The organism is Lysobacter sp. CA196 (assembly GCF_052078695.1).
Classification (GTDB): Bacteria; Pseudomonadota; Gammaproteobacteria; order Xanthomonadales; family Xanthomonadaceae; genus Lysobacter.
Map to the genome: position 1 here is coordinate 57,672 of NZ_JBQJIN010000010.1, position 97,071 is coordinate 154,742.

Consider the following 97,071-nt stretch of genomic DNA (forward strand, 5'->3'; position numbering starts at 1 on the left):
GCAGCTCGTGATGGACGCCGCCCTGGACGATGCCGAACAAGGCCGCATCGTTGCCTTCGTGGGCTTTCTTGGAGCGCTCGGCCCAGCGCAGGCTCAGTTCCATCGACTTGCGCGCCACCTCGACGGTCGCCGGATACGGCGTGCACTCGTCGAAGATCATGACGATCTCCGAATCCAGCACGCGCTGGATGTTCATGCTTTCTTCCGGGCCGAGGAAGACCTTGCTGCCGTCGACCGGCGAGGCGAAGGTCACGCCCTGCTCGGTGATCTTGCGCCGGTGCGCGAGCGAGAACACCTGGAAGCCGCCGGAGTCGGTCAGGATCGGGCCGTTCCAGCGGGCGAAGCCGTGCAGGCCGCCGTGATCGCCGATCACGTCCAGGCCGGGCCGCAGATACAGATGAAAGGTATTGCCGAGGATGATCTGTGCGCCGAGGTCGCGCACGTGCTCGGGCATGATGCCCTTGACCGAGCCGTAGGTGCCCACCGGCATGAAGGCCGGCGTTTCCACCGTGCCGCGCGGGAAGCTCAGGCGGCCGCGGCGCGCGGCGCCGTCTTGACCGAGCAGTTGGAAGGACATGCGGCTCATGCGCGTATTCCTTTATCTAATGGACGCATGGGGCGATGCGTGGGGTGGGATTCGTGTGGGGCATCCGAGCTAGGGCTTTCGCTTTGCTTGGCGGTGCGCGGAAGCTGGAAAGACGGTGGCGGAGTCTTGGCTTCGGGGTGTGGCGGCGTTGATTGGGGTATTGGAGCGGGAAGTTTCGCTTTGCTGGCGGTGCGCGGAAGCTGAAAAGACGCTTGTGGGGTCTCGGCTTCGGGTTGCGGCGGCGGGGGCTACGTCGCTTCGGTTGGCCACAGCAGCATGGCGTCCCCGTAGGAGAAGAAGCGGTAGCGCTCGCGGATCGCGTGCTCGTAGGCGGCGAACATCCGGTCCTTGCCGACGAAGGCCGAAACCAGCATCAGCAAGGTGCTTTCCGGCAGATGGAAGTTGGTGATCAGGGCATCGACCGAGCGGATGCGGTAACCGGGCAGGATGAACAAGCGGGTCTCGCCGGCGAACGGCTGCAACTCGCTTTCTTCGCCCTTGATGCCGCTATGGTGGCGGATCGCGCTTTCCAGCGCGCGCACTACGGTCGTGCCGACCGCGATCACCCGCCCGCCGGCGGCGCGGGTGCGGCGGATCTGTTCGACCAGGCCGGCGCCGACGTTGAGCCACTCGCTGTGCATGACGTGCTGGTCGAGGCTTTCGGCGCGCACCGGCTGGAAGGTGCCGGCACCAACGTGCAGGGTGACGTGGCCGAACTCGATGCCGCGCTCGCGCAACTGCGCCAGCAGGGCGTCGTCGAAGTGCAGGCCGGCGGTCGGTGCCGCGACCGCGCCGACTTCGCGCGCGAACACGGTCTGGTAGCGCTCCTGGTCGTCGCTGCCGGGCTCGCGCTGGATGTACGGCGGCAACGGCAGGCGGCCGGCGTGCAGCAGCCATTGTTCGAGCGACTCGGGCACGTGGAAGCGCAGGCGATAGAACTCGCCCTCGCGATCCAGCACCTCGGCTTCGCCGCCGGCATCGAGGGCGATGCGTGCGCCGGCCTTCGGCGATTTGCTGACGCCGATCTGCGCGCGCGCCTCCATGCCGCCGAGCAGGCGCTCGATCAGGATCTCGACCCGGCCGCCGGTGCTCTTCTGGCCGAACAGACGCGCCGGGATCACCCGGGTGTCGTTGAACACCAGCAGGTCGCCGGGCTGCAACAACTGCGGCAGCTCGCGAAACACGCGGTCCTCGCGCGGCGCCGGCGCCGGCGGTACCACCAGCAGGCGGCTGGCCGAACGCTCGGCCAAGGGCGCCTGGGCGATCAGCTCGGGCGGGAGTTCGTAGTGGAAGTCGTTCTTCTTCAAAGGGAACCGAAGTAATTAAGCGCGAAGCGCCGTAGCCACCGAAGCCGGCGAAAACCGGTGGGGCTGACGGACGGGACGAAACCGGGCGACGACGTAGGCCGGACAAGGTTTCGGAGAGGGGCCATTATCCCGGGTATGGGGCGGGATCGGCAAAAGGCCGGTTTTGGAGGGTCTGGCAACCTGGGGCAAATCCCCCCTGCCCCCCTTTTTCAAAGGGGGGGGGAACAGCCCGGGCTTCGGGGAGGTTTCGGGTATCCGGGCAGCTCAGTGCCCGGGCGTTCCGGCGTTCGGGCGGCGCGAACCCGGGATGGAACGGGCCAAGCTTCGGGCACGTGCTATCGAGCTGCCAAGGGGCGCGCAGGCGCTCCGGAGTCGCCGCGCTGCCTGGCGCCCTACAACCAGCCGTTCTGGCGGGCGCGGCGATAGGCTTCGATGCGATTGCTGCTGTCGAGCTTGCCGATCGCCTCGGACAGGTAATTGCGCACGGTGCCCTGGCTCAGGTGCAGGCGTTCGCCGATCTCGGCGGTCGACAGGCCTTCGCCGGCCAGGCGCAGGACCTGGCGCTCGCGCTCGGTCAGCGGGTCTTCGTCGCTCCAGGCGGCGACCGCGAGCTGCGGGTCGATCGCGCGGCCGCCGCGGTGCACCTGGCGCAGGGCTTCGGCGAGTTGCCCGGCCGGGGCGTCCTTGAGCAGGTAGCCGCGCACGCCGGCGTCCATCGCCCGGCGCAGGTAGCCGGCGCGGCCGAAGGTGGTGACGATGACGACCCGGGTCGACATGCCGGAATCGCGCACGCGCATCGCCAGGTCGATGCCGGTCATGCCCGGCATTTCGATGTCGGTCATGATCAGGTCGGGCTGGACGCGCTTGACCGCTTCCCACGCCGCCGCGCCGTCGCCGGCTTCGGCGACGACCTCGATGTCGGGTTCCAGGTTCAACAGCGCCGCCAGCGCGCCGCGCACCAGGGCCTGATCTTCGGCGAGCAACAGACGGATCATGCGATACCTCGTTCAAGCAGGGCCGGCGTCGGCGCCGGCGCGGAATTTGCGGCCGGCGCGGCCAGGCGGCGGGCGACGACCAGCGCCTCGCGTGGCACCAGCAGGCTCAGGCGCGTGCCGGCGCCGTTCGGGCTTTCGATTTCGACGGTGCCGCCGACCGCACGCAAGCGTTCGCGCATGCCGGTCAGGCCATGGCCTTCGTTGGACACGCCACCGCGACCGTCGTCGGCGATCCGCAGCACGATGCCGCCACGCGGGTCCTGGGTGAGTTCGACATCGACCCGGCGCGCGCGCGCATGCCGCATCACGTTGGTCACCGACTCGCGCAAGGCCAGGGCCAGCGCGGCTTCGATGTTGAGCGGAATGTCGATGGTCGCCAGCTTGTGGTCGAGGCTGATCTCGCCGCTCAGCAGGGCCAGCCGCGCGGCCGCGAGTTCGGCCTGCAAGCCGTTGGCGCGGATGCCGGCGACGGCTTCGCGGACCTGGGTCAGGGCTTCGCGCGCGACCCGTTCGACTTCGTTGATCTGGGCGTGCGCGGCGGCGGTGTCGTGTTCGAGCAAGCGCGCGGCGAGCTGCGATTTCAGCACCACCACCGACAAGGTATGGCCGAGCAGATCGTGCAGGTCGCGGCCGATGCGTTCGCGTTCGGCCAGGCTGGCCAGGCGCTTCACTTCGTCCTGGGTCAGGCGCAGTTCGGCATGGCGGCGCTCGCGGTTGCGCGCGGCGACCACGCCGGCGAACACGATCGCGCCGACCAGCAGATTGATCAGGAAGGTCGACAGCGGCATCGCTTCCCTCGGCACCAGCAGCATGAACTCCACGCCGAGCAGCGCGAACAGCAGCGCGGCCAGGGCGACGCCGCGCCACAGCGGCAGCAGGCTGGCGATCATGCCGGAGGCGAAGATCAGGTAGGTGGCGCCCCCGCCGCCGAACGGAATCACCGCGTAGCCGATGCAGGCCACCGCGAGCAGCAACCACAGGCGCAGCTTGGAACCGCTGCGGTAGAACGCCCAGTACAGCGGCAGGAACAGCAGCACCGAGGTCACCGCCGCGGTCACCACCCACCACGGCACCCGCGGCCAGAAGAACAGCGGGATGAACACGAAACTCAGGTACAGCAACGAAGCCAGGTGCCAACCGAGCAGGTTGTCTTGGGCATCCATCGTGGGCGGCGGCAAGCGCATGGTCGAGCTCCTTCAGGTCGGCAAGACCTCGGTGGCGATGCGGTCCGGCGCCGGTCCGGACCGCATCGGCGTAGCGGACTTTAGCGGAGTTCGACCGCTTCGATCTCGAACGCGAACGGACCCGGCTCGCCGCCGGCGCCCAGCACGATGCCGCGCAGGTTGCCCAGGTCGACGCCGGCCATGCTCGCCAGCGGCACCCGCACTTGTTGCCACTGTGCGCCGACCGAGAGCTGCTGGATGCCGGGCGGGCGGAGCATGTCGGTGCCGGAGAACACCATCACCGTCAGCTTGCGGCCATCGCCGCGCACCCGCAGGCTGAACTCGCTGACCTCGCGCGCGTCGACCGAAGCCAGCGGCGCCGGACCCGGCACGAACATCAGCCCGCCCCAGGGCTGGGCGATGCCGGCGACGACGTCGCCCTTGGCCGCGAGCGTGGCCGCCTTGCCGCCTTCGGCGACCGTCTCCAGGTGCGAGCGCGACTTGCCGCCGACGTAGAGATCGTTGGAGGCGACCCAGCTGGCGCTGGGCTTGTCGCCGGCGAACAAGGCGATCTTGCCCGGCTTGAGCTTCGGCAGCGCGCTGTCGATGGTGCGCTCGACCGGGTAGCCGTTCTTCCAGATCGAACGGATCGCACGGGTGGCGGTGATGTCGGTGGTCGGGTCGCCGTCGACCAGGATCATGTCGGCGCGCAAGCCGCGGGCGATGCGGCCGCGGTCGTCGAGGCCGAAGCTGCGCGCCGGCACCGCGGTCGCCGCACTCAAGGCCTGCACCGGGCTCAACCCGGCCTGCACCAGCAATTCGAGTTCGCCGTGCTCGCTGGCACCGTGGGTGGTGCCGGGGTTGCCGGCGTCGGTACCGGCGAGCAGAGGCACCCCGGCCTCGTGCAGGCGGCGCACGTTCTCCAGGGTGTTGTTGAACTTCTGCTGGGTCAGGAATCCGCTCGGGAAGCTGGCGGCCAACTGATCGCGTTGCTGCGGGCGCAGATACGGCGTCAGGCGTTCGTCGCCGGCGACGCGCTTGCGTGCGGAGCCGTCGAAACCGTAGATCGACGACATCACCGTCAGGGTCGGCACCACGAACGCTTTGCGCTGCTTGATCGCCGCGACGAGTTTCGGATCGTCGAGCAGGTCGCCGTTGATGTGGACCAGGCCGTCGGCGCCGGCATCGATGGCCAACGCCGCATCGGAGGCCTGCGACACGTGCACCATGGCCATGCGCTTGCGCGCGTGCGCGGCCTTGATCGCCGCCCGCAGCGAGGCCTCCGACAAGGTATTCAGGCGCGCCTTGCCGCTATCGTCGAGCAAACTCTCCAGCACCAGCTTGATGTAGTCCGAGCCCTCGGCGATGCGCGCATCGACGAAGGCCTGCGCCTGCGCCGGGTCGTCGAGCGTCGCGATCGGCATGCCGTACTGGGTGCCGTGCCCGCCCTTGGCGGTCACCAGGGTGCCGGCCGACCATAGATCGGCCTTGCCGGTCTTGGCGCGGCTTTCGCGCTCGGCGCGCGCCGCCGCCAGGCCGTGGTGGTCGCTGAACATGTCCAACTCGGTGGTCACGCCGAAACGCAGCGCATCGCTGCGCGCCTCGCCCCAACTGTGGACGTGCGAATCGATCAGGCCGGGCAACAGAGTCGCGCCGTTGCCGTCGACCAACGGCACACCGGCCGGCACCGATACGTCCGCGCCGACCTCGGCGATCAGGCCGTCGCGGACCAGCACGGTCGCCGAGGGCAGCACGCGCTCACCGTCGAATACGCGCACCTGGCGGATCGCGAACGAGGCCGCCGGCAGCGCCGCCTTGGTGGCGGTCGCGGCCGACGCATGCGCGCCACCGGCACCATCGGCGGCGACCGCCGCGCCCGAGCCCAGCAAGGCGCCGAGCAACAGGCCGACGGCTTGGGTGTGCACGGACGATTTTTCCATCTTCATGTTCTGCTCCATTCGGTGGCGACGGCTGCGGCGCGGCCATCGGGGGACTCTGCGGCGCTGGCGGCAACGGCCGCTCGCGACCGCGATAAGAGGACGTCGCACGGCCAAGGCCGGACCGACAGGCCGGCCTGCGCGGCGGACAATACGAGCGCGGCCGGAGCCAGGCACGTCGAGGGCTGGCCCGCGGTCGCGGCGACGACGCCATGGAAGGGATGGATCGCGCTCATCGGCTGGCTCCACGGCTTCCGGCAGGTGCGCTCACTGTCGTACTCGGCCGTTCGCCGGGGCAGTGGGCGAGATCATTCATCCCCGGTGACAAGCGTCACGCCTGCCGAAGAGCCGAGCCGCGCAGTGGGGGTTATCGGCGCGATCCGGACATGGTAGACTCGTATAAATTATTGAATTGAAACGAAAAATCATCGAGAAGCGGATGCGCCACGCAAAATTCTTGCGCGCACTGCGGCCGAGATCTTTCGTTGTTTCTTACGTTGTACGGGTGTGAGAGATGGCGCTTGGCGGCATTGCCGCTGCAACTGCGAGAGTCCAGCCGTGAAGGCGGACCGGTCTCCCATGTGATGAAGCCTTCGGCCTCGGCCGAAAACTGGAGAGGCCGCGCACGCCGCCGGCCTGTGGAGATTGACGATGAACAACCTGCTCAGCCAACTCGCGCCGCTGCGCGCTCACGCCGGCAAACGCCGCACCATCGGCCTGGACGACGACACCGTCGCCCGCTTCGCCGTGACCCACCCCGAACTCGGCGAAGCCATCGCCGCGGCCGCGGCCGAGTACGCGCTGATCCGCGACCTGCACGCCGACCTGCTCGACCTCGACGAGGACGCGCAGATCCAGGCGGTCCAGGCCGGCTACGTCAATTTCTATCCCGACGATGGCGTCAACCCCTACATCGCCCTGACCGCGCGCGGCCCCTGGGTGATCACCCTGAAGGGCGCGGTGCTGCACGACTCCGGCGGCTACGGCATGCTCGGCTTCGGCCACACCCCTTCGGCGGTGATCGCGGCGATGGCCAAGCCGCAGGTGATGGCCAACATCATGACCCCGTCGCTGTCGCAGCTGCGCTTCGAGCGCGCCCTGCGCGGGGCCATCGGCACGACCCGCGGCGGGTGCCCGTACGAGCGGTTCTTCTGCCTCAACTCCGGCTCGGAGTCGGTGTCGCTGGCCGCGCGCATCGCCGACGTCAACAGCAAGCTGATGACCGACCCGGGCGCACGCCATGCCGGTCGCGTCATCAAGCGCGTCGTGGTCAAGGGCAGCTTCCACGGCCGCACCGAGCGCCCGGCGCTGTACTCGGACTCCTCGCGCAAGGCCTATCAGCAGCACCTGGCCAGCTTCCGCAATGAAGACTCGGTCATCACCGTCGAACCCTACGACGTCGACGCGCTGAAGAAGGTGTTCGCCGACGCCGACAGCAACGGCTGGTTCGTCGAGGCGATGTTCCTGGAACCGGTCATGGGCGAAGGCGACCCGGGCCGCGGCGTGCCGCCGGCGTTCTATGCCGCCGCCCGCGAGCTGACCCGCAACCACGGTTCGCTGCTGCTGGTCGATTCGATCCAGGCCGGCCTGCGTGCTCACGGCGTGCTGTCGATCGTCGACTACCCGGGCTTCGAAGGCCTGGAAGCGCCGGACATGGAAACCTATTCCAAGGCGCTCAACGCCGGCCAGTACCCGCTGTCGGTGCTGGCGGTCGGCGAACGCGCCGCCTCGCTGTACCGCAAGGGTTTGTACGGCAACACCATGACCAGCAACCCGCGCGCGCTCGACGTCGCCGTCGCCGTGATGGAGCACGTCACCCCGGAACTGCAGGCCAACATCCGCAACCGCGGCGCCGAGGCGATCGAAAAGCTGGAGAAGCTCAAAAGCGAACTCGGCGGCCTGATCACCAAGGTCCAGGGCACCGGCCTGCTGTTCTCGTGCGAACTCGCCCCGCAGTTCAAGTGCTACGGCGCCGGCTCGACCGAAGAATGGCTGCGCGAACGCGGCATCGGCGTGATTCACGGCGGCGTCAACTCGTTGCGCTTCACCCCGAACTTCACCATCGGCAGCGACGAGATCGAACTGCTGGTGTCGATGGTCGGCCGCGCCCTGCGCGAAGGCCCGCGCGCGCACCAGGCCGTCGCGGCCTGACGGCCGCCAGCTAGGAGCGTGTGTGGAGAAGTAAGGAGCGAGCAACAGCTGCTTCTCGCTTCTGCCCTGGCTCGCTCCTCACTCCTCTTCGCTCATTTCCAGGGAACCACAATGATTCGTTTGTCGAACAAGGACACCGGCGCCGACATCGGCGAGATCAGCGAAGAGGAATTGCAGATCCTCGTCGCGGCGCTGGAAGAAGAAGACAGCAAGGACCAGAACTACTTCATCGACCACGCCACCGTCGACATGATCGAAATCGATCATCTCAACGCAGGCTCGCTGATCACCGTGCTGCGCGCGGCCATCGGCGACAGCGACGGCGTCGAGATCCAGTACGTCCGCACGGCCTGAGCCTCGGCTCATGCGGTACGAAAGAGGCCGGGCGACCGGCCTCTTTTTGTTTGCGCCCTGCGCTCGCGTGGGATCTGCCCGACAAGCAACAGCAACAGCAAATCCCCCGCGCCTACGGCGCCGCCCCCTTTCCAAAGGGGGCACACGACGGGCGCCATCGCGAGGCCGCCGCGCCGCTGCCACATTCCAACCGGATGGGTTCCCCCCTTTGGAAAAGGGGGGCCAGCGGGGATTTGCTCTTGCCCTCACCTACCGCACAAGCAACAGCAACAGCAACAGCAAATCCCCCGCACCGCTTCGCGGCGCCGCCCCCTCACCCAAGGGGGCATACGACGGGCGCCATCGCGAGGCCGCCGCGCCGCTGCCACGTTCCAACCGGATGGGTTCCCTCTTGGAAAAGGGGGGGCAGCGGGGATTTGTTCTTACCTCCAATGCCCGCGAAAGCAACCGCAATAAGAGCAAATCCCCGCGCCCTCAACAAAGGGGCAAAGGCAGATCGACCGGCTCTGATCGGTTTTGCACAGCGTCAAACCCCGTCGCCCTTGCGCCCCGCCCCACAACCATCAATGCTTGCGGACAAGACCGCCCGGCAGACAACCGTATAAAGGCCGCCCATGAAAATCGTCGAAGTCCGCCACCCCCTCGTGCAGCACAAGCTCGGCCTGATGCGCCGCGCCGACAACAGCACCAAGTCGTTTCGCGAATTGGCCTCGGAGGTCGCGACGCTGCTGACGTATGAAGCCACCGCCGATCTGGAAACCGAGGAGGCGGTGGTCGAGGGCTGGGCCGGGCCGGTCGTCACCCGCCGCATCAAGGGCGCCAAGGTCACCCTGGTGCCGATCCTGCGCGCCGGCCTGGGCATGCTGCCGGGCGTGCTGGAGCTGATTCCGGCGGCCAAGGTCGGCGTGGTCGGTCTGCAGCGCGACGAAGAAACCCTGCAACCGGTCGGCTACTACGAAAAACTCACCGGCCGGATGGAGGAGCGCACCGCGCTGATCCTCGATCCGATGCTCGCCACCGGCGGCAGCCTGATCGCGACCGTCGACCTGCTCAAGGCCGCCGGCTGCAAACGCATCAAGGGCCTGTTCCTGGTCGCCGCGCCGGAAGGCCTGAAGGCGCTGGAAGCGCGCCACCCCGACGTCGAAGTCTTCACCGCTTCGATCGACGAACGCCTCAACGAAGCCGGCTACATCCTGCCCGGCCTCGGCGATGCCGGCGACAAGATCTTCGGGACCAAGCATTACGCTTGAGCGTTGTTGCGAGTGAGATCGCGCCCCGCCACGCATGCGGGGGGGGCCGACGGATATCGCCGTCGATGCGGTGCTCGCGCTGCACAAGCGCCCCGGTGCAACGAAGACCGCTGCGCCCGAACGAAACCCTCAAGAGGTCTTGCGCTGCCGCCGCTTGCGCAACCGATACAACAGGATCAAGGCGAACGCCACTGCGGTGGCGAACCAGGCCGGCGACCAGCGGCCGTCGTCGCGGTCGATCGAGGCCGCGGCATTCGGCTCGCGCGCAGGCGCTGCATTCAGGGCTGCGGCGGCGGCTTCGGGGCGCAGGCGCCAACTGCCTTCGCGCAGTTCCAGCTTGCCCTCCAAGGGCGGCAGCCGCAGTTCGCGCCAGCTCACGCGCAGATCGCCGATCTGCGGGTCGAGCGGGTTCTCGGCACTGCCGAGGCCGTCGCCTTCCGGCTGGAAGGTCGCGGCAAGGTTCGCCGGCAGGCGGCTGAAATTCGGGCGAAACAAACGCCACTCGCCGACCGCACGCAGCACCTCGGGGCGGATCGGCTTGCCGTCGAGAGTCGCGGCGTCCGCCCACCAACGCTTGTTCTCCAAGGGCAGGCGCGTCGGATTGACGTGCCCGGCCGAGAATTTCGAGGAATCGATCGGGGCCGCGTTCCAGACCCGCTCGTAGCCTTCGCCGACCGAGCGCCACTGATACATCTCGACCCGGCGATCGAGCCCGAACTCGCGCGTTTCCACGCCGAAGTCGCGGTCGAGCAAACGCTTGCCGCTGCGCGGTTCGCCGAGCGGTTCGCCCGGGTCTTCGCTCTGGGCGAACGCCGTGCCCGCGAGCACGCACATCGCCAGCAAGGCGATGGCATACAGCGCCAGCGCCGCCCGGCGCCGGCGGCCGCTCACGCAGCCCATGCGGCCAGGGTCCGCGCCTGCAGTTCGGCGACTTCGTGCGCGGTGCCGAACTTGCCCTTCTCGTCGCGCACCACCTGGGCCAGCGCGCACTCGGGGTCGTGGGTGAAGAACAGATGCACGTTGCGCGCGAGCTTGTCGCTGAGGAAGCTCTTCTTCTCGTCGATCAACAGCTCGGCGTTGCGGTCGTAGCCCATGGTGATCGGCACGTGCACCCACGGCCGCCCGGGAATCAGGTCGGCGCAGAACACCACGCCGCCGTGCGGTTCGCCGCCGACGCTGTCGGGGCCGACGATCTCGGCCAGCATCAGCCCAGGCGTGTGGCCATCGCTGTAGTGGAAACGTACGCTGTCGCCGAGCAGCCTGGAATGCGCGCCATCGACCAGCTCCAGCTTGCCGGTGGCTTCGAGCAAACCCGGCAGCTCGGGAATGAAACTCGCGCGGTCGCGCGCATGCGGGTGTAAAGCGCGCTCGTAATGCTCGCGCCCGACCAGATACGACGCGTTAGGGAACAACAGGCGCGGCGCCTCGCCTTCGGCCCAAGGCGCGAGCAAGCCGCCGGCGTGGTCGAAGTGCAGATGCGACAGCACCACCACGTCGATGTCCTCGGGCGCGAAACCGGCGCGAGCCAGCGATTCGAGCAGGACATGGCGATCTTCGACCACGCCGTAGCGTTCGCGCAGCTTGGGTTCGAAGAACGCGCCGATGCCGGCCTCGAACAGCACGGTCTTGCCGTTGAGCGGGCTGGCGAGCAAGGCCCGGCAGGCCAGGGCGATGCGGTTGTGTTCGTCGGGCGGCGACCACTTCGCCCACATCGCGCGCGGCGCGTTGCCGAACATCGCGCCGCCATCGAGTTTCTGCGAGTTGCCGAGGATCGACCAGAGTTTCATGTCTGCACCGCCCGCTGAGGGCATTGGCGAAGGATGGTCCGATTTTACTGCGCAAACGCAGGCATCGGGCCGGAACGAGGCGAAGCGGCGGATCGTGGACAGGCGCCGCTCACGCTACGCAGGCGTCGACCGCAGGCAGGCGTCGCTTACGCTTGCTCAGCCATCGATCACAAGCAGGCTTCGCTTACGCTGCGCAACCGCCGATCATCGGCAGCCGCCTTCATTCGGCGCCTAAGGCCGTCATTGCGGCGTGGTGACGGTGGCGAAGTGGAAGATGAACTCGCCGTCGCGGCCGTCGCCGGCCACCACGCGCACCGGCGCCAAGGGCCGCTCGGCCAACAGGGTCGCGCTGCCGCTGGCGGCGGCCTTGCTGATCAGCCCGGACGAACGTCCGTTGATCTTGACCAGCATTTCCTGCCCGGCCACCAGCACCACCCGCCCCATCGAGGGGTCGGTCGGACGCGGGGTGACGATGCGCTCGGCTTCGCTGTCGAGGTAGTCGCGCGACGGCAGCGCGAACAGATCCTGACCGCCGGCGCTGACGTCGAACGACCAGGCCGTGCTGCCGTTGGTGCCGTCGTTGACGACTTCGATCTTTTCCAGGGTCAGCAACACCGTGTAGCGCGCCGGCGCCTGCGGCGCGGCGGGCTTGACCGGAGTGGCCGCCACCGGCTGCGAGGGCGCGGCCGGCGTCGTCGGCTTGTCCTTGAGCCCGCCGATCTCGCGCACGTTGTTGACGAGTGTGGTCAAGGCCACGAGGAAAGCGACCAGCGCGATCGAAATCGCAGGCACGCGGGTATACCAACGCTTGTCGTTATCGTCGCTCACTGCCCTGTCCCCTGTTGCTTCACGCTGCCGTCCATGCCGCGAAATCTACTGCACCGCACCGCCGTCGCGCCATCGCGCCGACGGTTTCGCAGGCGGCGGCTCAGGGTTTGCTGGGCCGTACCTCGGCCTGGCCGACCGGATTGCGCGGATCGGTGCCGCCCGACAGCGTGTTGGCGCGCTTGTCCCACATCACCGTCTGCAGGTTGCCCCAGGTCGATTCGCCGGCGTTGACCTTGTGGCCCATGGCCTGGAGCTTGGCGACGGTGTCGGCATCGAGCGCGCCGGGTTCGGCCGAGATCGCGTCCGGCATCCACTGGTGATGGATGCGCGGTTGCGCGGCGACCTGCTGCGGCTGCAGGCCTGCGTCGTAGGCGAGGATCGCCAACAGCACCTGGGTGATGATGCGGCTGCCTCCGGGCGCGCCGACCGCGACCACGCGATCGGATGATTCCAGGAAGCTCGGCGTCATCGAGCTGAGCATGCGCTTGCCCGGTGCCGGCGCGTTGGCCTCGAAGCCCATCACGCCGAACGCGTTCGGGGTGGCTGGACGCAGGGCGAAGTCGTCCATTTCGTTGTTGAGCAGCACGCCGGTGCCCGGCGCGACCAGGCCCGAGCCGTACAGCAGGTTGACGGTCTGGGTCGCCGAGACGCGGTTGCCGTCGCCGTCGATGATCGAGAAGTGAGTGGTCTCGTCGTCTTCGAGCGGCGCCGGCTGGCCCGACAGCAGATCGCTCGGCGTGGCCTTCTCGGGATGGATCGTCGCGCGCAGGCCGGCGGCGTAATCGGCGCTGGTCAGGCGCCGGATCGGCATCTTCACGAAATCCGGATCGCCCAGATAAATCGTGCGGTCGCGATACGCGCGGCGCATGGCCTCGGCGAGGATGTGGGTGCGGTGCGCGGGATCGAGCTTGGACAGGTCCCAGCCCTGCAGCACTTGCAGGATCTCGGCCAAGGCTACGCCGCCCGAGGACGGCGGCGGCGCGGTGACGATGTCCCAAGCGCGGTACTTCAGGCGCAGCGGTTCGCGTTCGCGCACCTTGTAACCGGCCAGTTCTTCGGCGCGCCACTGGCCGCCTTCTTGCTTGACCGAAGCCAGCAATTTGGCGGCGACGTCGCCGCGATAGAAACCATCGAAGCCTTTCTCGGCCAGCAGTTCCAGAGTGCGCGCCAGATCCGGCTGCTTGAGGGTCTCGCCGGCTTTCGGCGGCGAACCGTCGGCGAGGAACACCTCGCGGGTGCCGCGGTAGCGCTCCATCACTTCACGGCGGCTGCCATAGCCCTTTTCCAGGCGCGGATACACCTCGAAGCCTTCGCGGGCGATCCGGATCGCCGGCGCCAGCGAGGTCTTCAGCGGCAGCTTTCCGTAGTGCTGCGCCAGATGCACCAGCGCCGCCGGCAGACCGGGAATGCCGGCCGACCACGGCCCATTGGTGGCGCGGTCGCGGTTGAGTTCGCCCTTGTCGTCGAGATAGGCCGCCGGCGTGGCCGCGGCCGGCGCGGTCTCGCGCGCGTCGACGAAGATGTCGCGCTTGGTTTTGGCGTCGTGCAGCAGGAAGAAACCGCCGCCGCCGATGCCCGAGCTGATCGGCTCGACCACCGACAGGGTCGAGGACACCGCGATCGCGGCGTCAAAGGCGTTGCCGCCGGCGCGGACGATTTCCAACCCGGCCTGGGTCGACAACGAGTGCGCACTGGCGATCGCGGTGCCGGGCGGATGCGCGGCCGCGCTTGCGGCCGCGGCGCTGCGTGCCGGCGCGCGGGCGCCGCCGTCGGCGCACCACGCGGGCGAGGCGATCAGCAGCAGCGTGGCCATCAGCAAGATGGGAGACTTCAGACCGGCCCGCAGCCGCAACGCCTTGCGCATCGTGTTCACTCCTGCTGTAGACGCCGCAGCTTGTCCAGCAATTGCGGCTCGGTTTCGACGTGGTTGGGGTCCGGGTCGATGCATTCGACCGGACAAACGACCACGCATTGTGGTTCGTCGTAGTGCCCGACGCATTCGGTGCAACGCGCCGGATCGATCACATAGATCGTTTCGCCCTGGGAGATCGCCTGATTGGGGCAGGCTGGCTCGCAGACGTCGCAGTTGACGCAGAGTTCGTTGATCTTGAGCGACATGGGCACTGGTCGCCGGCGAGCCGCGGGTTCGCATTGCCGGCATGGAGCTTGCAGTGTAGGGCTTGGGCGTCCGCCGGCATAGCCGAGCGCCGGGATGCTGCGTGTCGCGGGCACGGCGGCCGCGAATGTGCCAGCCGCAGCCCCGTCCGCCCGGATGGCGGCTCGCGGTCCGGATGGCGGTCGGCCGCTGAGAACCACCGGCCGGCAAGCGATTCGGGCTCACGCGGCCTGGGGCTTTACAAAACGATTCGGGCCGCTTGCGCGGTGGGGGGCTTTACAAAACGATTCGGGCGGCTTGCGCGGCCCGAGTGGGTACAGCTTCAGCCAGCGCCAGGCGCTCCGAAACGGCCCGGCCGACTCAGCGGCCGGGCGGCTGGATCACTTGGCTTCGACGAACACGTAGTTGACCGACGACGGTGCCACCGCGGTCTTGACGCGCTCGTTGTCGACGCTGTCGCCGATGAAGATGAACTTGACGCCCTTCATCGTCGTCGGCAGGACCTTGGCGAACGAGGCGACGACCAGGTCGGCGGTCTTGGCCGAGTTCGGCGAACCGAACGCCACCAGGTTGCCTTCGAGGATGCCCTGCGACAGGTCGGTCTGGGCCTTTTCGAGCATGCGCTCGTAGTCGCCCTGGAAGGTCGGCGCTTCCGGCGCCGGCAGCACGTAGACATAGGTGCTGCCGCTGACGCCGTCGAGATTGCGCTGGACCACGTCGGTCAGATAAGCGCTCCAGGCGCTTTCGTCGCTGGTCTTCGGCGCCGGCAGCGCGGCGGTCTCGACCGCGGCTTCCTTCTTCTCCTCTTTCTGGCACGCGGCCACGAACGGCAGCGCCAGGCAGGCGATCAGCAGCAGGCGGGAGGAAGTTTTCATCGTTTGCCCCTTGGATGTTTGTTTGGTGGTCAGTGTTTGTTGCGTTGCCACTCGGCCTGCAGCGCGTCGACCACGGCCGGCGGCACGAAGCCGGAAACGTCGCCGCCGAGGCGGGCGATTTCGCGCACCAGCGAGGACGAGATGAAGCCGTACTGCTCGGCCGGGGTCAGGAACAAGGTCTCGACCTCCGGGATCAGATGCCGGTTCATGCTCGCCAGCTGGAATTCGTATTCGAAGTCGGACACCGCGCGCAGCCCGCGCAGCAGCACCCCGCCGCCGACCTGGGCGACGAAATGCGCCAGCAGCGAGTCGAAACCGCGCACTTCGACGTTGGGCTGGTGGGCGACCGCCTTGCGGGCCAGCTCGACCCGGGTCTTGAGCGGCAGCGCCGGCCCTTTGCCCGGGCTCTCGGCCACGCCGATGATCATCCGTTCGAACAATGGGGCGGCGCGATCTACCAGGTCGATGTGACCGTTGGTGATCGGGTCGAACGTGCCGGGATAGACGGCGATTCGGTTGCGGGCCGAGCTCATTCGATGGTCGTTCGCTGCTGGAATGACAGGGAGCGGGAAGGCCGCCCCGCCGGATGCGGCGCAGTGTAGCAGCCGGTTGCCGGAGCCGGTCAGGGCGCCAGACGGCGGTACACGGCGTAGCGGACCTCGCGGGTAGCGCCTTCGCGATGCAGCAGCCAGTCGCCGGGCAGATCGATCGCCGCCTGCGCCGGCGCTTCGACGTACAGCCAGGCCGAAGGCGCCAGCGTCGGCAACAAGGCCGGCCAGACCGTGCTCCACAAGCCGGCCGCGAACGGCGGGTCGACGAAGGCCAGGTCGAAGCCCGGCACGCCCTCGCCCGCCCGCGGCTGCGCCGCCAGCCAGGCCAGCGCATCGGCCTGGGCCACGCTGGCGGCCTCGCCGCCCTGCAGGCGGCCGGTCAGCGCGCGCAGTTCCGCGGCCAGGGCCGGGTCGCGTTCGACCAGCACCGCCGATGCGGCGCCGCGCGACAGCGCTTCCAGGCCGAGCGCGCCGCTGCCGGCGAACAAGTCGAGCACGCGCGCCCCCGGCAGCACCGGCATCAGCCAGTTGAACAAGGTCTCGCGCACGCGGTCGGAGGTCGGGCGCAGACCCGGCGCATCGGCCACGGCCAGGCGCGTGCCGCGCCAACGCCCGCCGATGATGCGGACCTTGCCGGTCGGGGCTGCGCTGCGCGAGGCGGCGGAAACGGGACGTGGGCCGCGCTGTGGAGTCTTCATCGGGGGCGCCTGGAGGCCGGTGCTAGCATGTGCACATTCTCGCGCATCCTCGCGCCTTCTCGCCCCCAGCCTCCCGAATGGTCAGTTTTTTTCGCCGCAAGAAACCCGAAACCGCCGGCGGAAGCTCGTCTTCCGAACGCCGTTTCACCACCGAAGAACTGGCCGCCGCGTTTCCCAGCGCGCGGCTTGAGCCTGCGCCGGCCGAAGCGCCCACGGCCACGCCGCCCGCAGTCGAAGCGCCTGCACCGCAGCCGCCTGCCGCCGAACCGGCTTCGGTCGAGCCGGCTCCCGTCAAGCCAGCGTCCGTCGAGCCGCCGGTGCCGGCCGAAGTCCTGGCCGCCGCGCTCGAAGTCGAGCCGCCCTTGCCGGTGGCGCCTGCCGTTGCGACCAGCGCGCCCGCAGCCGCCCCGGCTGCAGCGCCGGTAACCGCATCCACCACGGTGATCTCGGTGCCGGGCGAATCCGCCCCGGCCGACTACATCGACAAGCCGGCCGCCGCCGCGGGCAAGTCCGGCTGGCGCGAACGCCTGCGCGGCAGCGTGTTCGCACGCAGCTTCGGCGGCCTGTTCTCGCGCAACCCGCGCCTGGACGACGACCTGCTCGACGAAATCGAAACCGCGTTGATCACCGCCGACGTCGGCGTCACCGCCACCACCCAGCTGGTCGAAAGCCTGCGCAAGCGCATGAAGTCGCGCGAGTTCGCCGACGCCAACGCCCTGCTCGCGGCCTTGCGTGCCGACCTGATCGCGATGTTGCTGCCGGTCGCCAAGCCGCTGGTCATCGACACCCAGGCCAAGCCCTTCGTGGTGCTGACGGTCGGCGTCAACGGCGTCGGCAAGACCACCACCATCGGCAAGTTGGCCAAGCGCTTCCGCGACGAGAACCGCCCGCTGATGCTCGCCGCCGGCGACACCTTCCGCGCCGCCGCGGTCGCGCAGTTGCAGGCCTGGGGCGAACGCAACGGCGTGCCGGTGGTCGCCCAGGGCCAGAACGCCGATGCCGCCTCGGTCGCGTTCGACGCCTTGCAGGCGGCCAAGGCGCGCGGCACCCAGGTGCTGATCGCCGATACCGCCGGCCGCCTGCACACCCAGCAGGGATTGATGGCCGAACTCGGCAAGATCCGCCGTGTGCTGGCCAAGGTCGACGCGACCGCGCCGCACGAAGTGCTGATGGTCATCGACGGCACCACCGGCCAGAACGCGCTGTCGCAGTTGCGCCAGTTCCATGCCGCGGTCGGCGTCACCGGCCTGGTGGTGACCAAGCTCGACGGCACCGCCAAGGGCGGCGTGGTGTTCGCGCTGGCGCGCGAGTTCGGCATTCCGATCCGCTACGCCGGCATCGGCGAACGCCCCGAGGATCTGCGCGTGTTCGATGCCGAGGCCTTCGTCGACGCTCTGCTGCCTGAAGCGCTGGGCGGCTGAGGCGCGGCCTCGCCATGCCCGCGACGACCACGGCCGCGCCGGCGCGCCGCTCGCGCAAACCGATAGCGATCGTCGCGGTCGTGCTGCTGGTCGCCGCGCTCGCCTTGCGCTGGGTGTCGCAGCCCAGCCAGGTCAGCGGCATCCTGCTGAGCCAGGTCGGCAAGGCGCTGGGGCTTGAGCTCAGCGCCAGCGGCGCCAGCGAATACCGTTTGCGCGGCACGCCGATGCTGGTGGTGCGCGACCTGGTCGCGCGCCAACCCGGCGCGACCGTACCGCTGCTGCGCGCCGAACGCGTCTACCTCGCCCTGCCGTGGCGCACGATCCGCGCCGCCGGCGCGGTGCTCGACGTGGAACGGATCGAACTCGACGCCCCGCAACTCGATGTCGCCGCCTTGCAGCGTTGGTTGGCCACACGCCCGCCCTCGACCGAACCGCTGCGCATCCCAAGCCTGAGCGACGGCCTGCGCATCGTGCGCGGCCGCGTCGTCGGCGCGGGCTGGTCGATCGAACAGATCTCGCTGTCCTCGCCCGAATTGCATCCGCAGCGGCGGCTGCGGGCGCGCATCGGTGGACGCGTGCTCAGCGATGGCGTGCAGGTTCCGTTCGATCTCGCCGCGACGCTGCAACGTCCCGCGCTCGCGCGTGGCCTCGGCCTGTCCGGCGGCGTCAGCGTGCAGGCCAAGGACTGGGCCCTGCCGATGCGAATCCGCCTGGGCGCCCTGCTGCATTCCGGCGACGACGGCCTCGGCCTCGATCGCCTGCGTCTGGGCGCCAACGCGCGTTACCGCGCCGGCGATACCGACCTGCCCTTCGTCTTCGGCCTGGCCGGACCGCTGCGTTATCGCGATGCGGCCTTGACCCTGGCGCCGCTCGGCGCCGCTTTGCGCGGTAAAGATGCGATACCGCAACTCGATGCGAGCGGGCGCTTCGCCTTCGGCGAGGCCATGCGATTGCATCTCGACGGCGTGCTGGCGCAATGGCCCGAGGCCTGGCCTGCGCTGCCGCCACCGTTGGGGCAATCGAGGTCGCCGCTGCCGTTCGTACTCGACTACGACGGCCCGGCCGATTTTTCCGGCGACAGCGCGCTGCGCCTGCAACGCGACCGGACCCGCTTCGATGGCCGCTTCCGACTGCCGACGGTATTGGCCTGGGTCGACGCGAGCGAAGGCGCACTGCTGCCGCCGTTGAGCGGCCGTTTGAGCACGCCGCGGATCGAAGTGTCCGGCGCCACCCTGGAAGGGGTCGAGATCGAAATCGAAGACGACGACGCGACGCCAGCGACCGCCACGCCAACTCCACCCACGCCGAAGCCGGCTGCGACCCGCTCGCCCGAATGAAGTCATCCGCCTGAAGTTACCTGCATGAAGTCACCTGCATGAAGTCATCTGAATGAAGTCATCTGAATGAAGCAGCGCGCAACCAAGCCACGCCCGAGCAAGACCGCAGGCGTGCCGGCAGCCAACAACTCCGCCAACGCCGGCGACGACGCCTACGCCAGCCGCCTGTTGGCCTGGTTCGACGTCAGCGGCCGCCACGACCTGCCCTGGCAACATCCGCGCACGCCGTACCGGGTGTGGCTGTCGGAGATCATGCTGCAGCAGACCCAGGTCAAGACCGCGGCGCCGTTCTTCGAGCGTTTCGTCGAAACCCTGCCGACCCTGCCTGCGCTCGCCGCGGCCTCGCTGGATACCGTGCTCGGCCTGTGGTCGGGGCTGGGCTATTACGCTCGCGCACGCAATCTGCATGCGACCGCCAAGCTTTGCGTCGAACGCCACGATGGCGACCTGCCGCGCGATATCGATGCCTTGACCGCCCTGCCCGGCATCGGCCGCAGCACCGCCGCGGCGATTCTCTCGCAGGCCTGGGACGACCGCCACGCCATCCTCGACGGCAACGTCAAACGGGTGTTGAGCCGTTATCACGGCATCGCCGGTTATCCGGGCCTGCCGGCGATCGAACGCCGGTTGTGGGCGCTGGCCGAATCGCATCTGCCGCATGCGCGCATGACCGATTACACCCAGGCGCAGATGGACCTCGGCGCGACCCTGTGCACGCGCAGCGACCCGTCCTGCATCCTGTGCCCGCTGCAACACGATTGCGTCGCGCGCATCGAAGGCCGCGTCGCCGAACTGCCGACGCCCAAGCCCGGCAAGATCGCGCCGCAACGTCATGCGCAGGTGCTGTGGCTGCTCGACCGCAACAACCGGGTGCTGCTGCAACGCCGTCCGCCCGCGGGCATCTGGGCCTCGTTGTGGACCTTGCCGCAAAGCGACGACGAAGACGGCGCGGCGCAGTGGTTCGCCGCGCACGTCGGCGGCGAGTTCGGCGACGGCGAGGAACTGACGCCGATCGCCCACGCCTTCAGCCATTACAAACTCGAACTGCTGCCGCGACGCTGGCGCCCGGTCGCCTTGCGCGACGGCGTGCGCGACAATGACGACCTGCGCTGGTTCGAACGCGCCGAACTCGCCACCCTCGGCATCCCGGCGCCGATCCGCAAACTGATCGAATCGCTGTGACGCCGCGCCGATGCCGGCGACCGCAGCGGTACCTCGCTACTTTCCACCACATTCCAGGACCATCCCCATGAGCCGCACCGTTTTCTGCGAGTACGAACAACGCGAGGCCGAGGGCCTGGATTTCGTGCCCTGGCCCGGCGAACTGGGCAAGCGCGTGTTCGCCCATGTCGGCAAGCCGGCCTGGGCCGCATGGCTCGCGCACCAGACCATGCTGATCAACGAGAACCGGCTGTCGCCGCTCGATCCGAAGCATCGCGCCTTCCTCGAAGGCGAAATGGAGAAATTCCTGTTCGGCGGCGGCGCGGCCAAGCCGGACGGCTACGTGCCCGAAGCCTGATCGGCAGCAGGAAGCCCGTCACGTTTCCGGCTACGGACCCGTGGCCTGCGTCGCAACGATGCGCCGGTTTCGTGTAGAACCGGGGGACTCCGGCTTATCCGGAGTCCACAGGCACAAGGGAGAGTCCTGATGTTCCAGTCGAAGAAGCAACTCAAGACGAAGTCGCTGTTCCTGCTCGCCGCCGGCATGCTCGTCTCGCTGGCCGCAATGGCCCTGCCGCACGCCGGCCCGGGCGAGAGCTACACCTTCACGTTCTACTCCGACGCATCGCGCACGGTCGAAGTCGGCGGTCGTTCCTATGGTTACTGCGGCGAGCCCTTCCAGTGGGGCCGCATGACCTCGTACTCGACCTACTACAAGACCACCTGTAACCCGCTGCCCTGATCGGGCGCCTCCGCGCGAATCACAGACGGACCCGGCCTGCCGCAAGCGGGCTGGGTTCGCTGCGCGCGCACGGGCCTCAAGGAGAATCGCGATGTCCGCAACCAACAAACCGTCGAAGAACAAGCTGTCGTTGTTGCTGCTCGCCGCCGGCATGGTCGTGTCGCTGGCCGCCGCCGCACTGCCCTATCCGGGCCCCGGCGAAGGTTACGTCTTCACTTATTACTCCGACGCGACCCGCACGGTCGAAGTCGGCGGCATGGGTTACGGCCACTGCGGCGAGCCCTTCCAGTGGGGCGAACGCACTCGCTATTTCACCTATGCCAAGAGCACCTGCGGCTGGGAGCCATGAGTCGCTGCGCTCTCGGCACGTCGGCATTGCGTTGATCCCGAATGCGACGAAGCCCACCGCCTGCGGTGGGCTTCGTCTTTGCGGCGATCCGATCAATGCCCGCCGTCGATGCCGAACGCAGGCGGATACACCACGGCGCCGGCAGCGCCGGCCAGCGCGCCTTCGACCAGCTCCAGCGCCATGAACGATTCGCCCGCGAACGGCGCCGCGAGCTTGCTCGCCAGGGCTGCGGAAAAACCGAAACGCGGGTAGTAAGCGGCGTGGCCGAGCACCACCACCGCTTCGCAACCCAGCGCCTTGCAACGCGCGAGCCCGTCACGGATCAACATCGAACCGATACCGCGCCGCTGATGCTGCGGCAACACCGATACCGGCGCGAGACACAGCGCATCGGCGATGCGTCCGTCGACGACGACGTGCAAGGTGGTGAACATCGCGTGCCCCACCACTCGCCCGTCGTCGACGGCGACCAGGGACAGCCGGACCAATCCGTCCGCACGCAGGCGTTCGATCAGTTCGGCCTCGTCGCCGCCGGCGAAGGCGGCGCGGGTGACGGCGTCGACTTCGCCATGATGCGCGGCATTTTCCGCTTCGATACGCATGGGGTTCTCCTGCCCGCACGCGGGCTCGTGACGAGAGACGCGACTGAACATCAGCAGGCTCAGCATGTCGGCCTCCAATGCTGGTGGCGCAGATGCGCTATCCGTAGCCACTGAATGCTGCGCGATGGCAACGACCCGTTGAAGGACTTCGACCACGCACGCGTGTGCGAGGCCCGAGTGCTGCAGCGTGACCGGCGCGTGCTGGAAATGTCGCGGTAAACGACGGCGATAGCGATGAAGTCCGCAGCATCGGCGCTGCGATGGTGGATGGCTCCACCTGAGGCGGACGCGCACAGCGCGCGCCGCTTCCTTTGCGAAATAGTCATGTCTGATGTCGGTTGTAGCCGAAACGGACGCGGCGGCGCGCATTCGCTTTGCGCGAATGGCGAACGAACTCGACGCGTCTACCCACCTTCACTCAGTGAAGGGTTTAGCGGGTGGCTACACTCTCAGACATGGTGTCCCTCTGGACCCGCCGGATGACGGTGAATGGGGATGCGCACCGTAGTGCGCACATTGACGAGTGTCAAATCGCGCGCATCGACGCTGCAACGATCGCCCCCCCCGCCCTAGGCTCCCGCTCGGTCCAGGCCACAGACCTCGACAGCGGATGTCGTCGACCGCTCCCGCACCTTACAGGCCGGGTTTCGGCAAGCCCGGATCGAGCACGACCGGAGCGATCCGCCGCGCCTTCGGGGGCTCTCAACCTCCCTCATGGTCAGAAACTGACCTTCAGCGGCAGGTCAACGACCTCTACGAGGAAGGGCGCCTGACCGCCCGCACCCGGCGCTGACGACCGGCCTTGAAAGCGGTTTCTCTAAAACTGTGATGAATGGCACATTTTTTGCGACCTGGATCACATTAACGGCGCGCCGCCCCCGATCGCGCGCCCAAGCCTCGCAAGGATCGTCCACGAATGTTGGCAAAACTTTTGGCCCCCCTGTGCCTGCTCGCCCTCTCGGCGACCGGCATCGGCACCGCCCATGCCCAGGCGGGCATCGGCGTCCAAGCCGGAGCCAGTCCGACCGGCACCATCGGCACCAATAAAGGCGACGTCGGCTCGGGCGCCCTGCAATGCCAGGCGGGCACGGTCGTCCGCGGCGGCTATCACCGCGACAAATCGATGAGCGCGGGGATCACCTCGACCCGCGGCATGACCAACCGCGTGGGCCTGTACTGCGGCGGCATCACTACCGACGGCACCACGGTCAGCGTGGTCAATCGCAACCCCAACGGCACGCCGGACGTGTTGTCGGGCACCTACGCCGAGCCGGGCACGGAAGTCACCGGCTACTGTCCGGCCAACCAACTCGTGCACCAGTTCGGCGGTTGGGATCGCGAATGGTCGAGCGGCCAATACCCGCCGTGGGCCTCGTCCTTGAACCTGGTTTGCCGGCCTCTGACCTTGAACGCGAATTCCTGGGTCCGCATGACCACCGGCGCCTCGACCAGCGTCGAAGTCGGCGTGCGCGAGACCATGTCCGGCCAACCCGCCCACGTTGCGCGCGGGCCGTTCTGCAGCAACACCGCCACCTCGTTGGTGTCGGGGTTGTACATGCAGGCCGGCGGCGAGGGATACGACGGCATCAACGTGTATTGCGGCACCCTGTTGCAGGCGCGTCATTCGGCGATCCTGGGCTTCACCGATTTCGCATGGAGCCAGACCCGCGGCGGCAGCGGCTGGCTGGTCAACCTGACCCAAGGCGCGACCCTGCTGGATAACGGCGCCGGAACCACCGGCGCGGGACGCACCCCGCATGCCAGTGCCGCAGCCAACCTCAGCACCGTGCAAACCGCGAGCGAGATCTACGTGTTGCCCGGCAGCAATTACCGCGCGGCGATCAGCCAGCGGCCGAGCGGCATCGCCGCCAACACCTTCGTCTCCAGCGGCACCTGCCTGACCGGCGTCGCCTTGCTCAACGAAGAAGATCTGTCCTGCACGCTCAACGTCACCGGCCTGCCCGACATCGCGGTCGCGCTGACCACGCCGACGCCGGCCTACAGCAACTACGGCCAGTTGCAGAACATCGTGCTGACCGCGACCAACCTCGGCCCGGGCGCCACCGACGGCGACGACGGCTTCACCGTGGTCGCGACCTTGCCGGCCGGTTGGACCGCCGGCACCTTGCCGGCCAACTGCACCGCCAATGGCGCGAACACAGTCGTGACCTGCGCGCTCAACCCGACTCCGCTCGCTGCCGCGGCTTCGCCGGGCGCGAACGGCGGCACGGTCAGTTTCAGCATTCCGGCCACGGTCAACCCGCCGACCCTCAGCGGCACCTACACCGCCAATGCCGCGCTCGGTCGCGCCGTGCCCGACGGCGACGGCGATGCCACCAACAACGACTTCAATACCGCCAACGACACCGCCAGCGGCCCGCTGGTATTCCAGAAGCAGCCGATCCTGCGCCTGCGCAAAACGCTGCCGCTGGGCCGCTTCGTCGATGCCGACCAATTCACCTTGAGCATCGTCGGCAACGGCGGCCCGGCCACGGCGACGACCACCGGCAGCGGCACCACCGCGACCGGCGAAGCCTTGCTCAACACCGGCAGCATCGGCTCGGCCTATACCCTGTCGGAAACCGGCGCCGCTGGTGCGAACCTGGCCAACTACACGACCGGTTATGCCTGCACCAACGCCCGCGCCGGCGGACAAACACCGAGCGGCAACGGCAGCAGTTTCAGCCTCACGCCGGTGGCCGGCGACGACCTGACCTGCACGCTGTCCAATACGCGCGCGCCGCTTGCGGACCTGGTCATCACCAAGACCAATACCCCCGGTTCCGGCCCCAACGATCAGAGTGGCGACACCGTAGCCCGTGGCGCGACGACCCTGTATTCGATCGTGGTCACCAACAACGGGCCCGACGCGGTCACCGGCGCGATCCTGCGCGACCCCAACGCGAGTCGCAGCAACTTGAATTGCACGACACCGCCGACCTGCAGCGGCAGCGCTTGCCCGGTGACGCCGATCAGCCTGGCGGCGCTGGATACCGGGGTGACCTTGGGCACCTTAGCGAACGGCGCCAGCGTTACCGTGACCTTGAGCTGCACGATCAACTGATCCGCCAGGCTGCCGCCGGGGAAGAAAGCCCCGGCGCGGCGACTGTGCGTCGAGGGTTTCCGGCGCCGGGTGTTCGGCGCGGCATCTGCTGCTATTTGTTCTGCTCTTTAAGTTCTGCGCCGAGCATCGATCGCTGATCGCTGATCGCGGGTTGCTGATCGCCGGTCGCCGGTCAGGGACCAGGATCTGGGATCTGGGATCTGGGATCGTCAGCAGTCGACGATCGACAACGATGGTGCATGCGCCACGCAGGCGCCTGCCGCAGCCGAATCGACTGCGGCGAGACGACCGGCAAAACCGAGGTGCCGAAGACATGAGAAGCCGTCACCGCCCTCCCGGGCGAGCCCGTCATGTTGCTGGCGGGCCTTCGTTCCCTGAAGGCCCTTGCCGTGTGGAAACAACTACCGAGGGAGGGCCACACGTTGCCAGCCTGGCCAGCTTGGCGATTCGGACGGGTGCGCGCAGTCGGTCGGCGCCGCAGTAACGGGTCGGATTTCTCCTACCCCGTTCTACCGCCGTTTCGTGCCATCGAGGATGCATCCCGGCATCGCGGTCGATAGCCGTATTCGCGTCGTAGGCGATGGGATGAAATGCTCTGACAAACACGAAGTCGCCTGCCGCGCACGCGACAGCCAAGGCTTGATGAAATCTGGCGGCTCGCGATCGCGGGTCGGCGTTCGCCATCGGCCACTGTCGCCGGAGCGTCCGGCGAGCCACGCTGCACGCATCGATGGAATCGTCGCGATCGATTCCGGCGCAGGCATGAGCTGGCCACAAAAAACAAGGGCCTAGCGCGAACGCTAAGCCCTTGATGCAAATGGTGGCCGGGGAGGGAATCGAACCCCCGACACGGGGATTTTCAATCCCCTGCTCTACCAACTGAGCTACCCGGCCGTTCTTTCACGGTGCGCCGTGAGAGGAGCGGGATGATACGGATGCCGACGGAATCTGGCAAGCCTCATCGGCGCTGAACGAACCGCGAGGTCGACGCGGCGCTCCGCTACCGCCGGCGCATCATGTCGACCTAGCCCGCAATGGCGGCCTCGCCGCCGAGGAGTGGATCATGAAACGTCTGGTTCCGGCCGCTCTCGCCCTGCTCTTGCTGAGCGCTTGCGCGAGCAATCCCAAGATGGACGACGCGCAGCGCCTGGCGCTGTATCGCGCACACGCCTCCGCGCCCGTCGACAGCTTCCAGTACTTCGGCCGCATCGACGGCTGGACCCCGCTCGGCGACAGCGCACTGGCGGTATGGACCAAACCCAACCAGGCCTACCTGCTCGAACTGCAGGGCCGTTGCCCGGACCTCGACTTCGCCTCGGCGATCAGCGTGAGCAATCAGATGGGGCGTGTGCACTCGCGCTTCGACAAGGTCACCGTGCTCGGCCACCAGTCGATCAAGATGCCCTGCTTCATCAGCCGCATCCTTCCGCTCGACGTCAAGGCGATCAAGCAGGCGCAAAGCGACATGCGCGAAGCCGGGACGATGCCGGAAGACCCGAAGCCCTGAGGTCCTGAAGTCGGCGGAGGCGCGGCTTCGCGTCGCGCTTGCGCGGCATTCGATCGACTACCCGGATCACTGCGAATGAGCGCATGCGTCCGCAGCGTTCGCGCCTTGGTCGAGTAGCCGATCAAGATCGAACCGTTGCGAGCCGACGCTCGCGGTCGGCGCCCTTGGCCGCTGAGCCGCGCGACCTCGCGGCAAACCGCGGCCGGCCGAATAGCCCCGCCACCCCGGTCCAGACCGCCTGCCGGGGGAACGTGACCGGGGTCAGAAAAATCCTACACGGCGCCGCGCGTTCGACCTACTGCGCCGAACCGCCCCGACGTCCAATCTGTACTCGCCCCGGCAGCACGGTCGATGCGATGACACGGATGCCGCTCAGCAACGGATTAAGGCCGTCACCTTGAGCAGGTGAGCCAGCGGAGTCGGGGCTACTCTTTGCAAGTGTTGGGGAAGTGGGCATGCACGGCGAAACGGAGTTCGCACCGAGGGCCAGGAAGGCCAATCGGTTTGTTCCGCGTGGTCTACGCAGGATTCGTGCATGAAGGCGGCATCGGTGGTCCAGGACATGCTCCACGAGCTGCCTCGCTATCTCCTCGTACTGGCCGCCGTCTCGGTGCTGGCTTTGCTGGCCCAGGCGGCGGCGCCTTCTTCCCCGCCCGCGCCCCTGCCCGCGACGGCCACCGACCGCGACGCGCCCTCGGCGCCGAATCCCCGATCCCCGCTGGCCCATCAGGGCGACATGCTGCGCGCCACCGCGGCCCGGTCGCTCGAACCGAGTGCGACCGCATCGCCCGCGCACGGCGAATCCCGCGCGGCCCGCTAAGCTCCGGCGCCGGGCTTTACCGCAGCCGTCCGCCGACATTGCGTCCGCCGACGCCACCACCCTGACGACGCCACCATTCGCCGTAGTATCCTCGCCGATCTCATCACGGCGGAGCGGCGGCATGAAAGCAGGGTCCTGGATGCGTCTGTTCGGCCTGGCGCTCGCCGCCGCCTTGCTCGCCAGTTGCGGCGGCGGACAGGTCCGCCGCGTCTCCGAGCCCGCCGCCCGCATCCAGCAACTGACCGTGCGCGCCAACGGCAGCTGGGCGGTCGAGGTGCGGATCGAGAACTTCAGCAGCATCCCGATGCGTTTCGACCGTTTCGACCTGCAGCTCAAGCTCGGCGAGGACGCCGCCGGCCAACTCCAGGCCCAGCCCGCGGTGTCGATCGGCCCGGAATCGGCCGACGTGGTCACCGTCGACCTGACCCCGTCGGGCGCGGCCAAGATCGCCATCGCCGACGCGTTGTCCGGCGGCCGCAGCCTGGCCTACAGCCTCAAGGGCGACATCGCCGCCACCCCGGACGAGGCCAAGCAACGCATCTTCGCCATCGAGCGCAGCAGCGCGCTGAGCCCGGCCCCGGGTTTGCCCGGGGTGATGCGCTGAGGCTGGGAGTCGGGAATGGGGAATCGGTTGAGTCCACCCCTGCTCTTTCCCTGCCCGAATCCGTCGCTCTCGCCGCGTCCTTGCCGTTTCGATTCCTTACTCCCTATTCCCCATTCCCGAGCCTATGAGCACCTATAAAGCCCCCCTCGCCGATATGCGTTTCGTCCTGTTCGACGTCCTCGGCGCCGAAGCCCAGTTTCAGCGCCTGGGCTACACCGACGCCACCCGCGACGTGCTCGACGCCGTGCTCGAGGAAGGCGCGCGCTTCAACGAAACCGTGCTCGCCCCGCTCAACGCCATCGGCGACCAGATCGGCTGCAGCCACGACAAGGCCACCGGCGCGGTCACCACGCCGCCGGGCTTCAAGCAGGCCTATACCCAGTTCGTCGAAGGCGGCTGGTCGGGCCTCACCGCCGAAATCAAGTTCGGCGGCCAGGGCCTGCCGCACGCGGCCGGCGTGCCGCTCAAGGAAATGATCGACGCCGCCAATCTGGCCTGGGGCAACTTCCCGCTGCTCTCGCACGGCGCCACCGAAGCGCTGCTGCACCACGGCGAGGAATGGCAGCAGGAAGTCTTCCTCAAGCCGCTGGTCGAAGGCCGCTGGACCGGCACCATGTGCCTGACCGAGCCGCATTGCGGCACCGATCTGGGCCTGCTCAAGACCAAGGCCGAACCGCAGGCCGACGGCAGCTATTCGATCACCGGCACCAAGATCTTCATCACCGCCGGCGAGCACGACCTCACCGACAACATCATCCACCTGGTGCTGGCGCGCCTGCCCGACGCACCGGCCGGCAGCAAGGGCATTTCCTTGTTCATCGTGCCCAAGGTCAAGGTCGCGCGCGACGGCAGCACCGGCGAGGCCAACGCGGTGCGTTGCGGCAGCCTCGAACACAAGATGGGCATCCACGGCTCGGCCACCTGCGTGATGAATTTCGACGGCGCGCAGGGCTATCTGATCGGCCAGCCGCACAAGGGCCTGATGGCGATGTTCACCATGATGAATACCGCCCGCCTCGCCGTCGGCCTGCAAGGCCTCGGCCTGTCCGACCGCGCCCTGCAGAACGCGCTGCGCTACTCGCGCGACCGCCTGCAGATGCGCTCGCTGTCGGGCACCAAGTTCCCCGAACTGCCGGCCGACCCGATCATCGTCCACCCCGACGTGCGCCGCATGCTGTTGACCTGCAAGGCGTTGGTCGAAGGCGGCCGGGTGATGGGCTACGACGCCGCGCTGCAAGTCGACATCGCTCACGCCAGCGGCGACGAAAAGGAACGCGCCGAAGCCGATGCACTGATCGGCTTCATGACCCCGATCGTCAAGGCCTGCCTCACCGAGTGGGGCGTGGAATGCACCTACCACGCGCTGCAATGCTTCGGCGGCCACGGCTACATCGCCGAGCACGGCATGGAGCAGCTCGCCCGCGATGCCCGCATCACCACCTTGTACGAAGGCACCACCGGCATCCAGGCGCTCGACCTGCTCGGCCGCAAGGTCATGCAGCTGCAGGGCGCCGGCCTGCGCGTGATGCTGGAGAAGATCGAACGCTTCTGCGCCGATAACGAAGCCAACGCCGCGGTCGCCGAGTTCGTCGGCCCGCTGCGCGCGAAGGCCGCCGAATGGCAGCAGCTGACCATGGCGGTCGGCAAGCGCGCCGCCGCCAACCCGGACGAGGTCGGCGCGGCCGCCTACGATTACCTGATGTACTCGGGCTATGTCTCGCTCGCCTACTGGTGGGCGCGCAGCGTCGCCGCTAGCGAGGCTTCGTCGCAGTCGGCCCGCTTCAAGACCGGCAAGCGCGAGACCGCGCGCTTCTATTTCGCCCGCCTGTTGCCGCGCAGCCAGGCCCACGCGATCACCATCGGCGCCAGCGTCGAGACCCTCACCGGCCTGGACGCGGAAGCGTTCGACGTCTGAGGCTTCGCCGCGCGCGTGCGGTTCCGCCGGCCGGCTCCGGCGGAACCGTAGTTTCTACGGTGTTCGATCCAGCGCACGCCGCCCCGGTTCGGACCGGCGCGCGCGAGGCTACGCCAGCGCAACTACCAAAATCGTCATCAAACGGGTATAAGCTGGATTCCCGATGGAGACCGATAGAGCGAAGATCCGCCTGGTCCGAACCGGAACCCACGCTGAAATGCTTCAGCGTGAGCCGGACGCTACAGGCGTCTGCGATCCTTACTCGCCTTGGGCCGGTCCCCGCGCGGTTCCGCGCAACGCTCTCGAACGACTCAACTCGGTGCGGCTGCTGTCGCTCGATGCGCATGGCCGCGTGCTCGACTGGATGAATTGGCAGGAAGCCAGTTGCCTGTACGTGCGCGGCGCGGTCGCCTGGACTTTGGGCGACCCCTGCCTGGAAGTGCACGGCGGCACCAATCGCCTGACCGGCGAACGCAGCGTGCTCGAACTGCATCCGATCGTCGCCGCGCGCGGCCACGCCCGTCCGAGCGCGCTCGACCCCACCCCGGCCCTGACCAACGCCGCGCTGTTCGCGCGCGACGGCCACCTGTGCATGTACTGCGGCCACGACTTCCATCGCCCGCACCTCACCCGCGACCACGTCGTCCCGGTGTCCAAGGGCGGCCGCGACCTGTGGGAGAACGTGGTCGCCGCCTGCTTCCAGTGCAACTCGCGCAAGGGCAACCGCACCCCGCAGCAGGCCAGCATGCCGCTGCTCGCGGTGCCGTATCGCCCCAGTTGGGTCGAGCATCTGATCCTGTCCAACCGCAATATCCTGGCCGACCAGATGACCTTTCTGAAGAATCAGCTGCCGAAGAACGCCCGCCTGAATGCGTGAAGGCGTGAAGTCCGTCGCAGTATTGGCGCGACAACCCCGGTGCGGGTGCCGAATAAGGGTCATAAACGACGTATAGCGCGCGTTGACGACAATCCAGTCGTCCCGGACACTCGTCGCAATCGATTTCACGGACACCTCACAGATGCCTTTGACCCTCGGTCTGACCGGCATGGACCCGGCGACGGAGTCCGCCCTGCAGACGGCCTTCAAGGTCGCCAATGCCCAACTCGGCGGTCACTGGACTCTGGTGCCCGAGCAACAGGCCCATTTCGTGGTCGTCGACATGGACAGCATGTACGGCCCGATGAGCTGGCTACGCCTGCACGCGACCGGCAAATCGGTGATCGCCCTGACCGCGTCGCAGCGCACCCAGGCCGACTTCCTGCTGCCGCATCCGTTCACCACCGACTCGATCTCCAAGCTGCTCGGCGAGATCGCCGTGCAGTCGGGCCAGGCCTTGCCGACACCGGCTGCGGTACCTGCGCCGGCGCCGGTCGATATCCCGAAGCAGCCGCTGACCGATCCGACCGCGGCCCTGCCCGACGTCGTCGTCGAGCTGCTGCAGACCGATCGCGCCCACGCCGACGCAGCAGCCGCCAAGGCGGCGCAGCAGATCGCGGCGGCAGCGCCTGCCGCGCCGCCCCCCGCGGTCGTGCCGCCTGCTGCGGCAGAACCCGCGCCGGCAGTCGCAGCGCCGCCCGCGCCGATTCCTGCTCCCGCTGCCGCCGCAACGACCATCGCCGCGACTGCGGCGCCGGCCGCCGGCCTGATCGCGACCGGCCCGACCATCACCGCACGCGGCGACGGCCTGCTCGACTGGCTGGTGCCCGGCCGCCTGCGCGGCATGCTGCGCGTAGTCCAGGGCAACGAGCGCTTGCTGATCGACGCCGATCAGCGCAAGTACCACGGCCCGGCCGCGCTCAAGCCGCTCGCCGACTGGTTCGACCGCGGCTTCGCCGCCTCGGACTTCGAAGTCATGCCGGCCGCGCAGTGGGAAGCCGCCGCAGTCGAACTCGGCGCCTCGATGCCGCTGACGCGCCTGGTCTGGTTCGGCAATCTGCTCGCCGGCCAGGGTCGTCTCGCCCCGGGCTACGACCCGCAGCGCCGCTACCGCATGACCAAGTGGCCGCAGACCGAGCGCGAGTATCCGAAACACTTCCGCATCGCCACGGTGATGATGAAGGCCTTGTCCACGGTGGCCGAGATCGCCGAGGCCAGCGGCGTCACCGAAGCCGAGGTCGCCGACTTCATCAACGCCAGCCTCGCCACCGGCTTCGCCGAGCCCGAGGGCGATCCCACGCCGGTCGAACCGTCGAAGTCGAGCGGCGGCCTGTTCGGGCGTTTGCGCGGCCGCTGAGCCGCGCCTGCGGCGATCGGCCGCGGCATCCGGTTTTTCCCCGGCCCGGCGCCTTGCCGCGCCGGGCTGTCTGAACATGAAGCGGCCGCACTTCTTGCTCGCCTCACGCGGGGGCGGGACAATGGCCGACTAGCTGAAGACAGATGGTCGTAATGATCGATTCGCAGCGCTACCCGCGTCTTTCCCGTATTCAGGTCCCCGCCGACCTGCGCCGGTTCCCCGAAGAGGAGCTCCCGGCGATCGCCGAGGAACTGCGCGCCTACCTGATCGAACAAGTCGCGCTGGTGGGCGGCCATTTCGGCGCCGGGCTCGGCGTGATCGAGCTCACCGTGGCCTTGCACTGGCTGTACGAAACCCCGGTCGACCGACTGGTGTGGGACGTCGGCCACCAATGCTACCCGCACAAGATCCTCACCGGTCGCCGCGACGACATCCACACCGTCAAGCAGAAGGATGGCGTCGCGCCGTTTCCGAAACGTGACGAATCCGAGTACGACACCTTCGGCGTCGGCCACAGTTCGACCTCGATCTCGGCCGCGCTCGGCATGGCGCTCGCGCTGCAGCACGCCGGCGACGAGCGCAAGGTCGTGGCGGTGATCGGCGACGGCGCGATGACCGCCGGCATGGCCTTCGAAGCGCTCGCCCACGCCGGCGGCCTGGAAGACCCCGAGCCGAACATGCTGGTGATCCTCAACGACAACCAGATGTCGATCTCCGAGAACGTCGGCGGCGTCACCAAGATGCTCGGCCGCCTCACCAGCAGCCGCACCCTCAACGCGATCCGCGAAGGCGGCAAGAAGCTGCTCGGCGACAAGCGCAAGCCGGCGGCCAAGTTCGTACGCCGCTGGGAAGAGCACTGGAAGGGCATGTTCGTGCCCTCGACCTTCTTCGAGGAAGTCGGCTTCCACTACACCGGCCCGATCGACGGCCACGACCTGCCCGCGCTGCTGCACGCGATGAAGACGCTCAAGGGCCTCAAGGGCCCGCAGTTGCTGCATATCATCACCACCAAGGGCAAGGGCTACGAGCTCGCCGAGGGCGACCAGATCGGCTACCACGCGGTCGGCCCGTTCGATCCCGAGAAGGGCCTGATCAGCAAGCCCGGCGCGAAGAAGCCGAGCTATACCGACATTTTCAGCGAGTGGCTGTGCGACATGGCCGCCGCCGACGAACGCCTGCTCGGCATTACCCCGGCGATGCGCGAAGGCTCCGGCCTGGTGCGCTTCAGCAAGGAATACCCGAAGCGTTACTTCGACGTCGCCATCGCCGAACAGCACGCGGTGACGCTGGCCGCCGGCATGGCCTGCGAAGGCGCCAAGCCGGTGGTGGCGATCTACTCCACCTTCCTGCAGCGCGGCTACGACCAACTGGTGCATGACGTCGCCATCCAGAACCTCGACGTGCTGTTCGCGATCGACCGCGGCGGCGTGGTCGGGCCGGACGGTGCGACCCACGCCGGCAACCTCGATCTGTCCTATCTGCGCTGCGTGCCGAACATGCTGGTGATGGCGCCGGCCGACGAAGACGAGTGCCGCAAGATGCTCAGCACCGGCCATCGTTACGAAGGCCCGGCGGCGGTGCGTTATCCGCGCGGCACCGGCCCCGGTACGGCGATCCAGCCGACCCTCGACACCTTGCCGATCGGCAAGGCCGAGCTGCGCCGCAGCGGCTCGCGCATCGCCCTGCTCGCGTTCGGCGCGATCGTGCCCGCGGCCGAACAGGTCGGCGCCGAACTCGGCCTGACCGTGGTCAACATGCGTTTCGTCAAACCGCTCGACCGCGCGCTGATCCTGGAACTGGCGAAGACCCACGAAGGCTTCGTCACCCTCGAGGACAACGTGGTCGCCGGCGGCGCCGGCAGCGGCGTGGCCGAGTTGCTCGCGGCCGAGGGCATCGTCCTGCCGATCCTGCACCTGGGCCTGCCCGACGAGTTCCAGCACCACGCCAGCCGCGAGCAATTGCTCGCCGAAGCCGGCCTCGACGCCGCTTCGATCCGCGCCTCGGTGCTGCGCCGCTGGCCGCAGGTCACCGCGGCGCCGGTACAGACGGCGATCGGGTGATTCATGCCTGGGGCGACGGCTCGCGCCGTCGCTTTTGGGTAGGAGCGGCGCAAGCCGCGACCGCGATGCGGCCAATGCGACGCGTACTCGGTTCGGCGCGCCCTACCCCATCCACACCGGCATCAACACCAGCGCACTGAGCACGCTGGCGATCGCGATGCGGGTGCTCGCATGCGGCACGAGCGTCATCAGCAGGGTCCAGGCCAGCGCCGACAGCATCAGCGCCGCGCACCAGAACACCGGCCCTTGCGACCAGCCCCAGCCGGCGACGAACAGGGCGAAATCGAGCATCAGCAAACCCCAACCGGCCGCACGCAGCCAACGGCCGCGGCGCGGGTCGAAGGCGCGCGCGAACAACTGCCGGTGATGCTTCTCGAGTCCGAGACTGAGCAGGCACCAGGCCGCGATACCGAGACTGAAACCCAACCACAGCATGCGACGCTCCTCAGTGATCGGCCACGGCCGTGTCGTCGATCGCGGCATCGCCACGCGTCGCGCGGCTGCGCGCCGGACGCACCGGCACCGGCTGACCCGCCTTGGCGAAGGAATGCCGCGCGAGCCAGGCGAAACCGATGCAGAACGCGAGCGCGGTCAGGTCGACGCAGGCCAGGGCCCAGTCGCCGCGCGCGATGGTCGCGAACAGATGGCTTTGCGGCGCGGTCGCCAGGTTGACCAGCGGAATCAGCGCGAAAGCGACCGCGTTGAGGGCGAAGAAATGGCCCCAGCCGCGGCTGCGCACCGCCGGGATCGCCGCGTACAGCGATGCGAGAATCCAGACCGCGCAGAACACCCCGATCTCCCAGCTCGCGCGCTCCGCGGTCGCGGCCGGAATCAAACGGTTGGCGAGCAACATCGCCGCACTCGCCAGCGGCATGCCGCCGACCACGCCGAGATTCAGCGCCTGCACCAAGCCATAACCCGACCAGGCGCCAGCTTCGGCGACCTTCTTCGCGCGCTTGTTGACCCAGACCTGCATGCCGCTGGCGATCATCACGCAACCGGCCAGGCCGAGCACGAAGTACAGCCAGCGCAACGCGCTGCCGCCCCACTGCGCCATGTGCAGTCCGCCGAGGAAGGTATAGGTCTTGTAGCCGGACTTGAACGCGCCCGACTCGTGCAGCAGCTTGCCGTCGTTGGCGTCGTAGAAAACCTGGTCGAAATTCCACGCCACTGCACGGCTGTGATCGCCACCGAACGAGATCGTCGCGCTGGTGTCGTCGGGATGGTGCACGCTGACCCAGGAGATCGGTTGGCCCAGGCGTTCGCGCGCGTCGGCGATCAACTGGTCGATCGGATAGATCGACTTCAGCGGCTGGTGCGTTTCCGGGCGTTCGTAGCTGTCGCTGGCTTCGACGTAGAACTTCTCGACGTCGCCGTCGTAGGCCGCGAACAGGCCGGCCGGCATGTAGTTGGCGACGAAGATCGCCACGCCGGTGTAGGCGATCATCAGATGGAACGGCAGGCCGAGCACGCCGGTCAGGTTGTGGCCGTCGAGCCAGGCGCGCTGTCCGCCGCTGTTGGGCCGGAAGGTGAAGAAGTCCTTGAAGATACGCTTGTGGATCACGATGCCGGTCAGGATCGCGATCAGCATGAACATGCCGGCGATGCCGACGATGTACATGCCCCAGGTTTCCGAATGCAGGTTGTAATGCAGGGTGAAGAAGAACTCGCCGCCGGCGGTTTCCGGGACGACCTGACCGGTGCTGGTGTCGATGTTGATCGCGTCGTGCGGGCCGGCGTCGTAATACACCGCCGACTGCAGCGCCGGGCTGCGTTCGCTCGGCAGGGTCAGGTAATAGGCGTGCGGATGCGGCTTGGCGATCCGCTGCAGGCCTTCGATGGTGCGGCTCAGGTCGATGTTCGCGACCGGGGTCTTGCCGTGCAGCGCCGGCTGCATCCAGTGGGTCAGCTCTTTGTCGAAACAGGCGATGGTGCCGCCGACGAAGATCACGAACAGCAGCCAGCCGATCACCAGGCCGGCCCAGGTATGCAGCCAGGCCATCGCCTGCGAGAAGGTGTTCTTCATGCGTACGGGCTCACGGTCGGGCACCGAGTTCGGGGAACAGCGCGGCGATGCCATACAGCGCCATCGCCCACAGCGCCGGCGCCCAGCACGCACGCCACAGCGTGCGCGCGGCGAAGGCGTACATGGCGACGCCGCACCAGACGAAGAAACACAGCAGGCTGGCGGTGACCACGCGATCGTTGCGCCCCAGCGGCAGCACCAGGGTCAGGAACGCGGTCGAGGCGTAGGCGACGGCATAGCCGATCACGACGGCGGCGAACGCGCGCACCGCGACTGCGCCGCGATAGCGCCACGACAAGATCGGGCGCGGCTTGCGGACGGGCGCGGAGGCCGCGGGGGCGAGGGTCTGGGTCATACGCGGGTCATGGCCTGGCCGGTCCATGCGGCACTCCGGCCGAATGGGTTGTGTAGCGTGCTTGAGCATGCTGGTTATGGGGCGAGCCGCCAGTCTAATTGGCAATAGTTCTCATTTGCAAACCGGGCCGGGTCGCGCCACGGCCCCCCATGCGGCCCGACGATCGGCGGGACGACCTTGCGGACGGTGCGGTCGCCCACCGCCGCACAAGCCAATACGTGTCCCAATACAAGTCCGCTACAACTCCGACCCACAGTCCGACCCCGGGACCGGCTACGATCCCGGCTTCCGCTGAGTCCCATCCCCCGCTCAGGAGCGTCACGGATGCGTCGTGCCCTTTTTGCCGTACTGCTGTTGGCCTTGTTCCAACCTGCCGCCCTCGCCCAGCAGGCCGCACCGCCGGCCGGCGACATCCGCGATCTCGACACTTTGGTCGTCACCGGCGAACAACCCGGGCCCGGCATGTGGAAGATCGTGCGTGGCGGCCACGTGCTGTGGATCCTCGGCACCCTGAGTCCGCTGCCGAAAGACATGACCTGGCTGTCGCGCGACGTCGAAGCCGCGATCGCCGAATCGGAAGAAGTGATCGCCCCGCCCTCGGTCAACTTCGGCACCGAGCTCGGCATGCTGCGCACGATGATGCTGATCCCGACCGCGCTGAAGGCGCGCAAGAATCCGGACGGCAAGACCCTGCAGGAAATCGTTCCGGCCGATCTATATAAGCGTTGGCTGACGCTGAAGGCGCGCTACATCGGCCGCGACGGCGGCGTCGAGAAATGGCGGCCGATCTTCGCCGCGCAGGAACTCTACGAAGCGGCGATCCGCCAGTCTGGGATGACGCTCAAGGGCGTGGTCCAGCCGGTGGTCGAGAAGACTGCCAAGCAACACAACGTGCCGATCGTCGAGGCCCGAGTCACGGTCAAGATCGAAGACCCGAAGGCCGCGCTCAAGGAGTTCTCGGCCAGCGCGCTCGACGACCGCGAGTGCTTCGCCAAGACCTTGTCGCGCATCGAAGGCGACCTGGAGTCGATGCGTGCACGCGGCAATGCCTGGGCGGTCGGCGATATCGCCAGCCTGCGCACCCTGCCGCAGGGCGATCAGTACCGCACCTGCCTGGAAGCCCTGGCCACCACCGGCGTCGCCAAGCGCCTGGGCTTCGGCGACCTGCGCGAGCGCGTCACCGCGACCTGGCTGGAACGCGCGCAAGACTCGCTGGCGAAGAACCGCAGCACCTTCGCGACCTTGCCGGTGTCGGACCTGCTCGAACGCGGCGGCCTGCTCGACCGACTGCGCGAACAGGGCTATACCGTCGAAGACCCCTGAGAAGAGCTCTGAGCAGCGGCACCGGCCGCTCCGCTTGGCGCTCTGCGCTCAGTCCGACAGGCGGCGCACCCGGCCACGATGGCCGTCGACTTCGATGCGCTCGCCTTCGCTCAGCGCGCCGAGAATACCGGGCAGGTTCGCCACCGCCGGAATGCCGAACTCGCGCGCGACGATGGCGCCGTGCGACAGATAGCCGCCGGTCTCCATCACCAGCGCGCCGGCCTTGAGGAACAGCGGCGTCCAGGCGGGATCGGTACTGGGCGCGATCAGCACATCGCCGATTTCGAGCGCACCGGCCTCGCGCGGGTCGCGGACGATACGCGCCCGCCCGCTGGCGCGACCGGCGCCGATCGGCGTGCCCGGCCAGAACCCACCATCGGCATCGTGCGCCTCGGGCGCAGCGCCCGTCGCCGCGACCGCGGCGAGTTCGCCGTATTCGACCACCACCTCGGGTTCGGCCGTGGCCGCCCAGCGCAAACGCATCGCACGACGCTCGTCGGCGCGGGCCTTGGCATGACGCAGGCCGAGCCGGCCTTCGGCAACGGCGCACAGTTCCTCCGCGCTCAGGTCGAAGACTTCGTCGGCCTGGGCGAAGCCGCCGTCGCCGGACAGGCGTTCGCCCAATTTCATGGCGATGCGACGTATCGCCTCGAAGTAAGCCATCAATGCGCTGCGCGCGGCCTCGCGCTGGTTGCAATCGACGATGGCGTTGCGCAATAGATGGCGGATCAGCGGCCGCAACCAGGCCGGCGTGCACGCGCTTACGCGCTGCCAGGCCGGCGCCGAGATTTCGCGCTGGCGCTGCCGCAAGACCTCGGCATGGCGTCCGACCAAGGACGCCACCATGTCGAGCAGATAATCCGGTTGCTCGCGCCAACGCGGCTGACGCAGATAACTCTCGGCCACCGCGCGATGGCCGTAACGTTCGAGAAAGCCGGCGAATTCGCGCCGGAATGCGCTGCCCTCGGGCAACTGCGCCGACCACTGCGCGCTGTCGCGACCGGCGCTGCGCAACCACGCCAATGCGGCCTCGTCCTCGGACGCGACCTGCGCTAGTGCGATCAGGTCGTAGCCTTGTTGCGCGGTCACGCTGGCCTCGCCGCCGGCCATCAACGCCGCCGTCAGCGCCTGCCCTTCGCCGGGGCAGCGTTTGTCCACCAGATCGACCAGGGTGGTCAAGGTGCCGCCGGCCGAACCTTGCAGGAAAAACAATTCGTCCGAGGCGCGCACCTGCGCGACCTGCTGACGCAATAACGCGGCGAGGCCGCGATTACCCTGTGACAGTTCCTGTTCGCGCCAGGCTCGCGCCTGCTCGCGCGCATGGGCCAGATCCGCCGCCGCGCTGCGGCGCTTCTTGATCGAGCGTCGCATATAACGCAACAAGCGTCCGCCACGTTGCGCACGTGCGCGCCACGACGGCGTCGGCACCGCGATCGTCCCCTGGCTGCCGCCGAGCAAGGCGTTGATCGCCGCCGGCGCGATGCCGTAAGCGTCATGGCCTTCCCACTGGATCAGCGACGCCTCCAGATAGACCCGGCCGTGATGCAGGCTGGCGTGAGCGACGCCGGGCAGCACCCGATAACCGCCGAGTTCGTAACCGAGCGTCAGCATGCGGTCGGCGGCGATCGCGTACAGCGACCAGTCCATCGCCGACAGCGGCTCGGGCAGGATTTCCTTGGTGTTGCCGCGCGTCCACAGGCTCGGCTGTTGCGACAACGCCGGATAGGTATGGCGCGCGCTCGCCGTGACCGGTCGCGCCTGCACGATCCAGAAACGTTCGCCGTCCCAGACCCACTCGACGTCGAAGCGCGGCCGGGCGAAATCCAGCGCCGCCGCGGCGTCGCGCGCGAGCGCGGCGATTTCCACAGCCCCCTCCGAGGTCAGCACCGCGCGTTGCGCCAACTCGCGCGGGGTCTCGGACAATTCGGTGCCGCCGTCGGCGCGTTCGCGCGACTGTTGGCGCTTGGCGCCGACGCGTTGTTCGATCAGCTCCAGGCCGTCGTCGATGCGCCGCACCTGCAGGCGGTACTCGTCGACGTCGGCATGACCGCCGACCAACGCTTCGCCGAGGCCCCAATGCGCATTGATCAACACGCGGTCGTCGCGCCCGGACAACGGGTCGCAGGTGAAGACCACGCCGGAAGCGACCGTCGGCAACAACGGCATGATCACCACCGCCATCGCCGCGTCGTCGGCCGCGAAACCGAAGCGTTCGCGATACGCGACGGCCGCGGGTTCGCGTGCCGAATCCCACACCGAAACGATCGCGGCGGCGAGCGCCTGCGCACCGCGGACGTTGAGGCAGGAGCGATGCAGGCCGGCGAACGAAGCGCGCGCCGAATCCTCCTGCGGCGCCGACGAACGCACCGCGAGTGCGCGCTCGCTCCAACCGCGGGCATGTATTTCCTCGAGGATGCGCGCCAGCAGTTCCGGCGGCACCGAGCCATCGGCGGATCGATCTCGACTCGCTGCAGCCACAATCACCAGACCGTCCGGCACCGGCAGTCCCAACTTCGCCATCCGGCCGAGCTGCCAGCCTTTGCCGCCGGCCTGCGCAGGCCCGGCTTCGACCGCGGCCGGCCAGTCCAGCAACGAGGCGCTCATCGCGGCTTCCGCACGCCGAGCGGGCGGCTCGCACCATGGACGAAGATAGCGACGATCGCGGCGAATTCGTTTTCCAGATCGCCGTCCGCGCTCGCCAGCCAACGCATCAGCGCGGCGAGATGCAGATGCTGCAACAAGCTCGCCAGGTGCGCCGGCGACAAGTCGTCGCGCAGTTCGCCGCGGCCCTGCCCGGCCTCGATCCAGGCCTCGAACAAACGCTCCATGCCGCTGCGCTCGCCCACGTCGTCGCGCGCACGCGCCGCGGCGTCGACCTGCCTGAAACGGAAGCGCAGGTAATGCGGCAGATACGCGCGCCGCCCTTCGTACCACTGCGCCGAGGCCTCCAGCCAACTCGACAGATGCGAAACGAAGCCGACGCGCTCGTCGGAGCCGTCGCTCAGCCCCTCCATGACGCCCATGGCCGAGGCCAGCTCGCCATGGAACTGATGCGCGAGCAAGGCCTCCTTGACCGGAAAGTGGTTATAGAGCGTGCCCTTGGCGACGTCGGCGGCCTCGGCGATCTGCTCCATCGTCACCGCCTCGAAGCCACGCGCCTCAAACAACCCGAATGCGGTCGCGGCGAGATGGTCGAGGGTCTGGTTGCGCTTGCGCTCACGGCGGCCGGCCTCGGGGGCCGGCTCGGGCTGGGGCTTGGACTGCGATCTGGGAACCGGCATGGGCTCTTGCCTTGGTGGACCAAGGACAATTTTATACATCGTTCAATTTTATCGGCAAGTGCCTCGCCGCCCTTCCCGCCCGCCCTGCTGCGTCGCTCAACCGCGCGAGCGCATATCGTCCAGCACCGGCACCAGGGCCAAGGTCATCAGCAGAGCGGCGAGCGGGATCGTGACGCCGAAACCGATCCGGCCGAACCCGACCGCCCCGGTTACGCCGCCGACGAAGAACGCGGCGACCAGAATGGCCAGGGTCCTGAGCTTGCGGGGATTCGCCGTCACTCGCGGGACGATTTCGCTGTCGGGGGTGCGGTTCCAGTACAGCAACTTGCCGAGCTCGATGCCGAGGTCGGTGATCATGCCGGTGACATGGGTCGTGCGGATTTCCGCGCGCGACAGTTTGGTGATCATGGCGTTCTGCAGGCCCATGATGAAACACAGCACCATCACCGTGACCGACACGAACAACAGTTGCCGTCCCTGCAGGTTGCCGCCCAGCAGACCGAACGCGAGCAAGAGGCCGGCCTCGATCAACAAGGGCAGAGCGAACTCGCTGTGCAACCGGCGTCGGCGCCCCCAATTGATCAGGATCGCCGAACAAGCGGCGCCGGCGACGAAAGACAGCAACGCACCGAGGCCGTCGAGCATCAGGCCCAGGCTGCCGAGCGCGAGGTCGTCGGCCATCGCCGACAAAATGCCGGACATATGCGAGGTGTACTGCTTCACCGCGAGGAAACCGCCGGCGTTGACCGCACCGGCGACGAAGGCCAGGTAATAGGCGAGGTGGCGGTCGGCGCCCGGGCGGCGCTCCCTGCCGGTCAGATTACGGAGATAAGCGACAGGCATTCGGCCCTCTGCACAACCGCGCCGGCGATTCGCGACGGCCTGCATTATCGCTTGCGCGAGACCCGGTGGCCCTGGGCGCCTGCGAGGCCAGCCCACGGCCCCGATGGCTGTCAGGCCGCCTGACCCGAAGCTCATGCCGGGGTAGTTCGTACCGAATATGGCCCGCTCGCTACCGGCAACAAGACGCTCCTAGGCTCAACCGGACGCGCGCCTGCAGGTCGCAGGGCAAGCCTCTCTAATTCGCCCGAATGCCCCTCCCCTGCTCTCCGCGACTGCCAGCGACATTTCGACGACGCCAACGCCAAGACCATGCCGCCACTCCCGGCCCTGCCGTTCACTCGACGAGATCTCGATGACCCACCTCGGTTCGCTCATCCCTACGACTGCAGACTCCAATCATTGGCCGCCGTCCGGCCGACGCAGGCTGCGCACGCTCGCAGCCGCGATCGCGGCCTCGCTGCTGTTGACCCTGTCGCCGGCGGCCCTGGCGATGGACGACGACGAGGACGACGACGGAGGTTGGGAATTCGCGATCGGCGCCGGCGTGCTGCATCAACCCGACTACATGGGCTCGGACGATTACAAAACCGATCCGGTGCCGTTTGTTTACGCCAACTTCGGCGAGCGCTTCTACATCCACGGCCCCGACTTCGGATGGAACCTGGTGGAGCACAACGGATGGAGCTTGAGCGGAGTCGGCCGCTATCAAGTAAGCGCCGAGCGCAAGAGCAAGGACAATCCGGCGTTGAAGGGCCTGGAAGACATCGACGCGGGATTGGATCTCGGCCTCGGCATCGCTTACGAGTCCGGGGCCTGGTCGGCGCAGTTGCACGTGCTCAAAGACATGTCGGACGTCTACGACGGCCGCCATGCGGAACTGGAAGTCGGCCGCGAGTTCCAGGTCGGCTCGCGTACCCGCATCGAAGTGTCGGCGACCGCGGCCTGGGCCGACGACCGCTACATGCAGACCTACTTCGGCATCACGCCTGCGCAATCGGCATCGAGCGGTCTGCGCGCGCACCAGGCCGGCGCCGGATTGAAGGCGGTAGGCCTCGGCGTCCAGGTCGATCGCTATCTCGGCGAACACTGGATGCTGTCGGGGCATCTGGAATTGGAACGGCTGCTCGGCGACGCGCGCGACAGCCCGCTGGTCAAGGACCACGGCTCGGCGAGCCAGCCCAACCTGGGCGTGTTCCTCGGCTACCGTTTCTGATCCCGGGATGACGCTCATGCCCGCCTCGCAACCCATGTCGCAGCGCATGCTTCCGCCCGCGCCGGCGATGAACCGGCCACCGCTCGACGAGTACCATCGGCGCATGCCGACCGACCCTCTGCGCATCCTCATCGTCGAAGACAATGCCGATCTGGCCGGCAATCTGTTCGACTTCTTCCAGACCCAGGGCCACCTGATGGACGCGGCGCCGGACGGGCTGTCGGCGCTGCATTTGATCGCGCAACAGCGCTACGACGTGATCGTCCTGGATTGGATGATGCCGCGCCTGGACGGGCCGGGCTTCTTGCGTCGGCTGCGCAAGGACGCGCTGTGCGATACGCCGGTGCTGATGCTGACGGCCAAGGACCGGCTCGACGACAAGCTCGCCGGTTTCGAAGCCGGCGCCGACGATTACCTGGTCAAACCGTTCGCCTTGCCCGAACTGGTCGTGCGCATGCGCGCGCTGGTCGCACGCGACCGCAAAACGGTGATCGCCGAGCGCGCGCTGCAGTTCGGCGAACTGCGCTTGTACCCGCACACGCACGAAGCCGTCCGCGCCGACAAACCGCTGAAGCTGTCGCCGACCGGCCGCATCCTGCTCGAACTGCTGCTGCGCGCGGCGCCGAACGTGGTCACGCGCCGCGAACTGGAACGCGCGCTGTGGGGCGAAGACGCCCCCGACCTCGACCTGCTGCGCTCGCATATGCACGTGCTGCGCAAGGCGGTCGACGGCCCATTCGAACAGAAGCTGATACGCACCGTGCAGCGCGCGGGCTACCGACTCGACGACGGAACGGCGCATGCACGCGATGACTGAAAGCCGCGCGGGCCTGCGCCGCCTGAGCCTGCGTTGGCACCTCAACGTCGCCTTCGCGATCATCGGCGCGTTGCTGCTGGCCGGCGCCCTGGTCCAGGGCGCCTTGAGCCAGCGGCTGCTCGAAAGCCGCTATTGGGCGACCCTGCTCGGCTCGAGCCTGGACAGCCATCTCGCCCAAGGCGGCGCCGCGGATCGCGGCTTGCCGCAGTCCGGGCTGCTGCGCATATGGCGGGTGCCGGCACGCGCAGGCGAAGCGGCGTTGCCGCCCGGTATCGCCGCCTTGCAACCGGGTTTCCGGCAAGAGCAGGTCGAGATCGGCGATCGCGAGTACATGATGCTGGTGCGCGACGTCGGCCGTGAGCGTTACTACGTCGCCCAAGACATCACCGAGCTCGAACACGACCAGAACCTCAGCGTGCTCTACGGGCTGTCGTTCGTGGCGCTGGGGCTGGTCTTGATCGCACTGGCGCTGCACTGGCTGGCGCGCCACCTGTCGACGCCGGTACGCGATCTCGCCGAGCGCATGATCCGGCTGGAACCGGGCACGCCGAACGCGCGGCTGCCGTCGGACTATCGCGAGTCGGAGATCGCGACGATCGCAGCGGCGGCCAATGCCCACCTCGACCGCGTCGAAAGTTTCATCGAGCGCGAGCGCGCCCTGCTGGATCAGGCCAGCCACGAGTTCCGCACGCCGATCAGCGTCATCGCCGGAGCCGCCGAAGTCCTGCGCGCCCTGCCCGACATGCCGGCCGCCGCCGAGCGCCCCCTGCTGCGCATCGAGAGGACCATCGCCAATCTCAACGAGGTCATGGTCGCCTTGCTGTACCTGGCGCGCGAACGGCGCAGCGGCGCGGCGATCGAGGAATCCTGCGCCCTCGACCGATTCCTGCCCGAACTGGTCGGCGACCACCAGCACCTGTTGCGCGGCAAACAGGTCGAGATCGGCCTGTCGCTGCCGCCGAACCTGTGCGTCGCCGCGCCCGAAGCGATGCTGCGCATCGCGATAGGCAATTTGCTGCGCAACGCCGCCGAGAACACCGTCGCCGGGCGGATCGAGGTGTCGATCCCGGCCGACGCGACCGTGCTGCAGATCGTCGACACAGGCATCGGCGTCGATGCCGCGGTAGTGGCCGCTCACTTCAACCGCAGCTTGCGCGCCACACCGGAGACCGAGGTCAGCCGCGGCCTGGGCTTGTTCCTGGTGCACCGCATCTGCGAACGCTTCGGCTGGACCCTGCGCATCGAAGCCCTGGCCCAGGGCGGCACCCGCGCCAGTCTCGATTTCGGCGCCGGCCTGGACACCCTCGCCGCCGACTGATCCCGTCGCGGCTCGTTCCGACCCGTTCGCGCCGGCGCTGTCACGACGAGCGCTGCGTCGCGCCGTATCCGCCTGCCTCTCGTTCGCATACGCAGAAGTCCGCCGCCATGCCCACTCGCTTCTCGCAAGTCCTGCGCGCCCTGCGCCATGCCGGCGCCACCGCTCGTCCGCACGGCCGAATCGGCCGCTTGTTGCATGGCGCGACCGGCGCGCTGTTGGTCTACAACTTCTTCGTCAACGGCGAGACCCGCAACGCCTTGTTCGACCCCGCCGCGATGCGCAGCGAATTGGTCTTCGGCGTCGCTTTGGGACTGCTGTTCCTGCTGCGCTGGGCGTGGATGCGGCGGCAAGGGCATTCCCGGCTGCCGGCCGATGCGCCGGCCTGGGAGCAGCGTCTGTCGCGCTGGGCGCATCGGGCGATTTACGGTCTACTCGCCTACGTAGTGCTCAGCGGCGTCGCCATCGCCGGGCTCCGCCCGGGTGCCGTGATCGACCCGGAAGCGGTTTTCTTCGCCAGCGACCAACCGCTGCTCAACTTCGTCCTGGACACCCATGCCGCCGCGGCCAATCTGCTGTTGCTGCTGATCCTCATGCACGTGTTGGCCGCGCTCTGGCACCTGTTCGTGCGGCGCGACGGGGTGTGGCAGTCGATGATCGGCCGCTGGCCCTGGCGAGGTTGAACCCGGCGCTCGGGCCGGGATCATCGCTCCGTTCAGTGCCGATGAGGTTCGCAAGCTGAGCAGGCGTCATGAAGCGGCGCGCATGCGGAACAAGCCTAGGGCTCAGCCGGCCGAATGCTTGGATGACGGAGGATATTCGACGGACACGAGACCGCTTGCGCCGCGCTTGCGGCTGGCTTGTCTGGCGGTGTGGTGTCTGACTGCGAGACGCCCGGCAGCGGTGTGCGCAAGGACCAATCACTTGCACCCGCACCCTCGACTCGCTTCGATCTAGTGGTCGGGACGGCCGGATTTGAACCGACGACCCTCTGCCCCCCAGGCAGATGCGCTACCAGGCTGCGCTACGCCCCGACGTGTTGCTAGATCTGTTCTTGCAGGTCAGCTCTCGCAAAGAGCTCCGCTCTTGCGAACGGGCGGCAAGTATAGCCGCTGCCGCCGGCAATGGGGAATCGGGACTGGAAAATCGGCTGACGCGAGCGCCGCGTCCGATTCCCCACTCCCGATGCCCGAATCCCGGCCGGCCCTTCAGCGGCGCAGCAGTTGCAGGACTTCTTCCAGCTCCATGCGCACTTGCTTGACGATCTGCGAGCTCAACGCCGATTCGTCCTTCGCCGAGTCGCCTTCCAGGCGCAGGCGCGCGCCGCCGATCGTATAGCCCTGCTCGTACAGCAGGCCGCGGATCTGGCGCACCATCAGCACCTCGTGGCGCTGGTAGTAGCGGCGGTTGCCGCGGCGCTTGACCGGATTGAGGGTGGGAAACTCGGTCTCCCAGTAACGCAGCACGTGCGGCTTGACGTCGCACAGCTCGCTGACCTCACCGATCGTGAAATAGCGCTTCGCCGGGATCGGCGGAAGTTCTCGGTTGCTGCCCGGGTCAAGCATGCTCGCCTCCGCTGTACGCTTCGACGCGTTCCTTCAGTTTCTGGCCCGGACGGAAGGTCACCACCGTACGCGCCGAAATCGGGATCTCCTCGCCGGTCTTCGGGTTGCGACCGGGCCGCTGGTTCTTGCGGCGCAGATCGAAATTGCCGAAACCCGACAGCTTGACCTGCCGTCCCTGCTCCAGAGCCTCGCGCAACGCATCGAAAAATGCGTCGACGAACTCCTTGGCCTCGCGCTTGTTCAGCCCGACTTCGTCGAACAACCGCTCCGCCATTTCCGCTTTCGTTAGTGCCATTTTGTCCTCTGCGCGACACCCGGGCTGGGACCGGGGCCGCAATCGCCACACGCCTCGCGAGTACTCACGTGCGCAACCGGGCACCGTGTTCGCGTTCCACCGCTGCCGTCACTTCGGCCACGACCGCGTCCACATCCCGATCGGTCAGGGTGCGCGATTCATCCTGCAGAATCAAGCCCATAGCGAGACTCTTGAATCCGGTTTCCACGCCCTTGCCCTGGTAGCGGTCGAACAGGACCAGCTCGCGCAGGCTGGGGCCGGCGGCCGCCTGAACGGTGGCCTGGATGGCCGACCAGGCCACCGATTCGGCGACGATGAACGCCCGATCGCGGCGCACCGAGGGGTATTTGGACAACGCCGCGGCCCTGGGGATGGCGCGCTCGACCAGCGGCGCCAGGTCCAGCTCGAAGGCGACCACGTCCTGGTCGAGGTCCAGCGCCTTCAGCAGGCGCGGGTGCAGCTGGCCGATCCAGCCCAGCCGGCGCTCGGCGCCGCCGTCGACCCGATAGACATCGGCCGAGCGGCCCGGGTGGGCCCAGGGCTGTTGCGACGGACGGTAGTCCAGGCGCGCACCGGCGGCGGCCGCAAGGCTGTCGAGATCGCCACGCAGGTCGTGAAAACCGACCGGACGCGCGCTGGCGCCCCACTGCTCGGCCTGGACGTCGCCGCAGACCGCCGCGGCGATGCGCTGGGTCTCCAGCGGCGCGGCCGCGGGGTTGGCGCGGAACACGTTGCCGAGCTCGAACAGGCGCACGCGCGACTGCTGGCGCGAGGCGTTGCGGGCCAGGGCCGCGACCAACCCGGGCAGCAGCAGGGTGCGCATCACCCCGAGTTCGGCGCTGAGCGGGTTGGCCAAGGGCACCGCGCCCTCGCCGGCTTGCCACTGCTCTAGCCAGGCGGCGTCGACGAAGGCGTAGTTGACCGCTTCCAGATAATCGCGCGCGGCCAACTGGCGGCGCACGGTGGCGGCATCGACGCGGGTCTCGCTCGGCGCCACCAGGCGCGCCGAACCGGCCGGCAAGGTGGTCGGGATCCGGTCGTAACCGTGGATGCGGGCGATTTCCTCGATCAGGTCTTCCTCGATCGCGATATCGAAACGGCGGCTCGGCGGGGTTACGCGCCAGCCGTCGGCAGCGGCTTCGACGGTCAGGCCGAGCGCACCGAGGATGCGCTCGACTTCGTTGTCGGCCACGACCAGGCCGAGCACGCGCGCCAGGCGCGCGCGTCGCAGCGCGACCGGCTGCGGATGCGGCAAATGATCCGGCAATGCCGACTCGATCAACGGCCCCGGGGTGCCGCCGGCGATGTCGAGGATCAAACGGGTCGCGTATTCGATGGCGATGCGCGGCAGCTCGGGATCGACGCCGCGCTCGAAGCGGTGGCCGGCATCGGTGTGCAGGCCGAGCTTGCGGCCGCGGCCGATGATCGCCGCGGGGGCGAAATGCGCCGCCTCCAGGAACACGTTGCGGGTCGCATCGGTGACCCGGCTGTCGAAGCCGCCCATGATGCCGCCGAGGGCGATCACGCGCTGCGCGTCGCCGCTGCCGTCGGTGATCGCCAGGAACGACTCGTCGAGACTCACGGTCTGGCCGTTGAGCAGCTTGGTGGTCTCGCCGGCGCGCGCATGGCGCACGCCGACCGGGCCCTGCAGGGTGTCGCGGTCGAAGGCGTGCATGGGCTGGCCGATTTCGAGCATCACGTACTGGGTGACGTCGACCAGCAGCGAGACCGGACGCACGCCGCTGCGGCGCAGGCGCTCGGCCATCCACACCGGCGTCGGCGTGGCGGCGTCGAGGCCTTCGATGATGCGGCCGCAATAACGCGGCACGTCGGCGCCGGCGTCGAGTTCGACCTGCAGGCTCGCGGCGATCGCGGCCTCGATCGGCACGATCTCCAGCGGGCTCACCGCGCTGCTGGTGGCGGCGGCGACGTCGTAGGCGATGCCGCGCACGCTGAAGCAATCGGCGCGGTTCGGGGTCAGCTTGATCTCGATGCTGGCGTCGGGCAACGCGAGGTACTGCGCCAACGGCGTGCCGAGCGGCGCGTCGGACGGCAACTCGAGCAGGCCCGAAGCATCCGGGTCGACGCCGAGTTCCTTGGCCGAGCACAACATGCCGAAGGATTCGACGCCACGCAGCTTGGCGGCCTTGATCGCGATGCCGCCGGGCAGCGAGGCGCCGACGCGCGCGAGCGGCGCGACCAGGCCGGCGCGCGCGTTGGGCGCGCCGCACACGATCTGCACCATGCCGTGGCCGGTGTCGACCTGGCAGACCTGCAGACGGTCGGCTTCGGGATGCTTCTCGGCGCTGACGATGCGGGCGACGACCACGCCGTCCAGCGATTCGCCCAGGGCGACGACTTCTTCGACTTCGAGGCCGATCGCGGTCAACGTCGCAGCGAGCTGCTCACGCGTGGCGGTGGTCGGCACATGCTGGCGCAGCCAGTTTTCGGAGAATTTCATGGGGATTCCGTGACTCGGGACTCGGGACTGGGGACTCGCGAACCTGGGGTTCGTGGATCTGCGGAACGCTGGAGCCGTTCCGAGTCCCGAGCCACCAGTCCCGAGTCCCGCGCTCGCTCAAGCGAACTGTTTGAGAAACCTGACATCGTTCTCGAAGAAACTGCGCAGGTCGTCGACGCCGTAGCGCAGCATGGTCAGGCGCTCCACGCCCATGCCGAAGGCGTAGCCGGTGTAGCGCTCCGGGTCGATGCCGACATTGCGCAACACGTTCGGATGGACCATGCCGCAGCCGAGCACTTCGAGCCAGCGGGTGCTGCCGTCGGGCTGCTGCCAGGCGATGTCGACTTCAGCAGAAGGTTCGGTGAAGGGGAAATAGCTCGGGCGGAAGCGCATCTCGAAATCGCGCTCGAAGAACGCACGCACGAATTCGGCCAGGGTGCCCTTGAGGTCGGCGAAGCTGGAATGCTCGTCGATCAGCAGGCCTTCGCACTGGTGGAACATCGGCGTGTGGGTCTGGTCGCTGTCGCTGCGATACACCTTGCCGAGCGCGATCATGCGCAGCGGCGGCTGGTGTTCGAGCATGTAGCGCACCTGCATGCCCGAGGTATGCGTGCGCAGCAGACGCGCGACGCCGGCCTCGTCGGGAGCGAAATAGAAGGTGTCGTGCATCGCCCGCGCCGGATGGTGCGGCGGGAAATTCAGCGCTTCGAAGTTGTGCCAGTCGTCCTCGATCTCGGGACCGTCGGCGAGTTCGAAGCCCAGGCGGCCGAAGATGTCGGCCATGCGCTCCATGGTGCGGCTGACCGGGTGCAGGCCGCCGCGCGCGGCGTCGACGCCGGGCAGGGTCACGTCGATGGTTTCCGACGCCAACCGCGCATCGAGCGCGGCATCGTCGAGCGCGAGCTTGCGCTCGGCCAATGCGGCGGTCAGCGCGTCGCGCGCCTTGTTGATCGCCTCGCCCGCGGCCTTGCGCTCCTCGGCCGGCAGGGTGCCGAGCTGCTTGAGCTGGGCGGTGACGCTGCCGGACTTGCCGAGCAGCGAAACGCGCAACGCTTCGATCGCATCGGAAGACGCCGCCGCGGCGATCTCGTCCAGCGCCTGTCGGGTCAGTGCTTCGATTCCACTCATCGCCTTTCCAATCTCTTAGCGCCCGACTCGGGTTTCGCCGGGCATCGTCCTCGGACCGTCGCTGCGGCGAACAACCGGACCCTGCTTGCGGCGGCTTCGCTGTCGGGAACCGAAGCGCGGCGACCGCAAGAACGGATGGATTCGGCTTTGACCGAGCGACGAGCGGTACTGCAACCTGCCGTTGCCGCGAACGAACCGCGGCAGCGACCGGATCGAACGACCCCGTTATCGGAACCGGCGACCGAGACCCACGATGGATCCGGAAGCGGCACCTGGGAACGAGGCCCAGAAACGACAATGGGGAAGGACTTGCGCCCTTCCCCATGCCTTAACCTTGTGCCCATGCCGCGAACCTCGTGCATCGGCACTCGGCTCGGACGGGGAATGAAGCAGGTTACGCCGCGAGCGCGCTCTTCGCCTTTTCGGCCAGCGCCGCAAAACCCTTCGCGTCGTGCACGGCGATGTCCGCCAGCACCTTACGGTCGAGGGTGATGCCGGCCTTGAGCATGCCGTTGATGAAACGGCTGTAGCTCATGCCGTTGATGCGGGCCGCCGCATTGATGCGGGTGATCCACAGCGAACGGAAATTGCGCTTCTTCTGCTTACGACCGATGTAGGCGTACTGCAGGGCCTTCGTGACCGCCTGCTTGGCGACGCGGAAGACCTTGCGGCGGGCGTTGTAGTAGCCCTTGGCCTGCTTCAGGATTTTCTTGTGACGGGCTCGTGCCGTTACACCACGCTTAACTCGTGCCATTTTCTATTCTCCTCACAAATACGGAAGCATGCGGTCCAGACGGCCAGCGTCCTCGGCACGAACATGGTTCGTCTGCCGCAGGTTGCGCTTCCGCTTGGTCGCTTTCTTGGTGAGGATGTGGCTCTTGTTGGCGTGGCCGCACTTGTACTTGCCGGAAGCGGTCTTCCGGAAGCGCTTGGCTGCCGCCCGATTGGTCTTGATCTTGGGCATTGCGATGTCCTTTCGGAGGTTTATGTCACTGGCCTGGGCGGTGGCACCGTCGCGCGCAATGCGCTGGCCACTCTTTCCGTCCTGCCCTTGCCGGCTTGTAAGTCGTTGATCTGGAACGAATCTACGACAGGTCCGTGATGCTGCATACAACAAACCCCGGCGAACCGGGCCGCACAGTATGCGCGAGGCCGGAAGCTTACGCAAATCAGCGGCTTACGGGGGGGGCCGAAAGGCCGGCCAGCCGCCCCAGTCGCCAAGGCCGGTGCGCGACTACTGTGCGGCCGTTGCGCGGAGGAACGCGCGGGTCAGGCCCGATTCGGCCCGGCTCGCGCGCGGCCCGGTCGGGACGCGGGCACCACGTCGCGGCCCGCGGGGCCGCTCGGCATCGACGACTCGGGAACGCCCGCATCGCCGATTCGCATCGGCGCTGCGCCGGATACGAACAGGGGCCGCTTTCGCGACCCCTGCAGGTTTACTGCTTTTTCTTCGGCGCGATCATCATGACCATCTGCCGCCCTTCCAGGCGCGGACGCGACTCGACGACGATGTCCTCGCCCAGGTCGGCCTCGATCCGGGCCGCCATCTCGCGACCGAGTTCCTGATGGCTCATCTCGCGACCACGGAAACGGATGTTGACCTTGACCTTGTCGCCCTCTTCCAGAAAACGGCGCATGTTGCGCAGCTTGATCTGGTAGTCGCCTTCGTCGGTCACCGGACGGAACTTGAGTTCCTTGATTTCGACCTGCTTCTGCTTCTTTTTGGCCGCATTGGCCTTCTTCTGCAGTTCGAACTTGTACTTGCCGAAGTCCATGATGCGGCATACCGGCGGATCGGCATTCGGCTGAATCTCGACTAGATCCAGAGCCTCGTCCTCGGCCATGCGCAAGGCTTCGTCGCGCGTTAGCACGCCGATCATTTCGCCATCGCTGCCGATCACGCGCACACGCGGTACGCGGATCTCGTTGTTCTTACGATTCGGCTTCTCGGGGGTACTGATTGTTGCAATCTCCAAAGTGGATACGCTGTTTGCGCATCGGGCCGTCCCGGGCTCGGACCGGGACGGGATCTGTACAAGCTGCGCGCGGTTAGCCGACGTTCTCGCCGTTCAAACGCGAAGCGAACTCGGCGACGGTCATCGTCCCCAGGTCCTCCCCACCCCGCGTACGCACCGCAATCATGCCATTGTCCTTCTCGCGGTCGCCGGCCACAAGCAGGTACGGCACGCGCTGCAGCGTGTGCTCGCGAATCTTATAGCCGATCTTTTCGTTCCGCAAATCGGACTCGACCCGGAACCCTTGATTTGCAAGGAGTTTCCGGACTTCGGCCACATAATCGGCCTGGGCGTCGGTGATGTTCATCACGGTGGCCTGAACCGGGGCCAGCCACGGCGGGAACTGGCCGGCGTGGTGCTCGATCAGGATGCCGATGAAGCGCTCCATCGAGCCCACGATGGCCCGGTGCAGCATGACCGGGGTGCGGCGCTGGCTGTTCTCGTCGACGTATTCCGCCCCCAGACGGCCCGGCATCATGAAGTCGACCTGCATCGTGCCGAGCTGCCAGGTCCGGCCGATCGCGTCCTTGAGGTGGTACTCGATCTTCGGGCCGTAGAAGGCGCCCTCGCCCGGCAGTTCCTGCCATTCGACCCCGCAGGCGCCCAGGGCGCTGCGCAGGGCCGCCTCGGCCTTGTCCCAGGTGGCGTCGTCGCCCAGGCGCGAGTCCGGGCGCAGGGCGATCTTGATCTGAATGTCCTCGAAGCCGAAATCGCCGTAGACCGCCAGGGCCTGGCGGTGGAAAGCGGTGACCTCGGACTCGATCTGGTCTTCCAGGCAGAACACGTGGCCGTCGTCCTGGGTGAAGCCGCGCACGCGCAGGATGCCGTGCAGCGCGCCGGAGGGCTCGTTGCGGTGGCAGGAGCCGAACTCGCCGTAACGGATCGGCAGGTCGCGGTAGCTGTGCAGACCCTGGTTGAACACCTGGACGTGGCCCGGGCAGTTCATCGGCTTGACCGCGTAGGTGCGCTTCTCCGATTCGGTGAAGAACATGTTCTCTTTGTAGTTGTCCCAGTGGCCGGACTTCTGCCACAGCGACACGTCGAGGATCTGCGGGCAGCGCACTTCGCCGTAGCCGCTGTCGCGGTAGACGCGGCGCATGTACTGCTCGACCACCTGCCAGATCGACCAGCCCTTCGGGTGCCAGAACACCAGGCCCGGCGCCTCTTCCTGCAGGTGGAACAGGTCCTGTTGCTTGCCGATGCGGCGGTGGTCGCGCTTCTCGGCTTCCTCGATGCGCTGGATGTACGCCGCCAGCTGCTTCTTGTCGGCCCAGGCGGTGCCGTAGACGCGCTGCAGCTGCTCGTTCTTGGAATCGCCGCGCCAGTACGCGCCGGAGATGCGGGTGAGCTTGAAGGCCTTGAGGAAACGCGTGTTCGGCACGTGCGGGCCGCGGCACATGTCGACGTATTCCTCGTGGTAGTACAGGCCCATCGCCTGCTCGTCGGGCATGTCCTCGACCAGGCGCAGCTTGTAGTCCTCGCCGCGCGACTGGAACACCGAGACGACCTCATTGCGCGGCGTGACCTTCTTGATCACGTCGTAGTCCTTGTCGATCAGCTGGACCATGCGCTGCTCGATCGCGGCCTGGTCCTCGGGCGTGAACGGGCGCTCGTACCAGATGTCGTAGTAGAAGCCTTCGTCGATGACCGGGCCGATCACCATCTTGGCGGTCGGGTACAACTGCTTGACCGCGTGCCCGACCAGATGGGCGCAGGAATGGCGGATGATCTCAACGCCCTCCGGGTCCTTCGGAGTGATGATGCGCAGCTTGGCGTCATGGTCGATGCGGTCGCTGGCGTCGACCAGCTTGCCGTCGACCTCGCCGGCGACGGTCGCCTTGGCCAGGCCGGCGCCGATCGATGCGGCGACGTCCATGACGGACACGGGATGTTCGAATTCGCGGCGGCTGCCGTCGGGGAGGGTAATGGCGATCATGGCGGGGTCTTCGTAGTCGTTGCGGGTCGTCGCTGCGGCAGCCGGCGCCGGCCGTCAGCGGCCAGGCATGCGACGGCAGGGTCGCGACTCGGATAGGGAAAGCGGTCGAAAAGGAGGCGGATCGCGGCGGCCTTTACCGCAAGGCGGGCTGCTGCGCGGACAAGAAAAAAGCGCCACCGGGGCGCCTGCGCTCGCGGGGCCTCGGACGGTTCAGCGATGGGAGCAGCTAGTGTCCATGTCGCACGCTAGGCCGGCGATTCGCGCGGGCCACCTCGGGTTCGGGAGCGGCCCAATGCCGATCCGGACGCTAATAGTTGGGGACGCAGGCAGCCAAGTCAACGGCGGTGCCAGGCCGGCATGGCAGTCCGCCGCCCCTTTATCGGGCTCGGGCGCGCGCATCAACGTCGGCGCCCTTGCCATTGCTCGGCGAAGCCGCGTGCCGCGGTGGAGGAGACATGGTCGTCGTCCCAGTACAGCGAGAACCCATCGCGCAGGACGCCGCAGGAATCTCCGCTGCAGAAATATGCCTCCGGGTCGATCACCTGCACGTTCGGATAGGTCGCGGCGACGGCATTCAGCAATCTGCGCGACCGCTCGGTGCGCGCCAAATAGTGCGCCCTGGATTCCGCGCAGGACTGCAGCTTGTCGAGGTCGATGCATTGTTGTGCGCGAGCCGCCAGTTCCGGCGTCGGGCCCATGATCAATACCCGTTCGGCTAGGCCGCTCGCTGTCGCCATGGTCTTCATGAACGCGTCCTCGAACTCCGCTGCCCGAGCATCGCCCAAAAAAGACGGCCATCGCGCGGCGACGATCAGCGTGCGCGGCTTCAGTTGCCGGAGATAGGCCAGCGCCATCCGATTCGAGGCCTCGCACGCCGGTGCCTTCGACTCGTAGCCCTTGACGCCTGCGAATCCCAGCGCTGGACCACAAGAATCGCGAGTGATGTTGATCGCGGCGCGATCGGCTATCTCCCAGGCGAATGGCTGCCAGGCCAGTGCATGGGAGTCTCCCCAGATCACCGTATCGATGGCCTCGTCGGATGAGGCGCAAGCAGAGTCCGGAGCGGCCGGCACCGGCGACGAACTGCTGGCGTGGCAGGTCGCCATGTTCTCGGGGCGGTCGCGCGACGTACGCGCGCCGGCTCCCTTGCCGTTATCGATGTAGCTGGCTCCCCCCAACGAGCCGATGGCGAGCGCTGCCGATAGCGCAGAACCCACCCAGACCGTGCGGACCGAGCCGGCGTGAACCATGCCGCGGAACGGCCGCTCGATCCAGCGACAACTGAGCCAGGCCAACACGATCGCCGCAAGCACCAACGTCGTCTTCAGCTCGGGCGGCAAAGGCACGACACTCCCCGCCTTCGCGATCGCCAGCAACGGCCAATGCCACAGATACAGCGAATACGAGATCAGACCCACGAATACCATCGGACGCGCTCGCAACAGGGCGCCTGCGCCACCCAAATGACCGCGGACATGGACACTCCAGAGGACCAGAGCCGCTCCGGCCACAGCCGGCAGCGCCCCGAGCCCAGGGAAGTGCCCGGGCAGGAACGGGACGAACAAGGAAATCACCGCCAAGACCACACCGGCGTAACAGGCAGGTAGCGCTCCCTTGCCCGCTCGGACGGACGACATCGCGACCAGGCCGCCAGCGGTCAATTCCCAGAATCGGGTCGGCATCTGATAGAAGGCCGCATCGTTGCCGGTACCGATGAGATGCTCGGCCGCGACCAGGGACGCGGCTGCGAGGCACAGCGTCAGGCCGACCATCCAGGAGCGCCGCAGACGCAGCAGACCGAGCATAAGCAACGGCCAAAGCAGATAGAACTGCTCCTCCACGCCCAGCGACCACAGATGCAGCAACGGCATCGTGCCGGAGTCGGCGTCGAAGTAGCCGCCGGTTCGCGATTGGAAGAAGAAGTTCCCGACAAAGAGCAGGGAAGCGGCCGCCGATTGCGCGGCCGTGCGCTGATCGTCCGGAGACGGCACATACAGCGCCGTCGCGACGACGGCCGCAATGCATACGACGATCAGCGCCGGCAGGAGCCTGCGGACTCTGCGCGCATAGAATTCGAGAAAATTCGGGCGTTTCCGCTCGCTCCATTCGCGCAACAGCAAACCGGTGATGAGGTAACCCGATATCACGAAGAAGATATCGACACCGACGAAGCCGTTGTCGAGCATCGGCAGCCCAGCGTGATAGAGCACCACCCCGACCACCGCGATCGCACGCAGACCATCGATTTCCGGGCGATAGACAAGCGTGCCCGCGCCCGAGCGATGCTCCGGTGTCATACCCTTCCGCTCGTCGAAATCGCCATGGCCAGCCCCACCCCGGACCGCCGCCGGAGCTCTCGAGTTTCGCGATTGCCGTACCGCCAGACCGACTGGCCGGATTCCCCATGAGCCACCCGACAACGCGTGGCGCCGCACATCCTATCGCCGCACGCCGGGTCGCGCCAAAAAACAGAAAGGCCCGGCTTGCGCCGGGCCTTTCGTCACCGAATTGGTGGGCGGTACAGGGTTCGAACCTGTGACCCCTACCATGTCAAGGTAGTGCTCTACCGCTGAGCTAACCGCCCGTCGCCGTCTTGCCTGAAACCTGCTGCAAACTCCCCGGCGAGGGGCGCGCAGTGTAGCCCAGCCTGCGGCAGCGAGCAACCGTTTTTCTCTTCGACCGAGTCGACCGCCCTCAGGCCGCGAACCCCGCATCCTTGAGCCGGCGCAGTTGGTCGCGCACCGCCGCGGCCTCCTCGAACTCCAGGTCGCGGGCGTGCTGGTACATCTGCTGCTCCAAGGCCTTGATCCGGGCGGCGAACTGGGACGGGCTGAGCGCCGCGTAATCGGCGGCTTCGTCGGCGACCTTGCGCCCTTTGCCGCGGGCTTTGAGGCCGTCGGGATCGACGCGTGCGCCTTCCATGACGTCGACGATGGTCTTGCTCACCGACTTGGGGGTGATGCCGTGCTCGGTGTTGTACTCGACCTGCTTGTGGCGGCGCCGGTCGGTCTCCTCGATCGCCTTCTGCATCGAGTTGGTGACGCGGTCGGCGTACAGGATCGCCTTGCCGCGCAGGTTGCGCGCGGCGCGACCGATGGTCTGGATCAATGAGCCGGCCGAACGCAGGAAGCCCTCCTTGTCGGCATCGAGGATCGCCACCAGCGACACTTCGGGCATGTCCAGGCCCTCGCGCAGGAGGTTGATGCCGACCAGCACGTCGAACTTGCCCAGGCGCAGGTCGCGGATGATCTCGACCCGCTCGACGGTGTCGATATCCGAGTGCAGGTAGCGCACCTTGACCCCGTGCTCGGCCAGGTACTCGGTGAGGTTCTCCGACATGCGCTTGGTCAGGGTCGTGATCAGCACGCGGTCGCCCATGGCGACGCGTTCGCGGATTTCGCCCAGCACGTCGTCGACCTGGGTCGCGACCGGCCGGATCTCGACCTCGGGATCGATCAGACCGGTCGGGCGCACCACCAGTTCGGTCACCTGCCCTTCCGACTTGCGCAGTTCGTACGGACCCGGCGTCGCCGAGACGAAGATCGAGCGCGGCGAGCGGCCCTCCCACTCTTCGAACTTCAACGGCCGGTTGTCGAGCGCCGACGGCAGGCGGAAACCGAATTCGACCAGGGTTTCCTTGCGCGAGCGGTCGCCCTTGTACATGGCGCCGATCTGCGGAATGGTCACGTGGGATTCGTCGATGACCAGCAACGCATCCGGCGGCAGATAATCGAACAGGCACGGCGGCGGCTCGCCGGGCATGTGCCCGCTCAGGTGCCGCGAGTAGTTCTCGATGCCGTTGCAATAGCCGACCTCGGCCAGCATCTCCAGGTCGAACTGGGTGCGCTGGGCCAGGCGCTGAGCTTCGACCAGCCGGTTCTGGGCGTAGAGCAGCTCGAGACGTTCGCGCAGCTCGTCCTTGATCGTTTCGATCGCATCGAGCACCGTGCGCCGCGTCGTTACGTAATGCGAGCCGGGATAGATCGTGTAACGCGGGACCTTGCTCAAGGTTTCGCCGGTCAGCGGGTCGAACAGGGTCAAGTTCTCGATCTCGCCGTCGAACAGCTCGACGCGCAGGGCCTCCGAGTCGCTTTCGGCCGGATGCACGTCGATGACCTCGCCGCGCACGCGGTAGGTCGCGCGACGCAGCTCGGTGTCGTTGCGGGTGTACTGCATTTCGGTGAGGCGGCGGATCAGCTCGCGCTGGTCGATGCGCTCGCCGCGGACCATGTGCAGGACCATGCGGAAGTATTCGTTCGGGTCGCCGAGGCCGTAGATCGCCGACACCGTGCAAACGATGATCGCGTCGCGGCGCTCGAGCAGGGCCTTGGTCGCCGACAGGCGCATCTGCTCGATGTGCTCGTTGACCGAGCTGTCCTTCTCGATGAAGGTGTCGCTCGAGGGCACGTAGGCCTCGGGCTGGTAATAGTCGTAGTAGCTGACGAAGTATTCGACCGCGTTATGCGGGAAGAACGCCTTGAACTCGCCGTACAGCTGCGCGGCCAGGGTCTTGTTCGGGGCCATGACCAGGGTCGGCTTCTGCACCGCCTGGATCACGTTCGCGACCGTATAGGTCTTGCCCGAGCCGGTCACGCCGAGCAAGGTTTGCTGGGCCAGGCCGTTGTCGAACCCTTTGATCAGGCGCTCGATGGCCTGCGGCTGATCGCCCGCGGGCGAGTAAGGCGCGACCAGTTGGAAACCGGGAGACTGCTGACTGTCGTCCATCGTGCGACCCGAGCGTTGCGAGTCGTCCAGTTTAGCCAAGTCGGTCGCAGCGGGTGCGAACGGGCCCCTCAACGGCGAAGGCCCGCTCCAGGAGCGGGCCTTCTACGGGCGCTCGAACTAAAGGCGCTCGAAGATCAATTCATGTTCCAGCATTCCTTCCGCGGAGCATCGTTTGGCGTTTTCACGCCGGTATTGGTAATGCCGAGCGTGCCGCACTTGTCCTTGTCCTGACCGGTGCTGGCGCTCGGCACCGCCTGCAAGCTGAATGCGCTGGCGGTCGGCGCCCCGTTCAATGAAATTGTGTACTGGGGTGTGTCCGCCCCTTGCGGAGACTTGGTCGGTGCACCGATTACGGCCAAATCCGCTCCGACATAAGTATTTCGCATCGTGTAGAAACGCTCCATTGCCTGAGCCGCTTCGGCCAAGTCGGCCTTGGCTTGGCCGCGACGGCTCTTGCGCACGCTGTCCTGGTAAGCCGGCACCGCGATGCCGGCCAGGATGGCGACGATGGCCACCACGACCATCAACTCGATGAGCGTGAAACCCCGCTGGAGGCGCACTGCCGCTTTCGCAAACTGCTGCTTCATGTCGGTTCCTCGTTATCGGATCTGGCGCCAGGACTGGCGGCCGCAGGGTCGGGGCAGATAGATCGGCTGCGAACCCGAAGTCTGGACCATCACAGAGCACTTGGATGCCATGGCCTGAGCGATCTGCTCGTCGGTCGCAGTGACCGGAAGAATGTCGGTCTTCGGTGTCGCCACCACCGCGATGTCCTTGACCGGTGCCGAGCCCTTGCCGCTCGCCTGGCCCTTCAGCTTGACCGCGCCAACCTTGTCGCCGAAACGGTTACCCGTCGCCGAGCCGACACGTGCATTGGCCAAGCCTCCGGCGCCGCTGAGTGCATCGAGACCGTACAGCCAGTTATTGCCGTCGGTCGAGCAACCATCGGTGCTGTTCGGGTCGTAGGTCGGGAAGAACAGAATGCCGTTCTGCAGGCGAGGGTTGCCGATGAAACGTTCGCCTGTCGCGACCGGATTACCGTTGCCGCCGGTATCCACGCCGAGATTGATGTACCAGCCCTTCTTGGTGGCATCCAAACGGCTGCCCGTCACGTAACGCAGCATCGCGCCGGTGGTGTCCGCTTCCTGATTGATGAACTGCGCCTGCAATTCGCTGCGTCCGGCAACGACCGCGTCGCGGTCGATGATGCCGTAGGCGCTCTGCATCGCCTTGTCGCTGGGATCGTCGACGAACGAGAAGCTGCCGGTACCGAACAGCACCATCACGTCGTTGCCGACCGTGGTCACCTCAAGGCCGCCGAGGATCGGCTGACGCAGAGCGTAGTCGTCCTTGTAGCGCGCGATGAACAACGGCTTGCCGCCGAGACCGACCGAATTATTGCGCAAGTCGAACTTCCAAACCGCACCGTTCAGATCGCCGGCGTACACCGTGTCGGCGAAACCGTCGCGAACCTGGGTGGTGCCCGTACCCTGATAGCGATCGATCACGACCACGTTGCCGAGACCGTTCTTGGTCCGGGTCGGCAGGGTACCGCTGGTCTCCGTGGCCGTGATCCGGGTCACCTTGCCGTCGGCGATATCGACCAGGAACAGCACGGCCTTGCCGTTGACGCTGTCGTAGCCGTTGCCGAAGATCGCCTTCCATTTGATTGCGCCACCAGCATCCTTGACTGGCACGATCGCGATCTTGCCGAGCACGCTGCCGATGTCCTTGCCGCCGTTGGCATCGCTGACCTTGTCATTGATCTCCCAGAGCACGCTCAGCGCACTTTGGTTGGTCACGTCGAGCGCGAAAACGCCGCGTCCGCCGGCGCCGACGCTAGCGGCCACCACCGTCTTCCAAGCGCTGCCATCGTGCGCGTCGGACACGGTCACCAGGCCATCGACATAATAACGATGCTGGAACACCTGGTCGTTGCGATCGGCCGCGTTATACGGGAACAACAGATTTCCCATGTGTCCGACCGAAGTCGCCGGAATGTAAGCGAACGCCTCCTTGCCACTGGTCCCGTCGAAAGCATGAAACATGCCGTCGTTCGCACCGACGTAGACGAAGGGCTTGCGCACGCCGGTGCGCTTGCTCGTCAGGTAGTTGTTGTAATTCAGCACATCGCCGGTAGAGCCATCGGCGCTGCGGAGTCCGCGGTAGCCATAGTCGTCGCCGAGCGAGGAAATGATAGGCGTCGAATTGACGATGTCGCCCAGCAAGGTCGTGCGCTTGCGCAACTTGCCGCCGTCATTGGCCGTGTCGCCGCGCAAGTAAGCCACCGCCTCCGCGCCGGTCACGCCACCAACGATGCGATTGAATTTGCCCGCGCAATTCTGCAGCGCATCGCTGCACAAGGCAGCCAGCACCGCGGCATCGTTCGCGCCCAATGCGGTCGCGGCGAAATCGGCCACCGTAGGCTTCACGTTGCCTCCAGCGGTAGCGCCGAATCGTACCGTGCGTCCCGCGGAAGCGATCTGGCTGGCGGCTTCCCACTTGGTGGTGAAGGTGATGGTGCCGGCGATGGGGTCGTTCTGCGCCGTATAAGCCGTCAGGCGGCTGAACCAGTCGGTCCCGTTGTTCGCCGATTCGTAGGTCGGCTCGACCGAAAGCGTATTGCTGCCGAGACGCGCACCGCTCAGGCCGATCGTGCCTGACGGGGTTTCGCCGCCACCGACCGACGCCAGAATCTCGCGCATGGCCGAGGTGATGTCGGCCGGCGTCGTCGCGTTGACGTACCTGCCGCGCGCGTTCATCGTCGCGTGCCAGATCTCGTCGACCGTGCTCGGCGCATCGTCCTGGCGCGAGCGCCATGCCGGATAACCTGCCGGGGTATACGGGTCGGGCGTGTTGGTGTTGGGGTTGTAGGTGACGCCGTAGATATCGCCTCGCGCGCCCAGCGTGACCCCGTAGAAGTTCATATGCGGGTCTTTGCGGCAATCCAGCTTCGGATCGTTCGGCGTGGTTTTGCACGCGTCCGGCACCGGCACCTTGCCCAGGCCAAGATCGCTGCGCAGCGTGGCCTTGTAGTAGAAGGCCGCGGTGTCGGCGAGCGTATTGGCATGGGCATCGGCGAGCGGCGCCGGCATGTCGGCATCGTGCGAGCCGACTGCGGGACCGCCACCATTGCTGTAGCCGTCGGTGAACAGCATACCGGCATTGATCTGACAGGCGTACTTCACCGGCGCACCCGCATCGGTCCGCAAGAACTGCTTGCCGACGTGCTCGACCGCAAAACGATTGGGCGTACCGCCGCTGGCGTTGAGCTTCAGCAGCTTGTCGTTGTAGAGCGCCGCCTTATCGGCAGCCACCGACATGTCGCGCATGACGACGTCGGTATAACTGGTCGGATTGATCGTGAACATGCCGACGCGCATTTTTTCGGTGCGCTCCAGCGACAGGGTCAGCGCAGCCTTCATCGCGCGATTACGATTGCCGTAGAAACTGAACCAGTTAGCGAAGTTCTGGATCGCCTCGGCGTACTTCCCGGCGGAATAATTGCCGGATTTGATCTCGTACTTATACAGATCGCAGCCACTGCCGCAGGCATTCTTGGCCAGCGTGGGCGTAGCGGTATAGCCCCAGGCCGAGCCGGCCGTGGCCGACTTCAGATAGAACGTAGCCGGGTAGTATTCGATGGAGATTTCGCAGTCTTCGTTGACCGTGGCCGCGCTGTTGAGCGTGCGCCAGCTGCCCCCTCTCAGGCCGCCGCAATTGGCATCGGAGTAATACACCGTGTCCTTGGGCAGAGTCGCGCCGTTGGGCACCATGAAAAGATTGTCCCCGCCATTCAGCCGCCAATTGCTGGCTAGGTTGATCGTCGGCGAGGCGGAATCCGGATCGACCCGGGTAGCGGCAATGCTGGCCGCCGGGTAGTCGACGATCTCATTGGAGGCGTTGGGCCGCTTCCACGGCGCATACGTGACGGCTGGATTGAAATAGGCCGGATTCACGTCTGGCGAACGGGCGAAACCGAAATTGTCGATCGGCGGAATCGCGTAGCGCGAGTTGGCGATCCGATAGCCATCCGAAGGGATTGTGTGATGGAAGTTCTCGAGATCCGAGCTGTCGTTCTGGGTGCGCGGACGCGCGTTGACGCCGGTACCGATGAAGAAGCCGTTAGTCGAAGCCGCGTCGTTCTCCCAGAACGCCGAGCCGTCCTTACCCGGGAACAAGGTCTGGAAGGTCATCGAACCGGAGTTGTCGACCGCCATGACGAAGGCCGGCGGCACCGTGACGCTGGAATTCAGCGGCACCTGCGCCAGCGAGCCGCCGGCCTGGATGGCGTTGGCGTTGTAGAGCCAGTAACCGCCGCCGGCAAGCGCCAGCACGAGCGGAACGGCGATGTAGACGCGCGGGGAAGTCATGGCGATACCCTCAGGGCACGAAAATGGTGTCGATGACGGCGTCCGAACCCGGATTAGCGCCGCGATCCACGGCGTAGGCCGTGACTTGGAAAATCAGATTGGTGTTCTCGCTGATCGGCGCGGTGCCCATGCCGATACCGGTGCCGCCGGAGACGCATTCGTCGATACGGCGGGTATAGCTGAGCTTGGCAGGCAGCGGGTTGGCGTACTTGAGCGTCTCCGCCCAGGCGGAAGGGTCGAAGCCGGCGGTGCATACCGACTCGTCCAGATCGATCGACTCGGCGCCGCCGCTCTGGACCTGGCGCTGCAGGTCGCCTTCCTTGCCGCGCGCACGCCCCTCGGCATTCTGGAACGCCATATTGGTCGAGCGATAACTGGCCGTCATGCGTTCCTGCAGCCCGGTGACCTGCATCGCGGTGATGCCGATCAACGCGAGCAGGATCAGCATGATCAAGGCTACGTACAACACCGCGCCGCGCTGGGCGCGGGCCCCGGTGAACGGTCGAGTACGGGTCGTATTCATGGCGGGCCTCAATTTCCGTACAGCCGGTTGCGCAAGGCGATATTGGTTTCGTACACAGTCCGGTAGCGCTGGTCGTTCGGCAGGGTCAACTGGGTGCCGAGCGAACGCGGCGCGGTCGTGCGTTGCTGTGCCGAGGCTGGATCTGTACTACGGATCAGCAGGCCGACCTGCATGCCGCCGACACGCTGCCAACCGCCGCTGCTGTCGCTAGCCGGCAATAGCCCCGCCGCTGTACGGACGCCGTCGATGACGCCGGTCGGGGGCTGCGCTGTATTGGTGATTGCGTCCTGCGCAAACAGCAACTGCATGTTCTCGACGCTCTCGACGATTTCTTCCGCGATACCGCCGTCCAGCGATACCGCCGCGGCACCCGGGGCCGCATTGAAGCGGGCCCGGAACAAGGTGGGCTCCTTCGCGCCATCGGGCCGAACCTTCAAGCCGATGTAGTAGACGAGGCTCTCGGCGCGATACAGACGCGCCTGGCCGGAAGCGAATGTATCGGACCCATCGAAACCGATCTGATTGACGCCGCTGCTACGCACAGTAACGACCTTGGCGCCGGTAACGTCGGCGAGCGCACTGGCCTGGAACAGCACCACCGACCGGCAGTCGGCGATGCCGAACAAACCGGGATTTTCGACAGCCTTCGTCAGTACGCCCCATTGGGTCGAATTGACTCGAATGGTCGCTGGATTGCCGGTGGTGAAACTGGTGACCTCAGCGCTCTCGGGCGACAGGAAGCGCAGTACGAGGATATCGCTGCCGCGGATCGGCCTAGGGTTCAAGGCGGTAAAGAACTGACTCTCCACTGCAGGCACCCAATCGCCAGCGCTGCCTTCGACCGGGTCGGCCGACAAGTTCAAGGTATCCGTGGGCCCGCTATTTGCAGCTTCGTACCCACGTACCGAGTAATCGAAACGCAGCGGCAGGCGATCGACCGGGACGGTCGTGTAGTTGCTGCGATCGCTGAGGAACAGTTCCCCGAACATCCCGTTCCCGGCATAGAAATGCGCCTGATCGGATACGCAGCCGAAATGTCCGCTCATGCGCGCATCGCGCTGCAGTGCATCGATCGCGAAGCGCGAGCTTTCCTGGGCTCGTGCCAGGCCCTGCGCCATCTGATAAGAGGCGCGGGAGGCCGAGAATATCTCCACCAGGCCAAGCATCAGCAGGCCGCTCAACAGCAGAGCCACCATCAGCTCGATCAGCGACAAGCCCAGTTGCGGTCGACGGCTCACAGCGCGCTCTCCATCACGAATTCGGTTCCCGCAGCGCCGACTCTCCAACGCTTGTCGTCGTCCCAGGTTATTACGATGCTGACAGTCTTGTCGGGGTTGACCAGAACTACGGCCTTGCCGCTCTCGCCCAGGGCCTCTCGCATCCGGCAGGTGAACGCCGCCTTGCGGTCGTCCGGCGTCACCTTATTAATCTTGGCGCAGCTCGCGTTCGCGGTCGCCGACGAAGCGAGATAAGTCCCGCTGTATTTAGCCGCGAGCAAGCGGTTCGAACGGATGTCGTCGAGCAGATCGCTGGACAGATTGGTGGCGATGGTGCGCTGGTTGGCGCTCTGCGACAGACGCAGATTGGTCGTTTGCAGCATCGCCAGGCCGAGCAAGCCCAACCCCAGGACGAGTACGGCGATCAGGACCTCGATCAGACTGAGGCCGCGCTGCGTCCTCGCGGAGGTCATGCTGCGCGAAAGTCGACGGCTCATGGGCAATTCCCCCTGGTCACGCTGACGCGGCCGATACGGTTGATGTCGAAGGAACGGACGTTGGCGGCGCCGGCCTTGCACGTGGCCGCCTTCATGCTGAAATTGAAGTTGGAAACGACGGCGCCGGTGGGCTTCTTTTCGATGGCGCGCCCGCGATCGTCGAAACCGATCGCGCTGATGGTGCCCATGGTGAGAGCAATGCCTTCCTGAGGCTCGATCACGCGTTTGATTTCCGCCGTGGTCCGCGCGCCATTGCCGTCCTCGTCGGTCCATACCAACATGCCGTCGGTCCAGTTCGCGCCGCAATCGGTCCGGGTGTCGTTGCTCGGGCAAACCCAGGATTGGCTCTTGCTGCGCACCGCCTCCGCGCGGGCGAGATTGATCGTCGCCAGCATCTGGTTGGTTGCCGTCGACACCCGGTTGGAGCGGATGGATTCGGTAAACGTAGGCAGGGCCAGGGCCAGCAGGATCGCAGCGATCCCGATCGTGACCATGAGCTCGATCAGTGTGAAGCCGGCAGCTCGACGCATTGGCATGAGCGGTGCTCTTCCCCAGAGGACATGAGGGATGCTAACAGCGGCTCTTGGCCCCAAATGGCACACTACCGACGAGCGGTCGGGCTGGGTTGGCCAGTGGTTCCGAGGGCGGAAATATCCCGACTTGCGTCACGCAGCAAGCGGGTTCCCGGCAGGCGATGCGCGAAACCCGGCCAAGCCGGGCGGCTCGGTCAGCCGTTCGGGGCGGTGCGCGGCTCGGTCGGCGAGCGCGCTGAATCCGCCCCCCTCTCAACCGGCATTGGGAACGGTCGACGCGCCCTTTCTGGCGGTCTCGCTGTTTTCTGAGCGAACCGATCGATGGGCGAAGCGATTCCACAACCCAACATCCATCGCCTGATCCGCTACCGATGGAGATGCGGTGAATCCGCGATTCATTCCAGCCGCGCTCGTCGCGAGACGACTCGCGAACTTCGCTGCATTCGTCGGCAGGCTCGCTGAACGCCTGGTTTTCCTGGAGAACCACAGGAAGCGGGACAACAAAAAAGGCCTCGCATTTCTGCGAGGCCTTCCAGTATTTGGCGCCCGAAGTTGGACTCGAACCAACGACCCCCTGATTAACAGTCAAGTGCTCTAACCGGCTGAGCTATTCGGGCGGGGCTGCATATGATGCTCAATGACCCGCCCTTCGTCAACACTTCGGAGCGATTTTCCTCAGGTCACGACGCGGTAGCAGGGGCGGTATTCGCCGGCGATCTTCATCCGGCGCTGTTCGACGAAGGCCCGCAGCAAGGCGTCCAGCGATTGCATCATGTCGTGGTCGCCGTGAATCTCGAACGGGCCGAATTCCTCGATCCGGCGCATGCCGTCTTCCTTGACGTTGCCGGCGACGATGCCCGAGAACGCCCGGCGCAGGTCGGCCGCCAGTTCATGCGGCTTGCGGCCGTGGTGCAGGTCCAGCGCCGCCATCGCCTCGTGGGTCGGAATGAACGGCTTCTGGAAGGTCAGCGGGATGTCGATCGACCAGTTGAAGAAGAACGAATCCTTGTGCTCGATGCGGTTTTCGCGAACCCGGCGGATGCCCGCGGCCATGCGCTTGGCCACGTGCTCGGGGTCGCCGACGATGATCTCGTAGCGCGAGGTCGCCGCCTCGCCCAGGGTCAGGCGCAGGAAGCGGTCGATCTGCTCGAAATACAGGGCCGAGGCGGTCGGGCCGGTCAGGATCAGCGGGAACGGCAGCTCGGCATTTTCCTCGCGCAGCAGGATGCCCAGCAGGTAGAGGATTTCCTCGGCCGTGCCCACGCCGCCGGGGAACACGATGATGCCGTGGCCCATGCGGACGAAGGCCTCCAGGCGCTTCTCGATGTCCGGCATGATCACCAGGTGGTTGACGATCGGGTTCGGCGACTCGGCGGCGATGATGCCCGGCTCGGTGATGCCGATGTAACGCACGCGGCGCTTGCGCTGTTTGGCGTGGGCGATGGTCGCGCCCTTCATCGGGCCTTTCATCGCGCCCGGGCCGCAGCCGGTGCAGATGTCCAGGCCGCGCAGGCCGAGCTCGTAGCCGACCTGCTTGGTGTAGATGTATTCGTCGCGCGAGATCGAGTGCCCGCCCCAGCACACGACCAGGTTCGGGTCGGCCGGGTGCAGGATGCGCGCGTTGCGCAGCAGGCCGAACACCGAATCGGTGAGACCGTCGCTGCTGTCGAGGTCGCGGCCGCCGCCCTTGTCGAGTTCCATGGCGGTATAGGCCAGGTCGCGGACCACGGCGAACAGCAGTTCGGCGACGCCGCGGATGATCTCACCGTCGACGAAGGCCATCGCCGGCGCGTGGCGCAGGTCGATGCGCACGCCGCGGTCCTGCTGGTGCACTTCGATATCGAAATCGGGATACAGCTCACGCGCGGCGCGCGGGTCGTCGGAGGCGCTGCCGCTGGTCAGCACCGCCAGGGCGCAACGGCGCAGCAGGTCGTGCATGCCGGTGGAGGCGTCGCGCAGGCGCGCGACCTCGTCGCGGGAGAGGACATCGAGCCCGCCCTTGGGGTAGATGCGGGCGTTGACCGTCGGCAGGACGGCCGCTATGGGGGTTGCGGTCATTGCGTTTTTCTCTGCTTTTTTCATCGATTAGTGGGAAAGGACTCTAGCAGTTCGGCTTGCGCTGCGGCGGCCGCTCCCGCCCGCCGGACTGGTCCGCGGCCGTGCCGCCCCACCCTGTCCGGCCGCGGATGCTGCGGCCCCATAAAAAGGAAACGGCCGGGGTCGCCCCCGGCCGTTTCCGTTGTCGCCAGATACCGCAAGAATCAGAAGCGGTAGTGGAAGCTCAGCTGAGCCGCCCAGCGCGAGATGCCCTTCTCGTCGTAGATCTGTTCCGGATCGGGCTTGGTGAAGCGGTAGATGTACTTGCCGGTCGCCGGGTCGATACCGCCGTAATCGACGATACCGCGCATGCCCGGGAACGCGACTTCTTCGACCTGTCCCCAATCCTTGTTCAACAGGTTGCCGACATTGAGGATGTCGAGCGCGAGCTCGGCCTTGTGGCCTTCCCAGAAGCCCGGGAATTCCTGGGCGATGTGCAGGTCGAACTGGTTGACCCACTTGCCGCGCACCGCGTTGCGCTGAGCGACCTGGCCGCCGTGGCTGCGCAGGTACTCGTCGCTGTTGTAGAACTGCCAGAACGCGGCCTCTTCGGCGGCGTTGCGGAACAGCACGTCGCCCGGGCCCTTCGGGATGTACATCAGGTCGTTGAAGCGGCCGTCGCCGTTGGCGTCGTTGTCGAACGCGTAGCTGTACGGACGGCCCGAACGGCCTTCGTAGAACAGCGAGACGATGGTGTTGTTGTCGCCGAAGAAGGCGTGCTTCCAGTTCAGCGACGCGGTGAAGCGGTCGCGGACTTCGTAGCTGGAACGCGCGCTGACTTCTTCGTTGGCCTGGAACACGGCCACGTTGCCGAGCTGCGAGCTCGAGGTCGAGCTGGTCAGCGGGCTGACTTCGTCGGCATGGGTGTAGGTGTAGGCGACGCTCCAGCTCCAGTCGCTGTTGTTGAACGGCTTGTTCAACGACAGGGTGAACTGCTGGCTTTCGCCCTTGCCGGTCTGGCGGGCGATGATCGCGTCGTTATACGCGGTGGCACGCAGGGCGCGGGCATTGGTGCGGCTGTTGGTGCAGGCCGAACCGTTCAGGCCGGTTTCGCGCAGGCAGGCGGTGCCGTCGGCGTTCCAGCTGGCCGCGGCCAGGCCGTTCGGGTCCCAATAGATGTTGCGGCCATCCTGGCCGACCTTGGTGGCCGCGCCGAGATTCAGCTGCTGGTAGTACAGCGCGTCGTTGACCGAGGTCACCACCGCTTCGGCGGCGGCGACGATGCCGTACCACGGCAACTCGGTATCGAACGCCAGGTTGGCCTTCCACACCGACGGCAGGCTCATGTCCTTTTCGATGAAGTCGACCGACTGGGTCGCACCGGCGGCGCCGCCGGCGGCGTTGACCAGGCCGAGCTGGGCGTCCGGGTTCGGGCTGAAACCGTTGATGCCATTGGTGAACACGTAGTCGGTGTACGACACGCCGTTGTTCGAGTACGGGTTGGCCAGCCACACAGTCGGGGTGCCGCCGCGGAACAGGCCGATGCCGCCGCGCAGTTGGGTCGGACGCTCGCTGTCGAAGGTGTAGTTGAAGCCGAAGCGCGGCGCCAACAGGTCGGTGCCGTCGATGTTGTTGTCGTTGCGGGTACCGAACAGCGCCGATGCCGCCGGGTTGAAGACCGGACGGTCGTCGACCATGGCGCGGTCGTAGCGCAGGCCGAAGGTCAGGCTCAACTTGTCGTTGACCGCCCAGGTGTCTTGCAGGAACACGCCGACGTTCTTCTGGGTGAAGGTCGCGGCCATGTTGTCGAGGTCGCCGCCGCGCGGGTAGAACAGCTGGTAGCGGCTGGAACGGCGGGCCTTGTAATCGGCGATGCTGTTGAAGGTGTAGACGCCGTTCACGCGGCGGCCGAACAGGTTGTAGACCTCGTTCGACTCGTAGTCGGCGCCGAACTTGACGGTGTGGTCGCCGAGGAACAGGTTACCGGCGAAGAAACCGTTCCAGGTCTTGGTCTCGAGGACGTTGACGTGGGTGTTCTCTTCGGTGCCCAGGTTCAGCGTGTTGCTGCCGAAGCGGATCGCGATGGCCGGCAGGTCGAAGCGCGGGCTGCGCACGGCCGAGTAGTCGCGGTACGAGACCTTGGCTTCGGTCGAGAAGACGTCGGTCCAGTCGCTGAACAGCTGCGCCGTGTAGGTCTTGAACTCGAAGTCGTTGACGTAGTGATACGAGTTCAGCGCCAGCGAATTGGTGGTGAAGCCCTGCAGGAACGCGGTGCTCTGCTCGCTCTTGGCGTAGCGGAAGTTGGCGCGGTGCTTGTCGCTGATGTTCCAGTCGAACTTGATGCCGTACTCTTCGGTATCGGTATCCAGCGCCGGCAGCGCCAGGCTACCCGGGTCGAAGCCGTACAGGGTCTGCGAAGCCGAGATCACCTCGTCGATCTGCGCCTGGGTGATGTTGACGATGTTGTTGGCGCCCGAACCCGGCGGACCGAAGCTGGAGTTGCCGGTGAACACTTCCTTGCCGGTGTACTTCTCGTAGTTGGCGAAGAAGAACAGCTTGTCCTTGACCAGCGGGCCGCCGAAGGTGGCGCCGAAGGTGCTCTCGCTGTCGAACAGCTGCGGACGCACGTCGTTCTGGTTCTTGCCCGACCAGTCGTTGTCGCGGTAGACGCCGTAGACCGAACCGTGGAACTCATTGGTACCCGACTTGGTGACGGCGTTGATCACGCCGCCGGTGCCGCCGGAGATAGTCACGTCGTAGTTGGCGACGTCGACCGCCACTTCGTCGATCACGTCCATCGAGAACGGCTGGCGCGGGGTCGGCAGGCCGTTGCCGCCGAGGCCGAACGAGTCGTTGGTGCTGATGCCGTCGACGCGGATCACGTTGTAGCGCGGGTTTTGGCCGCCGACCGAGATTTCGTTGCGCGACTTGTCGGTGACGACCACGCGCGGGTCGAGGCGGACGAAGTCCTGCAGGTTGCGGTTGATCGTCGGCATCGACTCCAGCTGATCGCGGGTGAGGATCGAGCCGGCGCCCATCTTGTTGGAAGAGAACACTTCCGAACCGAGGGCGGCGACGGCCTGCACCGCATCCAGGGTGGTGACCTGGTTGTTCAGTGCGACGTCGACTTCGTTGACCTTGTCCAGGTTCAGGAACACGCCGTCCTGGCTGGCGGTGCCGGAGCCTTCCTTATTGATCACGACCGTGTACGGACCGCCGACGCGCAGACCGCGTGCGTTATAGCGGCCGTCGGCGCCGGTCGTGGCGCGGCTGATCGTGCCCGACTCGGAGTGGGTGATGGTGACTTCGGCACCTGCGACCGGCTGGCCGTCGGCGCCGAGGACGCGGCCGGCGAGGCCTGCGGAAGTGCTCTGCGCGAAGACCGGCGCAGTGGCGAGAACGGCAAGCAGACCAAGCGTGAGCTTGGACAACCGGACGCGGTTCGGATGAGTCATTACGGTGACCTCGGGATGTGGAATGCGTGGCGGAGTTGGGCAGGCGCGGCTCTGCGCCGCTGCCGTGCTCTAAGTTGGATTGGCTAGCCCCTACCCGGACGGCGCGTGGCCGCTGGGTTAACAGCAGTTTAACAGGCTAGGGGGGAGGTGTGACAGAGACGTGACGCCGTTCATGGCTTGTCACACGGTGACCGCCCGCACAGCAGAACCGGCACACCCGGCAAAGCGGTATAAGCGCCCCAGCCCTCCCCGGGTGGCGACGCTGCGGATCGGCAGGTCAGGCCAGCCCGGCCGGCAGCGACCGGGCGGCTCCGACCGCCCCGGTCAGGGCGGCGAGATCTGCAGGTAGGTGCCGAGGCCGTCGAGGACCATCTGCACCGAAATCGCCACCAGCAGCATGCCCATCAGGCGCTCGATCGCGATCAGGGCGCGGCGGCCGAGCAGCTTGTACAACAAGGTCGCCGAAAACAGGATCGCCGCGGTCGCGCCCCAGGCGATCAGCAGGGCCAGGCTCCAGTCGGTCAGGCGCGAGGGGTCGTTGCTGCCCATCAACATGACCGCGGCCATGCCCGAGGGGCCGGCCACCAGCGGGATCGCCATCGGCACGATGAAAGGCTCGCCATCGGGCAGCTCGCCCATCAGCCCTTCCGGCGGCGGGAAGATCATACGGATGCCGATCAGGAACAGGACGATGCCGCCGGCGATCGAGACCGACTCCTGGCGCAGGTGCATCAGCTCGAGGGCGTACTTGCCGCCCCACAGGAACAGCATCAGCACGCCGAGCGCGATCAGCAGCTCGCGCGCCAGCACGATACGCTGGCGCTTGGGCGGCAGCCCGCGCAGCAGGCTCAGGAACACCGGGATGTTCCCGAGCGGGTCGAGAATGATGAACAGCAGCAGCGCGGCCGAGGCGATCGTCATGGGCGGGCAGCGGTCATGGCGTCGGTGCCCAGACCTGGCCGCGATGCACGGCGCCTTCGGGCGCCAGCAAGGTCACGCAAGCAGAGGCATAGGCGGCCGGGTCGCGGGCGCTGCGGTCGCTGTCTTCGACATAGGCGCGCGAACGCAGGCCGGTGCGCATTGGCCCCGGACGCAGGCCGGCCACGCGAATGCTCGAATTGGCCAGTTCGGCGTGCAGCATGCCGACCAGGGCCGCCAGGCCGTGCTGGGCCGCGCCGTAGCCACCCCAATAAGCCTGGCCGACGCGCTGCGGGTCGTCGAGCGCGAACACCAGCGCCGCATCGGCCGACTTCGCCATCAGCGGCAAGCAGGCCTGCGACAGCCACCACGGCGCGGTGAGGTTGACGTGCACGGCGCGGGCGAACGCCGCCGGGTCGGTCTGCGCCAGCGGGGTCAGGCCAGGGAAATCGGCGGCGCAATGCAGCACGCCGTCGAGACGCCCGAGTTCGCTTTCGATGCGCGCGGCCATGTCGGCGTAATCGTCGGGTTGCGCGCCTTCCAGGTCGAGCGGATACAGCAACGGCTCCGGGCCGAGCTGGGCGACCGCGTCGTAGACCCGGTTCAACTTCGGCAGCTTGCGCCCGAGCAGCACCAGGGTCGCCCCGGCGCTCGCGCAGGCGGCGGCCGCGGCCGCGCCGAGTCCGCCGGCCGCCCCGGTCACCAGGACGACGCGGCCGGCCAGGGCCTGCTGCGTCGCGCTCGTGGCTGCCGTCGAACTCACTGCGCCTGGGTCTCGCTGATCATGCGCGCGAGTTCGCCGGACTCGTACAGTTCCATGGTGATGTCGCAGCCGCCGATCAGCTCGCCATGGATGAACAGTTGCGGGAAGGTCGGCCAGTTCGAGTAGCGCGGCAAATTGGCGCGCACTTCGGCGTCTTCGAGCACATTGACCGTATGCAGTGCGGTCGCACCGGCGGCCTTGAGCGCCTGCACGGCGCGGCTGGAGAAGCCGCACATCGGGAACTGCGCGGTGCCCTTCATGAACAACACGATCGGGTGGGCTTCGACTTCGGCCTGGATCCGTTCCATAACGGACATGGGTACTGCTCCTTCGATGGTTTGTTGCCGGCCTTGACGGTTCAGCAACGAAACGTGGGGATAGAATATGAATTGTAAGCCTACATGGCGCCGCCGACGCGTCCCTTCCAGCCTGGTTTCACGCCTGGAACGGACTGCCGCCCGCGGCGCCCCTGCTAGCCAGCCCCCCGAATTCTGCAAGGAGCCCGCCAATGGCCATCGAATTGCCCGCCCTGCCCTACGACCGCACCGCGCTCGAACCCACCATTTCCGCCGAAACCATCGACTTCCACTACGGCAAGCACCACAAGGCCTACGTCGACAACCTCAACAAGATGATCGAGGGCACCGAGTTCGCCGCGCTGTCGCTGGAAGAGATCATCAAGAAGTCGCAGGGCGGCATGTTCAACAACGCCGCGCAGATCTGGAACCACACCTTCTACTGGAACTGTCTGTCGCCCGCGGCTCCGGCAGGGCGCGGCGGCGGCGAGCCGACCGGCAAGCTGGCCGAGCTGATCAACAAGGCCTTCGGCGACTTCGCCAAGTTCAAGGAAGAGTTCACCAAGACCGCCGTCGGCACCTTCGGCTCCGGCTGGGGCTGGCTGGTGCAGCGCCCGGACGGCTCGCTCGCCCTGGTCAGCACGCCCAACGCGGCGACCCCGCTGACCGGCGAAGACACCGCCCTGCTGACCTGCGACGTCTGGGAGCACGCCTACTACATCGACTACCGCAACGCCCGTCCGAAGTACGTCGAGGCGTTCTGGAACCTGGTCAACTGGGACTTCGTCGCTTCCAACCTCAAGTAAGCGCAAGCCTCATCGCGATACCCAAACGGCCGGGGAAACCCGGCCGTTTTTCGTTGACTCGCTCAAGCCAAACCAGCTCAAGCCAGACCAGCTCGGGCCAGGCCAGCTCAAGCCAAGACGATCACCCCAGCCGTTCGATCACCGGCGCGACCTGCTCCTGCCGGCCCAGGCGCTCGCCGACCCGCTGCAAGGCCTGGGCGAGTTCGGCGGCGCTATCGGCGCGCAGGGTCGCGTGACCGACCTTGCGGCCCTCGCGCGAGGACTTGCCGTAATCGTGCCAATGGCCGCCGGCTTCACTCAGCACCGGCCCGGCCTCGGGCATGGCGCCGATCCAGTTGAGCATGCAGGCCACGCCGAGCATGCGCGTATCCCCCAAGGGCAGGCCGAGCACGGCGCGCAGATGGTTCTGGAACTGCGAGGTCTCGCTGCCTTCGATGGTCCAGTGCCCGGAGTTGTGCACGCGCGGCGCCAGTTCGTTGGCGAGCAGCACGCCGTCGCGGCAGAACAACTCGAGCGCGAACACGCCGACGTAGTCCAGGGCCTCGGCGAGCTTGCGCGCGTACGAGATCGCGGTCGCGGCGAGCGCCTCGTCGGTGCGCGCCGGCGCCAGGCTCGCCGACAGCACGCCGTCGACATGCCAGTTCTCGGTGATCGGCCAGGCGCGGAACTCGCCGTCGCGGCCGCGCACCGCGACCACCGACAGTTCTCGCTCGAAACGCACGAAACCTTCGAGAATCAAGCCGACCTTGTCGGCCTGCGGACCGAGCGCGGCCCAGGCGGCGTCGGCATCGGCCGGCGTCTTGATCCGGAACTGGCCCTTGCCGTCGTAACCCAGGCGCCGGGTCTTGAGGATGCACGGCATACCGATGGTCGCGATCGCCTCATCGAGCGCCGCGCGGGTATCGATCGCGGCGAAATCCGGCACCGGGATGTCGAGCTCGCGGAACAAGGTCTTTTCGGCCAGGCGGTCCTGGGCGACCGCGAGCGCGCGCGGGCTCGGGAACACCGGCCGGCGTTCGGCCAGCCAGTGCGCGGACTCGGCCGGCACGTTTTCGAAATCGAAGGTGGCGACGTCGATCTTCGAGGCGAACTCGTCGAGCGCGGGCTGGTCGGTGTAATCGCCGACCACCATCGGCGCGAACTGACCCGCGCAGGCATCGTCGGCGCTGTCGAGCACCAGGAAACGCAAGCCCAGGGGCGCGCCGGAAAGCGCGAGCATGCGGGCCAGTTGCCCGCCTCCGAGAATGCCGACGGTGGTCATTGGCGCGGATCGTCGTTGGCGAGCACCTCGTCGGTCTGACGGGTGCGGAACGCGGTCAGCGCCGCGCCGATCGCCGGGTATTCGGCCGACAGCAGCGCCGCGGCGAACAAGGCCGCGTTGGCGGCGCCGGCGTTGCCGATGGCGAAGGTCGCCACCGGAATGCCGGCCGGCATCTGCACGATCGAGAGCAGCGAATCCATGCCGTTGAGAGCCTTGGACTGCACCGGCACGCCGAGCACCGGCACCGCGGTCTTCGCCGCCAGCATGCCCGGCAGATGCGCCGCGCCGCCGGCGCCGGCGATGATCGCGCGAAGACCGCGCGCCGCCGCCGTATCGGCGTATTCGAACAGCACGTCGGGCGTGCGGTGCGCCGAGACCACCCGGACCTCGTGCGGAACGCCGAGCGCTTCCAGCTTGGCGGCAGCGTGCTGCATCGTTTCCCAGTCAGAGCGCGAGCCCATGACGATGCCGACGAGCGCAGGAGGGGTGACGGGCGTTGCGGAAGCTGGAGACATGGGGCGTGCCTTGGCGCAAAGACGTATTCTAACGCCCTGTCCCGTCGTATCGGCACCGCACCGTATGGATCGCAAACTGCTCGACCTGCTCGTCTGCCCCTCCACGCGCCAGCCCCTGCTCCCCCTCGAGAGCCGCGGCCTGCAGGCCCTGAACGCCGCCATCGGCGCCGGCGGCATCGTCCGCGGCAGCGGCGACGCCCAGTCCGAGCCCCTGCGCGAGGCCCTGGTGACCCGCGACCGCAAGATCGTCTACATCGTCGACGACGGCATTCCGCTGCTCGACGCCGAAAACGCCATCGCCGCAACCCAGGTCGAAGGCTTCCCGGCCGCATGAGCGCGCCCGCCCGCGACCTCAGCCCGCCGCCCGCCGCCGAGATCGAGGCCGACGTCGCCGATGCGCTGGCCGAAGACCTCGGCAGCGGCGACGTCACCGCCGACCTGCTGCCCGACATCGCCGACAGCGCCTACCTGTTGTGCAAGGAAGACGCGGTCGTCTGCGGCCGCCCCTGGTTCGAGGCCTGCCATCGCGCTCTCGACCCGGACGTGCGCATCGACTGGCGCGTGGCCGAAGGCGAGCGCGTGAGCAAAGGCACCGTGCTCGCCCTGCTGCACGGCCGCGCCCGCGCCCTGGTCAGCGCCGAGCGCGCCTCGCTCAATTTCATGCAGACCCTGTCCGGCACGGCCACGGTCACCGCGAGCTATGTCGAGGCGGTGCGCGGCACCGGCACCCGCATCCTCGACACCCGCAAGACCCTGCCCGGCCTGCGCCTGGCGCAGAAGTACGCGGTGCGCGTCGGCGGCGGGGTCAACCACCGCATCGGCCTGTACGACACGGTCATGCTCAAGGAAAACCACGTCCGCGCCGCCGGCTCGATCAGCGCCGCGATCGCCGATGCCCGCGCCAAGCATCCGCAGCTGCCGCTGATCGTCGAAGTCGAATCGCTGGAGCAACTGCGCGAAGCGCTCGGCGCCGGCTGCGACCGCATCCTGATCGACGACTTCGACGCGCCGACCCGACGCGAGGCCGTGCGCATCGCCCGCGGCGCTCCGTTCGATGGACGCATCCCGCTGGAGGTCTCCGGCGGCGTCGACCTGGCCGGCCTGCGCGCGATCGCCGAGGACGGGGTGGACTGCATTTCCATCGGCGCGCTGACCAAACATGTGCGCGCCATCGATCTTTCGTTGAAACTCGGGCCGCCGCCGGGCTGACCCCCTTGGCTTTGCGCCCGACCGTCGCCAGAACCCTGTCATGCCTACCCTGATCCTGTTGATGATCTTCGGCGCCGCCGCGTTCTCGTTCTGGAGCGCCGGCCGCGCCGCCGCCGAACGCGCCGAGACGGTCGGGCGCGACGCTTGCCTCAAGGCCGGCGTGCAATGGCTGGACCAGAGCGTGCATGCGATCGGCCTGAAGCTGATCCGCCACGAGAGCGGTTGGCTCGGGTTCGAGCGCACTTTCCGCTTCGATTATTCGATCGACGGCGAAGACCGGCACGTCGGTCGGCTGATCCTGCGCGGCGAGCGGCTGGTCGCCTTCAGCGGCCCGGTGACGCGGGCGCCGACGCAGTTGCATTGAACGACCGGACGCAACCGCTCAAGGGTAGGAGCGGCGCGAGCCGCGACCGCGAGGCTTCGACCCACGACGATACCGCCATGGCCTACAGGATGACGAGTTCGCCGATTGACGGATGCCGCGCCGGCTTTCGAATTGGCGCGGTCGCGGCTCGCGCCGCTCCTACTCCAAAACTTCGGCTTACTTGACGATACGCAGATGCCCGCCGCGACGCGGGCTCGGCGTCTGCGGGCCGCCGTCGTCGTCGCCTTCCGGCGCAGGATCGCTCGGCACCGAGCTCAACATCGGCGGCGCCGAATCCATCTCGTCGTGCCCCTCGTCGAGCGCCGACTCTTCCAGACCGACGTCTTCCGGCAAGGCCATGCCCTGCCCGGTTTCGCGCGCATAGATCGCCAACACCGCGCCGACCGGCACCGAGACCGGATGACTGACGCCGCCGAAGCGCGCGCTGAAGCGGATCAGGTCGTTGCCCATTTCCAGGTGCGAGACCGCGCGCGCAGCGACATTGAGGACGATCTTGCCGTCCTTGACCGCGTGCGCCGGCACCTGCACCGACGGACGCGTGGCGTCGACGAGCAGATGCGGGGTCATGCCGTTGTCGGCGATCCACTCGTACAACGCCCGCAACAGGTAAGGGCGGTGGCTGGTCATCGGGGCGCTGCTTTCGGTCATGCGCACATTTTAGCGTCATGACGACATGAACGACGAGGCCGTCGCATGCCATGACGGCCCCGCCCGTCGCATCCCCGGCGCGGCCGCGCGGACGCGGCCCGCCCCTGGCCCCGGCTCAGCTCGGCATGTCGCGCAGCTTGCGTTCCTGGTCGGTCAGGCTGCGGGTGAAGCCGGGGTTGCGGAAGATGCGGTTGCCGTAGTCCTCGATCGCCTTACCGTCCTTCGGCATGGGCACGTCGAGCGAGGGCAGGCGCCAGATGATCGGCGCCATGGCGCAGTCGGCCAGGCTCATTTCGGGGTTCAGGAAGAACTTGCTGGCCTTGAACAGCGGCACCGAGGCGGTCAGCAGTTCCTTCAGGCGCTTGCGCGCGGCTTCGGCCTGGGCCTTGTTGCCCATCTGGATGGCCTGGACCTGCGGCACCCAATCGTGTTCGAGGCGCAGCATCGCCAGGCGCAGGCGCGCCCGCGACAGCGGATCGACCGGCATCAGCGGCGGGTGCGGATAGCGCTCGTCGAGGTATTCGCTGACCACGCTGGCCGCATACAGGACCAGATCGCGCTCGACCAGGGTCGGGACCGAGTGATACGGGTTGAGGTCGACGAGGTCTTCGGGCGGGTTCTGCGGGTCGACCGGTATCAGGTCGTAGGTGACGCCTTTCGCCGCCAGCACCAGCCGGACCCGGTGGCACAACACGCAGTCGGTGGACGAAAACAGAGTCAGGGCATTACGCATACGGGGGCTCGCCGCCATCATCGACCTCTCCAGCTACCGGAATCCGCCGGTCGCAAGACGCCCTCCACCCGCTGTGGAAAGTCGTCACGGCCTCGAGCCTGCCCCCTTACCCCATGCGCGGCGGCGCCGGCTCCTGCCGTCGTCGTGCGCTTGCCCGCGCCTTTACCGGCGCGGGCCTCCCTGCGGGGATCGGATCAATGTTCCACGTCGCGCCAGTACTCGGTCTTCAACAGATACGCGATCAACGTGAACAACGCCAGGAACAGGATCACCCAAACGCCCAGACTCTGGCGCTTGAGCGCGGCCGGTTCGCCGGCGTACTCGAGGAATGTGGTGATATCGCGCGTCGCCGTCTTGAAGTCTTCGGCGCCGAGCTTGCCGGGCTGCGCGATCGTGAGGGCGTGCACCGGACGTTCGCCGGTCGCCTTGTCGGGTTCGCCGTACTCGGCATGCTGCAGACCCTGCAGCTCCCACAGCGGATTCGGCATCGAGGCGTTCGGGAACAACTTGTTGTTCCAGCCCAGCGGACGGCTCTCGTCGAGATAGAACGAGTTGAGGTAGGTGTAGATCCAGTCGCTGCCGCGCACGCGCGCGATCACGCTGAGGTCCGGCGGCATCTTGCCGAACCACTGGTTGGCGTGCTCGGCGGTCATGTTGACCTGGATCTGCTCGCCGAACTTGGCGCCGGTGAAGTTGAGGTTGTTCATGACCTCCGCTTCGGTCAGGCCCAGGTCCTCGGCGATGCGCGAATAGCGCAGGTACTTCAGCGAATGACAGCCCGAGCAGTAGTTCATGTACAGCTGGGCGCCGCGCTGCAACGACGCGCGGTCGTTGAGGTCGGTGCCCGACTGCATCAGATCGCCGCCGCCGGAGGCGAAGGCGGTCGCCGACACGAGCAGGCCGGCGGCAAAGGTGGCGAGCTTCTTCACGATACGCATCTTTTGGAAGGGCCGGCTGTGATCAATCGAGCTCTGGTTAGTCATGCATCTTCACCCGTTCCGGCACCGGCTTGGTCTTGTCGAGCTTGGTCCACAGCGGCATGGTGATGAAGAAGGCGAAGTACAGGAAGGTCAGCACGCGGCCGATGATGGTCTCGACCGGGTCGGTACCCGGGCCGGCGCCGATCTTGCCGAGCCACAGGAAGCAGATCGCCAGCACGCCCAACGCCACCTTGCTCATCCAGCCGCGGAAGCGCACCGATTTGACCTTGCTGCGGTCCAGCCACGGCACCAGGAACAGCACCGCGATCGCGCCGAACATCACCAGCACGCCCGACAGCTTGTGCGGGATCACCCGCAACATCGCGTAGTACGGCGTGTAGTACCAGACCGGCTTGATGTGCTCCGGCGTCACCAGGCGATTGGCTTCGCTGAAGTTGTCGTGCTCGAGGAACCAGCCGCCGAACGCCGGGGCGAAGAAGATGATGAACGCGGCGATGATCAGGAAGAAGCCGACGCCCACCAGGTCCTTGACCGTGTAGTACGGGTGGAACGGGATGCTGTCGAGCGGCTTGCTGGCATCCCAGCGGTTGCCCTTCGGCCCCTTCTTGATGTCGACGCCGTCGGGGTTGTTGGAACCCACTTCGTGCAGCGCGCCCAGGTGCAGCACGACCAGCAGCAACAGCACCAGCGGCAGCGCGATCACGTGCAGCGCGAAGAAGCGGTTGAGGGTGGCGTCGCCGGGCAGGTAGTCGCCCATGATCCACTCGGTCAGGCCGTTGCCGATCACCGGGATCGCGCCGAACAGCGAGATGATGACCTTGGCGCCCCAGAACGACATCTGGCCCCACGGCAGCACGTAGCCCATGAAGGCTTCGGCCATCAGCACCAGGTAGATCAGCATGCCGAGGATCCACACCAGCTCGCGCGGCTTCTGGTACGAGCCGTACAGCAGGCCGCGGAACATGTGCAGGTAGACGACGATGAAGAACAGCGAGGCGCCGGTGCTGTGCATGTAGCGGATCAGCCAGCCCCACTCCACGTCGCGCATGATGTATTCGACCGACGAGAACGCTTCGACCGCGGACGGCTTGAAGTGCATCGTCAGGAAGATGCCGGTGACGATCTGGTTGACCAGCACCAGCAGCGCGAGCGAGCCGAAGTAGTACCAGAGGTTGAAGTTCTTCGGCGCGTAATACTCGGTCATGTGCTTGCGATAGAACGGCATCATGCCGGGCGCGCGAGCGGTGACCCAATCGAAGAGGTTGTTGGCGGTGCGGGTAATGACGTTGGACATGACTTACGCCGCTCCCTTCGGATCAACACCGATGACGATGGTGTTGTCGTTTTCGTAGTAGTGCGGAGGCACCAGCAGGTTGGTCGGGGCCGGTACGCCCTCGAACACGCGACCGGCCATGTCGAAGCGCGACTTGTGGCAGGGGCAGAAGTAACCGCCCTTCCATTCCGGGTCGAACGCCTCGGGCCGGATCTCGGCCTTCATTTCCGGCGAGCAGCCCAGGTGGGTGCACAGGCCGACGAGCACCGAGATCTCGGGCTTGAGCGAGCGCAGTTCCGGGCTCTTATCGCGCACGTAGGCCGGCTGCTGATCCAGGTTCTCGGACTTGGGGTCGCGCAGGCGACCGTCGAGGGTCGGCAGCACGTCGAGAATGGCCTTGGAACGCTTGACGATCCAGATCGGCTGACCGCGCCACTCCATGACCAGGCGCTGGCCTTCGGCGAGCGCACTGATGTCGGCAGTCACCGGAGCGCCGGCGAGCTTGGCGCGCGCGCTGGGGTTCCAGGACTTGATGAAAGGAACCGCGGCAAAGCCGGCGCCGACGGCACCGACCACTGCTGTGGTCGCCGTCAGGAACCGACGTCGGCCCGTATTGATAGGATCGTTGACCCCTTGGTTGGCCATCCGGCACTCCGCAAAGCTGCAATTCGAAGTTACGCCGCACCGTCTGGCGCCAAAGGCGACCACATACCACTGGCGGAAGGCTGGCGGCTCAAAAGACGGGGAAGTGTAGCGGAAGCGTTAAGCGCCCGACAATCCGCCATTGCCGCGGAACGAGGATCAGCGCACGCCTGGAGGCGCCCGATGCGGCTCGAAAGCCGCTGCAACGGCCTCGCCGACACCGCCAGGACAGCGGAAAACCCCGGTAGAGGCCGATACGGCGTCGCCGCGGCGCCACAACGATGCGCAACGTCCGTCCCCGCGCACGGCACCAGCGCAGGCCGACGGCGAGGCCGGCCTGGTTGCGGATGAACTGGTTGCGGACGAACCGGGAAGCCGCAGAGTGCGCCGAACGCTCGGCGCACAGGCTCAGCGCGCGACGGTCGCGGCCGAGCGGTAGCGATCGGCGAGCACGGCCACGCGCTGCACGTAGCGCTGGGTCTCGCTGTAGGGCGGCACGCCCTTGTACTTGTCGACCGCGCCCTCGCCGGCGTTGTAGCCGGCCGCGGCCAGGGTCAGGTTGCCGTTGAAGCGCTTGAGCAACCAGGCCAGGTATTGCACGCCGCCCTGGATGTTCTGGCCGGCATCGAAGGCGTTGCCGACTCCGAACCGGCGCGCGGTCGCCGGCATCAGCTGCATCAGCCCCTGCGCGCCGACCCGCGACATGGCATTGGGGTTGTAGGCCGATTCGGCGTGGATGATCGCGCGCACGATCGCCTCTTCGACCCCGTGCTGGCGTGCCGCCGCGGCGATCTCGGCCGAGAACGCATCGGTGTTCAGGCGCAGGGTGCCGAAATTGACGCCGGGCCGGGCCGCACAGGCGAAGCAGCTCTCGATGAAGCTGTAACGGATGGTCCGCACCGCCGAGGCATTGGCCAAACCCTTGGGCCGCTTGCTCGTGTAGTGGCGGACGCCGTCCTTGATATAGGAATAGACCTGCCCCTGCACCAGCCGGGTCGGTGCCGCCTGCGGGGCCGCCGGCACCGCGACCACCGGGGCGATCGCATTGGACGCCGCCTGGCCGGTCACGGCCTGGCCCGGCACGAACGCCGCCGGCCTGAGCCCGGCCGCGGCCATGGTTGCGGCGGCACCGCTATAGGTGGCCGGCGGGTTGTTATGGATCGAGGCGGGCGCCGAGGTCGCGCTGCCCGAACCGACCGAGCCCATCGCCGGCGGCGCATACGACACCGGGGTCGGGTTGCGCGGGCGGTTGGGACGATTGATGTACTGGCCGGCGACCACGCAGCTCGCGCCTTTGACCTTCTTGCTGACGTAGCTGCGCTCGCCCGAGGCGCTTTCGCAGCGGTAAACGGTTCCGGCCACGGCCGGCGCAATGGCCAGCAGGCAAACGGTCCCCAGCAGCAGCGAGCTCCCCCTCATGGGCGGGAGTGTCCTCTGCCGCGACTGCGCTGCCAAGCCCTTGATACAGAAACGTGACGTCCGGCCCGGCTCGGACCCGCGGGAGCGGGCTTGGGGCTAAACTGGCGCCCTTTCCGGCGCGGATTAACCGCCGCCCTTCCCGGACCCGGACTACCCATGACCGACCTGCATCCCCTGCCCACGGCTCCGGCCGCCGGGTCAGCTTCCCCGCCCGCCACCGGCGCGCCGGGAGCGAAAAAGCTGTTCATCGAGACCCACGGTTGCCAGATGAACGAGTACGACTCGGCCAAGATGGCCGACGTGCTCGCCGCCAGCGACGGCCTCGAACTGACCCAGGACGTGAGCGAAGCCGACGTCATCCTGATCAACACCTGCTCGATCCGCGAGAAGGCCCAGGAGAAGGTGTTCAGCCGGCTCGGCCGCTGGAAGCAGCACAAGCAGGGCGGCCGCCCGGTCATCATCGGCGTCGGCGGCTGCGTCGCCTCGCAGGAAGGCGCGGCGATCGTCAAGCGCGCGCCCTACGTCGACCTGGTGTTCGGCCCGCAAACCCTGCACCGCCTGCCCGAGATGATCCGCGCCAAGCGCGAGACCGGCCTGCCGCAGGTCGACATCAGCTTCCCCGAGATCGAGAAGTTCGACCGCCTGCCCGAGCCGCGCGCCGAAGGCCCGAGCGCTTTCGTCTCGATCATGGAAGGCTGCAGCAAGTACTGCTCGTTCTGCGTGGTGCCTTATACCCGCGGCGAAGAAGTCAGCCGCCCGTTCGAGGACGTGCTGGTCGAGGTGGCGCAACTTGCTGCCCAGGGCGTGCGCGAGATCAATCTGCTCGGCCAGAACGTCAACGCCTATCGCGGGCCGATGTCCGGCGAGAATGGGGCCGGCGAAGACGGCGCCGGCCAAGACGGTGCCCAGCCCGAAATCGCCGACCTCGGCCTGCTGATCCGCACCATCGCCGAAATCGACGGCATCGACCGCATTCGCTTCACCACCTCGCATCCGCTCGAATTCAGCGACTCGCTGATCGAGGCCTACCGCGACGTGCCGCAACTGGCGAACTACCTGCACCTGCCGGTGCAGGCCGGCAGCGACCGCATCCTGACGGCGATGAAGCGCGGCTACACCGCGCTCGAGTTCAAGCAGAAGATCCGCAAGCTGCGCGCGGTGCGCCCGGATATTTCGGTGTCCTCGGACTTCATCGTCGGCTTCCCCGGCGAAACCGAGGCCGACTTCGACAAGACCATGAAGCTGATCGAGGACGTCGGTTTTGATCAGTCCTTCTCCTTCATCTACTCGCGCCGCCCGGGCACCCCCGCGGCCGATCTCGAAGACAGCGTCGGCGACGCCGAAAAGCATGCGCGTCTGTCGCGCCTGCAGGCCATGATCAATGCCAACGCTGCGCGCATTTCCGAGTCCATGCTCGGCAGCGTCCAGCGCGTATTGGTCGAAGGCCCCTCGCGCCGCGACCCGAACGAGCTGACCGGCAAGACCGAGAACATGCGTTCGGTAAACTTCGCCGCGCCGGCCCGCCTGATCGGCGGCTTCGTCGACGTGCTGATCACCGAGGCCATGGCCAACTCGCTACGCGGCCGTGTCGTCGTCGACGACGGCCGCGCCGCCGCCTGATCCCCGCAACGGAGCCCGCATGGACCGCGACTTCATCATCCGAGAACTGGCCGCCGACGAATTCGAGCGCGTCTGGCCGATCTTCCGCGAAGTGCTCGCGCGCGGCGAAAGCTACAACTACCCGGCCGAGCTCTCGATGGAGCGCGCCCAGGAGATGTGGACCTCGCCGCCTTACCGCACCTTCATCGCCGAGGCCGACGGCGAGACCCTGGGCTGCTACAAGCTCGGCCCGAACCAGTCCGGCCGCGGCGACCACGTCGCCAACGCCAGCTACATGGTCGCCGAGCGCGCCTGGGGCCAGGGCATCGGCTCGGCACTGTGCGCGCATTCGCTGGAGCAGGCGCGCGAAGCCGGCTTCGCGGCGATGCAGTTCAACTACGTGGTCAGCAGCAACGCCGCGGCCGTGCACCTGTGGCTCAAGCACGGCTTCGAGATCGTCGGCCGCGTGCCCAACGCCTTCCGCCACGTCTCGCTGGGCCTGGTCGACGTGTTCGTGATGTATCGGCCGTTGTGAGGCGGGGATGGGTTGAAGCGGGACTCGGGATTCGGGATTCGTAAGAGCCGTGGCGGGTCGCAACGCTGACGCGGCGCGTGCCTTGCTCATCCGCCTCTGATCGTGCTCTTACTCGCTTATCGCGCCTTCCCGCTCGTCGCGCCCGTCCCGCGCTTGGCTGCCCCGTCGCGCACCTGACCTTCCTCGCCGCGTCCCTACCTGCCGTCATTCCCGCGAAGGCGGGAATCCAGGGCCTTTCGTGCGAGAACGCTCGAGGTCTCCAGATGCGCGCCTTCGCCGGAACGACATGCCGGAGCGACGTGCCGGAGCGACGATGCTGAAAGCTCTCTCCCACGGACATTCGGCTCCGCCGCAGCAAAGCCGAGCACGCTCTTACGGCCATCGCATGGCGAGGTCGGCGGCGCGCGACTGCGCGCGCGCCGCGCCGGCTACCTAAGCCATAAATCCGAGATTGCGCGAGTTGAAGTTGCCCAAATTCGGGAAGATCAAATCCAACTCGCTGTCGCCCACCCCGAACCACCGCGCCAAGGTCGCCCCGTACTGATCCACCGAGGTGGTCGGAATGATCTGGCCCCAGCCGGCGTCGTCGTCGCCGCCGTTGATCAGGGTCGGCATGGCGCCGAAGAATCGCCCGCCGCGCACCGCGCCGCCGACGATGAAGTGATGACCGCCCCAGCCGTGATCGGAGCCGTCGCCGTTGGACGACAAGGTGCGGCCGAAATCCGAGGCGGTGAACGCGGTGACCTTGTCGGCCACGCCGAGTTCGCCGGTGGCCGCGTGGAAAGCGGTCATCGCCTGCGACAGCCCCGCCAGCAAGCCCGGCTGATCGCCGAGCAAGCTGTCGTGGTGGTCGAATCCGCCCATCGACACGAAAAACACCTGCCGCTTCAGCCCCAGCACCTCGCGCACCTTGATCAGCCGCGCCACCATCCGCAATTGGTTGCCCAGGTCGGATTCGGGAAATGCGGTCTGCAACGGCGCGGAGGCCTCCAGCGCCATCGCCACCGCCGAGGCGTTCTCCCTCGCGCGGCGGAACGCGCCGGCGTAACTGCGCCCGAACACGTGCGACTGCGCGCCCGGCGCCATCAACTGCAGAAAAGCCCGGCGGCTGTCTTCGTCCCACTCGAACCGGCTGAACTGGCGCGGACCGTCGTTGCCGATCACGTACTGGCTGGATTGGCTCGCGCGTTGCAGGATGCTTTCGGTGTTCAGGGATACCGACATCGGAATGAAGGCGTCGGGATTGGCGTCGCGCAGCAGGTCGGCGATATGCCCGGCCCAACCGTAGCCGCGGCCCTCGCCCGTACGCGAGACCTGCCAGTACTGTTGCTGGTCGTTGTGCGAGAACAATTGCGGCGGCAATTCGACCGCGTGATTGAGGTAATCGGCCTTGCTGGTCGGCCGGATCAGGGTGCCGACATTGCCCAGCACCGCCGCCTGCCCGCTGTTGAACAAGCCTTGCAGACCGCCCATGCCGACCAGGTCCTCGTCGGTGGTGCAAGCCTGCAAACCGTACTCGGCGCCGTCCGAAGCGCCGCCGCCGGCTTGCGCGACCAAGGGCAACAGCCGGTTTTTCTCGACCGCCAAGGTGGCGCGCGCGGTCCGGTATTGCTGGTAATGACCGTCGTCGCGCGGCACGATCATGTTCAACGAATCGTTGCCGCCGAACAAAAACAAGCAGACCAAGGCCTTGTAATCGTCGAAGCGCGCCGGCCCGTAGGCGTTGGCGGCCGCCTGCGCCAGACGCAGGTTGCCGAGCGCGGAGTACAGGCCGGCGCCGCCGAGCGCGGCGCAGATCGTGTTGGTCAAGAATTGCCGACGTTTCATGGATGCTCTCTCCGTATTCCTGCTTACTTCTGCACGATGTAATCGGGCGAGTTGACGATCACGTACAGCGCCTCCTGCACCCGCAGGCGCTTGGCGGCGGTGGTATTGGCCGGCATGCCGGTCAGCCGCTCGGTCAGCACCTGCTTCATCTGGTCGGTCATCTGCCCGGACAGGAACAACGCGTCGTAACGCGCGATCAACGCGGGAATGTTGCTCGCCAGCGCGACCTCCGCACTGAGGTCGATCGCGACCTCGTCGTTGCCGATGCCTTCCGGATTGCCGAGGTAGGAATCGAAGATCTTCCTCATCAGATAGCTTTCGTTGGCCGGCATCATGTAGTCGGTCGCCAACTGCAATTCCGGCGCCACCAGCCCCAGGCTCTGCGGCTCGCCATTGGGCGCGTAGCGCGGGCTGAAGAAGTTGAACACCGACGGCGCATACATCGGCACTTGGCCGAGGTAGTTGTCGACGCTCCAGAACTCTTCGGTGTGCCCGCTCTTGGACTTGCCCTTGAGCGCGCGCCACAGATGGGTCAGGCGCAGGATCGGCTCGCGCACCTTGCCGAAATGCGCCGGCTGCGCGGCCGGATCGCGCGCTTCGGGATCGAGCAGGATCGCGCTGACCACCGCGCGCAAATCGCCGCGCACGCCCTGGCCGTTGTTGTCGAACGCCGCAGCGACGCGGCCGACGTAACCCGGGCTGGGATTGCTGGTCACCAGCCGCTGAATCAACTGCTTGCCGATGAACGGCCCGACATTGGGATGGTTGAAAATATTGTCCAGTGCCGTGCCCAGATCGCCGCGGCCGCTGCCGCCGGCGGCGAGCTTGCCGCCCGGCAGACTCACGCCCGGATACAGCAGCAACTGCTTCTCTTGCGCCGAGGCGTGATACGCCGCATGGTTTTCCATCGGCGACACCCAGGCCGGCGCGGTGACCTCGTAGAAATAGCAATCGAACGAGCCTTCGGCCTGACAGCCCTTGAAGGTCCAGCCGGTGAACACGTGGGCGAACCCCCTGACGGTGTCCTGGCCATAGGTCGGGATCGGGTTCTGCGCAGCGTCGAGCAGCGGCGTCCCGTCCTGCTTGAGCTGGACCAGGCCGACGCTGAACAACTGCATCACTTCGCGCGCGAAGTTCTCGTCGGGACGGATGTTGTTGACCGGATCGGGCTTGCGGTTCTGCAGCATCGACAGATAGATGCCCATCACCGGATGCAGCGTCACGTCCTCGAGCAAGGTGCGGTAGTTGCCGAACGCGTCGCGGGCCAAGGTGTCGTAGTAGTGGCTCATCCCGTACGACGCGTGGTAGAGCGGATCGGAGGTCGCGTCGGACACCACCATGATCTGGCTGAGCGCGAACGCCACCCGCTGCCGCAGTTGATCGCGGTGCACGATCAGGGTCGGCTTGATCGGGTCTTTGCCGCCTACGGCGTTGACGAACCACGCGTCCAGCCGCCAATCGCGGCTGAAGTCGTCAGGCCTGCGCACGCTGGCGTTCTTGAGGAACGTCAGTTGCGAAGACACCGGGAACCCGATCTGCTCGTTGATCCAGGCGGTGTAACCGATCTGCTTGAGACGATCGATGTCTTCGCGGGTCGGTCCGAACGTGGCTTGGGCGAGGAAGCGCGCGGCTTCGCCGTCGGTGGCGGGAATGTCGGCGAACCGCGCCGCGGGCGCGGCGCCGATCGCACCGCGATCGGCGCGCAGCAGCAGCGGATCCGGGGCGCCGGGATACGGCCCGCCGTAGTCGGGCGTCGGCGTGACGCCGCGCAAGGCGATCAAGATTCCCAACGCTAGCAACAGGCGCGACGATGCGCCCATCCGCGCTGCGCGCAGAAGTGTCGATTTCATTGCAGGCCCCCGAGGCTGGCTGTTCGGGAGCGATGCTAGGGTCGGCGCAGGTAATAAAGCTTGATCGACGGCACGCTTTCAATTGTAAGAGCGGCGAAATCCGGATTGACAATCACGGAATTACGAGTCGATTACAATCGTCATCGGCGCTGCACGATTGCGGCGCTGAGCCGCACGCGGTCGTCGAACGACCACAGGCCCGGCAGGGTTACGACCGCCGTCCGGCCCGCCCCGCCCGCCCGAACGACGGGCGGAAACCATCAAGGCGCGGACCGCTCGGCGCGCCACACCGGCTTGCCGTCGACATGGGTCGCCAGCACCGTCAGCTTGCGCAACTCGCGCGGATCGATCGCCAGCGGATCCTGCTTGAGCACGACGAAGTCGGCGCGCTTGCCGACCGCGAGACTGCCGACTTCGGCCTCGGCGAAACCGGCGTAGGCGGCATCGAGGGTGAAGCCGCGCAGGGCCTCGAACGCGGTCAGCTTCTCTTGCGGATGCCAGCCGCCGAGCGGCAGGCCGGCGCCGTCGCTGCGGGTCGTCGCGGCGTACAGGCCCAGGCGCGGATCGACCGCCTCGACCGGAAAGTCGGAGCCCAGGGCTAGACGCGCACCGCTGTCGCGCAACTGCCTCCAGGCATAAGCACCGACGATGCGCTGCGGGCCGATGCGGTCTTCGGCCCAGGGCATATCGCTGGTGGCATGGGTCGGCTGCATCGCCGCAATCACCCGCAGCGCGGCCAGGCGCGGTAGGTCCTGCGGCGCGAGAATCTGCGCATGCTCGATGCGCCAGCGATGGTCGCTTCCTTGCGCGTCGCCGCCCAAGGCTTGCTCATACAAGTCCAGCACCTGGCGATTGCCGCGGTCGCCGATGCCGTGGGTCGCGACTTGCACGCCGCAACGCTTGGCCTTCGCCATCGCCTTCGCCATCGCTTGCGGCGTCATCCGCAACAAGCCGCGGTTGCCGGCGTCGTCGCTGTAATCCTCGAGCATCGCCGCACCCCGGCTGCCGAGCGCGCCGTCGGCATACAGCTTGACCGTGCGCATGCTCAGACGTCCGCCCGGATGCCGGTACAAGCCATTGCGGCACAGATACTCCAAGGCATCGCCGTCGCCGGCGGCGAAAGCGGTGATGCGCAGCGGCAGCGCGCCGCGCTCGGCCAGGCCCTGATAACCGCGCAGCAGTTCGAGGTTGACGCCGGCATCGTGGACGCCGGTAAGTCCATGGGCGACGGCTTCCCGCATCGCCAGGATCAGGGCGCGCTCGGCGGTGGCCGCGTCGAACGGCGGCCGCGAGGATTCGACCAGTGCCATCGCGTCGTCGATAAAGATGCCGTTGGCCCGGCCCTGCGCGTCGCGCAGGATCTTGCCGCCCTCGGGTTGCCAGTCGCCGGACAGATCGCGCGCAATCGCCCGCATCGCCGCGCTGTTGCCCCAACCCGCATGGCCGTCGATGCGTTGCAGCCAGACCGGACGATCCGGGAACTCGGCATCGAGATCGGCCGCGCTCGGAAAGCGCGCGTCGGGCCAATCGTTCTGGTCCCAACCCGCGCCGATCAGCCATTGCCCGGGTGCCAGCTGCTTGGCGAAATCGCGCAGGCGCTGCAGCACTTCCTGCTTGCTGTGGGTATCGACCAGGTCGGCGCCGAGCTTGTTCAAGCCGAGCTCGAGCATATGGGCGTGGGAATCGATCAAGCCCGGAATCACCGTCGCCTCGCCGGCATCGAGGCGCTTGGCCTGCGGATACCGCTGAAGCAGTTCGGCACGGGCGCCGACCGCGAGGATCTTGCCCTGCTCATCAAAGGCCATTGCCTCGGCGCGTGGCTGCCCCGGATCGAAGGTATGAATGCGCGCGGCAGTGAGCACGCTGACCTCGGCCGCCGCCGACAGCGACAAGACCGCGCACAAGCTCGGAATCAGATATCGCAGACCGCGCATCGCATTCTCCGGCTAGGACCCGAAGCGGCGAATGTGCGGGGAAACGGGCGGCTTGCGCAAGGGTCTGAGGCTCGGATCACGGTTTTTCGCTCCCCCTGGCGCCAGCTGCCGCACAGGCGTTGCCGTTGCCGTTGCCGTTGCCGTTGCCGAGATGTTGATCCGCTTTGCTTTGTAGCTTTGCCGGTCAAATGAAGACCCGTAGGGCGGCCCGCATGGATGCGGGTCGTGCGCAAGCAGGCCATGGATGGCCTGTCTGAAGCATCCCTGCGTCGGCATCGAACGCGCGGGCTCGTGCCCTTGCAAGGAAGGCCTTTTCTTTGGTTAGCTTTGACCGAAGGAACTCCCTGTGGGACTTTTGGGCCAGCAAAAGAAAGTAACCCGGCCGCGTTAGCGGACGGAAGCTCTGCACTTGCCGTGGCTTTGCCGCCTTGCGGTAGGAGGCGCAGCAGCGGGTGACGACGCGGTCGCGACTTGCGTCGCTCCTACCCTGGAAGTGGCGACCACGACGCCTCAAGCTCGCGCCGCTCCCGGCTGGAGCCAGGGTAGGAGCGGCGCAAGCCGCGACCAAGACAATGATGAGTCTGCGTCACCGCATGAAAGAGGTCGCGGCTTACGCGGTTCCTACAGGGGCAACCGTCGACACAGCGAGGGCGACACGCTTGCGGCCTAACGGCCAGCTTGGGCTGGGCTGCGCATAAGCCATCGAAGCCTGTGCGCGCCTCGCCCCATCAATCGAGCCGCTTGCTGAACCTCGACACCGCCGCCGCCATCATCACCACGATGAAAGCCGAGAGATACAGCACGTCCTGCCACAACTCCCACAGACTCGCGCCACGCAGCATCACCCCGCGGATCAGGCGCAAAAAGTGAGTCATCGGCAGCACCTCGGCCAGCCATTGCGCGACCTTCGGCATGCCTGCATACGGAAACATGAAGCCCGACAGCAGGATCGACGGCAGCAGGATGAACACCGTCATCTGCATGGCCTGGAATTGCGAACCGGCCTTGGTCGAGATCATCAGGCCCAGGGTCAGGTTGGCCAGGATCAACAGGATCGCGGCGAGGTAGACGTCGAGCACGCTGCCCTTGATCGGCACGTCGAACAGCCATAGCCCCAGCAGGATCACCACCGTGGTCTGGACCAGGCCGATCACCGCATACGGCAGGACCTTGCCGATCATCAGCTCGGTGCGGCTGACCGGCGTGGTGATCAACAGTTCCATGTTGCCGCGCTCGCGTTCGCGCACGATCGCCACCGAGGTGAACATCACCATGGTCATGGTCAGGATCACCCCGATCAGGCCGGGCACGATGTTGACCGGCGAGCGCCGCTCCGGGTTGTAGAACGCGACCACGCTGATCGGGGCGACCTTGCGCGGCGCCGCCAGGGAGCTGTCGATCGGCATCTGCGCCAGTTGCACGGCCGCGCTCTGCACCACCGTGTCGCTGCCGTCGACCAGCACTTGCACCGCTTCGCGGCCGTCGATGCGGCGGCGTTCGAAATCGGCAGGGATGCTGACGCCGACGCTGACCTGGCCGCGCCGCAGCATCTCCATCAGTTGCTGCGGCGAGTCGGCATCGGCGACCGGCTTGATCACGCCGGTCGCGACCATGTCCATGACCAGGGCGCGCGAAGCCGCGGTCTGCGATTGGTCGGCGATCGCGGCGTTGAGCCCGCGCGGATTCATGTTGATCGCATAACCGAACAGCACCAGCTGGCCGACCGGAATCACCACGATCATCGCCAGGGTGATGCGGTCGCGGCGCAGTTGGCGGATTTCCTTGAGCACGATCGCCCACAGCCGGCGCAGTTTCATGACGCCTGCTCCTCGGTCGCCGGCGAGGTTTCGCGGCCGCGCGTGGCGGCGACGAACACGTCTTCGAGGTTGGCCGCGGCCTTGTCGACCTCGGCCTCGAGTCCGGCCGCGCGCAAGGCCTCGGCAAGACCGTGTTCGGCGCGATCGGCGTGCTCCAGCAGCACCCGCAGGCTGTTGCCGATCTGGGCCACGCTGAGCACCCCGGGCACCTCCACCAGCACCCGCTGGGCCTTGCGCGGCTGCGCCGCGCGCACCTCGACCGCGCGCCCGGCGAGCGCACCGGTCAGTTCCGCCGGGGTACCGTCGGCGACCAGCACGCCGCGGTCGAGAATCGCCAGGCGGTGGCAACGCTCGGCTTCGTCCATGTAATGCGTGGACACGAGCAAGGTCGTGCCGGCATCGGCCAACTCGAACAATTTTTCCCAGAAGTCGCGGCGCGACTCGGGGTCGACCGCGCTGGTCGGCTCGTCGAGGAACAGCAGTTCCGGCTCGTGGATCACTGCGCCGGCCAGGGCCAGGCGCTGTTTCTGGCCGCCACTCATAGTGCCGGCGAGTTGCTTCTGGCGATCGCCGAAGTGGTATTGCCCGATCAGCTCGTCGACGCGCTTGCGTGCCTGCGCCTTGGGAATGTCCTGCACGGCGGCGAGGAACTCCAGGTTCTCGCGCACGCTGAGGTCCTCGAACAAGGAGAATTTCTGGGTCATGTAACCGATCCGCCGGCGCAGCGCTTCGGCCTGCTGCGGGATCTTCAGGCCCAGCACCTCGATATCGCCGGCGGTCGGCGTGAGCAAGCCGCACAGCATCCGGATGGTGGTCGACTTGCCCGAGCCGTTCGGGCCGAGGAAGCCGTACACGCAGGCTCGCGGCACGGTCAGATCGACCCGGTCGACCGCGCGCAGCTGACCGAAATGCTTGCTCATGCCGCGCGCCTTAATCACCAGCGCTTGGTTATCGCCCTGGTCGTTGCGCGGCTCCGGCGAGGCCGGCTGCGCAGGCGCTGCGGCAGCACCGGGCAGGTCGCGGCTCATGGCCCGAACTCGACCCGCACCGGCAACCCGGCCGGCAACTGCGCGGCCTTGGCGTCGGTGATTTCTACCTCGGCCAGATAACTCAAGCGGGCGGCGTCTTCCCCGGTCAGGGCGTAATACGGGGTAAAGCTCGGTTCGCTGCGGATCATCCGCACGCGGCCGCTCCACTTCTGCTCGCGGCCGTCGATGAAGACGCGCGCGCTCTGCCCTACCCGCACGTCCTGGCGGATCGGTTCGGGCACGTAGACGCGCGCATACGGCCGCTCGCCGACCAGCATCACTGCCAGCGGCGCACCGACCGGCGCCTGGTCGCCGAGCTTGTACGGCAGGCTATCGACGACACCGTCGCGCGGCGCGACCACATCGAGCTTGCCGACGTTGACCGCCTGCACTTCGGCCTGTGCCTTCGCCGCGGCCAGCGCGGCCTGGCCCTGGGCGATGCGTTCGCGGCGGGTGCCGTGTTCGAGTTCGAGCAGTGCGGCCTGCGCGGCGCGCACCTGAGCCTGCGCATTGCCGGCCGCGGCGCGTGCGCGATCGACTTCGGCCGCGGCGATCAGGCGCTGGCGGCCGAGCGGTTGCACACGGGCGTAATACGCCGCCGCATCGGCGGCCTGGGCCTGCGCGGCGGCGAGCGTAGCGCGCGCCTGGGCGATGGTTTCGCTGCGCGGCCCGGCTTCGAGTTCGGCCAGCGCATCGGCCGATTGCTGCGCCTGCGCCTGCACCGCGCTCAACTGCGAACGGCTGCGATCGAGTTCCAGTTGCAACACGCGCGTGCCGGCCTTGACCCGCTGGCCTTCGCGCACATCGATGCGCACGACTTTCTCCGCCGCCGGTGCCGGCAAACTCACCCGGTCCCATTCCAGGGTACCGAGCGCCTGTGCCGGCTCGTCCTTGCAGGCCGCCAGGGCGATGCACAGCAAAGCGACGGCGAACGGACCCGCGTGCGGCCTGAGTGCGTGCTTGATCGTATCCATCGCAGGGTTCTCGCAATCAGGGAGTAAGGCCGCGGTCGAGCAAGGCCAGCGCATGACGGCGCTGGGTGTCGAGATCCAGATCGTCGGCGTCGAACAAACGCCGCCAGATCGGTGCGCTCGCGGCCGGGAACAGGGTCAGACCGACCAGGCTCACCATCAGCAGGCGCGGGTCGAGGTCGGCGTTGATCTGTCCGCGCTGCTGCGCTTCGGCGAAACGCCGCGCCATCATCTGCGGCACCAGCGGACCGATCTTCTCCAACAGCAGGCTCTCGCGTAACGCACCGCCTTCGCACAGCACTTCGCGCACCCACAGCGACGGCAACCACGGATGCGCGGCGATGACTCGGCCGATGCCGTGGACGAAACCGGCGATCAGGTCCATGACGTCGCCGGGTTCGCGAGTCAGGTTTTCGCGCAGGCTCAGGAACACCGGCAGCAGGCGTTCGTTGCTGACCGCCTCCTGCAATTGCTCCTTGTCGCCGAAGTAGTAATGCAACAGGGCCGGATTGACCCCGGCCTCGCTGGCGATGGCGCGCAGCGAGGTCGCGGCGATGCCCTGGCGGGCATAACAGGCGATCGCCGCGTCGAGCAGGCGCGCGCGCAAATCGGGGTTGTCGGCGGCGGCCGGGCGGCCGGGGGCGCGTTTGTTCGCAGTGGGGCGGCCCGGGGCGCGCTTATTGGCGGCCGGTCCGCTAGCCGCGGGGGTCTTGGCCGCTCGCGTGGAGGCGGATTCGGCGCTGGCAGGCTTCGCGGCAGCTTTCGGCGCGCGCTTTGTGGGCGGTTTGTTGGGGGGTGCAGTGTTCATGAGCCATATTTAATTCAACAATTAATTAGTTCGCAAGTACGAGCCGACCAACGGTCGTCGGGGGACCCGCTGCGCTAGGCCCATTCAGGGATTGGGAGTGGCGCGAGCCGCGACCGCGTTGCGAAGGTCTTGCGGCATCTCTCTCGAGCAGGATCAAACGCTAAGGGCTTCCGCCACTAAAGCGGCGGGTTACTTTCTTTTGTCTAAAGCAACAAAAGAAAGGTAACTGCACTCTCAAGTTACAAGTGCATCACCCAAGGGGATCAAAGGCTTAAACCTCCTTCCTGGAAACCGGCCTTGATTCAGGGTAAGCCTTTGATCAGTCGAGAATTTCTTATTTGCCGTCCGCCTAGAAAAAAAGCGGATCATCAGGTGAAGAGTGATGCACTTGGTCCTGGTCAGTGCAAACCAAAGAAAAAGGGGCTGTCCTAGATAAGGATTCGATCTAGGATGCGAAATGGCGATAAGTCGTTGTCGGATAAGAAAAAAAGACCAACTTAGGCTGGTCGAGCTGTTCGTGGCCCAAGCGACAGCTCGTACCGCCGC

Annotated in this window: 83 protein-coding genes, 4 tRNA genes and 1 pseudogene (1 of these 88 cut by a window edge); 28 read left to right on the forward strand and 60 right to left on the reverse strand. The window is 67.0% G+C overall.

Annotation, left to right across the window (positions count from 1 at the left end; translation table 11 throughout):
- From tgt to ACTOWK_RS11330, 5 genes are all read right to left on the reverse strand, one after another.
- On the reverse strand, positions 1–586 hold the 5' portion of the coding sequence (tgt, locus tag ACTOWK_RS11310) for a tRNA guanosine(34) transglycosylase Tgt (protein ID WP_441330271.1). The gene continues 521 nt to the left of window position 1, outside the view; only the first 586 of its 1,107 coding nucleotides appear in the window; the start codon lies at positions 584–586; its stop codon lies beyond the left edge, outside the window.
- A 248-nt stretch (positions 587–834) separates the two neighbouring features.
- Positions 835–1,893, reverse strand: a complete 1,059-nt coding sequence (gene queA, locus ACTOWK_RS11315) for a tRNA preQ1(34) S-adenosylmethionine ribosyltransferase-isomerase QueA (protein ID WP_441330272.1) — start codon at positions 1,891–1,893, stop codon at positions 835–837.
- Between the two features lie 392 nt (positions 1,894–2,285).
- Complete coding sequence (locus ACTOWK_RS11320) at positions 2,286–2,888, reverse strand: response regulator transcription factor (protein WP_031372940.1); 603 nt, start codon at positions 2,886–2,888, stop codon at positions 2,286–2,288.
- A complete protein-coding gene (locus tag ACTOWK_RS11325; protein WP_441330273.1) occupies positions 2,885–4,072 on the reverse strand; it encodes a histidine kinase in 1,188 nt (395 codons plus the stop codon). Before ACTOWK_RS11325 ends, ACTOWK_RS11320 begins: the two co-directional genes overlap by 4 nt.
- A gap of 80 nt (positions 4,073–4,152) precedes the next feature.
- Positions 4,153–5,997 (reverse strand): CIA30 family protein, encoded by a 1,845-nt coding sequence (locus ACTOWK_RS11330; protein WP_441330274.1) that lies wholly within the window; start codon positions 5,995–5,997, stop codon positions 4,153–4,155.
- Between the two features lie 642 nt (positions 5,998–6,639).
- Between ACTOWK_RS11330 and ACTOWK_RS11335 the strand changes: the two genes are divergently transcribed.
- The 3 genes from ACTOWK_RS11335 (at position 6,640) to upp (ending at position 9,743) form a co-directional block, all read left to right on the forward strand.
- The gene (locus ACTOWK_RS11335; RefSeq protein ID WP_441330275.1) at positions 6,640–8,139 is read left to right on the forward strand and encodes an aminotransferase class III-fold pyridoxal phosphate-dependent enzyme; all 1,500 of its coding nucleotides are present in this window, start codon (positions 6,640–6,642) and stop codon (positions 8,137–8,139) included.
- A gap of 111 nt (positions 8,140–8,250) precedes the next feature.
- A complete protein-coding gene (locus ACTOWK_RS11340) occupies positions 8,251–8,493 on the forward strand; it encodes a hypothetical protein (protein ID WP_031372935.1) in 243 nt (80 codons plus the stop codon).
- Positions 8,494–9,107: 614 nt separating this feature from the next.
- Positions 9,108–9,743, forward strand: a complete 636-nt coding sequence (upp, locus tag ACTOWK_RS11345) for a uracil phosphoribosyltransferase (RefSeq protein WP_441330276.1) — start codon at positions 9,108–9,110, stop codon at positions 9,741–9,743.
- Between the two features lie 129 nt (positions 9,744–9,872).
- On the opposite strand, the gene ACTOWK_RS11350 is transcribed toward upp, so the two are convergent.
- The 8 genes from ACTOWK_RS11350 to rsmD form a co-directional block, all read right to left on the reverse strand.
- A complete protein-coding gene (locus ACTOWK_RS11350; protein ID WP_441330277.1) occupies positions 9,873–10,634 on the reverse strand; it encodes a TMEM43 family protein in 762 nt (253 codons plus the stop codon).
- Positions 10,631–11,530, reverse strand: coding sequence for an MBL fold metallo-hydrolase (locus tag ACTOWK_RS11355; RefSeq protein WP_441330278.1), 900 nt, complete (start codon positions 11,528–11,530; stop codon positions 10,631–10,633). The genes ACTOWK_RS11350 and ACTOWK_RS11355 overlap by 4 nt, the downstream gene beginning before the upstream one ends.
- 240 nt (positions 11,531–11,770) lie before the next feature.
- Positions 11,771–12,358, reverse strand: a complete 588-nt coding sequence (locus ACTOWK_RS11360) for a hypothetical protein (RefSeq protein ID WP_441330279.1) — start codon at positions 12,356–12,358, stop codon at positions 11,771–11,773.
- A 100-nt stretch (positions 12,359–12,458) separates the two neighbouring features.
- Positions 12,459–14,171: a gamma-glutamyltransferase gene (gene ggt, locus ACTOWK_RS11365; protein ID WP_441330338.1), complete on the reverse strand. Its 1,713-nt coding sequence runs from the start codon at positions 14,169–14,171 to the stop codon at positions 12,459–12,461.
- 56 nt (positions 14,172–14,227) lie between these two features.
- Positions 14,228–14,476 carry a YfhL family 4Fe-4S dicluster ferredoxin gene (locus ACTOWK_RS11370; RefSeq protein WP_031372928.1) on the reverse strand — a complete coding sequence of 83 codons (249 nt, stop codon included), beginning with the start codon at positions 14,474–14,476 and terminating at the stop codon, positions 14,228–14,230.
- A 378-nt stretch (positions 14,477–14,854) separates the two neighbouring features.
- Positions 14,855–15,349: a hypothetical protein gene (locus tag ACTOWK_RS11375; protein ID WP_441330280.1), complete on the reverse strand. Its 495-nt coding sequence runs from the start codon at positions 15,347–15,349 to the stop codon at positions 14,855–14,857.
- A 29-nt stretch (positions 15,350–15,378) separates the two neighbouring features.
- Complete coding sequence (gene coaD, locus ACTOWK_RS11380) at positions 15,379–15,882, reverse strand: pantetheine-phosphate adenylyltransferase (protein ID WP_031372926.1); 504 nt, start codon at positions 15,880–15,882, stop codon at positions 15,379–15,381.
- 89 nt (positions 15,883–15,971) lie between these two features.
- A complete protein-coding gene (rsmD, locus tag ACTOWK_RS11385) occupies positions 15,972–16,598 on the reverse strand; it encodes a 16S rRNA (guanine(966)-N(2))-methyltransferase RsmD (RefSeq protein ID WP_441330281.1) in 627 nt (208 codons plus the stop codon).
- A 77-nt stretch (positions 16,599–16,675) separates the two neighbouring features.
- Between rsmD and ftsY the strand changes: the two genes are divergently transcribed.
- The 6 genes from ftsY (at position 16,676) to ACTOWK_RS11415 (ending at position 21,608) form a co-directional block, all read left to right on the forward strand.
- Positions 16,676–18,019, forward strand: coding sequence for a signal recognition particle-docking protein FtsY (gene ftsY / locus ACTOWK_RS11390; protein WP_441330282.1), 1,344 nt, complete (start codon positions 16,676–16,678; stop codon positions 18,017–18,019).
- A 14-nt stretch (positions 18,020–18,033) separates the two neighbouring features.
- Positions 18,034–19,356 carry a hypothetical protein gene (locus ACTOWK_RS11395; RefSeq protein ID WP_441330283.1) on the forward strand — a complete coding sequence of 441 codons (1,323 nt, stop codon included), beginning with the start codon at positions 18,034–18,036 and terminating at the stop codon, positions 19,354–19,356.
- 111 nt (positions 19,357–19,467) lie between these two features.
- The gene (gene mutY, locus ACTOWK_RS11400; protein WP_441330339.1) at positions 19,468–20,538 is read left to right on the forward strand and encodes an A/G-specific adenine glycosylase; all 1,071 of its coding nucleotides are present in this window, start codon (positions 19,468–19,470) and stop codon (positions 20,536–20,538) included.
- 67 nt (positions 20,539–20,605) lie between these two features.
- On the forward strand, positions 20,606–20,875 hold the full coding sequence (locus ACTOWK_RS11405) for an oxidative damage protection protein (RefSeq protein WP_031372921.1): 270 nt from the start codon (positions 20,606–20,608) through the stop codon (positions 20,873–20,875).
- 129 nt (positions 20,876–21,004) lie between these two features.
- Positions 21,005–21,259: a hypothetical protein gene (locus ACTOWK_RS11410; protein ID WP_441330284.1), complete on the forward strand. Its 255-nt coding sequence runs from the start codon at positions 21,005–21,007 to the stop codon at positions 21,257–21,259.
- Between the two features lie 91 nt (positions 21,260–21,350).
- Positions 21,351–21,608 carry a DUF6289 family protein gene (locus tag ACTOWK_RS11415; protein ID WP_441330285.1) on the forward strand — a complete coding sequence of 86 codons (258 nt, stop codon included), beginning with the start codon at positions 21,351–21,353 and terminating at the stop codon, positions 21,606–21,608.
- A 92-nt stretch (positions 21,609–21,700) separates the two neighbouring features.
- Here the strand turns inward: ACTOWK_RS11415 and ACTOWK_RS11420 are convergent, their stop codons facing one another.
- Positions 21,701–22,579 (reverse strand): GNAT family N-acetyltransferase, encoded by an 879-nt coding sequence (locus tag ACTOWK_RS11420; RefSeq protein ID WP_441330286.1) that lies wholly within the window; start codon positions 22,577–22,579, stop codon positions 21,701–21,703.
- Between the two features lie 547 nt (positions 22,580–23,126).
- On the opposite strand from ACTOWK_RS11420, the gene ACTOWK_RS11425 reads away from it, so the two are divergent.
- The gene (locus ACTOWK_RS11425; RefSeq protein ID WP_441330287.1) at positions 23,127–25,274 is read left to right on the forward strand and encodes a prealbumin-like fold domain-containing protein; all 2,148 of its coding nucleotides are present in this window, start codon (positions 23,127–23,129) and stop codon (positions 25,272–25,274) included.
- Between the two features lie 818 nt (positions 25,275–26,092).
- Here ACTOWK_RS11425 and ACTOWK_RS11430 read toward each other — a convergent pair.
- Positions 26,093–26,168, reverse strand: a tRNA-Phe gene (locus tag ACTOWK_RS11430).
- Positions 26,169–26,337: 169 nt separating this feature from the next.
- Between ACTOWK_RS11430 and ACTOWK_RS11435 the strand changes: the two genes are divergently transcribed.
- From ACTOWK_RS11435 to dxs, 7 genes are all read left to right on the forward strand, one after another.
- The gene (locus tag ACTOWK_RS11435) at positions 26,338–26,781 is read left to right on the forward strand and encodes a DUF6491 family protein (RefSeq protein WP_441330288.1); all 444 of its coding nucleotides are present in this window, start codon (positions 26,338–26,340) and stop codon (positions 26,779–26,781) included.
- 535 nt (positions 26,782–27,316) lie between these two features.
- Positions 27,317–27,601, forward strand: coding sequence for a hypothetical protein (locus ACTOWK_RS11440; protein ID WP_441330289.1), 285 nt, complete (start codon positions 27,317–27,319; stop codon positions 27,599–27,601).
- 121 nt (positions 27,602–27,722) lie between these two features.
- On the forward strand, positions 27,723–28,205 hold the full coding sequence (locus ACTOWK_RS11445; protein WP_441330290.1) for an LEA type 2 family protein: 483 nt from the start codon (positions 27,723–27,725) through the stop codon (positions 28,203–28,205).
- Positions 28,206–28,329: 124 nt separating this feature from the next.
- Entirely contained in the window at positions 28,330–30,120 is a 1,791-nt protein-coding gene (locus ACTOWK_RS11450) for an acyl-CoA dehydrogenase C-terminal domain-containing protein (protein ID WP_441330291.1), read from the forward strand.
- Between the two features lie 163 nt (positions 30,121–30,283).
- Positions 30,284–30,997, forward strand: a complete 714-nt coding sequence (locus tag ACTOWK_RS11455) for an HNH endonuclease (protein ID WP_441330292.1) — start codon at positions 30,284–30,286, stop codon at positions 30,995–30,997.
- Positions 30,998–31,139: 142 nt separating this feature from the next.
- Positions 31,140–32,354, forward strand: a complete 1,215-nt coding sequence (locus ACTOWK_RS11460; RefSeq protein ID WP_441330293.1) for a hypothetical protein — start codon at positions 31,140–31,142, stop codon at positions 32,352–32,354.
- Between the two features lie 152 nt (positions 32,355–32,506).
- Positions 32,507–34,414 (forward strand): 1-deoxy-D-xylulose-5-phosphate synthase, encoded by a 1,908-nt coding sequence (dxs, locus tag ACTOWK_RS11465; RefSeq protein ID WP_441330294.1) that lies wholly within the window; start codon positions 32,507–32,509, stop codon positions 34,412–34,414.
- Between the two features lie 102 nt (positions 34,415–34,516).
- Here the strand turns inward: dxs and ACTOWK_RS11470 are convergent, their stop codons facing one another.
- Genes ACTOWK_RS11470 through ACTOWK_RS11480 form a run of 3 tightly spaced genes read right to left on the reverse strand, consistent with a single transcriptional unit; the run spans position 34,517 to position 36,795 of the window.
- Positions 34,517–34,849 (reverse strand): DUF3325 domain-containing protein, encoded by a 333-nt coding sequence (locus ACTOWK_RS11470; RefSeq protein WP_441330295.1) that lies wholly within the window; start codon positions 34,847–34,849, stop codon positions 34,517–34,519.
- A 10-nt stretch (positions 34,850–34,859) separates the two neighbouring features.
- Positions 34,860–36,440 (reverse strand): PepSY-associated TM helix domain-containing protein, encoded by a 1,581-nt coding sequence (locus ACTOWK_RS11475; protein WP_441330296.1) that lies wholly within the window; start codon positions 36,438–36,440, stop codon positions 34,860–34,862.
- Positions 36,441–36,450: 10 nt separating this feature from the next.
- Positions 36,451–36,795, reverse strand: coding sequence for a hypothetical protein (locus tag ACTOWK_RS11480; protein ID WP_441330297.1), 345 nt, complete (start codon positions 36,793–36,795; stop codon positions 36,451–36,453).
- Positions 36,796–37,119: 324 nt separating this feature from the next.
- Between ACTOWK_RS11480 and ACTOWK_RS11485 the strand changes: the two genes are divergently transcribed.
- Complete coding sequence (locus ACTOWK_RS11485; protein ID WP_441330298.1) at positions 37,120–38,118, forward strand: TraB/GumN family protein; 999 nt, start codon at positions 37,120–37,122, stop codon at positions 38,116–38,118.
- 48 nt (positions 38,119–38,166) lie between these two features.
- Here the strand turns inward: ACTOWK_RS11485 and ACTOWK_RS11490 are convergent, their stop codons facing one another.
- The 3 genes and pseudogenes from ACTOWK_RS11490 to ACTOWK_RS11500 form a co-directional block, all read right to left on the reverse strand.
- The gene (locus ACTOWK_RS11490) at positions 38,167–40,722 is read right to left on the reverse strand and encodes a PEP/pyruvate-binding domain-containing protein (RefSeq protein WP_441330299.1); all 2,556 of its coding nucleotides are present in this window, start codon (positions 40,720–40,722) and stop codon (positions 38,167–38,169) included.
- The gene (locus tag ACTOWK_RS11495; RefSeq protein WP_441330300.1) at positions 40,719–41,399 is read right to left on the reverse strand and encodes a TetR/AcrR family transcriptional regulator; all 681 of its coding nucleotides are present in this window, start codon (positions 41,397–41,399) and stop codon (positions 40,719–40,721) included. Before ACTOWK_RS11495 ends, ACTOWK_RS11490 begins: the two co-directional genes overlap by 4 nt.
- Before the next feature lie 102 nt (positions 41,400–41,501).
- Positions 41,502–42,242: pseudogene (locus ACTOWK_RS11500) on the reverse strand (YoaK family protein); the annotation flags it as partial.
- A 352-nt stretch (positions 42,243–42,594) separates the two neighbouring features.
- On the opposite strand from ACTOWK_RS11500, the gene ACTOWK_RS11505 reads away from it, so the two are divergent.
- The 4 genes from ACTOWK_RS11505 (at position 42,595) to ACTOWK_RS11520 (ending at position 46,270) form a co-directional block, all read left to right on the forward strand.
- Complete coding sequence (locus ACTOWK_RS11505; RefSeq protein WP_441330301.1) at positions 42,595–43,455, forward strand: MipA/OmpV family protein; 861 nt, start codon at positions 42,595–42,597, stop codon at positions 43,453–43,455.
- Positions 43,456–43,573: 118 nt separating this feature from the next.
- Positions 43,574–44,272, forward strand: a complete 699-nt coding sequence (locus ACTOWK_RS11510) for a response regulator transcription factor (RefSeq protein WP_441330340.1) — start codon at positions 43,574–43,576, stop codon at positions 44,270–44,272.
- Positions 44,256–45,590, forward strand: a complete 1,335-nt coding sequence (locus ACTOWK_RS11515) for a sensor histidine kinase (protein WP_441330302.1) — start codon at positions 44,256–44,258, stop codon at positions 45,588–45,590. The genes ACTOWK_RS11510 and ACTOWK_RS11515 overlap by 17 nt, the downstream gene beginning before the upstream one ends.
- Before the next feature lie 107 nt (positions 45,591–45,697).
- The gene (locus ACTOWK_RS11520) at positions 45,698–46,270 is read left to right on the forward strand and encodes a cytochrome b (RefSeq protein WP_441330303.1); all 573 of its coding nucleotides are present in this window, start codon (positions 45,698–45,700) and stop codon (positions 46,268–46,270) included.
- A gap of 274 nt (positions 46,271–46,544) precedes the next feature.
- Here the strand turns inward: ACTOWK_RS11520 and ACTOWK_RS11525 are convergent.
- From ACTOWK_RS11525 to grxD, 24 genes are all read right to left on the reverse strand, one after another.
- Positions 46,545–46,621, reverse strand: a tRNA-Pro gene (locus ACTOWK_RS11525).
- Positions 46,622–46,795: 174 nt separating this feature from the next.
- The gene (locus ACTOWK_RS11530; RefSeq protein ID WP_031370382.1) at positions 46,796–47,152 is read right to left on the reverse strand and encodes a MerR family transcriptional regulator; all 357 of its coding nucleotides are present in this window, start codon (positions 47,150–47,152) and stop codon (positions 46,796–46,798) included.
- Positions 47,145–47,447: an integration host factor subunit alpha gene (locus ACTOWK_RS11535; protein ID WP_031370383.1), complete on the reverse strand. Its 303-nt coding sequence runs from the start codon at positions 47,445–47,447 to the stop codon at positions 47,145–47,147. Before ACTOWK_RS11535 ends, ACTOWK_RS11530 begins: the two co-directional genes overlap by 8 nt.
- A 64-nt stretch (positions 47,448–47,511) precedes the next feature.
- The gene (gene pheT / locus ACTOWK_RS11540; protein WP_441330304.1) at positions 47,512–49,908 is read right to left on the reverse strand and encodes a phenylalanine--tRNA ligase subunit beta; all 2,397 of its coding nucleotides are present in this window, start codon (positions 49,906–49,908) and stop codon (positions 47,512–47,514) included.
- A 117-nt stretch (positions 49,909–50,025) separates the two neighbouring features.
- Positions 50,026–51,036 (reverse strand): phenylalanine--tRNA ligase subunit alpha, encoded by a 1,011-nt coding sequence (pheS, locus tag ACTOWK_RS11545; RefSeq protein WP_441330305.1) that lies wholly within the window; start codon positions 51,034–51,036, stop codon positions 50,026–50,028.
- 394 nt (positions 51,037–51,430) lie between these two features.
- Complete coding sequence (rplT, locus tag ACTOWK_RS11550; protein ID WP_435395567.1) at positions 51,431–51,790, reverse strand: 50S ribosomal protein L20; 360 nt, start codon at positions 51,788–51,790, stop codon at positions 51,431–51,433.
- A 12-nt stretch (positions 51,791–51,802) separates the two neighbouring features.
- Entirely contained in the window at positions 51,803–52,000 is a 198-nt protein-coding gene (gene rpmI / locus ACTOWK_RS11555; protein ID WP_027083463.1) for a 50S ribosomal protein L35, read from the reverse strand.
- A 472-nt stretch (positions 52,001–52,472) separates the two neighbouring features.
- Entirely contained in the window at positions 52,473–53,006 is a 534-nt protein-coding gene (infC, locus tag ACTOWK_RS11560; protein ID WP_200875790.1) for a translation initiation factor IF-3, read from the reverse strand.
- 79 nt (positions 53,007–53,085) lie between these two features.
- On the reverse strand, positions 53,086–54,987 hold the full coding sequence (thrS, locus tag ACTOWK_RS11565) for a threonine--tRNA ligase (protein WP_441330306.1): 1,902 nt from the start codon (positions 54,985–54,987) through the stop codon (positions 53,086–53,088).
- Between the two features lie 398 nt (positions 54,988–55,385).
- Positions 55,386–57,284, reverse strand: a complete 1,899-nt coding sequence (locus ACTOWK_RS11570) for an acyltransferase family protein (RefSeq protein WP_441330307.1) — start codon at positions 57,282–57,284, stop codon at positions 55,386–55,388.
- A 212-nt stretch (positions 57,285–57,496) separates the two neighbouring features.
- Positions 57,497–57,571, reverse strand: a tRNA-Val gene (locus ACTOWK_RS11575).
- Positions 57,572–57,681: 110 nt separating this feature from the next.
- On the reverse strand, positions 57,682–59,712 hold the full coding sequence (gene uvrB / locus ACTOWK_RS11580; protein WP_441330308.1) for an excinuclease ABC subunit UvrB: 2,031 nt from the start codon (positions 59,710–59,712) through the stop codon (positions 57,682–57,684).
- Between the two features lie 134 nt (positions 59,713–59,846).
- The gene (locus tag ACTOWK_RS11585) at positions 59,847–60,299 is read right to left on the reverse strand and encodes a type IV pilin protein (RefSeq protein ID WP_441330309.1); all 453 of its coding nucleotides are present in this window, start codon (positions 60,297–60,299) and stop codon (positions 59,847–59,849) included.
- 12 nt (positions 60,300–60,311) lie between these two features.
- Positions 60,312–64,085, reverse strand: a complete 3,774-nt coding sequence (locus tag ACTOWK_RS11590) for a pilus assembly protein (RefSeq protein WP_441330310.1) — start codon at positions 64,083–64,085, stop codon at positions 60,312–60,314.
- 10 nt (positions 64,086–64,095) lie between these two features.
- A complete protein-coding gene (locus tag ACTOWK_RS11595) occupies positions 64,096–64,608 on the reverse strand; it encodes a pilus assembly PilX family protein (RefSeq protein ID WP_441330311.1) in 513 nt (170 codons plus the stop codon).
- A gap of 8 nt (positions 64,609–64,616) precedes the next feature.
- A complete protein-coding gene (locus tag ACTOWK_RS11600; protein ID WP_441330341.1) occupies positions 64,617–65,846 on the reverse strand; it encodes a PilW family protein in 1,230 nt (409 codons plus the stop codon).
- The gene (gene pilV / locus ACTOWK_RS11605; protein ID WP_441330312.1) at positions 65,843–66,322 is read right to left on the reverse strand and encodes a type IV pilus modification protein PilV; all 480 of its coding nucleotides are present in this window, start codon (positions 66,320–66,322) and stop codon (positions 65,843–65,845) included. The genes ACTOWK_RS11600 and pilV overlap by 4 nt, the downstream gene beginning before the upstream one ends.
- Entirely contained in the window at positions 66,319–66,858 is a 540-nt protein-coding gene (locus tag ACTOWK_RS11610; RefSeq protein ID WP_441330313.1) for a GspH/FimT family pseudopilin, read from the reverse strand. Before ACTOWK_RS11610 ends, pilV begins: the two co-directional genes overlap by 4 nt.
- 537 nt (positions 66,859–67,395) lie before the next feature.
- Positions 67,396–67,472: transfer RNA gene (locus tag ACTOWK_RS11615), tRNA-Asn, on the reverse strand.
- Positions 67,473–67,530: 58 nt separating this feature from the next.
- Positions 67,531–68,913, reverse strand: coding sequence for a nucleotide 5'-monophosphate nucleosidase PpnN (gene ppnN, locus ACTOWK_RS11620; RefSeq protein WP_441330314.1), 1,383 nt, complete (start codon positions 68,911–68,913; stop codon positions 67,531–67,533).
- Positions 68,914–69,116: 203 nt separating this feature from the next.
- On the reverse strand, positions 69,117–72,347 hold the full coding sequence (locus tag ACTOWK_RS11625; protein WP_441330315.1) for a TonB-dependent receptor: 3,231 nt from the start codon (positions 72,345–72,347) through the stop codon (positions 69,117–69,119).
- A gap of 324 nt (positions 72,348–72,671) precedes the next feature.
- Positions 72,672–73,268, reverse strand: coding sequence for a YhgN family NAAT transporter (locus ACTOWK_RS11630; protein ID WP_408953003.1), 597 nt, complete (start codon positions 73,266–73,268; stop codon positions 72,672–72,674).
- Positions 73,269–73,281: 13 nt separating this feature from the next.
- Positions 73,282–74,028 (reverse strand): SDR family NAD(P)-dependent oxidoreductase, encoded by a 747-nt coding sequence (locus tag ACTOWK_RS11635; RefSeq protein ID WP_441330316.1) that lies wholly within the window; start codon positions 74,026–74,028, stop codon positions 73,282–73,284.
- Positions 74,025–74,345: a Grx4 family monothiol glutaredoxin gene (grxD, locus tag ACTOWK_RS11640; protein ID WP_441330317.1), complete on the reverse strand. Its 321-nt coding sequence runs from the start codon at positions 74,343–74,345 to the stop codon at positions 74,025–74,027. Before grxD ends, ACTOWK_RS11635 begins: the two co-directional genes overlap by 4 nt.
- Positions 74,346–74,536: 191 nt before the next feature.
- Here grxD and ACTOWK_RS11645 point away from each other — a divergent pair, with 191 nt between their 5' ends.
- Positions 74,537–75,130, forward strand: coding sequence for a superoxide dismutase (locus ACTOWK_RS11645; RefSeq protein WP_441330318.1), 594 nt, complete (start codon positions 74,537–74,539; stop codon positions 75,128–75,130).
- A 121-nt stretch (positions 75,131–75,251) separates the two neighbouring features.
- Here the strand turns inward: ACTOWK_RS11645 and ACTOWK_RS11650 are convergent, their stop codons facing one another.
- Together ACTOWK_RS11650 and purE are read right to left on the reverse strand one after the other, a co-directional pair.
- The gene (locus ACTOWK_RS11650) at positions 75,252–76,391 is read right to left on the reverse strand and encodes a 5-(carboxyamino)imidazole ribonucleotide synthase (RefSeq protein WP_441330319.1); all 1,140 of its coding nucleotides are present in this window, start codon (positions 76,389–76,391) and stop codon (positions 75,252–75,254) included.
- A complete protein-coding gene (gene purE, locus ACTOWK_RS11655) occupies positions 76,388–76,906 on the reverse strand; it encodes a 5-(carboxyamino)imidazole ribonucleotide mutase (RefSeq protein ID WP_031370404.1) in 519 nt (172 codons plus the stop codon). The genes ACTOWK_RS11650 and purE overlap by 4 nt, the downstream gene beginning before the upstream one ends.
- Positions 76,907–76,970: 64 nt before the next feature.
- Between purE and ACTOWK_RS11660 the strand changes: the two genes are divergently transcribed.
- Genes ACTOWK_RS11660 through ACTOWK_RS11670 form a run of 3 tightly spaced genes read left to right on the forward strand, consistent with a single transcriptional unit; the run spans position 76,971 to position 78,479 of the window.
- Entirely contained in the window at positions 76,971–77,240 is a 270-nt protein-coding gene (locus ACTOWK_RS11660) for a Trm112 family protein (RefSeq protein ID WP_441330320.1), read from the forward strand.
- Positions 77,237–78,115 (forward strand): carboxylating nicotinate-nucleotide diphosphorylase, encoded by an 879-nt coding sequence (nadC, locus tag ACTOWK_RS11665; RefSeq protein ID WP_441330321.1) that lies wholly within the window; start codon positions 77,237–77,239, stop codon positions 78,113–78,115. The genes ACTOWK_RS11660 and nadC overlap by 4 nt, the downstream gene beginning before the upstream one ends.
- Positions 78,116–78,155: 40 nt before the next feature.
- Positions 78,156–78,479, forward strand: a complete 324-nt coding sequence (locus tag ACTOWK_RS11670) for a DUF3301 domain-containing protein (RefSeq protein ID WP_441330322.1) — start codon at positions 78,156–78,158, stop codon at positions 78,477–78,479.
- A 177-nt stretch (positions 78,480–78,656) separates the two neighbouring features.
- Here ACTOWK_RS11670 and ACTOWK_RS11675 read toward each other — a convergent pair whose 3' ends face one another.
- The 6 genes from ACTOWK_RS11675 to ACTOWK_RS11700 form a co-directional block, all read right to left on the reverse strand.
- The gene (locus tag ACTOWK_RS11675) at positions 78,657–79,148 is read right to left on the reverse strand and encodes a ClpXP protease specificity-enhancing factor (RefSeq protein WP_441330323.1); all 492 of its coding nucleotides are present in this window, start codon (positions 79,146–79,148) and stop codon (positions 78,657–78,659) included.
- Between the two features lie 115 nt (positions 79,149–79,263).
- Positions 79,264–79,899 (reverse strand): glutathione S-transferase N-terminal domain-containing protein, encoded by a 636-nt coding sequence (locus tag ACTOWK_RS11680; protein WP_441330324.1) that lies wholly within the window; start codon positions 79,897–79,899, stop codon positions 79,264–79,266.
- 176 nt (positions 79,900–80,075) lie between these two features.
- A complete protein-coding gene (locus tag ACTOWK_RS11685; RefSeq protein ID WP_441330325.1) occupies positions 80,076–80,819 on the reverse strand; it encodes a cytochrome c1 in 744 nt (247 codons plus the stop codon).
- A gap of 37 nt (positions 80,820–80,856) precedes the next feature.
- A complete protein-coding gene (locus ACTOWK_RS11690) occupies positions 80,857–82,116 on the reverse strand; it encodes a cytochrome b (RefSeq protein ID WP_441330326.1) in 1,260 nt (419 codons plus the stop codon).
- A gap of 3 nt (positions 82,117–82,119) precedes the next feature.
- Positions 82,120–82,740, reverse strand: a complete 621-nt coding sequence (gene petA / locus ACTOWK_RS11695) for a ubiquinol-cytochrome c reductase iron-sulfur subunit (protein ID WP_441330327.1) — start codon at positions 82,738–82,740, stop codon at positions 82,120–82,122.
- 405 nt (positions 82,741–83,145) lie between these two features.
- Positions 83,146–84,156, reverse strand: coding sequence for a lytic transglycosylase domain-containing protein (locus tag ACTOWK_RS11700; RefSeq protein WP_441330328.1), 1,011 nt, complete (start codon positions 84,154–84,156; stop codon positions 83,146–83,148).
- Between the two features lie 156 nt (positions 84,157–84,312).
- On the opposite strand from ACTOWK_RS11700, the gene miaB reads away from it, so the two are divergent.
- Both miaB and ACTOWK_RS11710 read left to right on the forward strand, forming a co-directional pair.
- Positions 84,313–85,776, forward strand: a complete 1,464-nt coding sequence (gene miaB, locus ACTOWK_RS11705; RefSeq protein WP_441330329.1) for a tRNA (N6-isopentenyl adenosine(37)-C2)-methylthiotransferase MiaB — start codon at positions 84,313–84,315, stop codon at positions 85,774–85,776.
- 19 nt (positions 85,777–85,795) lie between these two features.
- Positions 85,796–86,290, forward strand: coding sequence for a GNAT family N-acetyltransferase (locus ACTOWK_RS11710; RefSeq protein ID WP_441330330.1), 495 nt, complete (start codon positions 85,796–85,798; stop codon positions 86,288–86,290).
- A 432-nt stretch (positions 86,291–86,722) separates the two neighbouring features.
- Here ACTOWK_RS11710 and ACTOWK_RS11715 read toward each other — a convergent pair whose 3' ends face one another.
- The 7 genes from ACTOWK_RS11715 to ACTOWK_RS11745 form a co-directional block, all read right to left on the reverse strand.
- Positions 86,723–88,117, reverse strand: coding sequence for a DUF1501 domain-containing protein (locus tag ACTOWK_RS11715; RefSeq protein ID WP_441330331.1), 1,395 nt, complete (start codon positions 88,115–88,117; stop codon positions 86,723–86,725).
- Between the two features lie 23 nt (positions 88,118–88,140).
- Positions 88,141–89,967, reverse strand: a complete 1,827-nt coding sequence (locus ACTOWK_RS11720; RefSeq protein WP_441330332.1) for a DUF1800 domain-containing protein — start codon at positions 89,965–89,967, stop codon at positions 88,141–88,143.
- 260 nt (positions 89,968–90,227) lie between these two features.
- Positions 90,228–91,901 (reverse strand): amidohydrolase, encoded by a 1,674-nt coding sequence (locus ACTOWK_RS11725; protein ID WP_441330333.1) that lies wholly within the window; start codon positions 91,899–91,901, stop codon positions 90,228–90,230.
- Positions 91,902–92,629: 728 nt separating this feature from the next.
- Positions 92,630–93,718 (reverse strand): ABC transporter permease, encoded by a 1,089-nt coding sequence (locus ACTOWK_RS11730; RefSeq protein ID WP_441330334.1) that lies wholly within the window; start codon positions 93,716–93,718, stop codon positions 92,630–92,632.
- The gene (locus ACTOWK_RS11735; protein WP_441330342.1) at positions 93,715–94,638 is read right to left on the reverse strand and encodes an ABC transporter ATP-binding protein; all 924 of its coding nucleotides are present in this window, start codon (positions 94,636–94,638) and stop codon (positions 93,715–93,717) included. Before ACTOWK_RS11735 ends, ACTOWK_RS11730 begins: the two co-directional genes overlap by 4 nt.
- 104 nt (positions 94,639–94,742) lie before the next feature.
- Complete coding sequence (locus ACTOWK_RS11740; RefSeq protein WP_441330335.1) at positions 94,743–95,720, reverse strand: HlyD family secretion protein; 978 nt, start codon at positions 95,718–95,720, stop codon at positions 94,743–94,745.
- A 16-nt stretch (positions 95,721–95,736) separates the two neighbouring features.
- Positions 95,737–96,324, reverse strand: a complete 588-nt coding sequence (locus ACTOWK_RS11745) for a TetR/AcrR family transcriptional regulator (protein ID WP_441330336.1) — start codon at positions 96,322–96,324, stop codon at positions 95,737–95,739.
- Positions 96,325–97,071: the final 747 nt, after the last annotated feature.

What these genes read in the sequence shown, in the direction of transcription:
- ACTOWK_RS11320 (WP_031372940.1), bottom strand. Translation starts at nt 2,888, where the DNA reads ATGATCCGTCTGTTGCTCGCCGAAGATCAGGCCCTGGTGCGCGGCGCG.
- ACTOWK_RS11325 (WP_441330273.1), bottom strand. Translation starts at nt 4,072, where the DNA reads ATGCGCTTGCCGCCGCCCACGATGGATGCCCAAGACAACCTGCTCGGT.
- ACTOWK_RS11330 (WP_441330274.1), bottom strand. Translation starts at nt 5,997, where the DNA reads ATGAAGATGGAAAAATCGTCCGTGCACACCCAAGCCGTCGGCCTGTTG.
- ACTOWK_RS11335 (WP_441330275.1), top strand. Translation starts at nt 6,640, where the DNA reads ATGAACAACCTGCTCAGCCAACTCGCGCCGCTGCGCGCTCACGCCGGC.
- ACTOWK_RS11340 (WP_031372935.1), top strand. Translation starts at nt 8,251, where the DNA reads ATGATTCGTTTGTCGAACAAGGACACCGGCGCCGACATCGGCGAGATC.
- upp (WP_441330276.1), top strand. Translation starts at nt 9,108, where the DNA reads ATGAAAATCGTCGAAGTCCGCCACCCCCTCGTGCAGCACAAGCTCGGC.
- ACTOWK_RS11355 (WP_441330278.1), bottom strand. Translation starts at nt 11,530, where the DNA reads ATGAAACTCTGGTCGATCCTCGGCAACTCGCAGAAACTCGATGGCGGC.
- ggt (WP_441330338.1), bottom strand. Translation starts at nt 14,171, where the DNA reads ATGGCCACGCTGCTGCTGATCGCCTCGCCCGCGTGGTGCGCCGACGGC.
- ACTOWK_RS11370 (WP_031372928.1), bottom strand. Translation starts at nt 14,476, where the DNA reads ATGTCGCTCAAGATCAACGAACTCTGCGTCAACTGCGACGTCTGCGAG.
- ACTOWK_RS11375 (WP_441330280.1), bottom strand. Translation starts at nt 15,349, where the DNA reads ATGAAAACTTCCTCCCGCCTGCTGCTGATCGCCTGCCTGGCGCTGCCG.
- coaD (WP_031372926.1), bottom strand. Translation starts at nt 15,882, where the DNA reads ATGAGCTCGGCCCGCAACCGAATCGCCGTCTATCCCGGCACGTTCGAC.
- rsmD (WP_441330281.1), bottom strand. Translation starts at nt 16,598, where the DNA reads ATGAAGACTCCACAGCGCGGCCCACGTCCCGTTTCCGCCGCCTCGCGC.
- ftsY (WP_441330282.1), top strand. Translation starts at nt 16,676, where the DNA reads ATGGTCAGTTTTTTTCGCCGCAAGAAACCCGAAACCGCCGGCGGAAGC.
- ACTOWK_RS11395 (WP_441330283.1), top strand. Translation starts at nt 18,034, where the DNA reads ATGCCCGCGACGACCACGGCCGCGCCGGCGCGCCGCTCGCGCAAACCG.
- ACTOWK_RS11405 (WP_031372921.1), top strand. Translation starts at nt 20,606, where the DNA reads ATGAGCCGCACCGTTTTCTGCGAGTACGAACAACGCGAGGCCGAGGGC.
- ACTOWK_RS11410 (WP_441330284.1), top strand. Translation starts at nt 21,005, where the DNA reads ATGTTCCAGTCGAAGAAGCAACTCAAGACGAAGTCGCTGTTCCTGCTC.
- ACTOWK_RS11415 (WP_441330285.1), top strand. Translation starts at nt 21,351, where the DNA reads ATGTCCGCAACCAACAAACCGTCGAAGAACAAGCTGTCGTTGTTGCTG.
- ACTOWK_RS11420 (WP_441330286.1), bottom strand. Translation starts at nt 22,579, where the DNA reads ATGCGCGCCGCCGCGTCCGTTTCGGCTACAACCGACATCAGACATGAC.
- ACTOWK_RS11425 (WP_441330287.1), top strand. Translation starts at nt 23,127, where the DNA reads ATGTTGGCAAAACTTTTGGCCCCCCTGTGCCTGCTCGCCCTCTCGGCG.
- ACTOWK_RS11435 (WP_441330288.1), top strand. Translation starts at nt 26,338, where the DNA reads ATGAAACGTCTGGTTCCGGCCGCTCTCGCCCTGCTCTTGCTGAGCGCT.
- ACTOWK_RS11440 (WP_441330289.1), top strand. Translation starts at nt 27,317, where the DNA reads ATGAAGGCGGCATCGGTGGTCCAGGACATGCTCCACGAGCTGCCTCGC.
- ACTOWK_RS11445 (WP_441330290.1), top strand. Translation starts at nt 27,723, where the DNA reads ATGAAAGCAGGGTCCTGGATGCGTCTGTTCGGCCTGGCGCTCGCCGCC.
- ACTOWK_RS11450 (WP_441330291.1), top strand. Translation starts at nt 28,330, where the DNA reads ATGAGCACCTATAAAGCCCCCCTCGCCGATATGCGTTTCGTCCTGTTC.
- ACTOWK_RS11455 (WP_441330292.1), top strand. Translation starts at nt 30,284, where the DNA reads ATGGAGACCGATAGAGCGAAGATCCGCCTGGTCCGAACCGGAACCCAC.
- ACTOWK_RS11460 (WP_441330293.1), top strand. Translation starts at nt 31,140, where the DNA reads ATGCCTTTGACCCTCGGTCTGACCGGCATGGACCCGGCGACGGAGTCC.
- dxs (WP_441330294.1), top strand. Translation starts at nt 32,507, where the DNA reads ATGATCGATTCGCAGCGCTACCCGCGTCTTTCCCGTATTCAGGTCCCC.
- ACTOWK_RS11470 (WP_441330295.1), bottom strand. Translation starts at nt 34,849, where the DNA reads ATGCTGTGGTTGGGTTTCAGTCTCGGTATCGCGGCCTGGTGCCTGCTC.
- ACTOWK_RS11475 (WP_441330296.1), bottom strand. Translation starts at nt 36,440, where the DNA reads ATGAAGAACACCTTCTCGCAGGCGATGGCCTGGCTGCATACCTGGGCC.
- ACTOWK_RS11480 (WP_441330297.1), bottom strand. Translation starts at nt 36,795, where the DNA reads ATGACCCAGACCCTCGCCCCCGCGGCCTCCGCGCCCGTCCGCAAGCCG.
- ACTOWK_RS11485 (WP_441330298.1), top strand. Translation starts at nt 37,120, where the DNA reads ATGCGTCGTGCCCTTTTTGCCGTACTGCTGTTGGCCTTGTTCCAACCT.
- ACTOWK_RS11490 (WP_441330299.1), bottom strand. Translation starts at nt 40,722, where the DNA reads ATGAGCGCCTCGTTGCTGGACTGGCCGGCCGCGGTCGAAGCCGGGCCT.
- ACTOWK_RS11495 (WP_441330300.1), bottom strand. Translation starts at nt 41,399, where the DNA reads ATGCCGGTTCCCAGATCGCAGTCCAAGCCCCAGCCCGAGCCGGCCCCC.
- ACTOWK_RS11505 (WP_441330301.1), top strand. Translation starts at nt 42,595, where the DNA reads ATGACCCACCTCGGTTCGCTCATCCCTACGACTGCAGACTCCAATCAT.
- ACTOWK_RS11515 (WP_441330302.1), top strand. Translation starts at nt 44,256, where the DNA reads ATGCACGCGATGACTGAAAGCCGCGCGGGCCTGCGCCGCCTGAGCCTG.
- ACTOWK_RS11520 (WP_441330303.1), top strand. Translation starts at nt 45,698, where the DNA reads ATGCCCACTCGCTTCTCGCAAGTCCTGCGCGCCCTGCGCCATGCCGGC.
- ACTOWK_RS11530 (WP_031370382.1), bottom strand. Translation starts at nt 47,152, where the DNA reads ATGCTTGACCCGGGCAGCAACCGAGAACTTCCGCCGATCCCGGCGAAG.
- ACTOWK_RS11535 (WP_031370383.1), bottom strand. Translation starts at nt 47,447, where the DNA reads ATGGCACTAACGAAAGCGGAAATGGCGGAGCGGTTGTTCGACGAAGTC.
- pheT (WP_441330304.1), bottom strand. Translation starts at nt 49,908, where the DNA reads ATGAAATTCTCCGAAAACTGGCTGCGCCAGCATGTGCCGACCACCGCC.
- pheS (WP_441330305.1), bottom strand. Translation starts at nt 51,036, where the DNA reads ATGAGTGGAATCGAAGCACTGACCCGACAGGCGCTGGACGAGATCGCC.
- rplT (WP_435395567.1), bottom strand. Translation starts at nt 51,790, where the DNA reads ATGGCACGAGTTAAGCGTGGTGTAACGGCACGAGCCCGTCACAAGAAA.
- rpmI (WP_027083463.1), bottom strand. Translation starts at nt 52,000, where the DNA reads ATGCCCAAGATCAAGACCAATCGGGCGGCAGCCAAGCGCTTCCGGAAG.
- thrS (WP_441330306.1), bottom strand. Translation starts at nt 54,987, where the DNA reads ATGATCGCCATTACCCTCCCCGACGGCAGCCGCCGCGAATTCGAACAT.
- ACTOWK_RS11570 (WP_441330307.1), bottom strand. Translation starts at nt 57,284, where the DNA reads ATGACACCGGAGCATCGCTCGGGCGCGGGCACGCTTGTCTATCGCCCG.
- uvrB (WP_441330308.1), bottom strand. Translation starts at nt 59,712, where the DNA reads ATGGACGACAGTCAGCAGTCTCCCGGTTTCCAACTGGTCGCGCCTTAC.
- ACTOWK_RS11585 (WP_441330309.1), bottom strand. Translation starts at nt 60,299, where the DNA reads ATGAAGCAGCAGTTTGCGAAAGCGGCAGTGCGCCTCCAGCGGGGTTTC.
- ACTOWK_RS11590 (WP_441330310.1), bottom strand. Translation starts at nt 64,085, where the DNA reads ATGACTTCCCCGCGCGTCTACATCGCCGTTCCGCTCGTGCTGGCGCTT.
- ACTOWK_RS11595 (WP_441330311.1), bottom strand. Translation starts at nt 64,608, where the DNA reads ATGAATACGACCCGTACTCGACCGTTCACCGGGGCCCGCGCCCAGCGC.
- pilV (WP_441330312.1), bottom strand. Translation starts at nt 66,322, where the DNA reads ATGAGCCGTCGACTTTCGCGCAGCATGACCTCCGCGAGGACGCAGCGC.
- ACTOWK_RS11610 (WP_441330313.1), bottom strand. Translation starts at nt 66,858, where the DNA reads ATGCCAATGCGTCGAGCTGCCGGCTTCACACTGATCGAGCTCATGGTC.
- ppnN (WP_441330314.1), bottom strand. Translation starts at nt 68,913, where the DNA reads ATGACCGCAACCCCCATAGCGGCCGTCCTGCCGACGGTCAACGCCCGC.
- ACTOWK_RS11625 (WP_441330315.1), bottom strand. Translation starts at nt 72,347, where the DNA reads ATGACTCATCCGAACCGCGTCCGGTTGTCCAAGCTCACGCTTGGTCTG.
- ACTOWK_RS11630 (WP_408953003.1), bottom strand. Translation starts at nt 73,268, where the DNA reads ATGACGATCGCCTCGGCCGCGCTGCTGCTGTTCATCATTCTCGACCCG.
- grxD (WP_441330317.1), bottom strand. Translation starts at nt 74,345, where the DNA reads ATGTCCGTTATGGAACGGATCCAGGCCGAAGTCGAAGCCCACCCGATC.
- ACTOWK_RS11645 (WP_441330318.1), top strand. Translation starts at nt 74,537, where the DNA reads ATGGCCATCGAATTGCCCGCCCTGCCCTACGACCGCACCGCGCTCGAA.
- ACTOWK_RS11650 (WP_441330319.1), bottom strand. Translation starts at nt 76,391, where the DNA reads ATGACCACCGTCGGCATTCTCGGAGGCGGGCAACTGGCCCGCATGCTC.
- purE (WP_031370404.1), bottom strand. Translation starts at nt 76,906, where the DNA reads ATGTCTCCAGCTTCCGCAACGCCCGTCACCCCTCCTGCGCTCGTCGGC.
- ACTOWK_RS11660 (WP_441330320.1), top strand. Translation starts at nt 76,971, where the DNA reads ATGGATCGCAAACTGCTCGACCTGCTCGTCTGCCCCTCCACGCGCCAG.
- nadC (WP_441330321.1), top strand. Translation starts at nt 77,237, where the DNA reads ATGAGCGCGCCCGCCCGCGACCTCAGCCCGCCGCCCGCCGCCGAGATC.
- ACTOWK_RS11670 (WP_441330322.1), top strand. Translation starts at nt 78,156, where the DNA reads ATGCCTACCCTGATCCTGTTGATGATCTTCGGCGCCGCCGCGTTCTCG.
- ACTOWK_RS11675 (WP_441330323.1), bottom strand. Translation starts at nt 79,148, where the DNA reads ATGACCGAAAGCAGCGCCCCGATGACCAGCCACCGCCCTTACCTGTTG.
- ACTOWK_RS11680 (WP_441330324.1), bottom strand. Translation starts at nt 79,899, where the DNA reads ATGGCGGCGAGCCCCCGTATGCGTAATGCCCTGACTCTGTTTTCGTCC.
- ACTOWK_RS11685 (WP_441330325.1), bottom strand. Translation starts at nt 80,819, where the DNA reads ATGCGTATCGTGAAGAAGCTCGCCACCTTTGCCGCCGGCCTGCTCGTG.
- ACTOWK_RS11690 (WP_441330326.1), bottom strand. Translation starts at nt 82,116, where the DNA reads ATGTCCAACGTCATTACCCGCACCGCCAACAACCTCTTCGATTGGGTC.
- petA (WP_441330327.1), bottom strand. Translation starts at nt 82,740, where the DNA reads ATGGCCAACCAAGGGGTCAACGATCCTATCAATACGGGCCGACGTCGG.
- ACTOWK_RS11700 (WP_441330328.1), bottom strand. Translation starts at nt 84,156, where the DNA reads ATGAGGGGGAGCTCGCTGCTGCTGGGGACCGTTTGCCTGCTGGCCATT.
- miaB (WP_441330329.1), top strand. Translation starts at nt 84,313, where the DNA reads ATGACCGACCTGCATCCCCTGCCCACGGCTCCGGCCGCCGGGTCAGCT.
- ACTOWK_RS11710 (WP_441330330.1), top strand. Translation starts at nt 85,796, where the DNA reads ATGGACCGCGACTTCATCATCCGAGAACTGGCCGCCGACGAATTCGAG.
- ACTOWK_RS11715 (WP_441330331.1), bottom strand. Translation starts at nt 88,117, where the DNA reads ATGAAACGTCGGCAATTCTTGACCAACACGATCTGCGCCGCGCTCGGC.
- ACTOWK_RS11720 (WP_441330332.1), bottom strand. Translation starts at nt 89,967, where the DNA reads ATGAAATCGACACTTCTGCGCGCAGCGCGGATGGGCGCATCGTCGCGC.
- ACTOWK_RS11725 (WP_441330333.1), bottom strand. Translation starts at nt 91,901, where the DNA reads ATGCGCGGTCTGCGATATCTGATTCCGAGCTTGTGCGCGGTCTTGTCG.
- ACTOWK_RS11730 (WP_441330334.1), bottom strand. Translation starts at nt 93,718, where the DNA reads ATGAAACTGCGCCGGCTGTGGGCGATCGTGCTCAAGGAAATCCGCCAA.
- ACTOWK_RS11735 (WP_441330342.1), bottom strand. Translation starts at nt 94,638, where the DNA reads ATGAGCAAGCATTTCGGTCAGCTGCGCGCGGTCGACCGGGTCGATCTG.
- ACTOWK_RS11740 (WP_441330335.1), bottom strand. Translation starts at nt 95,720, where the DNA reads ATGGATACGATCAAGCACGCACTCAGGCCGCACGCGGGTCCGTTCGCC.